The organism is Streptomyces sp. NPDC005803 (assembly GCF_040630435.1).
Taxonomy (GTDB): Bacteria; Actinomycetota; Actinomycetes; order Streptomycetales; family Streptomycetaceae; genus Streptomyces.
In genome coordinates, this window is record NZ_JBEXXO010000033.1 from 1 (window position 1) to 84574 (window position 84574).

An 84574-nucleotide genomic window follows, 5' to 3' on the forward strand; every position below is an offset into this window, starting at 1 on the left:
GCAGAAAATGGCGTACGACCCGGGTACCGATGCGTCGTCGGGTGCACACGCCATTTTTGAGGAGTCTGCCCGGAGGGCCCCCACCCCCACCCACCGGGCAGAAGCGCCCCGCAGGGGACCCCGCGGGGGACCCGCGCAAATCCAGCCCGTCCGGCGATTGAGGACGGAACCCCGCACCCAGGGGGGCGCACACTGGGCAGCGCGGGGTACGCGCAACCGGAGCACGGACAACGGACGAGGGAGTCACAGCGTGAGCATCATGGCGACCGAGGGGGCCGACCCATTCGGAACCGCGCGGCTGCGACGCGGCGTGCTCGATGCCTGGGGCGCCGGCCCCGCCCGCTTCCGTGAGGACGCCAACGCCGAGGAGGACCTCGCGCTCGGCGGCTACCGCGACCGCCTCGTCGTCGAGCTGGCCCAGAACGCCGCCGACGCCGCCGCCCGCGCCGGGGTCCCCGGCCGGCTCCGGCTGACTCTGCACCCGGCGACCGGGGCCGCCCCCGCCGTCCTCGCCGCCGCGAACACCGGGGCCCCGCTGGACGCCACCGGCGTGGAGTCGCTGTCCACGCTGCGGGCCTCCGCCAAGCGCGAGGGCCACGAGGGCGCCGTCGGACGGTTCGGCGTCGGGTTCGCCGCCGTGCTCGCCGTGAGCGACGAGCCGGCCGTCGTCGGCCGGCACGGCGGTGTGCGCTGGTCCCTCGCCGAGGCCCGCGACCTCGCCCGCGAGGCGGCCGTCGGCAGCCCCGGCCTCGGTGACGAGCTCCGCCGCCGCGACGGTCACGTACCGCTGTTGCGGCTCCCGCTGCCCGCCGAGGGCACCGCGCCCGACGGCTACGACACCGTCGTCGTCCTGCCGCTGCGCGACGGCGTCGCCGAGGACCTGGTCGGCCGGCTGCTCGACGCCGTGGACGACGCGCTGCTCCTCACGCTGGCCGGTCTCGACGAGGTCGTCGTCGAAACCCCGGACTCCGTACGGACGTTGCGGCGCTCGCAGCACGGCCCGTACACCCACGTCGAGGACTCCGCGCACGGCACGAACCGCTGGCGCACCGTCGCCCACCACGGCCCGGTCGAGCCTGCCCTGCTCGCCGACCGGCCGCTGGAGGAACGGCTGCGCCCGCACTGGTCGGTGACCTGGGCCGTCCCCGTGGACGCGGAGGGCGCCCCGCTCCACCCCCGTACCGCCCCCGTCGTGCACGCCCCGACGCCCACCGACGAACCCCTCGGCGTTCCCGCGCTGCTCATCTGCTCGCTGCCGCTGGACACCACCCGCCGGCACCCCGCGCCCGGCCCGCTCACCGACTTCCTGGTGCAGCGCGCGGCCGACGCGTACGCGGAGCTGCTGGCCGACTGGCAGCCGGTGTCCGTCGCCACCATCGGGCTCGTGCCGGGTCCGCTCGGCTCGGGCGAACTCGACGGTGCGCTGCGGGGCGCCATCCTGGAGCGGCTGCCGAGGGTCGCGTTCCTGCAGCCCGCCGCCCCGCGCGATCCCGCCGACGAAGCCGACCGGTGGGACAGCTGGGACGCCGGGACGGGGAGCGCCCGCGAGGCGAGCACCGCGCTGCGGCCCATGGAGGCCGAGGTGGTGGAAGGGGTCGGCGGCGAGACGGTCGCGGTGCTGGCCGAGGTGCTGCCGTGCCTGCTGCCCGCCGGACTTGAGCGCCGCAGCGAACTGCGGACGCTCGGCGTCGCCCGCGTACCGCTGACCGAGGCGATCGACCGGCTCGCGGGTCTGGAGCGCGACCCCGGCTGGTGGCGGCGGCTGTACGACAGCCTGGCCGGTGTCGAGCCGGACCGGCTGTCGGGCCTTCCCGTGCCGCTCGCCGGGACGCAGTCACGCGGACCCGGCCCCGAGGCCCCGGCCGTGCCGCGTACGACGATCGGCCCCCGGCAGGTCCTGCTCCCGCTGCCCGACGCGCTGACCGGCCCGGTCCTGGACCGGCTCGGCCGGCTCGGGCTGAAGGTCGCGCACCCGGACGCCGCACACCCGCTCCTGGAGAAGCTGGGCGCCCTGCCCGCCACGCCGCGCGCCGTGCTGACGACGCCGCAGGTGCGGGCCGCCGTCGCCGGTTCGCTGGACGCGGGCGAGATCTGGGACGAGGACGCCGTGACCGGCGACGAGCTCGTGGAGACCGTCCTCACCCTGGTCCGGGACGCCGACCTGGAACCCGGCGAGGAGCCCTGGCTCGGTGCGCTCGCCCTGCCCGACGAGGACGGCGAGCTCGCGCCCGCCGGTGAGCTGGTCCTGCCCGGCAGCCCGTTCGCCGCCGTGATGCGCGAGGGCGAACTCGCCCACTGCGACGCGGACCTGGCCGCCCGCTGGGGCGAACAGCCCCTCACCGCCTGCGGGGTGCTCGCCACGTTCGCGCTGGTCCGGGCCACCGACGTGGTCCTGGACCCGGACGAACTGGAGCCCCGGGACAGCGACTTCGCCGAACCCGACGACGCCGGGCTGCTCGACGCCGTCGACGTGTGGTGCGAGGACATCCTCGACCAGCTGCAACTGATGCTGCCGCCGCGCAGCGGTGACGACGACGGGTGGTGGTCGGGCGACGGGCGGGTGTCCGTACCGCCGGTCGCGACCGAGATCGTCGCCGTACGCGACCTCGATCTCGTCGATGACGACGCCTGGCCCCAGGCGCTGGCCCTCCTGGCCCAGCCGCCGCTGCGGGACGCGCTGACCCAGCCGGTGCGCGTGCTGCTGCCGGACGGCACGACGCAGTCCGTACGCCCGTACACGGCCTGGTGGCTGCGTGACCACCCGGTGCTGGACGGCCGACGCCCGGCCGGCCTGCGCGCCCGTGGCAGCGACCCCCGGCTGGCCGGCCTGTACGACTCCGCCGACGCGACAGGCTTCGACGACGCCCAGGTGCTGCGCGCCCTCGGTGTGCGGACCTCGGTCGCGGCCCTGCTGGACGAGCCCGGCGGGGCGGCCGAACTCCTCGGCCGGCTCGCGGACGAGGACCGCCCGGTCGGCCCCGTACAGCTGCACTCCCTGTACACGGCGCTCGCCGACCTCGACCCGGAGCAGGTCACGCTGCCGGACGAGCTGCGGGCCGTGGTCGACGGCGAGGTCCGGGTCGTGGACGCGGCGGACGCGGTGATCGCGGACGCCCCGGACCTGCTGCCGCTGACCGAGGGCATGGCGCTGCTGCCCGTGGCCCCGGCGAACGCGGCGGAGCTGGCCGAACTGTTCCAGGTGCGGCGGCTCGGCGAGAGCGTCGAGGCGGAGGTGACCTCCGAGGGCGAGGAGCACCAGGTCCCGGACCCGGTCCGGATCCTGCTCGGCCCCGGCACCCCGGACTCGTACATGGAGCACGACGTGCTGATGGCGGCCGGCGTCGAGCTGGACTGGCGCCGCACCCCGGACGGTGTCGTGCACGCCTCGACCCTGGAGGGGGTCGCGGCGGGGCTGGCCTGGGCGGCGGGCCAGTGGCCGCGCCGTTTCGAGGTCGCGGCCCTGCTGGAGGACCCGTCCCGCACCCAGGAGCTGGCCCGGGACCGCTGGTTCGACTGACGCGCCCGCCGCGCCCCCGGCGCTACACCGGGAAGCGGCGGCCCACCAGGCGCCAGGCGTACTCCAGGGCGGCGGAGGCCACCACGGCGATGCCCACCGCGGTCCACGGCATCGTCGCCCCCACCAGCTTCAGGGCGAAGAAGTCCTGCAGCCACGGCACCGCGAGCACGATCACGAACGCCAGCCCCATTGCCCCCACCAGACAGAGCCGCCACCAGGTGTAGGGGCGCGCGATGATCGCCAGGACCCACATCGAGACCAGGAACAGCGTGAGCGTCGCCGCGCTCGTCTCCGCGTCGAGCGCACCCGTACCGGAGTAGTGGTGCCCGGCGATCAGGTACGTCGCGAAGGTCGCGACGGCCGCGATGACGCCCGAGGGGATCGCGTACCGCATGACGCGGCGTACGAAGTGCGGGTGGGCCCGTTCCTTGTTGGGCGCCAGCGCGAGGAAGAACGCGGGGACGCCGATCGTCAGCGTCGACAGCAGGGTCAGGTGCCGGGGCAGGAACGGGTACTCGACCTGGAAGCAGACGACCAGGATCGCCAGCAGCACCGAGTAGACGGTCTTCGTCAGGAACAGGGTGGCGACCCGCGTGATGTTGCCGATGACCCGGCGGCCCTCGGCGACGACGGACGGCAGCGTGGCGAAGCTGTTGTCGAGCAGCACGATCTGGGCGACCGCCCGGGTCGCCTCCGAGCCCGAGCCCATCGAGACGCCGATGTCGGCGTCCTTGAGGGCGAGGACGTCGTTCACGCCGTCGCCCGTCATCGCGACGGTGTGGCCGCGCGACTGGAGGGCGGCGACCATCTCCCGCTTCTGCTGCGGGGTGACGCGGCCGAAGACCGTGTTCTCCTCCATGGCGGTGGCCATCGCGTCGCGGTCGGTCGGCAGCTTGCGCGCGTCCAGGGTGTGCTCGGCTCCGGGCAGCCCGAGCTTCGTGGCGACGGCGCCGACCGAGACGGCGTTGTCCCCGGAGATCACCTTCGCGGCGACCCGCTGGTCGGCGAAGTAGGCGAGGGTCTCCCCGGCGTCGGGCCGCAGCCGCTGTTCCAGGACGATCAGCGCGCTCGGTACGGCCCCGGCGGCGACGTCCGGAGCGTCCAGCTCGCCCCGCACCCGGGCCAGCAGCAGCACCCGCAGGCCCTGCTCGTTGAGCTGCTCGGTCTCGGTGAGCGCCGGGTCCGCCTCGGGCAGCAGCACATCGGGGGCGCCGAGCAGCCACGACGACTCACGCCCCGCACCCTCGTCGAAAGCGGCCCCGCTGTACTTGCGGGCCGAGGAGAACGGCAGCGCCCGCGTGACGTCCCAGGTCTGCCCGTCCGGGGGCGAGTAGGTGTCGATGATGGCCTGGAGGCTGGCGTTGGGCCGCGGGTCGGAGGCGCCGAGGGCGCCCAGCACACGGCGCAGGTACGGCTCGTCGGCCCCGTTCAGCGCGCGGACCTCGGTGACGTCCATGCCGCCCTCGGTGAGGGTGCCGGTCTTGTCCAGGCAGACGATGTCGACCCGGGCCAGGCCCTCGATGGCGGGGAGCTCCTGGACCAGGCACTGCTTGCGTCCCAGCCGTACGACGCCGATCGCGAAGGCGACCGAGGTGAGCAGGACCAGGCCCTCCGGGATCATGGGGACGATGCCGCCGACGGTCCGGGCCACCGAGTCCTTGAAGTCGTTGTCCTTGACGACGAGCTGGCTGATGATCAGGCCGATCGCGGTCGGGATCATCATCCAGGTGACGTACTTGAGGATGGTGGAGATGCCGCTGCGCAGCTCGGACTGGACGAGCGTGAAGCGGGAGGCCTCCTCGGCGAGCTGCGCGGCATAGGCCTCACGGCCGACCTTGGTGGCGGTGAAGGCCCCGCCGCCGGCGACGACGAAGCTGCCGGACATGACGGCGTCGCCGGCCCGTTTCAGTACCGGGTCGGCCTCGCCGGTGAGCAGGGACTCGTCGATCTCCAGGCTGTCGGCCTCGGCGACCGTGCCGTCCACGATCACCTTGTCGCCGGGACCGAGCTCGACGAGATCGCCGAGGACGATCTCGGAGATGGAGACCTCGGCCGCCACTCCGTCCCGCCGCACCGTGGGTTTCGCCTCGCCGATGACCGCGAGGCTGTCCAGCGTCTTCTTGGCCCGCCACTCCTGCACGATGCCGATGCCCGTGTTGGCGATGATCACGAAGCCGAAGAGGCTGTCCTGGATCGGCGCGACGCACAGCATGATCACCCAGAGGACGCCGATGATCAGGTTGAACCGGGTGAAGACGTTGGCGCGGACGATCTCGGTCACGGACCGGGAGGAACGCACCGGTACGTCGTTGACCTCGCCGCGGGCGATCCGCTCCGCGACCTCGGCCGCCGTCAGTCCGTGCCCGGCGGACGCCGGGGCGGGCAGGTCCACCGGATGGACCGGGTCGAGTTCGGAACCGGCGTCGATCTTCACCCGCCGGTCGCGGCCGGGGGGTCCGGAGGAACCGGTCGGCTGTTCCCCGGAGGGATCGAGTGCCCGCTGAGTCATGGTTCCGACGGTACGGGCGGATCGTCCGGTTCACCCACCGGGGGGTCCGAAGATCAGACCGGGGGAGGACGGGAATCGTCCCGTGGCACTACGGAGGCGATGCGGAGGCGGTGCGGACCCGGTGCCGCCGGCCGTCGTCGGCGGGGTGTGGGGCCCGCTCGCTCTCGGGCGGCGGCACCCGGGGCCCGCTCTCAGGCGGAGGCGCCCGGGGCGTCGGTGGCGTCGGCCCGCGCCGCGGCGGCCCGCTTGAGGGCCGCGTCGCGGCCCCGTACGTACCAGATGCCGATCAGGCCGAGCCCGGCGCCGGCCAGACACGTCCACACCCACCACAGGTGTCCGTGGTCGTCGAACCAGCCGTAGAACGGGAGCTGGACCAGGAAGAGGACGAACCAGAGGATCGTGCCGCCGGTGATGGTCGCGACGACCGGCCCCTCCAGGGGCTCGGGTGCCTCGTGCTTCGGTGTCCACTTCGCCATGCGGCCAGTGTATGCGCGGCTCACATAAAGAGGGACGGGCCAGTCGGCGCAAGGGTCTACGCGCGGAGATAGCGATCTTCGCCTTATGTATTCATACTGAATCTGCTTACGACTGTCTCAATTTCTTCGTGTGAAAGTCCAAAGCTGACTGTCTTTCGCCCCCCTCTACGCACGACTGAGGTCATACATGTCCCCCTCGGCCACCGCTCCGGTCGACCCCACTCCGCCTTCGTCGCCCCGGCCCACCGGCGGCCTGGACGGCTACTTCAAGATCTCCGAGCGGGGGTCGTCGGTCGCGCGTGAGATCCGCGGTGGCTTCGCCACGTTCTTCGCGATGGCGTACATCATCGTGCTGAACCCGATCATCCTGGGCAGCGCGAAGGACATGTACGGTCACCAGCTCGACAGTGGCCAGCTGGTCACCGCGACGGTGCTGACCGCGGCGTTCTCCACCCTGCTCATGGGCGTCATCGGCAACGTGCCGATCGCCCTGGCCGCGGGGCTCGGCGTCAACACCGTCGTCGCCCTCCAGCTCGCCCCCCGGATGAGCTGGCCCGACGCCATGGGCATGGTCGTCCTCGCGGGCATCGTGGTCATGCTGCTCGTCGCGACCGGGCTGCGCGAACGCGTGATGAACGCCGTACCGACCTCGCTGCGCAAGGGCATCGCGATCGGTATCGGGCTCTTCATCCTGCTGATCGGCCTGGTCGACTCGGGCTTCGTCTCCCGCGTGCCGGACCTCGCGCACACCACCGTGCCGCTCCAGCTGGGCAACGACGGCCACCTCAACGGCTGGCCGGTCCTGGTCTTCGTCCTGGGCGCGCTGCTGACGCTCGTGCTGATCGTCCGCAAGGTGCCGGGCGCGATCCTGATCTCCATCGTGGCGATGACGGCCGTCGCGCTGATCATCGAGGCGGTCTCCGACCTGCCGGGCGAGGCCTGGGGCCTGACCGTGCCGCAGTGGCCGGGCAATCCGGTCGCCTCGCCGGACTTCGGGCTGGTCGGTCAGGTCAGTCTGTTCGGCGGTTTCCACAAGGTCGGTGTCCTCACCGGCATCCTGTTCGTCTTCACCGTGCTGCTGTCCTGCTTCTTCGACGCGATGGGCACCATCCTCGGCGTCGGCGACGAGGCCAAGCTGACCGACAAGAACGGCAACTTCCCGGGCATCAACAAGGTGCTGTTCATCGACGGCGTCGCGGTCGCCGCGGGCGGTGCGAGCTCCGCCTCGGCGGGCACCTGCTTCGTGGAGTCCACCGCGGGTGTCGGCGAGGGCGCCCGCACCGGTCTCGCGAGCATCGTGACGGGTCTGCTCTTCACGGCGGCGCTGTTCCTCACGCCGCTGGCGACCATGGTCCCCTCGCAGGCGGCCACTCCGGCGCTGCTGGCGGTCGGCTTCCTGATCATCGCGGGCTCGGTGCGGGACATCGACTGGAGCGATTACACGCTCGCGGTCCCGGCCTTCCTCGCCATGGTGCTGATGCCGTTCACGTACTCGATCACCAACGGCATCGGGATCGGCTTCATCACCTTCTGCGTGCTGCGGCTGGCCGTGGGCCGCGGTCGCGAGGTGCCGGCGGCCATGTACGTCGTGTCGGCGGTCTTCGTCTTCTACTACGCGATGCCGGCGCTCGGCCTCACGTGACCCCCGCAGGGGCACGGATGCGGGAGCGGGCTCACGGCCCCGGGGGTCAGGTGACCTCCTCGGCCGTGACCTCCTCCGCTCCGTAGAACTTCTCCGTCTCGTCGACGGCCGCCTGGAAGCGCTCGTCGAAGTCGTCGCGAATGAGCGTCCGGACCACATAGTCCTGGACGCTCATTCCGCGTTTGGCGGCGTGCTGCTTGAGCCGGTCGAGCAGCTCACCGTCTATCCGCAGGCTGAGCACTGTCGATCCCATGGCAAGCAGGGTTACGTCCTGCGGCCCCGACACGCGTGACTTTCCGGAATTGACTCACTCGTTTGGGTGATCAATTGGTGATGTGTCCCTCGCGCGTGTACCACCGGGTGGTCTTTAGGGTAGGTAATGAGTTACGCTAACAAACATGCCTGACCTGATCCACGACAGCGACAGTGCCGCCGCCGTGAGCTCCCTTCGTTCCGCCGTCATGCTGCTCGGCCGGCGCCTCAAGCACCAGCGCGTCGACGAGTCGCTGAGCCCCACCGAGATGTCGGTGCTCGGCACACTCGCCCGTTGCGGTTCGGCCACCCCCGGTGAGCTGGCCCGCAAGGAGCACGTGCAGCCGCCGTCGATGACCCGCATCGTCGCGCTGCTGGAAGCGAAGGGACTTGTCAGACTGGAACCGCACCCCGATGACCGTCGTCAGAAGATGGTCAGCCAGACCGAGCAGGCCGAGGCCATGCTCGCCGAGAGCCGCAACAAGCGGAACGCCTGGCTGACCACCCTCGCCGAAGGCCTGGACGAGGACGAGTGGGAGACGCTGCGCAACGCGGCGCCCGTGCTGGAGAAGCTCGCCCACCTGTAGCGGAGCGGGCCGCGCCGGACAGCGACCGGCGCACCGCCCCCACCGCCGCATCCCCGTCAGTCAGCGCATTGTCCACGCCCGAGGAGGCGAACCCTTTTGAGTACGGGATCCGGAGCAGACTCCGCCCCCGCACCGACTTCCACCCACGAGAGCAAGCCCGGCGGGACCTTCTCGTCGCTGAAGATCCGCAACTACCGCCTGTTCGCCACGGGCGCCGTGATCTCCAACACCGGTACCTGGATGTCCCGCATCACGCAGGACTGGCTCGTCCTGAGCCTCACCGGGTCCGCCACCGCCGTCGGCATCACGACGGCGCTCCAGTTCCTCCCCATGCTCCTCTTCGGCCTGTACGGCGGCGTGATCGCCGACCGCCTGCCGAAGCGCAAGCTCCTGCTCGTCAGCCAGGCGGCCCTCGGCGCCTGCGGGATCGTGCTCGCCGCCCTCACGCTCTCGGGCGTGGTGCAGGTGTGGCACGTCTATCTGATCGCCTTCCTGCTCGGCATGGTCACGGTCGTGGACAACCCGGCCCGACAGGCGTTCGTGTCCGAGATGGTCGGCCCCGCGCAACTGCGCAACGCCGTCAGCCTGAACTCGGCGAACTTCCAGTCCGCCCGGCTCGTCGGTCCCGCCGTCGCGGGTGTGCTGATTACCACGGTCGGCAGCGGCTGGGCCTTCATGTTCAACGGCCTGTCGTTCCTGGCCCCCCTGGTGGGCCTGCTGATGATGCGTACGAGTGAGCTGCACAAGGCCGTCGTCATACCGCGCGCCAAGGGGCAGCTCCGTGAGGGGCTGCGGTACGTCTCCGGGCACCCCGAGCTGATCTGGCCGATCGTCCTCGTCGGCTTCGTCGGCACGTTCGGTTTCAACTTCCCGATCTGGCTGACGGCCTTCGCGGACGAGATCTTCCACGGCGGCGCCGGGATGTACTCGTTCTTCAACATCCTCATGGCGGCCGGCTCCCTCGCGGGCGCGCTCCTCGCCGCCCGTCGCCGCTCCTCGCGGCTGCGGATGCTGGTGGCCGCGGGCACGGCGTTCGGCGTGCTGGAGATCATCGCCTCCCTGGCGCCGTCCGTCTGGATCTTCGCGATCCTGCTCGTCCCGATCGGCATGATCGGCCTGACGACCAACATCAGCGCGAACACCAGCGTCCAGATGGCCTCCGACCCGGCCATGCGCGGCCGGGTGATGAGCCTGTACATGATGGTCTTCGCCGGGGGCACGCCGGTGGGCGCCCCGATCGTCGGCTGGATCAGTGACGCGTACGGCGTCCGGACCGGCATGGCGGTCGGCGGGGCGTTCTCTCTGGTGGCCGCGGTCGGTGTCGGCCTCATGCTGGCCCGCGTCGGCGGCCTGCGCCTCAAGGTCGACCTGCGCCCGGGCCGCCCGCACGTGCGGTTCGTCCCGCGCGAGCAGCTGGCGACGGCGGCCTGACAGCCGCGGTACGAGAACGTGATACGGCCCCGCCCGGGATTCGGGCGGGGCCGTACGCGTACGGCGTGGGCGTCAGTCGCGCGGGAAGCCGCCGGTCTCCAGCGTGAGGCCGACGACGGTCTCGGTGAGGTCGATCGGCGTGCCGAAGTCGAAGCTCAGCAGACCGCGGTACTCGTCGTCCTTCGGGAGCGTGTGGAGGTGCCACTTGCCGGTGTACGGGTCGACGATGACGTACACCGGAACGCCTGCGGTGGCGTAGGTGGCCTTCTTCGAGCCATAGTCGTTGGCCGCGGTCTCCTTGGAGATCACCTCGGCCACGAACTCGATGTCCTGATAGCGCCAACGGCCCTTCGCGTCCTTCGTCGCACCTTCCGCCAGTGCGACGACATCGGAGGCGAAGCCGTTGAGCCGCCCGGGGAAGTCGATGCGTACGTCGGATTTCAGCTGCTGCCGGGTGTACCTGGCACGCAACTGCTCGACCAGGTCGAGGATGATCGCCCAATGGGTGTCCCGTTGCGGCGACGTGTAGATGTTCCCCTCGACGATCTCTACCTTGAATCCCTCGGGGGTGGGCTCAAGCCACTCGAACATCATGTCCAGAGTGCGCTCGTCGCTGGTGTCGGCCATCTCGATCCTGTCGGTGTCCACGACGGTCATCGTGCCCGCTCCTCCCCGCTGCCGCACGGGCGCGGGCAGCCGCGCGGTACAACGCTACGCACGGAGGCCGGGACGCGGGACGGTGAGCGGGGCGGTTACGCTCGTCGGGTGGACCCGAAGACCAGAAACCGCATCATGGCGGCCGTGCTCGTGCTGATGTTCGCCGTCGTCGCCGTGGCGGCCGCCCTCGGATGATCCGCCGAGGACGGCCGCCCACGAGCCGCTCCTACCAGGCGAAGTTCTCCGGCGACGGGCCCGGGCCCGGGAAGATCTCCTCCAGAGCCGCCAGCACCTCGTCCGAGAGCTCCAGCTCCACCGCGCGCAGCGCGGAGTCGAGCTGTTCCCGCGTCCGCGGACCGGAGATCGGACCGGTGACGCCGGGCCGGGTCAGCAGCCAGGCCAGGCCCACCTCGCCGGGCTGGAGCCCGTGCTTGTCCAGCAGGTCCTCGTACGACTGGATCTGAGCCCGCACCTTCGGGTCGGCCAGTGCCTCGCCGGAGCGGCCCGAGACGGACCGGGCGCCGCCACCCTCGCGCTCCTTGCGGATCGCGCCTCCGAGCAGCCCGCCGTGCAGCGGCGACCAGGGGATGACCCCGAGGCCGTACTCCTGGGCGGCCGGGATGACCTCCATCTCGGCCCCGCGCTCCATCAGGTTGTAGATGCACTGCTCGCTGACCAGGCCGTAGCTGCCCCGCTGCCGGGCCCTCTCGTTGGCCTGGGCGATCTTGTACCCGGAGAAGTTCGACGATCCGGCGTAGAGGATCTTGCCCTGCTGGATCAGTACGTCGATGGCCTGCCAGATCTCGTCGACCGGGGTGGACCGGTCGACGTGGTGGAACTGGTACAGGTCGATGTGGTCCGTCTGCAGCCGTTTGAGGCTGGCGTCGACGGCCCGGCGGATGTTGAGGGCGGACAGCTTGTCGTGGTTGGGCCACGCCTCACCGTCGGCGCCCATGTTGCCGTAGACCTTGGTGGCGAGCACGACCTTGTCGCGACGGTCGCCGCCCTGCGCGAACCAGGTGCCGAGGATCTCCTCGGTGCGGCCCTTGTTCTCGCCCCATCCGTAGACGTTCGCGGTGTCGAAGAAATTGACGCCGGCGTCCAGGGCGGCGTCCATGAGCGTGTGACTGTCGCTCTCGTTGGTCTGGGGGCCGAAGTTCATCGTCCCCAGGACGAGGCGGCTGACCTTGAGTCCGGTACGTCCGAGCTGCGTGTACTTCATGAGGACAACCCAACGCCTTGGAGTCCGCTCGAAGCAAGGGCGGATCTCCGCGGCGGCCCCCGGTTCACCCCGTCCGGCGACGGCCCGGAGCCAGGAGCTGCCCCAGCGCCGCGGCGGTGAGGAGCCAGACGCAGCAGCCGACCGGCAGCGCGCCGACGGCCTGGAGAGGGGAGCGGTAGGCCAGCGTCCCCCAGGCGGCGAGACCGTTGATCCAGCCGCTCATGGAGAGGATCAGCGCCGCGCGCGGCGAGAGGTGGAGCCGGGCGATGAGCTGGTCCGCGATCAGCACCCCCACCGTCAGCGCGGCGACGCAGGCCGCGAACGCGATCACGACGAAGCGGCCGGACAGCTCGTCCGTGGCGGCGTTGTCGAGGGCCGCACCGCCCGCGCCGAGGGGGAGGGCGAGCAGGAGCGCGGAGAGGAGCCGGGTGAACAGCGACTTGTCCTGCGGGTCGAACACGTTCGTGAACCCCTGCGCTCCGGCCATGCCCACCAGGCCTCCCAGGACGCCACCGGCGAGCGCCCCCTGCGCGCCGGCCGGGGTGCACAGCAGCACCAGTAACGCCGTGACCAGAGCCGTGCCCGCCCCCGCCAGCCAGGTGGCGGCCACGGTGCGGGTGGAGACCGTGCCGGCGCGCGCCCCCCTCCCGGCGATGCGCAGCCGTTGGGGCGCCGGTGCGGGCGGCCCACCCGGCAACGGGTACGGGTACCGCGGCATGGGCGGCTGGAACGGCACGGTGGGCGGGACCGCCGGGTGGGGGACCGGAGGTGCGGGTACGGGCGCGAGCGGGGCCGCGGCGTGCGGCACCGAACCCAGGGCGGTGGGTGCGTGCTCCGCCCGTACGGCGCCGGCCGCGTCCGGTGGCGCGGCGTGCGGGGCCGGACGCGGGGCGGTCGGTGCGTCCGCCGGCGGGACGGGGCCGGCCGTGTCCGGTGCGGCCGTCGGCCCGGCGGCGAGCGCGGCACGCAGCAGGGCGGCGGTCTCCGCCGCGTCCCCGGGCCGCTCGTCCGGCTCCTTGGCGAGTAAGCGCAGGATGACCGCGTCGAGCTCCCCGAAGCCGGCGAGGTCCGTGCGCCGGGTGCTCGGCGGCTCGGGGATGTCGCCGAGGTGCTGCGCCAGGACGGCCGTACCGGCGCCGGTGAACGGCGGCCCGCCCGTGAGGAGCGTGTGGAGCAGGCAGCCGAGGGAGTACAGGTCGCTGCGGCTGTCCAGGACGTCGGGCGCCCTGATCTGTTCCGGCGACATGTACAGCGGGGTGCCGATCACGAAGCCGACGGCGGTCAGATCGGTTCGGGTGACGGCGGCGGCCGTCGACAGCATCCGTGCGATCCCGAAGTCGAGGATCTTGACGGTGCCCCCTGCGGTGAGCAGGACGTTGGCCGGTTTGATGTCACGGTGCACGATGCCCGCCCGGTGCGCCGTCTCCAGCCCCGCGCAGATCTCGATGCCCCAGCCCATCACCTCCTGGGGCGACGGCAGTTGCGGCCTGCGGCTCTCCATCACGGCCCCGAGGTCCTGCCCTTCGAGGTGCTCCATGACGAGGTACAGCACGCGTTCCCCCGCCACCCGCGCCTCGCCGAAGTCGTGCAGGGTGACGATGTGCGGGCTCGACAGCCCGCCGACGACCCGGGCCTCGCGGGCGAAGCGGGTCGCCGAGGTCTCCTCGTCGACCTGGGAGAGGACCTTGACCGCGACCTTGCGCCCGATGCGTTCGTCCTCGGCCAGCCATACCCGGCCCATACCGCCCGCCCCGGCCGGTTCTGTGAGCCGGTACCGTCCGTCAAGGATCTCGCCACGCATAAGCCGCCCCCGCTCAACTCGTGTGCCGTGCAACGTACATGATGGCCCGCCAGCCGTACGGCGGACCATCGCGCGTCACCGGCCCGGGCGCGGGGCCGAGCCCGCGGTCCGTGCGGTGCCGGGCGGCCCGGAGCTGGGTGGACCCGGCGCCCGAGGAAGGCGGGGGCACCCCTCACGCAGGTGCTACGCGTCGCCGAACCGGTCCAGCGCGGCCAGCACCGCCCGGCTCGTCGCCGCTCCGCCCAGGTGGCCGGCGTCCTCGATCACGGTGAGTTCCGCGTCCGGCCACGCCTTGGCCAGCTCCCACGCGGTGGTCAGCGGGCCGCCCATGTCGAGGCGTCCGTGCACCAGCACGCCCGGGATTCCCGCCAGACGGCCCGCGTCCCGGATCAGCCGGCCCTCCTCCAGCCACGCGCCGTTCGAGAAGTAGTGCGCGCAGATCCGGACCAGCGCCTGCCGCGCCCTGTCGGGGCGGCCGCTGTACGGGGGCGGACCGGCGGAGACCTCCATGGCGAGCACCGCGTCCTCCCAGGCGCACCAGCCGGCCGTGGCCCGTGCCCGTACCTCCGGGTCGGGACTCTCCGTCCGCCGGGCGTACGCGGCGAGGACGTCGGGGGTCGCGTCACTCGCGGCCTCCGGGACCCCGGCCCGGAACACGTCCCACGCGTCGGGGAAGAAGCGGCCCGCGCCCCGGTACAGCCAGTCGATCTCGGAGCGCCGGGTCGTGGTGACGGCCGGGATCACGATCTCGCTGACCCGGTCCGGGTGCCGCTCGGCGTACGCGAGGATCAGCGTGGAACCCCAGGAACCCCCGTACAGCAGCCACCGGTCGACGCCCAGCAGGATGCGCAGACGCTCCATGTCGGCGATCAGGTGGTCCGTCGTGTTGTGCCGCAGGTCGGTGGCCGGGTCGCTCGCGTGCGGGGTGGAGCGGCCGCAGTTGCGCTGGTCGAAGAGGATCACGCGGTAGCGGTCGGGGTCGAAGTACTGCCGGGGGCGCGGCGTGCACCCGGACCCCGGGCCGCCGTGGACGACCAGGGCGGGCTTCCCGGCCGGGTTGCCGCACGCCTCCCAGTACACGAGGTTGCCGTCACCCACGTCGAGCATGCCGTGCTCGTACGGTTCGATCGGCGGGTACTTGTCGTCGGGTGCTCGTTCCATGTCCGTCATCCTCAGCCCTTGACCACGGCGTGGTGCGCGGGGGCCCATGGCACCACGGCGCGGGCCGGGCCCGCCACGGTGAGCCGTCCATGACACCGGGCGCGCGTGCCCGGGTGGGCCGGAGTGCGCACCGCCGCGCCGCGTAGCCTGGAAGCGTGAACGCGACTCCCGAGGTACTGGCCGTACTCGGCGACCTGCTCGCCGCCGCAGCTCCCGCCGACCGCGGTGCTCTCTGGCAACTGGACCGTCAGGGCCGGGAGTTGGACGCGAACCTGGTCCGCCTGCCGCCGGGGGCCGAGGTGGGGGAGCACCAGGAGAACGTCCTGGACGTCCTCCTCGTGGTCCTCGAAGGCAGCGGCCGCCTCACCCCGGGCGACGGCGGTGAGCCGCTCACCCTCGGTCCGACCACGGCGATGTGGCTCCCGCGCACCTCACGCCGCTCCCTGGCCGCCGGCCCCGACGGCCTCGCCTACCTCACGGTGCACCGCCGCCGCCCGGGCCTCGCGATCACGCCCGCGCCGGCGTCCGCGGTGACGTACGAGGGCGGCGAGGCGCCCTGCGCCCTGGACCGGGTCTGCCCCGAGTGCGGCCGCCTGTCACAGGAATCCGCGCCGACGTACTGCGGCGCCTGCGGCGAGCGCTTCCCGGACCGCTGACCCGGGGCCGTCCCGCTCACGGTGCCCGGCCCCAGCCCCCTGGAACTGCCCGGACCCCCTGACCGTCCTGGACAGCAGGGCCGGCCGGAGGGGAAGCGCGGGGAGATCATGGGGGAACGGACGGACAGCGGTACGGTCGAGGTGTCCGAGGCCGGGGTCTCGTGGTGGGTGGGGGAGCGCCCGGGGCGTTGGGCGCGCGGCCGGGTGACCGCCGGGCTCGCCCTGCTCACGGCGCTCCTGCTCGCCTTTCCCCGGGTGGTGCCCGACCGGCCCGGTCACCTGGGCAGCCTGCTGGAGGCGTTCCTGCCGTGGCTCGGTCTGGCGGTCGTCCCCCTGCTCGCCCTGGCCCTGCTGCGCCGCTCGGCCACGGCTCTGCTGTCCCTGCTGCTGCCGGCCGTGGCGTGGGCGTACGCGTTCGGCGGGCTGCTCCTCGCCGCGCCGGAGCCCTCTGGGCGCGTGCTGGTCGTGGTGCAGCACAACGTGAGCGACGTCAACACGGACCCGGCCGGCACGGCCCGCACCCTGGCCGAGGCGGAGCCGGACCTGATCGCGCTGGAGGAACTGGTCCCGGCCGCCCTGCCGGCGTACGAGAAGGCGCTCGCCCCGGCCTTCCGGTTCCACGAGGTCAGAGGGACGGTGGGGATCTGGTCGAAGCACCCGCTCTCCGGCACGCGTGCGGTGGACATCAAGCCCGGTGGGATCGCGGAAGGCTGGAGCCGCGGCCTGCGCACCGTGGTCCACACCCCGTACGGCGAGGTCGCGGCCTACGTCGTCCACCTCCCGTCGGTCCGCCTCGGGACCAGCGGGTACGCCTCCTCCTGGCGGGACGAGAGCGCCCATCTGCTGGGCCGGGCCGTCGCCGCCGAGACCGTGGCGAAGGTGATCGTGCTGGGCGACCTCAACAGCACGGTCGACGACCGCGGTCTGTCCCCCCTGACCTCGCAGCTGAACGCCTCGGAGCGCGGCTTCGCGTTCAGCTTCCCCGCATCCTTCCCGCTGGCCCGGATCGACCAGGTCCTGGCCCGCTCGGCGACGGTCGGCCGCATGCGCACCCTGCCCGCGACCGGCAGCGATCACCTGCCGGTCACCGCCCGGGTCGCACTGCGCTGAGCGAGCCGCCGACCCGCGGTGCGGGACCGCCACCCGGCTGTGATCACCGCCGTCGGTGGACTCGGCGGCGGGGTCCGGGAACGGCTGAGGTCAGGGCCGGCCGAGGCCCCGCCCCTCCTGAAGGTCCATGCCCAGGACGAGCGCGCCGGGCTCGTCGACGAGCTCCTCGAAGCCGAGGTGCCGGTAGAAGCCGATGGCACCGGTGTTCGCCTTGCCCACCCCGAGGTGAACGCCGCGGACCCCGCGGGTGCGCAACGCGTCCAGCAGGGTGCGGATCAGGCGGGACCCGTTGCCGCCGCCCTGCGCCTCGGGCAGCAGGTCGATGTGCAGATGGGCGGGGTACGCGGCCGCCACGTCGGCCCGCACGGCAGGGGGACGGTCGATCCACCGACGGGCGAAGGCGTCGGCCGAGCCCTCGCGGACCGGCTCACCGCCGTGCCGGGCGCGGAGTGCGGGCCACCACTCCCGTTCGAGGGTCCGCTCGAACGCCACCGTGTCGGCGACGCCGAGGACGTACCCGGAGGCGGGCCGGTCCGCGCGGGCGAGAACCCAGGCGAGATCGGGGGCGTACCGGAGGTAGGGGCCGAGAAAGACGTCACCGGGGAGGCGCGGGTCCGCGAAGGAGTCCGTCGCGTCCTTGCCCGAAGCCGCGGTGCGCAGACAGATCTCGTAGAGCCGGTCGGTCTCTGCCGGGTCGTCCGTGCGCGCGGCGCGGATCTCGAACTCTGCGGTGGGTTGCGGACGGTCGTTCACGAACACCTCTCGGGGAGTGGGCGAGGGTTGAAGGCCGGCGCCCTCGCCGCCCCTCTGCGCCCCAACCTCTCTCAGACTCGGTACCGAACGCCACCGCCCCCCGGTCGACCGCCTCGCCGCGTGGATTCAGCGGGACCGGCCGCCGCGACGGCTGAGCGGCGAGTGGGGGTGGGCCGGATTGGCCGGAGGGCGTTGCGAGGTCAGGCGATTCCGCCGTTCGCGTAGAGGACCTGCCCGTTGACCCAGCGACCGGGGCCGGCGAGGAACGCGACGGCTTCGGCGATGTCGGCCGGCGTGCCGAGACGCTCCAGCGGGGTACGGGACGCGATCGCGTCGAGCACGCCTTGCGGCTTGCCCTCAAGGAACAGGGGCGTGGCCGTCGGGCCGGGCGCGACGGCGTTCACCGTCACGTCGCGGCCCTGCAACTCGCGGGCGAGGATCAGCGTCATCGCCTCCACAGCCCCCTTCGTGGCGGCATAGGCCCCGTACGTGGGCTGTTGCAGCCGGGTCACCGAGGTGGAGAAGTTGATGAGCGCACCGCCGGACCGGAGCGTACGGGCGGCGAGCTGCGACACGACGAACGTGCCCCGCACGTTGGTGCGCTGCATGCGGTCGAAGTCGGAGAGGGCGAGCTCGGCGATCGGTGCGAGGAGCATGATCCCGGCCGTGTTCACGACCACGTCGACGCCGCCGTACACCTGCTCGGCCGTCTCGAAGAGTGCGGCCATCGCGTCCTCGTCGGCGACATCGCCGCCGACGGCGGTCGCGACCCCGCCCGCCGCGACGACGGCGGCCACGACCTCCTCGGCGCGTGCCTCGTCCCTGCCGTAGTGCACGATCACGGCCAGGCCGTCGGCGGCCAGGCGCTCGGCGACGGCGCGGCCGATGCCGCCGGAGGCACCGGTGACGATCGCTACGCGGGGTGCGGATGGTGCGGTGGGGTTCATGGGGCTCGGCCTCCTGGCAATTTTTATGGACGGTCCGTCCATAAAGTCAATGTAGACTGATCGTCCATATACGGCAACCTGAAAGCCCGAGGACGGAGGACAGGTGGAGGAGCCGAAGGAGCCCGGCAGGCGAGGCCGCGGCCGCCGCCCCGCCGCACAGGTGCGACAGGCGGTGCTGGAGACCGCCGGGGCGATGCTGTTCGAGACGGGACTGACCGGGATCACCTTCGAGAAGGTGGCCGCCCGTGCCGGTGCGAGCAAGATGACGCTCTACAAGTGGTGGCCCTCGCCGGGGGCCCTGGCCTTCGAGGCCTACTTCACGGCCGTCGAGGACACCCTCGCGTTCGCGGACACCGGCGACATCGAGCGTGACCTCACGGCCCAGCTCCACTCGTTCGTCGGCCTGCTCACCGGGCCGCCCGCCGGGCCCGTGATCGCTCAGTTCGTCGGCGCGGCCCAGAGCGACCCCGCGCTGGCGGACGCCCTCGCCGAGCACTACACGCACCCCCGTCGCCGGCTCGCGGTGGAGCGGCTCGACCGCGCCCGGCGCGCGGGCCAGATCCGCGCCGAGGTCGACCCGCAGGTGGTCGTGGACCAGCTCTGGGGCGCGTGCTACCACCGCCTCCTGCTGCCGGACGAACCGCTCGACACCGCCTTCGCCGACGCCTTGATCGACAATCTCCTGCGCGGCATCCGCGGGTGAGGCCGGTGGTGGGGCGGCCTGGGCCGCCCGTTGGAGGCGGGGCTGCGAAGGGAACCGCGCGCGGATCCGCCGTCTCCTCGCGCAGGACCCACCGCCGCCCAGCTCGCGGGCGATGAGTTCTGCCGCTGCCGCCGGTCTCTACTTACGGCACGCGATCAGCAGCAACCGAGGAGAACATCATGGCCGCCACCTACACATTCGACGTCTTCTCCAGCCTCGACGGCTTCGGCGGTGCCGGAGGGGACTGGACGGGCTACTGGGGCAAGCAGGGCCCTGAGCTGCTCGACCGCCGCCTCGACCTGTACCGGGACGAGCAGCGGATGGTCTTCGGGGCGAACACGTACAAGCTGTTCGCCCAGATGCTGGCCGCGAGCACGGAGGAGTCCGACGTACGCGACCCGTGGGTGACGCGGATGCGGAGCCTGCCCGCGACGGTGGTGTCGACCACGCTGGAAGGCCCCCTCGACTGGCCGGACGCGGAGATCGCGAGCGGCGACGCCGTCGACGTCGTCGCCCGGCTCAAGAAGGAGTCCGACGTGCCGTTGCGCTCGCACGGCAGCCTGTCGATGAACCGGGCGCTGATGGCCGCCGGACTCGTCGACAGCGTCCAGGTGACGGTGTTCCCGGTGATCACCGGCAAGACCGGGCTGGCCCCGGTCTTCGAGGGCGCGGCCGACTTCGACCTCGAACTGCTCGACCACCGCACGCTCGACGGCCGCATCCAGGAGCTCACCTACCGGCCCACCCTGCACGGCTGAGCCGTCCGAGCGGTCTCCCCGGGAAGCGGCGGAGGCCGCCTACCCCTCCTGTGTCCACGGCCGCAGTTTCTCCGGATTGCGGACCACCCAGATCCGGGTGACGCGGCCGTCGACGACCTCGAACGAGGCCACCGTCATGACGGCGCCCGCCCGCTCGGCCACCAGGCCCGGCATGCCGTTGACCGACCGCTCCAGCAGTGCGAGCCCCGGAGCCTTGTCGGCGATGGCGACCATGTACTGGGCGATGAGCGCGCCGCCCTCGATCGGGCGGAGCGCGGTACCGACCAGGCCTCCGCCGTCGGCGGTCATCACGGCGGCCGGGTCGAGCAGGTCGACGAGGGCGGCGATGTCCTTGGTCTCCCACGCGTCCTTGACCCGCCGCACCGCCGCGGCCTGCCCGGCCGCCGCCACCGGGGCCCGCTCGTCGCGCACCCGCCGCCGGGCGGAGGCCGCGAGCTGCTTGCAGGCGGCGGAGGTCCGGCCGAGGACGTCGCCGATCTCGGCGAAGGGATACCGGAACACGTCGTGCAGGACGAAGGCCACCCGCTCTGCGGGCGTCATCGATTCCAGGACGACGAGGAACGCCATGGCCACCGACTCGTCCAGGACCATCTGGTCGGCGGGGTCGGTGTGGTCGCCGCCGTGGCCGGGGCCCCATTCGGCGCGGTCGGGCAGGGGTTCGGGCAGCCACGCGCCGACGTAGCGTTCGCGCCGGGCCCGCGCCGAGCCGAGCACGTCCAGGCAGATGCGGCCGGTCACCGTCGACAGCCAGGCGCCGGGGGCCGCGATCTCGTCCTGCCGGCTGCGCGGCAGCGCGTACCAGCGCGCGTAGGCCTCCTGCACGGCGTCCTCGGCCTCGGCCAGGGAACCGAGCAACCGGTAGGCCACATTCAGCAGTTGGCGCCGTTCGCCGGCTATCCCGTCGGTGCTCGTCCCCGCCGTCCCCATGCTCCGACCGCCCCCTCGCCTTACCTTTCGCGGGCCCGCGTCGTCGGGCTGGTAAGACCTTATCGATCTACTGCCCACCGGGCGGAAAAGGGGACTGCGGCATGGCAACCCAGGCGACGGCGCAGCGCCGTTTCTCGTTTCTGCAGATCGCGATCGCCCTGCAGACCCTGACCATCTTCCTCCAAGCGGTGTCGGCGGGGCTCCTGTTGACCGCGTCCTACGGAGAGACGCTGCACAGCGCCGGAGCCCGCGTGATGTACGGGGCGTCGATGCTGTACGTGATCGCGGCGGTGCTGGCGTGGAAGCCGGGCGGCGGCTCGCCCCGGCCCGTCTGGTACGCGTCCGGCTTCCTGGTCCTCGCCTCGGTCCAGGTGGTGCTGGGCATCGCGCACGTGCCGTCCGTCCATCTCCCGCTGGGCGTCCTGATGTTCGGGCTGAGCCTGCTGGCACTGGCGCGGCGCTGAACCCGTGCCCGAGGCGCACGCACGAGGACCGCGAGAGCCGGTCAGGCGCGCAGGGACGACAGGCGCCCGGGGAGGTCGGTGAGCCGCTCGACGCGGAGCACGGATGCGTCCGCCGCCGGCGACGGCCCGCCGGTGACGAAGTCGATGCCCCGGTCCAGCCAGACGCCGGTGAGCCCGGCGAGGGCGGCCGCGTTCACGTCGCTCGACAGCATGTCGCCCACGTTGACCGCCCGCGCCGGGTCCGTCCCCATCACCCGGCAGGCGGCGGCGTACGCGGCCGGCTTGGCCGCACCGAGCTCGGTCGGGGTCAGGACGGCTTCGAAGTAGTCGAGGAGGCCGAAACGGGAGAGCTTGGCGCGTTGCTGCCCGGGGTCCCCGTTGGTCAGCACAGCCAGACGCGGGCCCCGGGGAAGCTGTTTCAGGGTCTCCAGGCACGGCTGGACATCGGGGTAGCACTGCCAGGAGTCCTCGAACACCGCGAGGTAGCGCTCGGTGATCCAGGCGTCCAGGAGGGCGCGACTCTCAGGTACCGCTTCGCCGAGCGCCGGCAGGAAGGAACGGACCCTGCGTCGGTGGTGCTCGGCGAAGGAGCACGCACCGGCCAGGTATTCCCCCATGTGGCGCGCCTCCAGCGACCACCACAGCGCTGCCAGGTCCTCCGGTGGAGCCGTCGCGTGCGGGGCGGCCCGGACGATCTGTCCGATCGTGTCGAAGACCGCGGTGCGGTGGTCGACCAGGGTTCCGTCCAGATCGAAGAAGATCACATCTGCCATGGACCGATCATGTCGCACGCTCCCGGCGGGGCACAGCCGCAAGCGCCTCGCACCGGATGCTCCGGCGCGAGGCGCGAGGTGAGCGGCCCGTCGGGGCGGTATGCCACCGGCCGTCAGGTCTGTTCCTGGCTGTCGGTTCCGTCCTGGTCGTAGGTCTTGTGGTGCGGAGGCTTCATGTGCGGAGGCTTGTGGTGAGGGGGTTTGTGGTGCGGCGGCTTGTGGTGCGGGGGCCGCGGGATGCTGAGGGTGATGGTGGCCGTCGCCGGCTCGCCGGCGATCTGGTTCCCCTGAGGGTCGGTCCCCGCCGCGACCGCGACATTGGTAACGGCGCAGTCCTTCCCGCCGCCGCCGGCTGCCGCTCTGCTCTGCTCGCACACGTCCGCGTCAGCCTGGGTGAGCGTGTACGTGCCGTGGCAGGTGGTACGGGCGCCGGGCGCCAGCGTGGTCGCGTCGCAGGTGACGTCGGCGACCCGGTCGTCACTGACCAGCACGTCGTGCAGCGGGGTGCTGCCGGTGTTGGTGACGGTGTAGGCGTACTGCACCTGCGTCCCGACGTTGTACGGGCCGCGCGTGACGACCCTCTTCTCCAGCGTGATGTGGGGCGCGCCCACCGGGAGCGTCAGCTGGGTCTGGGGGGAGGTGACCGTCTGTCCGTCCGCGGTGCCGGTCGCCGTGGCGGTGTTGGTGACGGAGCCGGCCGTGCCGTCGGCGGCGGTGATCGTGTACGTACCGCTGCACGTGGTGCTGTCGCCGGGGCTCTCCGCCGGGGCCAGCGTGGTCGAGTCGCACGTGATGCCGTCGACGTGGTCGTCGCTCACCTGGACGTCGGTCAGTTCCGTGCCGCCGGTGTTCCTGACGTCGTAGGTGAAGGTCACCGTCTGGCCGACCGCGTAGGGACCGGGGGTCTGTGCCTGCTTCTCCACGGTGATCGCGGCCGGCCGTTCGATCGGCACGCTCTGGGAGGACGGCGGTGACGTGACGTTCTGACCGTTCGAGACGCCCGTCGCGGTGGCCGTGTTGTCGAGGGAGCCGTGGGTCACATCGGCGGCCGTCACGGTGTAGGTGGCCGTGCAGGTGACCGTCTGACCGCTGGTGAGCGTCGTCGTGGGGCACGAGACGGGGCCGATTTTAGGATCCGTGACGGTGAGACCGGTGACGGTGGCCGCCCCGGAGTTGGTGACCACGAAGTCGTAGGGCACCTGCGATCCCGCCACCAGGTCGCCGGGCAACGGCTGCCTGACCTGCTTGACGAGGTTCAGCTGCGGAAGCGGCTGGTTGCTGGAGACGACCACGTTGCGAACGAGGTGGACGTCGGTGAACCCGCCCGTGGAGCCGGCGAATCCGAACTTGTAGGTGGGAGGCACGGGCTGCGGAGCGGGCGTGCTGAGCACCTCGTGCGAGCCGGTTCCGTCGTTGAAGTCGACCGACACGGTGAGCACCGGGCTCGGCGCCGGGGTGAGCTCCACATGGATCCGGCGGCGCGAGGGTTCGAGGGCGGCCTCGGCCTCGGCGGGGGTGGCCCCGGGGGGCAGCACGGTCAGCGGCCCCTGCAGCTGCCCGGGGAGCGTGGACGGCCACGGCCCGGTCGTCGTGAAGTTGCTGGTGGTCGCGGTCAGGAAGCAGTAGCCCTCGGTCCCGTCACCCGGGCCGCGCACCGTCACCATGTTGGCCCCGGGGCCGGGGACGCGGAAGCCTGTTCCCGCGGGCGAGCGGGTGGCGCAGCCGTTCCCGCGGTGCTCCCAGTCGCCGAAGTAGTTCCCGAGGACGTCGAGGCCCACGCCCAGGTAGCCGCGGTCCACGCCGGGCAGCATCGTGGCGGTGGGATCGTCGTCGGGGAGCTTCTGCGCGTAGCCGAGGCTCCCGCCGAACGCGCCGGGGTGGGTGAGCGCACTGTCACCGTTCACCAGAAAGAACGAGATGCCGTCGGCGGGGTGGGCCGGGGTCGTGCTGCCGTACTGCCACTGGTCGAACGTCACGTCGATGCCCTCGTTCGCGGGCAGCGCGTGGTTGTAGAGGACGGCCCCGGACTGGTCGTTGGACGCGTCCGTCAGCCGGAGGTATCCGTGCGGAGCACCGTTGGGAGGGGGTACGGGACCCACGCCCTCCGGGCAGCCGCCCAGCGGGTGATCGCCGGGGCCGGGCAGGGCGGCGGCCGGAGCCCCGGTGAGACAGGCCGACCCCACACCGGTGAAGTCCGGAGCCGTGGCCTCGGTGAACGTCTCATCGACCAGCGGAGAGCCCGCGGCACGCGGCCGGGGCTGCGCGCCGGCGTCCAGCGTCAGTAACGCCCCGGCGCCGACCACGAGAACCATGGCTCCTGCGGCGAGTCGGGCGGTCCGTGCGCGTGGCCCGCGTCGGCCGGGCGAGGGTGGGTGCGATCTCAGGTTCATGACCCCATCGTTGACAGCCACGCCGAGCCCTCAATCGTGGACCGAACGTGATGAATTCCGATAGTCGTCGCCGCGCACCTCACCGGAGTAATCGTCACTCGAACGCGCCGAAGCCTCCCGGTCCCGGCCAGTGGCGGGCAGCCCGGTGCGTGGTGTCGCCACTGACGTGGGCTGCCGACCGTCGGGCACGGCTCTCAAGTCCCGTCCGTGCACACGGAACTGCTGTTCGAGCTGCTGGCGGAGGTGGTCGAGCAGAGGAACGTGCTGTACGGTGATCGCGTCATTACGCTCCGTGCGCATTCGCGCAGGGGGCGGCCCCCGGCGGTGCTACCAACACCGGCCCGAGGGCCTTCACCCCGCGATGGACAGAGAGAGGTCCACCGAGAATGCTTTGTCATGCTATCTCGCCGCCCCACGGCTACGTGAAGGCCGCGCACGACATCGTGCGGCATCCGCGCCTCGGCAGCGACGCGAAGATCTTGATCGCCTACGTGCAGGGTCTCCCGGAGAAGTGGGCCGGCAGGGCGCTCAGTGAGCACGCCAAACGGCTCGGGATCACGGGCCGGGCGTACCAGAAGGCGAAGGGTCAGCTCAAAGCCAACGGGTTCGTCCACGAGTGGCGGCGTCAGGGTGACGGCGGGCTGTGGGTGACCGATCAGCTCCTCTCCAACGTGCCGCTCACCGATGACGAGGCCCGGCGCATCCGGTGGGCCGGGGTGGGAGCGCCGCAGGTCCGACCGAGTGAGCAGTCTCCGACGGCCGGTCATCCGGGTGTTCGGTCGGCCGGTGGTCAACTACCGGTGGTGGAAGAACATGAGAAGAACGCATCCCACCCACCCTCCGAAGAGGCCGCGCCCGCCGCCGACCTCACGGAGGAGGCCCCACCGGCCGCCCCGCGCGTCACCGACCCGCCGGCGGCCGACCCTCAAGTCGCCGAGGCGGAGCGGGTCCTGCTCTCCCTCCGGCACGCCCACCCCCGGCTGCACCTCGGCGTCCGCGAAGCCCGTGGCCTCGCCGATGTGGCCGCCGAATGGCTGCGGCGCGGGGTGAGGGGCGCGGACCTGCGGCTCGCGCTCGTCAGTGAACTGCCCGCCGACGGGGTGCGGTCCGCCGTCGGGTTCCTGCGGCACCGGCTCGTCCAGAAGCTGCCCGAGCCCGTACGTCCCCGGGAGCCTGTGCCCGCCCCGCCCCAGGTCCTGCCGCCCGTGGTGTGTGAGGGCCCGGGCCGGGAGCACCTCTTCCGGCCCCGGGGGGACGAGAGCGTGTGCGGGCCCTGTGCCCGGGAGGCGGCGATGAGGGCGCACTGGGTGAAGTGGCCCCTCGCCCGGCCCGACGACGACGGCGAGGAGCCCGAGCCGTTGCCCTGGCGGGAGCGGGTCGCGGCGTTGCAGGCGGCGGACGCCGCCGCCGTCGAGTGAGGCGTACGGCTGTTCGCCGTGTGGCGGTATCGCCGTCCGCGCGGTGGAGCGAGGAGAGTGGGCGCGGGGGCCTGTACGGACCGAGGAGGACCGGTGAGGGATGCCGTGGTGGAGCGTGGGAGCGGTGTGCGGATGGCGCGGGACCCCGTGTGGGTGCGCGCGCAACTCATGACGGCCGGGCGGACGTTGTTCGCCGTGTACGGCTACGCCCGTACCACCGTCGAGGATCTGTGTGCCGCCGCGCACGTGGAAGTGCGGGACTTCTACCGCGAGTTCGAGTCGCGGGAGGCGCTGCTCGTCGACCTGTACGACGAGGTCGCGACGCGCGGGATGCGGGCGTCCGAGGCGGAGCTGTCCGCCGAGGGCATGGAGACCTGCTCGACCGAGGAACGGGTCCGCAGGCTCTTCGACGCCTATGTGCGGGCCGTCACGCGTGACCCGCAGGAGGCGAGGGTGGCCTTCGTCGAGGTGCTCGGGGTGAGCAGGGAGATGGACGACCACCTCACGATGTGGCGCTCGGTGTGGACGGAGTTCCTGACCCAGGAGGCCGAGCGCGCCCGGCGGCGCGGACACGGGGTCGACGGCAACCTCGCCGTGGTGGTGAAGGTGCTGACCCGGTCCGTCGACGAGCTCCTCGCGCACCACGGCCGCCGCCCGCGCCAGGTGCCGCCTGCCTGGCTGACCGGGGAGTTCACCCGCTTGACCATGGCCATGATCGGCCCGGCGGCCGCCCCCTCGGGCGCCTCCGGTTGACAACACCGCTTGCCGGGATGGCAAATGGGGTCATGGGAGCGGATGAGGTCGGAGCAGAGGGCAGTGCGATGGGGGACGACGAGCTGTCGTCCGTCCTGACCGGCGTCGGGCCGCGGCTGCGCGCGCTGCGCACCGAGCGCGGGACGACGCTGGCGCAGCTGAGCGAGTCGACCGGGATCTCGCTCAGCACGCTCTCCCGGCTGGAGTCGGGAGGGCGCAAACCCACTCTGGAGCTGCTGCTCCCGCTGGCGAAGGCGTACGGGGTGCAACTGGACGAGTTGGTCGGCGCCCCGGACACCGGTGACCCGAGGGTGACCTTCCGCCCCTTCAAGCGGCACGGGATGACGTTCGTGCCGCTGACCCGGCATCTCGGCGGGGTGAACGCGTACAAGCAGGTCATGCCTGGTGCGACGGGCACCGAGGGCCCGGTCGAGCAGCGGGTGCACGAGGGGTACGAGTGGCTGTACGTGCTCTCGGGGCGGCTGAGGCTGGTGCTGGGGGATCACGACCTCGTGCTGACGGCGGGCGAGGTGGCCGAGTTCGACACGCACACCCCGCACTGGTGGGGGGCCGCCGGGCCGGAACCGGTGGAGTTCCTCAGCCTGTTCGGACCGCAGGGGGAGCGGATGCACGTACGGGCGAAGCCCGCGGGGAAGTGACGGGGGCTCTTTGCGGGCGCGAGGTCCTGGTGCCCGAGTTCAGGCGGCCGTCGGTGAAGCGGCCAGGCTCTGCTTGACACTCGCTCCCTTGCGTCGCGGGTGCCGGACGGCCGCATTTAGATGATGGAGACAATCTAAGGCAGGACTAAGATAGATGGCAACCGACATCCAATGAGAGGTGGCTCATGGGCCGCGTATCGCAGGCGCAAGCGGAGGAGAACCGCCGGCGGGTCGTGGAGACCGCCTCCCGGCTGTTCCGGGAACAGGGCACCCACACCAGCGTCGCCGACCTCATGAAGGCGTCCGGTCTGACCCACGGAGGCTTCTACAAGCAGTTCGCGTCCAAGGAGGCGCTCATCGACGAAGCCACCGCGCACGCCTTCGGCGAACTCGCCCAGCAGCACCAGGGCGGGATCGAGCGGCACGCCGGGCAGCGGGACGCCGCGCAGCAGGCGCTGATCGACGCCTATCTCTCCGTGGAGCACCGCGACGGTGCGGCGGACGGGTGCCCGGTCGCCGCACTGGCCACCGACATGGCGCGCGAACCCGGAGAGCGCGAGGCGCGCCGCGTCTACACCGAGGGCGTCCGGGACTTCGCCGGATGGCTCGCCACCGACGACCAGGACGGCATCACCCGCCTGTGCACGATGGTCGGCGCTCTCGTCCTCGCCCGGGCGACCGAGGGCTCCCCGCTGTCCGAGGAGATCCTCACCGCCGCACGCTCGGCGCTGACGGCAGCCGGCTGAGCGGGGGCGGCCGGGGGCAGCGCACCCGGGGGAGGTCAGGCCGGCATGAAGCGGGGGCACGCCCTGGCCACCGCGGACGCGGCCTACGGGAGAGGCGCCCGGTCCGCGGCTCGGTACGGGCCGCCCACGCCCCACGCCTGGTGCATCGCGTCGGCGTAGGCGGCCGCGAGCCGGTGTTCGCCCGACGGGCCGGGGTGCGTGCCGTCGTACGTGTCCGTGTGGATGTCGTAGCCGGAGGGGTGCGAGGCCAGCAGGAGCGGGGAGCCCGGGGCGTCGAGGTCCGCCACGGTCTTCGCGAGGAGTTCGTTGAAGCGGGCGCACTCGGCGGCGAAAGGAGCGTCGGACTCGGCGCGGATGTTCGGTATGACGGGGAGCAGCACGCACTTGATGTGCGGGTTCGCCGTGCGGGCGGCGGTGAGGAACGCGCGGGCGTTGGCCGCGGTCTGCTCGCTGTCCGTGTAGAAGCCGAGGTCTATCAGGCCGAGTGAGACGAGCAGGACGTCCGCCCGGTGCGCGGCGACCGCGTCCGCGATCACCGGGGCCATGTGCAGCCAGCCCTCGCCCCAGCCCGCCAGGTGGCGGCGGGCGTCGGCGGGGAAGTCCTCGGCCGCGTAGGCGGACGAGACCGGGGTGCCCGTGCCGGTGTCGTACAGCTCGGTGCGCGGGCCGACGATCGCGTACGGAGCGCCGAAAGCCGCTTCGAGGTGCTGCCACAGGCGGTAGCGCCACGTGAAGTCGCCGGCGCGTCCGATGGTCATGGAATCGCCGACACACATGAAACGCATGGCGCCATCATCGCGGATCATGGCTCCGGCCTGCGACGTGACGATGGACACTTGTGCCATGCGTTCGTACCGACTGACCGTCCTCGCCGCCGCCGCGCTCCTGTCCTTCGCGGCGGCCGCGCCCGCCGTGGCCGACGACGGGGAGGCCGACCGGAGCTTCACGATCGAGGACCCGCGGATCACCGAGTCCAGCGGTCTGGCCGCCAGCCGCGCCCACCCGGGGATCTACTGGACGCACAACGACAGCGACGACGGGCCGTACGTCTTCGCCGTCGACTCCCGCACCGGCAGGACCGTCGCGCGGATCACCATGAAGGGCGTGGGCGCGCCCCGGGACGTGGAGGCCATCTCGCTGGGGCCCGACGGGAACCTGTACGTCGGTGACATCGGCGACAACCTGAACGGCAGCTGGGACCACGTCTGGATCTACCGCTTCCCCGAGCCGAAGGAACTGCGGGACGCCACCGTCCGGGCCACGCAGTTCGACGTGAAGTACGCCGACGGCCCGCGCAACGCGGAGGCGCTGATGGTCCACCCGAAGACCGGGCGCGTGTACATCGCCTCGAAGAACGAGGAGGGCGGCGGGCTGTACGAAGGGCCCGCGAAGCTCTCGACCGGTGGGGACAACGTGTTCCGGCGGGTCGGCGAGGTGCCGTGGGTGACGGACGGGGCGTTCTCGCCGGACGGCACGGAGCTGGTGCTGCGCTCGTACTTCAGCGCACGCGGCTACGCCTTCGCGCACGGCAGGCTCGGCGAGGACTATCCGGTCGAGTCGCCGCTGCTCGGACAGGCCGAGTCGGTCACGTACACGGCGGACGGTTCGGCGTTGATGTACGGCTCCGAGGGGGCGCAGAGCGATGTGGTGCGGGTGGACCTGAAGAACGGCGGGGGCGACGGGTCCGGCCGGACGGGCGGCACGTCGTCCTCGTCCGCCGGTGCGGGCGGCGCCGGGAACGGCGTGCCGGTGAAGGGCGCCACGCTGACCGGGGTCGCCGTGCTCGCCGGGATCGGGCTGCTGCTGTTCCTGGGCAGGCGGCGCGGCAAGGGGTGAGGGCGCGGCGGCGTCCGGGCCGGGCGGTCACCGGGGCCGCCCGGTGACGCCGCCGACTTTCCCCGGGCCCTGACGCGGGCCTTCCCGGTGCGTCATCCTGAGGCGGCAGGGGTACGGCCACGTACGGAGCACGGGGGTGCGGCACCACGATGGTACCGGGAACAGCGCAGCAGTTGACCATCCTGCTGATCCTCGTCCTGCCCGGCGTCTTCTACCAGGCCGTACGGGAGCGGCTGCGCGGCCCCCTCGCCGCCGACCAGGAGCCGCAGAACCGGCTGGTGCGCGCCATCGCCGCGGGGGCCCTGCTCGACGCCGTCTACGCGGTGGTCGCGGGGCCGTGGCTGGTGCGGCTGCTGGCCGGGGGCGGGGACGGGCCGTTCGCCGGGGTGCTGCGGCAGCCCCGCGCGGCGGGGGCCGCCGCGCTGCTCCTGATCGTCGCCGTGCCGTCCGCGCTGGCCTGGGCGGAGGCGAGGTGGCGGAGGCGGCACGCAGGGGCGCGGTACGAGCCGACGCCGACGGCGTGGGACGCCCTCTTCCGAGGCCGCGGGTCCTGCTTCGTCCGCGTGCGCCTCAAAAGCGGGCTGTGGGTGGGAGGTTGGCTGGGTTCGCGGTCCGCCGTCTCGGCGTATCCGCAGAGCGGGGACCTGTATCTGCAGGCTCAGTACCGGGTGGGTCCCGACGGGAGTTTCCTCGGTAAGGTGCCCGGCACCGCGGGTGTGTACGTGCGGGCGAGCGACATAGAAGTGCTGGAGGTGCTGCTGCCGCCCGCGCGGGAGCGGCCGGAGAGGAGAGCCGATGGTGAACGATCCGGACCGGGGCAGTGACGACGAACTGGCGGCGCTGGTCGATGAGTTCTCCTTCCGCAGGACCTATCGGCCCACCGATGGCCTGGCCGAGCCGGACGAACTGCCGCTCGGCCCTTCGGGCTCGGCGATGGGGGAGACCACACCGCCCGTCCAGGAGGTCACCGAGCCGGAGGCGCCCTGAGCGTCCCCGCCTCACGGGCCCGTGTGGATGTGCGCCGCCCACAGGTGCGGGGCCTGTGCGTAGCGGTCGCGCAGGGATCTGACCGGGCGGTGCAGGGCGGCGGCCGGATCGATGGGGCGGCCCCGGGCGATGTCCTCGGCGAGCGCGGTGTAGAACTCCCTCGTGAGGTGCGTCGCCAGTTTGTCGGCGATCGGCCACAGGGTCCCGATCACATGCGGATATCCGGCCAGTTGGAAGGACGAGGCCAGCTGGACCACCTCGTCGGACAGCTGGACGCCGCCCCGGGACGCGGAGCAGGCGGACAGCATGGCCAGTTCCGGGCTCCTCGGGCGCCGGGTGGCGACGTCGGACACGGTGAGCCGGCCGTCGTGGAGGACGAGGCCGCTGTGTGAGGGGTCGAGCAGCTCACTGACGCCGTGGCAGCTGAAGTGGACCCAGGGGTGTGCTTCGAGCGCCCCGCCGACCGCTTCCACCGTGGCGTCGGGCCCGGCCAGCAGCCGCCGTCCGGGGAACAGCTCCGCCAGCAGCTCCGCCTCCCGCGTGACGCCGGGCAGGGGCGCGGCCCCCGGCGTGTCGGCGAGGGCCACGACCAGCGGCGACGGCCGCGCGGGGGCGCCGGCGGTGAGGCCGGCGCGGGCCCTGACCAGGGCGCGCAGGGTCGGGGTGTACGAGGAGACGGCGCGGTCCATCACCCAGGTGCCGGAGTCCGGCTCGCCGCGGCCTGCCGCGTGCAGCGGCAGGAAGGACAGCCAGCCGGTCGGGCACCACCACAGCCGGGGCCAGGGGTCCCCGTCCGCCGGTTCGGCGTCGAGACCGAGGTGGTCCAGGACGGGTGCGGCGATCGTGTCCCAGAGCCAGCCGAGGGTCGCGGACAGGGTGCGCATCATGGCGACGGCGTCGTCGACGCCGTTCCCCCCGTACGCCGTTTCGATGCCGTCGACGAACTCCGCCGCCCGCGCCATGGTGGTGTTCAGGGTGAGACCGGGCAGCGGGACCACGTCGATCCCGGCGTCGGCGGTCACGACCAGGGCGTCGCAGCGGTAGATGCTGACGTTGACGACGACGACGGGGCCTTCGGCGGCGGCGGCGACCAGCTCCGGTACGGCGGGAGGGTGCAGGAAGTTCTCCAGGCCGGGCAGTCGCCGCACCTCCGGCAGAAGCTGGTTCCACCGTCGGGTCAGGGCGTGCCGGGTCTCGGCGATCGCACTCGCCTCGTGGGCGTCCTGGGGCGGGGAGAGGGGCGGCGGGCCGCTCAGCTGGTCGCGTATCAGCTCGAACTCGGCCGCACGGGCGGGGTCGAGCTCCCGCAGCCGCGACACGTCGGCCCGGTTCTCCAGCCCCTGGGCCAGCAGCACCCCCCTCCCTTGTTCGAGCAGGGCGAGGGCGCGGCCTGGCGCACTCGCGTCGAGCGCCAGCGCGGCGGCGTCGCTCGCCAGGCCGTCGCCGCCGCTCAGCCGTGCTTCCTGATCGGCCCGGGCGAGGCTGCGCGGGGCCATGCCGGGCAGCAGGCCGACGGCGTAGGCGTACCCCTCCAGGGCCTCCGCGCGGTGACCCGCCTTCACCGAGGCCAGCCCCCAGACGCGGGCGGCCTGGAGCCGGGCCGAGCTGTGGGCGACCGGATTGCGCGCGCAAGCGCGGGCGAGCCGGACGACCTCCGCCAGATCGACCTGCTCCCCCATCGCCGCGCGGTCCAGCTGCACCCCCGCCATGAGCAACCGGGAGAAGTCATGACTCGGATGGCCTTCGGCCACGCCCACGAGGGATTCCCGGGCGGCGGCGGCCGCGCGGTGCAGTGCCTGCCGGGCCGTGGCCCCGGTGGGCTCGGCGTCCAGGCGGGCGGCCAGGGCGCAGGCCATCGTCAGCTTCTGCAGGGCGAAGGAGCGCCAGGGGTGGTGCGTGCCGAGCCGTCCCACCACCTCTTCGAAGACCTGCCGGGCCTCATCGAGCGCGTGGGGGTCCTTGTGCGCATAGGCCCGGTCGGTCAGCACGGCCCCCAGGTTGACGGCGGCCAGTTCGGCGCCCTCGTGGTCGCCGTTCTCCACGGTCATCGCCGCGCGCAGGAGGGCGATCACCTCGGCGGCGGCGGCCGTGTCGTGGGCGAACTCGTCCCAGCAGCGCAGCGCTTCGGCGAGGTTGTTCAGGTGCAGGGACCGGTCCATGGCCGTCGGGAGGCTGTCCTGCACCGCGCGGCGCAGCACCGTCACGGCTTCGGCCAGCCAGGCGCGGTTGCCGGTCCTGCGGCCGCGGTCCATGAGCGCGCTTCCCAGGTTGGTGAGCGCCATGCTGAGGCGGGCCCGGGAGGCGTGGGTCACCGCCTCGCGCAGCGTGTCGACCGCGGCGTCCATGAGGAGTTCGTCGCCGGTGTCGCGGGCCCGGATCCACTGGGTGTGGCCGAGGCTGGTGAGCAGGGAGCCGCGCAACTCGGCCGTCGCGGGCTGCGCGGCGGCCAGGGCGGCGCGGAAGTGCCGTGTGGCCTCGTCGCTCTGCCGGGCGTCGCGGGTATGGCGGTAGAGGGCCCCCAGGCTGTTGGCGAGGCCGAGCAGCGCCACGGGCGCCGGGGGTCCCGCCGCCATGGCGATCGCCTCCCGGTGCCATCGGACGGACTCTTCCAGCGGGGCGGGGTCGGAGGTGAGACGAGCGAGGGTGCGCAGGGCCTCGCCGAGGGCCGAGCGGCAGTCGGCCCCGCCGTAGGTGGTCTCGTCGGACGCGGCCACGGCCGTGCGCAGCACCCCGATGCCCTCCGGTAACGCGTCGGCGTCCGAGCAGAACTCGGCGAGGGCCAGCAGGGCTTCACCGAGGCCCATCAGCTGGTGCACATGGAAGAAGTCGTCCGCCGCGGACAGGGCCACGGCCTTCCGATGGGCGGCCACCGCTTCGGTGAAGCGCTCGGAGCGGCCGGTGCGCTGGGCGATGCTGCTCAGACCGTGGCCGATGTTCGACCAGCACAGGGCGCTCTCGGAGCGGGAGAGCGGGGCGTGTTCCGCCTCCTCCCTCAGGAGGCGCACCGCTTCCTCGTACAGGTCGACGCCACTCGTCACATCGCCCCGTTCCATGAGTGCGCGGGCGTACTCCGTACGGCACTCCCAGACCGCGGGGTCCCCGGCGGGGAGCAGGTCGAGCGCCCGGAGCATCTCGTTCGCACCCTGCCGCCAGGCGTCGTCGTCCGCACCGGCGGTGTGGGCCAGCGCCGCCCCGAGCCCGAAGCGGGCGGCGGCCTCGAAACCGTCGTGGGGGGACGGCAGAACGAGGCACTTGCGGAAGCAGTCGGCGGCCTCGTCGGCGGCGTCGGCTTCGTCCGAGACCTGCAGGCAGCGCCCGAGCACCAGCAGGACCCGGGCCCGCTCGGCCGAGCGGGCCGGAACGTCTCCGGCAAGGTCGCGGAGCAGGGTGAGCGCGTGGTGCAGCTCTCCGGCGTCCCTAGTGGCCCCGACGTGCCGGACGGCACGCTTGACCAGCAGCTCGGCGTAACCGGTGGTGTGCAGCACCCGTCGGACGAGGTCGTCGGCCGGTACGCACTTCGTCCCCCGGCGGGCGTGGTCGACGGCTTCGGCCAGGTCGTCCGGTGCGCCCGTCGCCGTGTGCCGTGCGTCCAGTACCTGGGAGAGCGCCAAGTGCGCCTGGGCGCGCACCGGATGGCCGTCCGGTGCGCCGTCGAGGGCGTCACGGGCGGCCTCGTAGGCGTCGTCGAGGGCGCCCGGATCGCCGGTGAGCGAGGCGTGACCGGCCAGCACCAGACCGAGGTTGGTGAGGTAGACGGTGCGCTCGAAGGGGTTGGGGGCCGTGTCGGCCGCCTGACGGCAGGCGGCGATGCCCTCCTCGTACGGCTCGGCGCCACCACCGTCTTCCATGGCCCCCACGATGAGGGAGACGCCCAGGTCGGAGAGGAACGAGGCCCGGCTGGGCAGGGGGACGTCCGGCTCCGAAAGGGTCGTGCGCAGCAGCGTGATGCCCTCGGAGCGCAGCGCGGGATCGTGCAGGGCGTTGGCGGCGCCGCACAGGACGGAACCGAGGACGGCGTTGTGCTGGGGGCGATTCGGGTTGTTCCAGGTGGTGAGCTCCACCGCCTTCCGCAGCTCGGCGACCGCCTCCCGCATCGCGGCCCCGTCCGCGTTCGCCTCGGCCCAGTGCCGGAGGGTGTGCCCCAGGTTGCCGTGCCGGCGGGCCTGTTCGTCCCGGACGCCGGGGGCGCAGACCACGGAGGCGCGGCCTGCGGCGACGGCGTCGGAGAGCGCCTGGTGTCCGCTGCCGTCCTGGAATCCGTAGAAGAGGACGAGGCCAAGGTCCGACAGGCAGGTGCCCTGTTCGAGGCTGCCCTCGCCGAAAGCGGTGGCGGCGTGCCGCAGCAGGGTCTCGGCGAGGGGCAGGGCCCCGGGGTGGCGGCTGTGCTGGAACAGCAGCGTGAGCCCGATGGCGGCGTGGTACGCGAGGCCGGGCTCGGTCGCGGCGCCGGCCGGTGCGCCGGACACGGTGGCGAACAGCGGGCGCAGCCCGGGCGGCACCTGTTCCGGGTCCTGCTCGTACACCGCGGCGAACCGGATCAGCGCGGAGCCGAGTGCCCCCGGGTCGGCCTCGTTCCCCGCGAGGTAGCGCAACCAGTCGGCGTACCCGAGAGCCAGCACTCCGAGGCCCCACCCGTTCCCGTCGGGCAGGGCGACGCCGCCCCGTACCTCGTCGGCCGCCTCCAGGGCCTCCGGTCCGAGGAACCATCGCAGGGCTTCGGGCTCGGCCTGGGCGCGTTCGGCCTGCTGGAGGATGCGGTGCGCGGCGTTCTCGGGCGTCACGCGGCGATCCGGCCGCGCGCCACCGGGCCCGGACACGCGCGCCGCACCGGGGCGCCCGGTGCCGTGTCCCCGTGCCACCGGGTGGCGTACATCTTCTGCGTCATCGCTCCCCCGTCGGCCGACAGCAGCACCAACTTACCCAGTGGCGCGGCTACTTGAGCGAGTTCGCCGACATGCCCGCCGATCGGGCCCTGTACGGCGGCCGCGGAGGTCAGGTGTCCAGCGGGCGCACCTCGTAGTGCAGCGTGCGGTCACGCTTGATCCTGTGCGTGAGCGGGACGAGGACGCCCTGCACGACCGGGTGCTTGCGGGAGAGCATCCGCGCGGCGTGCGTGTTCTCCTTCGAGCCGGCCTGGAGGAGGCGGGCGTGCGCGGTGATCTGGGGCCCCGTCGGCCGGCCGCGCAGCGTGCACGGGCCGATGGCCACGACGGGATGGTTGCGCATCCGCTCCACCTTCCACGCCGAGGAGAAGGTACGGATGTAGGCGTGGTCCCCCTCGACGGCGATGTTGACGGGCGTGTCGGCGTGCGTTCCGTCCTGCCGCCGCGTGCTGAGCAGGACGGCGTACTGCTTCACGAACGGCTTCAGCTCACTGACCGCTTCCATACCTTCCATGGTCCGCCGCCCCGGCCTCGTGTCATCCCCGCGGGCGGTGTCGAACGGACGTTTCGGGGGCGGCGGGTCCGGCGTAGGGTCGGCGCTCTATGACGACGAACAACGGGCCCGCGCTCTTCTCCACCGACCGCCTCGACGCCGTGCCCCTCCGGGTGGCCCACGCGGAGGAGATGGCGGCGGTGCTGGACGATCCCGGACTCCACGCCTTCACCGGCGGGGCCCCGGAGTCGGCCGGAGAACTGCGGGCCCGCTACGAGCGGCAGACCGCCGGATCGCCCGACCCGGCCGAACGGTGGTGGAACTGGGTGCTCGGGGCGCGGGACGAGAACCGCCTCGTGGGGTACGTACAGGCGACCGTGCGCGGAACGCGGGCGGAGATCGCCTGGGTGACCGGGACCGCGTGGCAGGGCCGGGGATACGCCAAGGAGGCGGCGAGGGGCCTGGTCGCGCACCTGCTGGGCGGGGGAGAGGTCCGCACCGTCATCGCCCACGTCCACCCGGGTCACGCCGCGTCCGCCGCGGTGGCGGCCGCTGCGGGGCTCGCACCGACCGGTGAGCGGGAGGACGGGGAGGAGCGGTGGCGGCTGGGCCCCGGATGACGCCCAGCTCGCGGTGCCGGATGACGCCCAGCTCGCGGTGCCGGATGACGCCCACCTCGCGGTGCCGGCCGCGCGGGGCGCGCGGGGAATCCTCCGCCGCCGGTGTACGGCACGGGCTGCGTCATGATCCGTACGGCAGCCGCCGCCACTGACGGCCGGCCCGGCCCGGACGTCAGGTCCGGGGCCGGCCCGCCTTGATCAGTTCGGCGACGTCGAGGACCACCTCGGCGCCGATCGAGCGGGGGAGCGGGGCTTCCTGTCCGGGGGCGTACACCTCGTGGCGGTCGTAACCACTGGCCAGGGGCTCCGTCAGGACATGGACACGGCCGTGCTTGCGGTCGACGATCACGTAGACGGGGATCTTGGCCTCGGCGTACGCGGCGACCTTGTGCCGCAGGTCGCTGTTGTAGTTGCTGGAGGTGACCTCCAGGACGAGTCGGAAGACGGCCGGGTCGTAGCAGTTGTTCTCGAGTCTGTGCTCGTCGAGATCGGCGTCGACGAGGGCGAGGTCGGGGACCGCGTAGTCCTCGGGCCCGCCCGGCAGCCAGAGACCGATGCCCTGGAGGACTCTCGACTCCTCGCCGTGAAGGCCCGCGCCGAGGAACGGGATCATGAGCGTGGTCAGTGCATCGGCGTGCGGGCCGTCCGGGGGTGGGGCCACGGTGATGACGCCTCCGATGATCTCGACGCGATAGCCCGGATGCTGCTCCGTGAGCCTGTTGGCTGTTTCGAGCAACGGCTCCGGCTCATCGTCACAGGGGTGCTCGACTGCTGCTGCAGACATTGCGGGCCTCCTGGAATGGCTGGTGTCGAGAGCATCATCGTAGGACGGTGCGCAGGAGTGCGGCCGGAAGGCGCCGCTTCACCCCGCCGAGTGAAGCAGAAACGGCCCCGCACACACGGGCGCGTGTGTGCGGGGCCGTTTCGGAGGCGTAGCGGTTACAGCTTCTCGATCACGTAGTCGATGCACGCCGTCAGCGCCTGGACGTCCGACGGGTCGATCGCCGGGAACATCGCCACGCGCAGCTGGTTGCGGCCCAGCTTGCGGTACGGCTCCGTGTCGACGATGCCGTTGGCGCGGAGCACCTTGGCGACCGCGGCGGCGTCGATCTCGTCCGCGAAGTCGATCGTGCCGATGACCTGCGAGCGCTTGGCCGCGTCGGTGACGAACGGGGTCGCGTACTTCGACTCCTCGGCCCAGCCGTACAGGTGGCCGGAGGAGGCGGCCGTGCGGCCGGTGGTGAACTCCAGGCCGCCCTGGGTGTTCATCCAGGTCAGCTGCTCGTTCAGCAGGAACAGCGTGGCGAGCGCCGGGGTGTTGTACGTCTGGTTCTTCAGGGAGTTGTCGATCGCCGTCGGCAGCGAGAAGAACTCCGGGATGTGCCGGCCGGAGGCGTGGACGCGGGCCGCGCGCTCCAGGGCCGCCGGGGAGAAGACGCCGATCCACAGGCCGCCGTCGGAGGCGAAGGACTTCTGCGGGGCGAAGTAGTAGACGTCCGTCTCGGCGATGTCGACCGGCAGGCCGCCCGCGCCGGACGTGGCGTCCACCAGGACCAGCGCGCCCTCGTCGGCGCCCGCGACGCGCTTGACGGGAGCGGCGACACCGGTCGAGGTCTCGTTGTGCGTGAAGGCGTAGACGTCGACGCCCGCCTCGGCCTTCGGGTCCGGGTGGGTGCCCGGGTCCGAGGCGATGACGGTCGGGTCGGCCAGCCACGGGGCGAGCTTGGCGGCCTTCGCGAACTTCGACGAGAACTCGCCGAAGTTGAGGTGCTGGGACTTCGACTCGATCAGACCGTGCGTCGCGATGTCCCAGAAGGCGGTGGAGCCGCCGTTGCCCAGGATCACCTCGTAGCCCTCGGGGAGGGAGAAGAGGTCGCGCACGCCGTCACGCACCGCGCCGACCAGGTTCTTCACCGGGGCCTGGCGGTGGGACGTACCGAGCAGAGACGTACCGGTGGCGGCCAGCGCGTCGAGCGCCTCCGTCCGCACCTTGGAAGGACCGGCGCCGAAGCGTCCGTCGGCGGGCTTGATGTCAGCGGGAATCTGGATGTCGGCCACGAGTCGGAGCGTAGCCGCTCGGTGCGGCGGCTACGCACCCTGTCCGTCGGATGAGACAAGGGGTCCGACTCGTGGGCCTTGGAGATATGTCCGTGACGGGGTTCCGCACGAGGTTCCGTGCCGGGTTGCGTCCGGGTGCTGTACGGGGCCGGGTCAGCCCAGCTCGACCGGGAGGTCGAACAGGTCGTTCTGGGTGACGATCGGCTTGTTGCGCAGCTCGGAGGCCGGTACGGCGAGCTCCAGCTCCGGGAAGCGCTCATACAGCGCGGGGAGCGCGACCCCCGCCTCCAGGCGCGAGAGCGCCGCGCCCGGGCAGACGTGCGGGCCGTGGCCGAAGGCGATGTGGCGGTTGGGGGAGCGGGCCGCGTCGAACTCGCCGGCGGTCGGTCCGTACTGCGCCTCGTCCCGGCCCAGCGCCCCGAAGGAGACGATCAGGGCCTCGCCCTTGGGCAGCACCTTGTCACCGACGGCCACGTCCTCGGTGGCGAAGCGGATCAGGACGTGGGACGTCGGGGTGTTCCAGCGCAGCGTCTCCTCGATCACGTTCTCCCACGGCAGCTCGCCGGAGAGGACCTGCTTGCGCTGCTCGGGGTGCGTCTCCAGGGCGACGACGGCGTTCACGATCAGGCTGATCGTCGTCTCGTGGCCGGCCGCGATGATCAGCTGGAGGGTGTTGACGATCTCCTCGTTGCTGAGGTGGTCGCCGTCCTCGGACGCCGAGATCAGGGCGCTGGTCAGGTCGTCGCCCGGTTCGGCCCGCTTCGCGTCGACGATCTTCGTGAAGAGCGTGCCGAGGTCCGCCATCATCTGCGGGACCTCCTCCGGCGGCGTCTGCGTCGAGAAGAACTTCTCGAACAGCTCCTTGAGGCGGGGGTGGTCGGCGGCGTCGACGCCCATCAGCTCGCTGATCACGTTCATGGGCAGCGGGTAGGCGAATTCGGCCTTCAGGTCGACCTTCTCGCCCTTGGGCAGGGCCGCGAGACGGTCCAGGCTCGCGGTCGTCAGCGCCTCGATGCCCGCGCGCAGCCGCTCCACCCGCTTCACGGTGAGGGCCTGCGCGACCAGGGTGCGCAGCCGGCGGTGGTCGGCGCCGTCGACGGTCAGCATGGAGCGGCCCGGGTTGGCCAGGCCGATCAGCGGCCAGTCCATCGGGATCTCGCCGCGCTGCCAGGCGCCCCAGACGTTGATGTCCTTCACGATCCGGGGGTCGGTCAGCAGCTGCCGGGCCTCCGCGTGGTGCGTGACGGCGTAGCAGTGCACTCCGCCGGGCAGCTCCACCTCGGCGAGCGGGCCGGCGGCGCGCAGCGCGGCGCTCTCGCCGTCGAGGTCGGCGACGAACGGGTCGAGGGCGATGCGGGTCATCTCTGGCCTCCGGTGGCGGGTCCTGCGGCGGGCGTGGGCGTGAAGGCGACGGGCAGGTCCGTCAGGCCCCGCAGCCAGGGAGAGGGGCGCCGGGTGAGCTGCTCGGCGGGGACGTCCAGATCGATGTCCGGAAGGCGGTCGAGCAGGACCTCGATGCCGGTGCGGGCGATGACCTCGGCGGTCTCCTGGGCCGGGAACGGGCAGCGGTGCTCGCCGTGGCCGAAGGAGAGGAAGGCGTTGTTGCCGCCGGTCAGTGAGGAGCCGTCGGTGCGCACCTGCGGGTCGGCGTTGGCGGCGGCGATGCCCAGGAGGAGCAGGTCGCCGGCCTGGATGTGGCGGCCCCCGAGGTGGGTGTCGCGCGAGGCCCAGCGGCCCGCGACGTTCTGGGTCGGGGGGTCCTCCCACAGGACTTCGTTCATGGCCTCGGCGACGCTGTGCCGGCCGCCGGAGAGCGAGGCGGCGAACCGGTCGTCGGTGAGCATCAGCCGCAGCGAGTTGCCCATCCAGTCCGCGGTCGGCTGGTGGCCGGCGGCCATCATGACCATGAGGTCCTGGGCGATCTCCTCGTCGGTGAAGCCGCCGGGGTCGGCCAGCATCAGGGTCGCGACGTCGTCGCCCGGTTCGGCGTGCTTGTCGGCCAGCAGCTGGACCATCGACGCGCCGAGGTGCTGCTGCCCGGCCAGGGCGCGTTCCCGGCCGTCGATCATGTCGTTGATCGAGCTGACGAGCGCGTCGCCGACCTCGTCGCTGAAGCCGTAGATCCTGGCCAGGACGCGGGCGGGCAGGAGCATCGCGTACGTGGCGATGATGTCGGTCGAGCCCTTGGAGCAGAACCGGTCGATCAGTGCGTCGGCGAACTCCTCCGCGTACCGCTTGAGGGCGAACGGGTCGACCGCTTCCAGGGCGTTGCTGATCATCCGGGCGCGCTCGACGTGCCGGGGGCCGACCGTGTAGAGGATCGACGGCTGCTTGCGGCCGATCATCGGCAGGAGCGGCCAGTCGCCGGGGATGCGCTCCCACTGGCTCCAGAGGTCGGAGTCGCGGCTGAACAGCACCGGGTCGCTGGTGACCTGGTGCAGTTCGCGGTAGCCGAGGACCAGCCAGGCCGGGACGTCGCCGTCCAGGACGACCGGTGCGACGGCGCCGTGGTCGCGGCGCATCTCCCGGTACAGCTGGGTGGGTTCGGTCTGGAACCGCGGCCCGGACAGGGGCGCGGGTCCGTGTGCGGGGCAGCCCGGGGGCGGTTCGGGGGGCTGGGTCACGGGGTGGGCTCCGGGGTCTTCTCCGGAGTGGCTTCCGGACGGGCGGCGGCGGAGGGGACGGTGCCCTTGGAGAGGGCGTAGAGGTGCTCCACCAGGGTGATCAGGACGTACTTGCTGGAGGACCGGTCCCGGGCGTCGCACTCGACGAGCGGTACGTCGTCCGAGAGGTCGAGCGCCTCACGGATCTGCTGCTCGGTGTGGAGCGGGCCGCCGAAGTCGTTGCACGCCACGATGAACGGCGTGCCGTGGTGTTCCAGCCGGTCGATGGCGTACCAGGAGTCGGCGAGGCGCCGGGTGTCGACGAGCACGACCGCGCCCAGCGTCCCGGAGAACAGCCGGTCCCACAGGTACCAGAAGCGTTCCTGGCCGGGTGCGCCGAAGAGGTAGAGCACCGAGCGGGCGTCGAGCGTGATCCGGCCGAAGTCGAAGGCGACGGTGGTGGACGTCTTCGACTGCACCCCGTCGAGGTGGTCGACGGCCTCGCCCGCGCGGGTCATCGTCTCCTCCGTGTTGAGCGGACGGATCTCGCTCACGGATCGGACCATGGTGGTCTTGCCGACCCCGAAGCCGCCGACGACGACTATCTTCAGTCCGTTGTCGGCCGTGGCCTGCAGGGCGGCACGGTCAGAGGTTGCGGAGTCCAACGAGCACCTGTTCCAGGATGTCGGGGTCGGGGAACCGGTCCGCGACACGGGCGGTACGGGGATGGCGGGCGCTGATCCGGCCGGTGTCGAGCAGGTCGCACAGCAGGATGCGCACGATGCTGACGGGCAGGTTCAGTCCGGCGGCGATCTCGACGACCGCGGTGGGCCGCTCGCACATCCGCAGGATCGTGACGTGCTCCGACTGCATGCCGGGGGCCGGCTCGCATTCGGAGACGACGAGGGTCACCAGGTCGAAGGCGGCCGAGTCGGACCGGCTGCGGCCACCGGTGAGGGTGTACAGCCGGTCCGGGTCGTCATCCCGGCCGGGACGCGGGCGGACCGTCATACGGTCGCGGTTTCGGAGGCCTCGGCTGACTCGCGCGGCGGGGCGACGAGGTGCTCGCCCAGCTGCTCGACGAGCTCGCTCATGTTGTGGCCGACGAGGCCCACGTCGGCGTGCTCGGAGGCGACGACGGCGAGGTGGGCGCCGGCCCCCGCCTCCACGATGAACAGCACGCCACCGTAGAACTCGGCCATCGCGGAGCGCACGCCGCCGGTGCCGTCGCCGAACTCGACGGACGCCCCGTGCGAGAGGCTCTGGATTCCGGCCGAGATCGCGGCCAGCTGGTCCGCCTGGTCGACGGACAGCTCGGGGGTACGGCACAGCTTGAGGCCGTCCCTGGACAGCACCAGGGCGTGACGGGCGCCGGGGGTGCGCTCAAGGAGCCCCTCCAGCAGCCAGTTGAGCTTCTCGTCGGTGGTCGCGGTCATCGGGTGTTGCCTTCCGGGTGCGGGGAGGTGGGCCGTACGGCCTGGCGGAAGCTGCTGAAACGGGCCGCCTGGGCCGCGGGGTCGGCGGTACGGGGCCGGGGGGCGGAGCCGTCCGCCGGGTCGGAGTCCGGAGTGCCGGACGTGGCCGCCGCCCGGGCACGGGACTCGGCGGCGGCCAGGGTGCGGCCGCGCGAGCGCTTGGGCAGGCCGCTCTCGCCGAAGCGGGGGAGGCCGCCGGTGGTCTCCGAGCCGGAGTCGGAGCGCAGGGGCTCCTGGGCGCGGGCGGCGTCGGGGGACGCCTCGGGGTGGTCGGTGCCGGAGGTGTGGACCGGCTCGGGCTCGCGCGGGGCGGGGGCCGCCGGACCGGCGGCGGGCTCGGGGGCCGGCGCCGCGGCGCGGGTGATGATCTCCTGCGGGAGCATCATCAGCGCGCCCGTTCCGCCGCGCGCGGAGGGCCGGAACGAGACGGTCAGACCGTGCTTGCGGGCGAGGCGGCCGACGACGGCGAGGCCGAGGCGGGTGCCGGAGAGGCCGGTCAGGTCCTGGTCGGTCGCGGAGACGGCGCGCTCCGCGCGGCGCAGCTGCACGTCGCTCATGACCAGACCGCTGTCCTCGACGGTCAGCACGATGCCGGCCGGGACCTCCTCCACGTACACGTGGACCTCGGCGGTGGGCGGCGAGAAGTTCGCCGCGTTGTCGAGGAGTTCGGCCAGGGCGTGCATGACGCCCTCGGCGGCGTGGCCGGCGATGGCGACGTCGCTGGTCGAGTGGAGCCGGATGCGCTGGTATCCGCTGATCCGGCCCATGGCGCCGCGCAGGATGGACTCCATCACGATCGGCTTGGCCCAGCGCCGCCCGGAGCGGGCGCCGGTCAGCACGGCGATGGAGTCGGCCAGCCGGCCCGCCTGGGCGGTGCGGTGGTCCAGGTGCAGCAGGTCGCCCAGGATGTCCTCGGCGGAGTGCCGGTGCTCCATGTCGCGCAGGTCGGCGAGCATGCTGGTGGCCAGGGCCTGCATCCGTCCGGCGGCGTTGGCGCAGGCGGCGACGGCGGCGGAGCGCTCGGTGTCACTGCGGGCGGCGCGGGCCTTGAGGCGCGCGTTGTCGGCGGTGAGCCGTTCGATGTCGGCCGTGGCCTCCTTGGCGACGCGGGCCGTCTCGGCGGCCGCCGCGGCCTTGATCCTGGCCGTCTCGGCGGTGAACCGCTGGGCGTCGGCGGCGGACGCCGAGACCATCCGCGAGGTCTCGGCGGTGAACCGGCCGCTCTCGGCCGCGAGCAGTTCGCGCAGCCGGCGTGCGGTGACGCGGGCGTGGACGGCGGTGGCGACGGCGGCGGAGAGCAGCAGCGCGGCGGCGCTCGACCCCCAGGCCACTGCGGTCCTGGCCGAGTCGGGGGCGGCGACCGCCGCCCACAGACTCAGGGATCCGGTGAGGGCCACGGTGACCAGCAGGGCCAGTGCGGTCGGCCGGGTTGAGGGGCGCAAGCGGAGTCCTTGGGGGGCGGACGGTGACGGATGGGACGGTTCGGGAGGGTCGTGACTGCGGTAACCAAAAGCGACAACTGGAACAGAGAATTCCCAGACAAGTCTGGGTCACTATATGAGAATTGACGATCTGTTTGGGAAGAACTTGTGGTGCACTCTGTTGCGTTTCTGTTCGCGAGCCGGGCATATTCCGGCGTATTGACGTAATCGGCGGAAACGTGCGCGTGCTTCCCGGCCAGGCGGCCGGGCAGCGCGGCCGGGGCGGCGGCATCCTGGCCGGATGGCATCCGGCAACGCTCCGTACGGCACCACCCCCACCGCACTCGTCCGTGAACTGCGCGCCTCGGTGAGGGGTGACGTCGCCTTCGACGCCACCGCGCGCGCCCTGACGACGATGGACGCCTCCAACTACCGGCGGGTGCCCCTCGGCGTCGTAGCCCCGCGCGACGCCGACGACATCGCCGTCGCGCTCGCCGTCTGCCGGGCCCACGGGGTGCCCGTCGTACCGCGCGGCGGCGGCACGTCCATCGCCGGGCAGGCCACCGGCAGCGGCGTCGTCCTCGACCTCACCCGGCACCTGCGGGCCGTCGTGGACCTGGACGCCGGCTCCCGTACCGCCGTGGTCCAGCCGGGCGTCGTCCTGGACGACCTGCGGGCCGCCGCCGCTCCGCACGGGCTGACCTTCGGCCCGGACCCCTCCACGCACAGCCGCTGCACCCTCGGCGGCATGATCGGCAACAACTCCTGCGGCGCGCACTCCGTCGCCTGGGGCACCACCGCCGACAACGTCCACGCCCTGACCGTCACCCGCTACGGGGGCGACACCCTGCGCCTGGAGCGGGGCGCCGAGGGCCCCGCCGGACTCCGCGAACTGGTCACCGCCCACCTCGCCCTCCTGCGCACCGGATTCCCCGCACTCCCGCGCCGCATCTCCGGATACGCCCTGGACGCCCTGCTGCCCGAGAACGGCCCCGACCCCGCCCGCGCGTTCTGCGGCAGCGAGGGCACGCTCGGAGTCGTGACGGAGGCGACCCTGCGGCTGGTCGAGGCGCCCGCCGCCCGCGCGCTCGCCGTCCTCGGCTACGCCGACGAGTCCGCGGCCGCCGAGGCCGCCGCCGGTCTCCTCCCGCTCCACCCGCTGACCGTCGAGGGCATGGCCGCCGACCTCGTACGCGAACCGGCCGGGCTGCCCCGCGGCGCGGCCTGGCTCTTCGCCGAGACGGGCGGCGCCACCCCGGCCGAGGCCCGCGCGCACGCCGAACGCCTCGTGCGCGCCGCGGCCGCCGACGCGGTGGACGCCGCCGTCATCACCGACCCCGCCGGACAGCGCGCGCTGTGGCGGATCCGGGAGGACGCGGCGGGAACCGCCACCCGGATCCGGGAGTCCCCCGAGGGCGGAGTCTCCGGGGGCGGCGGCGAGGCCTGGCCCGGCTGGGAGGACTGCGCCGTGCCGCCCGCCCGGCTCGGCGACTACCTCCGCGACTTCCGGGCCCTGCTCGCCCAGCACGGCCTGCGCGGAACCCCGTACGGCCACTTCGGCGACGGCTGCATCCACGTCCGGATCGACTTCGACCTCCTGAGCGAGCCGGGCGTGGCCCGCTTCCGCCGCTTCTCCGAGGACATGGCCTCACTCGTCGTCGCCCACGGCGGCTCCCTGTCCGGCGAACACGGCGACGGCCAGGCGCGCGCCGAACTGCTGCCCCGCATGTACGGGGACGAACTCGTCGCCCTCTTCGCCCGGTTCAAGGACCTCTGGGACCCCGACGGAGGGATGAACCCGGGCATCCTCGCCCGCCCGGCCCGCCTCGACGAGAATCTCCGCTTCGCGGTGCTCCCGAAGAAGCCGGTCGACGTCGCCTTCGGCTACCCGCACGACGGCGGCGACTTCTCCGCCGCCGTGCGCCGGTGCGTCGGGGTCGCCAAGTGCCGCACGCCGCGGGGCCCGGGCCCCTCCGTGATGTGCCCCTCCTTCCGTGCGACGGGCGAGGAGGCGCACTCGACGCGCGGCCGGGCCCGGCTGCTCCACGAGATGCTGGCCGGGGACGCCGGCGGCGTGATCACGGACGGCTGGCGCTCCACGGAGGTACGGGACGCGCTCGACCTGTGCCTGTCCTGCAAGGGCTGCCGCGGCGACTGTCCGGTGGGCGTCGACATGGCCACGTACAAGGCGGAGTTCCTGCACCACCACTACCGCCGCCGGCTGCGCCCGGCCGCGCACTACGCGATGGGGTGGCTGCCGCGGTGGCTGCGCCTCGCCGCCCCCTTCGCGGGCGTGCTGAACACCCTGGCCCGGGTGCGTCCCCTGGCCTTGCTCGCCAAGCGCCTCGCGGGCATCGCCCCGGAGCGCGGGATCCCGGTCCTGGCGCGCGAGACGTTCACCCGGTGGCTGAACCGGCGCTGGGGCAAGGGCACGCACGTCCTGTCCACCGACGACGTCGCCCTGGTCTGGCCCGACACCTTCACCGAGCACCTCTCCCCCGAGGTGGGCCGGGCGGCGGTGCGGGTCCTGGAGGCCACGGGCCGCCAGGTGATGCCACCCGCCCGCGGCCTGTGCTGCGGCCTCACGTACGTCTCGACCGGACAGCTCGACCGGGCCCGCCGGGTGACGCGCCGCACCCTGGAACGACTGGGCGGCCTGCTGGGCGACCCCGTGATCGTCCTGGAACCGAGCTGCGCGGCGACGCTGCGGACCGACCTGCCGGAACTCCTCCCCGACGACCCGCGGGCGTCCCAACTGGCCGCGTCCGTCCACACCTTGGCCGAGTACCTGGAGAAGTACGCCCCCCACTGGCGGCCCCCGCACCTCGGCCGCCCCGTCACCGGCCAGACGCACTGCCACCAGCACGCGGTCCTGGGCGACGAGGCGGACCGCCGTCTGCGCGCCCGCGCCGGTCTGAAGGGCGAGCTGTCGGGCGGCTGCTGCGGCCTGGCCGGCAACTTCGGCTTCGAACGCGGCCACTGGGAGGTGTCGGTGGCCTGCGCGGAGGACCAGCTGCTGCCGGCGCTACGGGAAGCGGCACCCGGCACGGAGGTCCTGGCGGACGGTTTCTCCTGCCGGACGCAGCTGGCCCAGCTGGGCGGGGTCCGGGCCCGGCACCTGGCGGAAGTGCTGGCCCAGGGGCTGGAGGAGCGGACGCCACCCCCGCGTGCTCGCTGAGCGGGTGCGTGCACCGGCAGCCCGAAGTCCGCCGCTGCTTCGGCCAGTTCGCTGTCGTACGTCACGAACGCGGTGAGCCCCACCCGGAACGGGTCCGCGGTCGCCAGGTGGATGGAGTCCAGGGTGCCTGGTCTGCGGGTCTGATAGGCGGTCGCGCGCGCCATCACGGTGCTGGTGAGGTCGATCAGGTAGACGCCCCGGGCGGCCTGTGCGCGAAGTACGGGATGCGCTCGGGGTCGACCCCGGCCCGGTGCGGCGTGCGGGTGATCTCCAGCCTGGCCAAAGCGCTGGGGAGCAATTCGTTCCCCTCCGGCAGCGCCGCACGCCGGGCGCGCAGGGCCTCGGATTCGGATTCGGGCCTGATGAACTTCAGGAGCGCGCACGAGTCGAAGTGGATCAACGTCGACGCTCCTCGTCTCGTTCCGACAGCAGCCGGCCGGAGAGGCTCGGTAGGTCCGGCGCGAGTTCGGCTGCCAGGTCCGGCATGCCCTGCTCGGCGGGAGGAGTGGCGTCACCGCCCCCGCGCTGCCTGAGGCATCGCCGCCCCCTGCCGCTCGATGTCCGCCGCCGCCCGCCCGGGCGGCCCGAAGCGGTGGCGGGTGCGGCGGTGGGCGCCATAGCGGCGCATGCGCCGCGTGCCGACTGCGCACCTTTACCGTGGTGGGGTGCGCTGCACGGAGCGAGTGCAGTATCTTCGATTACATAGTGCAGTCTGCTGGACTGCCGCCCCGACGATCTCGACGAACCCGTACCGCGTGAACGCAGAAGGACAGGCCACAGGTGAACGACCAGGGCACCTCCGCAGAACCGGCCGCGGCCGTGGTCGCCATCCCCGAGGCGGTCAGCGCCCTCGGTGAGCAGGACGGCGCCCGCGCCGGTGGGCGCGGGGCGGCGCTCGCCCCGGTCGCGCTCGTGGTCGCGGGCGGGCTCTCCGTCCAGTTCGGCTCGGCGATCGCGGTACTGCTCATGCCGAAGGCCGGCGCGCTGGGTGTCGTCACGCTGCGGCTCGCGGCCGCCGCCCTCGTCCTGCTCGTCGTCTGCCGCCCGAAGATGCACGGCCACTCGCGCGCCGACTGGGGCACGGTGGTGGCCTTCGGCCTCGCCATGGGCGGCATGAACACGCTCTTCTACCAGGCCGCCGACCGCATCCCCCTCGGCGCCGCCGTCACCCTGGAGGTGCTCGGCCCGCTCGCCCTCTCGGTGTTCGCCTCCCGCCGCCTGGTCAACGTGGTCTGGGCCGCCCTCGCGCTGGGCGGTGTGGTGCTGCTGAGCGGCGGGGGCTTCGACCGGCTCGATCCGGCGGGCGCCGCGTACGCCCTCGGCGCCGGGGCCATGTGGGCGGCGTACATCGTCTTCAGCGCCCGCACCGGCCGCCGCTTCCCGCAGGCCGACGGGCTGGCCCTGGCGATGGTGGTGGCGGCCGTCCTCTCGCTGCCGCTCGGCATCATGGAGTCGGGCTCCAAACTCCTGGTCCCGTCCACGCTCGGGCTCGGCGCGGCCGTCGCGCTGCTGAGCTCGGTCCTCCCGTACACCCTCGAACTCATCGCGCTGCGCCGGATGCCCGCCCCCACCTTCGCGATCCTGATGAGCCTGGAACCCGCGATCGCGGCCACGGCCGGCTTCCTGATCCTCGACCAGGCCCTCACCACGACGGACGCGCTGGCCATCGCCCTGGTCATCGGCGCGAGCATGGGCGCGGTACGCAGCCAGGTGCGGGGCGCCCGGAAACGGTGAGGGGGCCCGCGCGCACGGCCGGGCGTCCGGTGACCGCGTGGGCCGCGCCCGACGTCAGGCGGCAGAAGGACGGGCCCCGGGCCGTGCGGCGCTCACCCGGCGGGGTCAGTGCCCGCCGGGCTCCCACCACGTCAGGTGGGCGGCCGCCTGCGCCACCGGCTCGATGACCTCCCAGCCCTCCGCGATCAGCCCTTCGTCGATCCGCCAGATGTCGACCACCGCGATCTCCGGACCGGCATCGGGGAGCCGGCGCCGCGAGTGCACCACGACGTGATCACCATCGGCCAGCAGGTGGTCGATCTCCACCCGCATACCGGCGAGGGGGACGAGGGCCGCCTCCACGGCGGCCAGCCATTGCGCCTTGGTCGAGAAGGTCGAGTCGGGCCGGTGATGGACGAAGTCGTCGCTCAGCAACGGCCCGATCCCGTCGGCGCTCCCGGTCTCGATCAGGGTCCCCAGCGCCCGTCGGACGATGTCCTTGTTCTCGTTCTCGGTGGTCATGGGCGCATGCTTCCCCCGGGCGCGGCGGGTTGTCGATGAAGTCGCATGTCATGGCGTACGGCTCCAGGACGACTACCCTCGACAACCGTGCGGACGGTGGGGGAGCTCTTACGGCAGTGGCGGCACCGCCGGCGCGTCAGCCAGCTGGACCTGGCGATCGCGGCCGGCGTCTCGGCCCGGCACGTCAGCCTGGTCGAGACGGGCAAGTCCCACCCGAGCGCCGACATGGTCCTCCGGCTCGCGGCCCAGCTGGACGTGCCGCTGCGTGAGCGCAACCGGCTGCTGCTCGCGGCCGGCTTCGCCCCCCGGTACGCCGAGCGCCCCCTCGGCCACGGCGCGCTGTCGGCGGCCCGGGACGCCGTCGAGCGGGTGCTCCGCGCGCACGAGCCGTACCCGGCGGTGGCCTTCGACCGCCGGTGGGACATCGTGCTGACGAACCGCGCGATCGAGCCGTTCCTCGCGGGCGTCGACCCGGACCTGCTCAGGCCGCCGGTCAACCTGGTGCGGCTGGGGCTGGACCCGCGCGGCTTCGCGCCTCTGGTCGTCAACCTGGCCGACGTGCGCACGGTGTTCCGCTCCCGGATCGGGCGTCAGCTCGCCGTCGCTCCCGACGAACGGCTCACCGCGCTCTACGAAGAACTGCTGGAGCCCGGGTCCGTCGCGGAGGACGCCTCCGGCACGTCGCTCGCAGCCGGCGCCGATGTCGTGATCCCCATGATCCTCCGCTTCGGCGGGCGCGAACTGCGGCTGTTCTCGACCATCACCACGTTCGGTACGCCGATGGACATCACGCTGGACGAGGTCGCGATCGAGCTGTACTACCCGGCGGATGCCGAAACCACCTCCTACTTCGCGGAAGGGGGGGCTTGCGCGGGGTGACCGAACCTAGGGTGGTCGCTGTATCCGACCTGGAGGAAAACATGCCGGAACGCGACGATCTGCTCGCGCTCGTGACCGACCAGCGCACCAATTTTCTCTACACCGTCGCCGATCTCGACGACACACAGGCGCGTACCCGCACGACCGTCAGCGAGCTGACGCTCGGCGGTCTGCTGAAGCACCTCGGGCTCGTCCAGCGCAGCTGGCTGGACGTGATCGAGGGCACCGCCCCCGCCAAGGTCGACTGGGCTGACCTGGACCCCGACGGCAACCGGATGACCGAATCCGAGACGCTGCCCGCCCTGCTGGAGGCCTTCCACACCGCTGCGGACGCGTTCGACCGTACGGTGCGCGAGGAGGCCGATCTCGACCGTGAGGTCACCCTGCCGGCGTACCCGTGGTCGCCCCCGGAGCCGGTCCTGTGGACGGTCCGCCGCGTCCTGTGGCACATCTTCCGCGAGATCGCCCACCACAGCGGCCACGCCGACATCATCCGCGAGGCGCTGGACGGCGCCAGCACGACGGTGAAGATGGCCGAGGCGGCGTCCAAGGGGGAGTAGCGCCCCGTACGGCGCGGGACCGTCAGCCGACCCGCCGGGCCAGCACCTGCCCCGGCCATTCCCCGGCCAGGAAGCCGGTGGTGGGGGCGAAGCCGTTGCGCTCGTAGAAGGCGACCAGCTCGCCCCCGCCGCCCGCCCAGCAGTCGACCCGCAGCAGTTCCACACCGGCCCGCCGGGTCTCCTCGGCGGCATGGGCCAGCAGCGCCGCCCCGATGCCCAGACCCGCGTGCCGTCGGTCGGAGACCAGCAGCCGTACGTACCGCTCGGGCTCCCCGGCCGGCGGGATGGGCACCTGCGGGTTGGGCCCGGCCCCCAGGACCAGGGTTCCGACGGGCACCCCGTCCAGCTCCGCCATGTACGGGGAGAACTCGGTCGTGTAGCGCTGGACCCGCTCCACCCCGCCGGGATTCTGCGAATACGGTCTCGTGCCCCATTGCTGGGTGTTGCCGCGACGGTTCATCCAGACCACCGCCGCATCCAGCATGTCCAGAATGACGGGCACGTCGGCCGGCCCGCCCGGCCTGATCCGTATGTCGTGTGCGGTGTCGGTGTTCACGGCGGCAGCCTAAGGGCTGTCCGCCATGCCCCGCCCGGCCCGTGACGCCTGGCCGGCGTCTCGCCGCGTCGGCGGGCCCCTCGGCCCCGTCGCCCCCTCAGCCCCGCCCCGGTCCCGGCCCGCGGGGGCCGCCAGATAAATCATGCAAGCACGCTTGATTGTTTTCCGTTCCGCTGGCAGGCTCCGGGGCACACCGCCACGCCCCGAGGGGAGCGCACCGTGTCCGATGTCGCAGCCGTGCTCGACGACCTGCGCAGCGAGAGTGACGAACTCGACCTGCTCGTCGCCGGGTTGAACGCCTCGCAATGGGCGGGGGCGACGCCCGCCGAAGGGTGGACCATCGCCCATCAGGTGGCCCATCTGAGCTGGACCGACGAGGTCGCGCTGCTCGCCGTCACGGAGCCGGAGCGGTTCGGCGACGAGGTGGCCAAGGCGATGAAGGACCCCGAGGGCTTCGTCGACCGGGCCGCCGAGGAGGTCGTCGCGGCATACGCCCCGGACGCGCTGCTCGTCCGCTGGCGCACCGGCCGGGAGCGGCTCCAGGAGGCTCTGCGGGCGGCCCCCGCCGGGACCCGGTTCCCCTGGTACGGGCCGCCGATGAGCGTGGCCTCCATGGCGACCGGGCGGCTGATGGAGACCTGGGCCCACGGCCAGGACGTCGCCGACGCCCTCGGCGTCACCCGCGCCCCCACCGCCCGGCTGCGGCACGTCGCGCGGATCGGGGTCCGGGCCCGCGACTACGCCTTCCTCGTCCGGGGGATCCAGGCGCCCGGAGAGGAGTTCCGGGTCGAACTGGAGGGACCCGAAGGAGAGTTGACCGCCTTCGGCCCCGAGGGTGCCGCCCAGCGCGTCACCGGGCCCCTTCACGACTTCTGCCTGCTGGTCACCCAGCGCGCCCACCGCGACGACCTCGCGGTCCGGGCCGAGGGGGCCGACGCCGACACCTGGCTGGGCATCGCGCAGGCCTTCGCCGGTCCCGCGGGACCGGGACGCGCCCCGCAGGCGCACCGATGACACCACCCCTGCGGATCGGCAACGCCTCCGGGTTCTACGGCGACCGCTTCGACGCCGTCCGCGAGATGCTCACCGGCGGCCCCCTCGACGTCCTCACCGGCGACTACCTCGCCGAACTGACCATGCTCATCCTCGGCCGCAGCCGGCTCAAGGACCCCGGACGCGGCTACGCCACCACCTTCCTGCGCCAGCTGGAGGAAGGGCTCGGGCTCGCCCACGAGCGCGGGGTGAAGATCGTCACCAACGCGGGCGGGCTCAACCCGGCCGGACTGGCCGACGCCGTACGGGAATTGGCCGAAAAGGCGGGCCTGCCCGTGCGCGTGGCCCACGTGGAGGGCGACAGCCTCCCGGTGCCCGACGGTTTCCTCACCGCCAACGCCTACCTCGGCGGCGCGGGCATCGCCGCCTGTCTGCGGGCCGGTGCGGACGTCGTCGTCACAGGCCGGGTCACCGACGCCGCCCTCGTCACCGGGCCCGCCGCCGCCCACTTCGGCTGGGGCCCCGAGGACCACGACGCGCTCGCCGGAGCCGTCGTCGCCGGCCACGTGCTGGAGTGCGGCACCCAGGCCACCGGCGGCAACTACTCCTTCTTCCGCGGCCACGACATCCGGCGGCCCGGCTTCCCCGTCGCAGAGGTCCACGCCGACGGGAGCTCCCTCATCACCAAGCACGACGGCACGGGCGGCGTCGTCGACCTCGGCACGGTCACCGCCCAACTGCTGTACGAGACCGGCGGCGCCCGGTACGCGGGACCCGACGTCACCGCCCGGCTCGACACCGTACGGCTGTCATCCGACGGCCCGGACCGGGTCAGGATCACCGGGGTGCGCGGCGAGGCCCCGCCGCCCACGCTCAAGGCCGGCCTCACCCGGCTCGGCGGCTGGCGCAACGAGGTCGTCTTCGTGCTCACCGGACTCGACGTCGAGGCCAAGGCCCGGCTCGTCCGCGACCAGATCGCGGACGCCTTCGCCCGGGCCGGGCGGCAGCCCGAGGAGGTGCGGTGGGAGCTCGCGCGCACCGACCGGGCCGATGCCGCGACCGAGGAGACGGCGAGCGCCCTGCTGCGGCTCGTCGTCCGCGACCGGGAACCGGAGGCCGTGGGGCGCGCCCTGTCCGGCGCCGCGATCGAGCTGGCACTCGGCAGCTACCCGGGTTTCCACGTGACCGCCCCGCCCGGGAAGGGCGCGCCGTACGGGGTGTTCGAGGCGCGCTCCGTACCGGCCGGGGAGGTGACGCACGTCGCCGTGCTGCCCGACGGGCGGCGCGAGGTGCAGGAGCCGGCCCGGCGGACGCGGCCGCTGGAGGACGTCGGAGAGCCACCGCTGCCCGAACCGCTGCCCGCCGGCCCCACCCGTCGCGCCCCCCTCGGAGCCGTCGCGGGGGCCCGCAGCGGCGACAAGGGCGGGGACGCCAACATCGGGGTGTGGGTCCGCAGCGACGCGGCGTGGCGGTGGCTGGCCCACGAACTGACCGTCGAGCGGCTGGCGGAACTCCTCCCGGAGACCGCCGGCCTCACCGTCGTACGCCATGTCCTGCCGAACCTGCGCGCCCTGAACTTCACCGTCCACGGGCTCCTCGGCGAAGGTGTCGCCGCCCAGCACCGCTTCGATCCGCAGGCCAAGGCCGTGGGGGAGTGGCTGCGCTCGCGGCGGCTCGGGATACCCGTGGCCCTGCTCCCGCCGCTGGAGAGCGCCGACGCACCGGAGGTGCACGCATGACCGTCCTGCCCACCGGCCTCGACACCGCGAGCCCCGAATACGCCGCCCACCGGGCCGCCATGCTCGACAAGCTCGCCGAGCTGGACGCCGCGCACACCGGGGCGCTGGGAGGCGGCGGAGAGAAGTACGTCGAACGGCACCGCTCGCGCGGCAAGCTCCTGGCCCGGGAGCGGATCGAACTGCTCATCGACCGGGACACCCCGTTCCTGGAGCTGTCACCGCTCGCCGCCTGGGGCAGTGACTACGCGGTCGGCGCCTCGCTCGTCACCGGGATCGGGGTGGTGGAGGGCGTGGAGTGCCTGATCACCGCCAACGACCCGACCGTACGCGGCGGCGCCTCCAACCCGTGGACGCTGAGGAAGGCCCTGCGGGCCAACGAGATCGCCTTCGCCAACCGGCTGCCCTGCGTCAGCCTGGTCGAGTCGGGCGGCGCGGATCTGCCGTCCCAGAAGGAGATCTTCATCCCGGGCGGGGCGCTCTTCCGCGACCTCACCCGGCTCTCGGCCGCAGGCATCCCGACCGTGGCCGTCGTCTTCGGCAACTCCACCGCCGGCGGGGCGTATGTCCCCGGGATGTCCGACCACACCGTCATGATCAAGGAACGGTCCAAGGTCTTCCTCGGCGGACCGCCCCTGGTGAAGATGGCCACCGGCGAGGAGAGCGACGACGAATCGCTCGGCGGCGCCGAGATGCACGCCCGCACCTCCGGCCTCGCCGACCACTTCGCGCTCGACGAGCACGACGCCCTGCGCCAGGCCCGCCGCATCGTCGCCCGCCTCAACTGGCGCAAGGCACACCCCGATCCGGGACCCGCCGAGCCGCCGAAGTACGACGGGGACGAGCTGATCGGCATCGTGCCCGGCGACCTGAAGGTCCCCTTCGACCCGCGCGAGGTCATCGCCCGGCTGGTCGACGGCTCGGACTTCGACCCGTTCAAACCGCTGTACGGGACGAGCCTCGTCACCGGCTGGGCCCGGCTGCACGGCTATCCCGTCGGCATCCTCGCCAACGCACAGGGCGTGCTGTTCAGCGAGGAGTCGCAGAAGGCCGCCCAGTTCATCCAGCTCGCCAATCAGCGCGACACCCCGCTGCTCTTCCTGCACAACACCACCGGCTACATGGTCGGCCGGGAGTACGAGCAGGGCGGCATCATCAAGCACGGCGCGATGATGATCAACGCGGTGTCGAACTCCAAGGTCCCGCACCTGTCCGTCCTGATGGGCGCCTCCTACGGCGCCGGGCACTACGGCATGTGCGGCCGGGCCTACGACCCGCGCTTCCTGTTCGCCTGGCCCAGCAGCAAGTCCGCCGTCATGGGCCCGCAGCAGCTCGCCGGCGTCCTGTCCATCGTCGCCCGCGCGTCCGCCGCCGCCAAGGGGCGTCCGTACGACGACGAGGCGGACGCCGCACTGCGCGCCATGGTCGAGCAGCAGATCGAGTCCGAGTCCCTGCCGATGTTCCTGTCCGGGCGGCTGTACGACGACGGGGTCATCGATCCGCGCGACACCAGGACCGTCCTCGGGATGTGTCTGTCCGCCATCCACACCGCACCGGTCGAGGGCGCCCGCGGCGGCTTCGGCGTCTTCCGGATGTGAGAGGTCACATGATCACCACGCTCCTCGTCGCCAACCGGGGCGAGATCGCCTGCCGGATCTTCCGCACCTGCCGCGCGCTCGGCATCGCCACCGTCGCCGTGTACTCCGACGCGGACGCCGACGCCCTGCACGTACGGGAGGCCGACACCGCCGTACGACTGCCGGGGGCCGCGCCCTTTGAGACGTATCTGCGCGGCGACCTCGTGGTCGCCGCCGCCCTCGCGGCGGGCGCCGGGGCCGTCCACCCGGGGTACGGCTTCCTCTCCGAGAACGCCGCGTTCGCCGCCGCCGTACAGGACGCCGGACTCCTCTGGGTCGGCCCGCCGGTCAAGGCCATCGAGCTGATGGCGTCCAAGACCCGGGCCAAGGAGCTGATGGCCGCTGCCGGAGTGCCGCTGCTCGCGCCCGTCGACCCGGGCGCGGCCCGCGCCGAGGACCTGCCCCTGCTGCTCAAGGCCGCGTCGGGCGGCGGCGGCCGTGGGATGCGGATCGTACGGGAACTGGCGGACCTGCCCGGCGAGCTGACGGCCGCCGCCGCCGAGGCCCTGTCCGCCTTCGGGGACGGCGAGGTGTTCGCCGAGCCGTACGTGGAGCGCGGCAGGCACGTCGAGGTCCAGATCATGGCCGACGAACACGACGGCGTCTGGGCGCTCGGCACCCGCGACTGCTCACTCCAGCGCCGCCACCAGAAGGTCATCGAGGAGGCCCCCGCGCCCGGCCTCGACGACGGGCTCCGCGACCGGCTGCACGACGCCGCCACGGCCGCCGCACGGGCCGTCGGCTACCGGGGCGCCGGCACCGTCGAATTCCTGGTCGCCGCCGACGGACGTCCGTACTTCCTGGAGATGAACACCCGCCTCCAGGTCGAACACCCCGTCACCGAGGCGGTGTTCGGTCTCGACCTCGTCGCGCTGCAGCTGCGGGTCGCGGAGGGCGAACCGCTGCCCGCCGCCGAACCCCCGCAGCCCCGCGGGCACGCCGTCGAGGCCCGGCTCTACGCCGAGGACCCCGCCCGGAACTGGCAGCCGCAGACCGGGGCGCTGCACGCACTCGACGTGCCGGACGAGCCCGGCCTGCGCCTGGACACCGGATACACGGGGGGCGACACCATCGGCGTCCACTACGACCCGATGCTCGCCAAGGTCATCGCCCACGCCCCCACCCGCACCGAAGCGGTGCGCCTCCTCGCCCGCGCCCTGGAACGCGCCCGCGTCCACGGCCCCGTCACCAACCGCGCGCTCCTCGTACGCTCCCTGCGCCACCCGGACTTCGTCGCCGCCCGCCTCGACACCGGCTTCTACGACCGGCACCTGAGCGCCCTGACCGAGGAGCCCGGCGACCCGGGCGCCGCCCTGCTCGCCGCCACCGCCGCCGCCCTCGCCGAAGCGGCCCACCGCACCACCACGGGTGGCGTCGCCCGCTTCGGCGCCTGGCGCAACGTCGCCTCGCAGCCGCAGCTCAGGCGCTACCGGAGTGAACCCGACGGCCGCGAGCACGACATCACCTACCGCACCACCCGCGACGGCCTGGTGCCCGCCGAGGGCATCCGGCTCGTCGCCGCCCGCCCCGGCCGCGTCACCCTCGAAGCCGAAGGCGTCACCCGGCACTTCGCCGTGGCCGGCCACGGCGACCGGGTCCACGTGGACACCGCCACCGGCTCGTACACGTTCACCGCCCTGCCCCGCTTCACCGATCCCGCCGAGCGCACCGAACCCGGCTCCCTGCTCGCCCCGATGCCCGGCACCGTCGTCCGCCTCGCCGACGGCCTCGCGGCCGGGACCGCCGTCGAGGCCGGGCAGCCGCTGATCTGGCTGGAGGCGATGAAGATGGAACACCGCATCCTCGCCCCCGCCTCCGGCACCCTCACCGCCCTGCACGCCGCCCCCGGCCTCCAGGTGGAGGTCGGCGCCCTGCTCGCCGTCGTCACCGAACCCGCAGACCCTGCTGAGGAGAAAGCATGAGCACCGTCCTGGAAACCGAAGAGCACCAGGCGCTGCGCGCTGCCGTCGCCGCCCTCGGAAAGCGGTACGGCAGGGAGTACTCCACCTCCCTCGCGCGCAAGGGCGAACACCCGCGGGAGCTGTGGGCCGAGGCGGGCAAGCTCGGCTACCTCGGCGTGAACCTCCCCGAGGAGTACGGCGGCGGAGGCGGCGGCCTGGCGGAGCTCGCCATCGTCCTCGAGGAGCTGGGCGCGGCAGGCTCCCCGCTGCTCATGATGGTCGTCTCCCCGGCCATCTGCGGCACGGTGATAGCCCGCTTCGGCACCGACGACCAGAAGCGGCAGTGGCTGCCCGGCCTCGCCGACGGCAGCCTCACCATGGCCTTCGGGATCACGGAACCCGACGCCGGCTCCAACTCCCACCGGATCACCACCACGGCCCGCCGCGAGGGCGGGGGATGGGTGCTCAACGGGCGCAAGGTGTTCGTCTCCGGCGTCGACGTCGCCGACGCCACCCTCATCGTCGGCCGCACCGAGGACGCCAGGACCGGCAAGCTGAAGCCCTGCCTGTTCATCGTCCCGCGCGAGGCGCCCGGCTTCGGGCGCTCCCTCATCGAGATGGAACTCCAGGCTCCGGAGAAGCAGTTCGAACTCGTCCTCGACGACGTGACCCTGCCGGCCGACGCACTCGTGGGCGACGAGGACGCCGGACTCCTCCAGCTCTTCGCCGGACTCAACCCCGAACGCGTCATGACCGCCGCCTTCGGCATCGGCATGGGCCGGTACGCCCTCGGTCGCGCCGTCGAGTACGCGAAGACCCGCCAGGTGTGGAAGGAGCCCATCGGCGCGCACCAGGCCATCGCGCACCCCCTCGCCCAGGCCCACATCGAACTCGAACTGGCCCGGCTGATGATGCAGAAGGCCGCCCGGCTCTACGACGACGGCGACGACGCCGGGGCCGGCGAGGCCGCCAACATGGCGAAGTACGCCGCGGGGGAGGCCTGCGTCAGGGGGGTCGACCAGGCCGTGCACACCCTCGGCGGCAACGGCCTCACCCGCGAGTACGGCCTCGCGTCCCTGATCACCGCGGCCCGGGTGGCGCGGATCGCGCCGGTCAGCCGGGAGATGATCCTCAACTACGTATCGCACCAGTCCCTGGGCCTGCCCAAGTCGTACTGACCGGCCCGCGGAGCCTCCGGCACCTGACCGGGGGCCGGCGGGGACCGGTCCGAGGCCCGTCCGGGGCCTTCCCGAGGCCCGCCGCAGAGGCGATGCTGACCGTCCGAGGCGATGCCGACCGCAGGGACGACACCGACCGTCCGAGGCGATGCCGACCCTCTCCACCACCGAACGGCCGCTCGGCGCCGGCGCCCCAGGGCGGGGCGCCGGGCAGGCCGTACCCGCGTCGAAGGGAACCGCCATGGTGTTCCACAGCGAGTACGAAGACGTTCCGGCCCTCGACACACCCATCCACGAAACGGTCCTCGGCGGGGCCGCGGCCTTCGGCGACACCGTCGCCCTGATCGACGGCACGAACGGCATGAGCGTCACCTACGCCCAGCTCGACGCCTTCCACCGCCGCATCGCCGCCCACTTCGCCGAGGCAGGCCTGCGCAAGGGCGACGTCCTCGCCCTGCACAGTCCCAACACGATCGCCTATCCCGCCGTCTTCTACGGGGCTACGCGCGCCGGAGCCTCGGTCACCACCGTGCACCCCCTGGCCACCGCCGAGGAGTTCGCCAAGCAAGTGCGGGACAGCGCCGCCCGCTGGATCGTCACCGTGTCCCTGTTCCTCGACGTCGCCCGCCGGGCGGCCGAACTCGCCGGCGGGATCCAGGAGATCTTCGTCTGCGACCAGGCCGAAGGGCACACCTCCGTGCTCGACATGCTCGGCTCCACCGCCCCCGAACCCGAGATCGAGTTCGGCCCCGAGGACATCGCCGCCCTTCCCTACTCCTCCGGGACCACCGGCGCACCCAAGGGCGTCATGCTCACCCACCGCTCCATCGGCACCAACCTGGAGCAGCTGCGCCCCTTCATCCCCATGGAGCCCGGCCACAGCATCCTGGCCGTCCTGCCCTTCTTCCACATCTACGGGCTGACCGCCCTGATGAACGTCCCCCTGCGCTGCGGGGCCACCGTCGTCGTCCTGCCCCGCTTCGACCTCGACCAGTTCCTCGGCGTGATCCAGGAGCACCGCATCACCGGGCTGTACGTGGCCCCGCCGATCGTCCTGGCCCTCGCCAAGCACCCGGCCGTCGGCGACTACGACCTGTCCTCGCTCGAGTACATCGTCAGCGCCGCCGCCCCCCTGGACGCCGAACTCGCCGCCGCCTGCTCCGCCCGCCTCGGCGTGCCGCCCGTCCGGCAGGCGTACGGGATGACGGAGCTCTCGCCGGGCACCCACGTCGTGCCCCTCGACATCGAGAACCCGCCGCCCGGAGCCGTCGGAAAGCTGCTGCCCAGCACCGAGATGCGGATCGCGTCCATCGAGGACCCCGGGAAGGACCTCGGCATCGACACGGACGGCGAGATCCTCATCCGCGGCCCCCAGGTGATGAAGGGCTACCTCGGCCGCCCCGGAGCCACCGCCGACATGATCGACGAAGACGGCTGGGTGCACACCGGCGACGTCGGACGCGTCGACGCGGACGGCTGGCTGTTCGTCGTCGACCGGGTCAAGGAACTCATCAAGTACAAGGGCTACCAGGTGGCACCCGCCGAACTCGAAGCGCTGCTGCTCACCCACGCGTCGATCGCCGACGCCGCCGTCATCGGCGTGTACGACGCCGACGGCAACGAGATCCCCAAGGCCTTCCTCGTACGTCAGCCGGCCGCCCCGGACCTCACCGCCGAGGACGTCATGGCGTACGTCGCCGAGCGCGTCGCCCCGTACAAGAAGATCCGCCGCGTCGAGTTCGTCGACGCCGTACCGCGCGCGGTCTCCGGCAAGATCCTGCGCCGCGAACTGCGCGACAGGGAGAAGCAGCGATGACCCTCGCCCCACCCGCCCACGAGCGGGGCATCACCACGCTCACCCTCGACTCCCCGGCCAACCGCAACGCCCTGAGCGCACCGCTCGTGGCCGGGCTGTCCGAAGCCCTCGACGCCTGCGCGGCGGACGACACCGTACGGGCGGTGGTCCTCACCCACACCGGCACCACGTTCTGCGCGGGCGCCGACCTGAAGGCGCCCGCCGACCCGCACGCCTTCGTCGCCCTGATGCGACGGATCGTCACTCTGCCCAAACCCGTCGTCGCCCGCGTCACCGGCCACGTCCGGGCCGGCGGCCTCGGACTGCTCGGGGCCTGCGACATCTCGGTCGCGGGCCCCGATTCCTCCTTCGCCCTCACCGAGTCCCGCCTGGGCCTCGCCCCCGCCGTCATATCCCTGCCCCTGCTGCCCCGCCTGGACCCCCGCGCCGCAGCCCGCTACTACCTCACGGGCGAACGCTTCGACGCGGCCGAAGCCGCCAGGACCGGCCTCGTGAGCATCGCCGCCCAGGACGTGGACAAGGCGCTCGTACCGGTACTCGACGGACTGCGCCGGGCCTCGCCCCAGGGGCTGGCCGCATCGAAGGAGCTGGTCACGGCTACTGTGCGGGAGACTTTCGACCAGTACGCCGAAGACCTCATCGCCCGCTCCGCGGCACTCTTCGCCTCCACCGAGGCACGGGAGGGGATGACGGCCTTCCTGGAACGACGGGACCCCGCATGGCTGCTGTGACACCGCCCAAGCAGGACCGCAGCCGTGCGACCCGGCAGAAGCTCCTCGAAGCAGCGGTGGCCTGCCTCGCCGAACACGGCTGGGCGGGCTCCACCGTCTCCGCGGTCGCCCTGCGCGCCGGCGTCTCGCGCGGTGCGGCGCAGCACCACTTCCCCACCCGCGAGGACCTGTTCACCGCGGCCGTGGAGTACGTCTCCGAGGAACGCTCCGCCGCCCTGCGCGCGGTCCCCGACCAGGACCGCGCCGCCGTCGTCGCCGCCCTCGTCGACCTCTACACGGGACCGCTCTTCCGCGCGGCCCTCCAGCTCTGGGTCGCCGCCTCCAACGAGGAGCAGCTCCGCCCGCGCGTCACCGAGCTGGAGGCCCGCGTGGGCCGCGAGACCCACCGCATCGCCGTCGGCCTCCTGCACGCCGACGAGACCCGCCCCGGCGTACGGGAGACGGTCCAGGGCCTCCTCGACATGGCCCGCGGCCTGGGCCTCGCCAACGTCCTCACCGACGACACCGCCCGCCGGCGGAAGGTCGTGGCGCAGTGGGCGGCGATGGTGGACGGCGCGCTGGGGTAGGGCGCGCTGGGGTAGGGCGGCTCCCGCCCTCGCCGCGCGCTGTCAGGCGCGCACCGCCGTGATCAGCAGGCCGTGCGCGGCCTGGATCCTGAGCGTGGTGCCGTCCCAGACGACGGGCAACGGGGACGGCGTGGTGTCCACCGCCGACCCGGGGTCGACGGGACCGGACTCCGCGTCATGCCCCCACCGGAGCGTGAACGAGGCCTTGTCGCCGACCGCGGAGGGCATGCCGGCGCCGGCCCAGACGTTGTCCGAGGTCCTGCCGTCGACCCGGACGGTAAGCGCGTCCCCGGCAAGTTCGAAGGAACCGGTCAGGTCACCCCCGTCCAGGCTCCAGGTGCGGCCGGTGAACTCGATCCGCCGGTACTCGTCGTTGGCCTGCCCCCGCGGGGCGTAGCCGAGATTCCACGCCCCGCGTACGAAGGCCTCCACCGCGGCCCCGGCGACCGTCGGGCGGGCCGGCCCGGCGACCGGTCCCCCCGCCTCGTCGCCGTCCTTCTTGCCCCCGCAGGCAGCCAGCACGACGGTGAGCAGCCCGAGCCCGCCGTACCGGAGCGCGTCCCGCCTCCGCACTCCCTTGCGCAGCTGTCCGAGTCCGTTCAGCACCATGCCCCCGCCTCTCCCCGGGGCGACCGGTCCTGCCACCCGGCCCCCCGTCCGCTCCGCCACTGTCAGGGAGCCAGAGTGTGGCGCAGAGATGGCCGTGATGGCAGCGGATTGCGCGTATATGCGCGTACGAGTCCCTCAGGGGGAGAAGCGTGGTAAAGGGGCATGTGGCACGGTATCCGCTGCTGTGCCCAGAGGGCAGCGAAACCTCCGTGCGCCTGCGCCCGCCCCCGGTTATCCTGCCTCGTTCCGAACAGGCCAGGGAGGCCCCTCACCATGAGCAGCACCACGTCGTCCTTTCCCGACCGGATCGAGCTGACGGGGGAAGGCCTCGTCCTGCGCGACTGGACCGAAGCGGACCTGGCCGCGATGCCGGAGCTGTTCGACCACCCCGACATCGCGTACTGGACGCCGATCCTCTCCCCCTTCGACGAGGAGGCCGCCCGCACCCGCCTGGACCGGGCCCGGAGCCTGCGGGCGGAGGGCGCGACCATCCTGCTCGCCATCACCGTCGACGGCGGCGCACCACTCGGCGAGGTGATGCTGCGGCGTGCGCCCGAGGGCACCGAGATCGGTTACGTGGTCGGCCCCGCGCACCGGGGCCAGGGTCTGGCCGCGCGGGCGGTGAAAGTGATGGCCGCGTACGCCTTCGAGGAACTGGGCGTGGACCAGGTGATCCTGGAGCTGGAGGCCGAGAACGCGTCCAGCGTGGCGGTGGCGACGAAGGCGGGCTTCCGTCTCCTCGACGTGCCGCTGATCGAGGGGGAGGAGAAGGGACGCCCGTACGTCCTGCAGACGTGGGGATTGAGCCGCCCCTGACCCGCGACGCGTCGAGGTCGCCTACGAGTGGCGGAAGTCGAGTTACAGCGGTGACGAGGGCGGCGCATGCGTCGAGGTCGCCGCCCACCCCGCCGCCGTACACGTCCGCGACTCCAAGCACCCCGAGGGCCCGGCCCTCGCGCTCGCGCCCGCCGCCTGGGCCGCCTTCGCCGCGCACGTGGGCCGCTGAGCAGCCCGGGGCGACGGCCGCAGGCTACGGGTCAGGCGTCGTCGCGCGGGTTGTGCACGTGACGGTCTCATCCCCGGCCTCGCGCACCTGAACGACTGCCGTGCGAGCAGTGGAGTCCCCCTGCTCGCACGGCGGATGTCGTCAGTTGCCCAGGTTCGCCAGCTGGTCGTACCCCTCGATCTCCCGTGGGCTCCGCGTCCCCGGCCCGACGTACTTCGCCGACGGGCGCACCAGGCGTCCCGTCCGCTTCTGCTCCAGGATGTGCGCGGACCAGCCCGCCGTACGCGCACACGTGAACATCGACGTGAACATGTGCGCCGGGACCTCCGCGAAGTCCAGCATGATCGCCGCCCAGAACTCCACGTTGGTCGCCAGCACCCGGTCCGGACGCCGCGCGTGCAGCTCCTCCAGCGCGGCCTTCTCCAGCGCCTGCGCCACTTCGAAGCGCGGTGCGCCCAACTCCTGGGCCGTGCGCCGCAGGACGCGTGCGCGGGGGTCCTCGGCCCGGTAGACCCGGTGGCCGAAGCCCATCAGGCGCTCACCCTTGTCCAGGGCCTTCTTCACGTACGCGGTGGCGTCGCCGGTCCGCTCGATCTCCTCGATCATGCCGAGGACGCGGGACGGAGCGCCGCCGTGCAGCGGGCCCGACATGGCCCCCACCGCGCCGGACAGCGCGGCGGCCACGTCGGCTCCGGTGGAGGCGATGACCCGGGCGGTGAACGTCGAGGCGTTCATGCCGTGCTCGGCGGCCGAGGTCCAGTACGCGTCGACGGCCTTCACATGGCGCGGATCAGGCTCACCGCGCCAGCGGATCATGAACCGCTCCACGACCGACCCGGCCTTGTCGATCTCGCTCTGCGGCACCATCGGCAGTCCCTGCCCGCGCGCCGACTGGGCGACGTACGACAGCGCCATGACGGCGGCCCGCGCCAGGTCGTTGCGCGCGGTCTCCTCGTCGATGTCCAGCAGCGGCTTCAGCCCCCACACGGGCGCCAGCATCGCCAGGGCGGACTGGACGTCGACCCGGATGTCACCGGAGTGCACCGGGATCGGGAACGGCTCGGCAGGCGGCAGGCCCGGGCTGAACGCCCCGTCGACCAGCAGCCCCCACACGTTGCCGAACGACACGTGGCCGACGAGATCCTCGATGTCGACGCCCCGGTAACGAAGTGATCCGCCTTCCTTGTCAGGTTCGGCGATCTCCGTTTCGAACGCGACGACTCCTTCGAGTCCGGGTACGAAGTCGGACATCAGGCGGCTCCCTCGGATCGGCGGCTGCGAGCGGGCCTCAGGGCCCACCCACGATACTGGCGGGTTCCGACGTGCCCGGGAAGCGTGACATCCGGCACAACTTCCCCGTCGCACCCCTGACGCTCGGCGCACCTCCTCGCCCGGCGGACGCGGCCGCTGCGGCAGGATGACCCCGTGCCCACCGCAGACTCCTCCTCCGATTCCACCACCGATCCGGCCGCGATGCGCGAGCAGTACCGGTCCGAGGCCTTCACCGAGGACGGGCTCGCCGCGGACCCGATGCGGCAGTTCGCCCACTGGTTCCGGCAGGTCGCCGCCGGCGGCATGCTCCACGAGCCGAACGCCATGGTGGTGTCCACGGCCACGCCCGAAGGCCGGCCGTCCTCCCGCACGGTCCTGCTGAAGATGTACGACGAGCGCGGCTTCGTCTTCTTCACCAACTACGACTCCCGCAAGGGCCGCGAACTGACCGCCAACGCGTACGTCTCGCTGCTCTTCCCCTGGCACCCGCTGGCCCGCCAGGTCATCGTCACCGGCACCGCGACCCGCGTCGCCCGCGAGGAGACGGTCGCCTACTTCCGTACCCGCCCCCACGGCTCCCAGCTGGGCGCCTGGGCCAGCGACCAGTCCGCGGTGATCGGCTCCCGCGAGGAACTGATCCGCCGCTACGAGGACCTCGCGGCCCGCTACCCGGAGGGCGAGAAGGTTCCGGCGCCGCCGCACTGGGGCGGCTTCCGGGTCGTCCCCGACAGCATCGAGTTCTGGCAGGGCCACGAGAACCGGCTCCACGACCGGCTGCGGTACGTCCGCACGGCGCAGGACGGGGACGGCGAGGGGGCGTGGCGCGTCGAGCGGCTGTGCCCGTAGAGCGCCGCGGGCAGGGCCCCGGACACGCAGAAACCCGCAGGCTCTGGTCCCTCCTTGCGGAGGAGCCGGCCGGACTTACCGGCGAGCCTGCGGGTCGGTGACTGCTTGGGTTTCGGCAGACAGCCTGCCGAGGTGCACAGTGTGCGACGACGGGCTGTCAGCCCGCAGCCACCTCACGAATCCGATAAGACTGCACTTTTCGGATCACCTCCTTTCAACGTGTACAGCCACCTTAAGAACCTCCCCGGCGCCCGCACAACCGATTTATCGAAGTCGTCGATTTCCGGGAAGTCGCTGTGTGCTGCGTCACGTTCGAGTTCAATGGTCTGACGTGCGGCAATGGCGGACACGTCCTGCAGGGGGTCCCGGGATGAGTGCTTCCACGAGCAGCGGAACGACCGACGCGCTCGGCCCCGACCCGATTCCTGGGGCGGAACTGCTGGCGGCGCTCCTCGACGGGATGGACGCCGCGCTGTGCGCCTTCGACGCGGACGGGACGGTCACCCACTGGAACCGCGAGGCCGAGCGGATCCTCGGCTGGTCCGCCGAGGAGGCCGTCGGACGGCCCGGGTTCGCCGGCTGGGCGGTGCGGCGGGCGGACGCCGGCGAGGTGCAGGGGCGGCTGATGGCCGTCATGGACGGGCCCGGGCGGCAGGTGCACGAGTTCGCGCTGCTGCGCAAGGACGGCGGCCGGGTGCTCGTGCGGACCCAGTCGGCCGGGGTGCGCGGTGCGGACGGGAAACCGGCCGGGGTGTACTGCGCCTTCAGCGAGGTCCACGCGCAGATCGATCTGGAGCGGGCCATCGCGCTGAGCGAGGCGCTGTTCGAGGACGCGTCGTGGGGCGTGGTCCTCGTGGACGTGGACCTGCGGCCGACCGTCGTCAACGCGCACGCGGCCCGCGCGCTGGGCGGCGGCCGTACGACGCTGCTGGGGCGGCCGCTCGGCGAGCTGATCACGCAGGGCGTGGAGGACCTGGAGGGCGCGCTCCAGCACGTCCTGGCCGAGGGCGCGCCGCCCGCCCCCGCCGAACTGTGGGTGACCCTGCGCACCGGAGACGGTGACCGCCGCCGCTGCTGGCGCAGTGGCTTTCTGCGGCTGGCCTCGCCGCTCGCCGAGGAGCCGGTGCCGCTCGGGGCCGGCTGGCTCTTCCAGGACGTGACGGAGGCGAAGCTGGCGGCCCAGGAGGCGGACCGGGTCCGGTTCCGGGCCGGGCAGCTGTACCGGGCCTCCCGGTCGGCCGCCGAGTGCGAGGACCCGATGGAGGCGGCCACGTCGTCGCTGGACTACGCGCTCGCGGGCTTCGCCGACCACGCGCTGGTCGATCTGGTGGCGGGCGAGCGGCTGGTGCGCGCCGCGGGGACACCGTCCGACGCGCCGGGGCCGTGCCTGCCCGTGGCCGGGGGCGGCATCCCGCTGCGGTACGCGCCGGGGCACCCGGCCCTGCAGGCGCTGGACCGCACCGGGTCGGTGCGGGCCTCGGCGGGGGCCGGTCCGGCGGAGGCGGCGCAGGAGTGGGCGACGGAGCGCCGGTGGCCGGCCGGCGCCGTGCACGCCCTGTGCGTGGTCCTGCGGAGCCGGGGGCGGACGCTGGGGGTGGTGACGTTCCTGCGCTCGTCCCACCGCGCCGCGTTCGAGCGCGCGGACGCGGTGTACGCGGAGAGCGTGGCGGACCGCGTGGCGGCGTCGGTGGACCTGTCTCAGGTGGTGCGCGAGGGCCGGGGCGACGTGAGGCCGCCGGGCGGCGGTGCCGGCCCGTCCGGCGGGTGAGGACGGAACCGACGCAGGGGGCGGGCGCTCACCCGCCGGCCCCGCCGCCCCGGGACAGCGCTCAGTGGCGGTAGAAGATCCGGTCCGCGTACTGCGCCATCACGCGCCCGTTCCACTCGTGGCCCCCGTCGACGTTGCCCGACCGCAGCAGCGGCGGCTCCACGCCCCGCTCCAGCAGCCGCTCCGCCGCGGCGGCCATCATCGCCTGCATGATCGCGCTGGTGACGACCGTCGACGCGGGGGCGAAGGGGGCCTCGATGCCGTCGACGTCCAGCTCCGCGTCGCCGATGGAGATCTTGCTGTCGAGCACGATGTCGCAGTGGTCCCGCAGGAAGCCGCCCGAGCTGTGCCGGGAGCGGGTGCCTTCCGCGTACGCGACGGAGGTGACGCCGATGACCTTCAGCCCCAGCGCGCGTGCGTTCATCGCCATCTCCACCGGCAGCGCGTTGCGCCCGGAGAGCGAGATGATCACGAGGACGTCGCCCGCCTTCGCGGGGCTGGAGTCGAGCACCGCGCCGGCGAGGCCGTCGACCCGTTCGAGCGCCGAGCCGAGGGTCGCCGGCATGACGTCGACGCCGAGGGTGCCGGGGACGGCCAGCACGTTCATGAGGGCGAGGCCGCCCGCGCGGTAGACGACGTCCTGGGCGGCCAGCGAGGAGTGTCCCGCACCGAAGGCGAAGAGCCTGCCACCGGCCACGACGGTGTCGGCGAGCGCGGCGCCGGCGGCCGCGATGGCGCCGGACTCCTCGTCGCGCACGCGCTCCAGCAGGCCGATCGCTGCGTCGAAGAACTGACCGGCCAGCTTGCTTTCGCTCATCGAGGAGGGCCTTTCCGGCGAGGTGGGGTGTCCAGGGGGCGTCCGTACCGCCGATCACGTTGCGGTCTGGACCAGTGGCGTGTCAATACCGCCCGGACCGTTCCGGGGGCCTCCTCCGCACAGCTCCTTCGCACGGTGAGGCCCGGTTGTCGGCGCGATGCGTCAGAATTGGGCGAGGGCCAGCGCACGACTGCATCGAGGGGCACGAATGTCCGGACTGATCGACACGACGGAGATGTATCTCCGCACCATCCTCGAACTCGAAGAGGAAGGCGTGGTCCCCATGCGCGCCCGGATCGCTGAACGGCTGGACCAGAGCGGTCCGACCGTCAGCCAGACGGTGGCGCGGATGGAGCGCGACGGCTTGGTGCAGGTCGCGGGGGACCGGCATCTGGAGCTGACGGAGGAGGGGCGCCGGCTGGCGACCCGCGTGATGCGCAAGCACCGGCTCGCCGAGTGCCTGCTGGTCGACGTGATCGGCCTGGAGTGGGAGCAGGTCCACGCCGAGGCGTGCCGTTGGGAACATGTGATGAGCGAGGCCGTGGAGCGGCGGGTGCTGGAGCTGCTGCGTCACCCGACGGAGTCTCCGTACGGGAATCCCATCCCGGGCCTGGAGGAGCTGGGCGAGAAGGCCGAGGCCGACCCGTTCCTGGACGAAGGCATGGTCAGCCTGTCGGAGCTCGACCCGGGCGCCGACGGCAAGACGGTGGTGGTCCGCCGGATCGGTGAGCCGATCCAGACGGACGCCCAGCTGATGTACACGCTGCGGCGGGCGGGCGTGCAGCCCGGTTCCGTGGTGAGTGTGACGCAGTCGCCCGGCGGGGTGCTGGTCGGCAGCAGCGGCGAGGCGGCGGAGCTGGACGCGGAGGTCGCATCGCACGTCTTCGTGGCCAAGCGCTGAAAGCGGGCAGGCGACCAGGGCGGCCGACGAAGGCGGCCCCACGCGGAGCGGCCGGGCGCTGAGAGCGGCCGGGTGCCGGGGCGGCCCGGTGCCGGACGTGGCGCCGGGCGCGGGAGAGGCCGAGCGCGCTGAGGTGACCAAACGGCGGCCGGGGGCGCGCGCCGAACGCCGCGCGCCGGTCGCGGCCGGGCGTCGCCGTACGGGTAGCGGACGATCAGCGGTCGCTGACGTCCGTTTTCCGTTTTTCCGTCCGGAATCGCAGCGCCCGGACGGATCGCATGCCAGGCTGTGGCGCAGGGATACCTGGGAGCGTCGGCCGTCTGGCCGCGCGGTCGGGGAGGGGAGCGGGGAATGCGCCCGTCGTACGGGCATGTGCGGCCTGCGCACCGGGAGAGGGGCGTCGCGGTCCCGCGCGTCGCCCCGGCGCGCGAGCCGGTGACGTGCGCCCCGGCGGCCGCGTCGCGCCTCCGGACCGACCGCCCGAGAACGATGGATGGCCCCGGCGCCGCAAGGCGCCGGGGCCTGTCCTCCCCTGTTCCGACCTGGAGCCCCGAGCTCTCGAGGTCGGTTCCCGCGAGCCCTCATCCCCGAGTGGCCCGCCTCCCGGAGAAGATCTCCCCTCCGTGGCCGACGTCAATCCTGGGAGGCGGTCACTCGAACGAGCGGTGTTGCGCGCCGGAACCCGGTTTTCGAATAAAGGTTCGATAGTCTGGCCGACGCGACCACAGGGTGATCGAGGGACCAGAAGGGGGTGCCAGACATATGGTGCGGCGCATCGATGTGACCGGAGCCGACGGCGTACGCCTCGCGGCCTGGGAGTTCGCCGACCCGCCCAAGGGGCGCGCGGAAGCCGAAGGCGCCGGGGGCATCTTACTGCTCCACGGACTGATGGGCCGGGCCTCGCACTGGGCCTCCACCACCCGCTGGCTCGCCGAGCGGCACCGGGCGGTCGGCCTCGACCAGCGCGGACACGGCCGCAGCGAGAAGCCGGCCGGGGGCCCGTACACCCGCGAGGCCTACGTGGCCGACGCCGAGGCCGCGATCGAACAGCTCGGCCTCGCCCCCGTCACCCTCGTCGGACATGCGATGGGAGCGCTCACCGCCTGGCAACTCGCCTCGAAGCGCCCCGACCTCGTCCGGGCCCTGGTCATCTGCGACATGCGCGCCTCCGCGCTCGGCGCGGCCTCGCAGCGGGAGTGGGAGGACTGGTTCACGTCCTGGCCGGTGCCGTTCGCCACCCTGGCCGACGTGCGGAAGTGGTTCGGCGAGGACGACCCCTGGGTGGAGCGTCCCAATCCGGCCCGCGGTGAGTTCTTCGCCGAGGTGATGGCCGAGCGCGCCGACGGCTGGCGGCCCGTCTTCTCCCGCCGGCAGATGCTCACCTCCCGCGCCACCTGGGTCTTCGACGCGCACTGGGAGGAGCTGGCACAGGTCAGGTGCCCCACCCTGGTGCTCCGCGGCCTGGACGGCCAGCTGGGCCGGGCGGAGGCCCAGGAGATGGTCCGGGTGCTGCCCCGCGGGCAGTACGCGGAGGTGGCCGACGCCGGTCACCTCGTCCACTACGACCAGCCCGAGGGCTGGCGCGCCGCGGTCGAACCCTTCCTGGAGCAGCTCGCCGAGGACTCCCAGGACGACCGGGAGCCGGTCGCTCCGTAACGGCCGGGAGCGATGGCCGTCGAGGACCGGAAGGCCGGTGTCCAGGCACGCGAGGGATGCGGGCCCCTCGGCTCCCGCAGGCCCGTCAGCCCTTGCTGACCGCCGTCAGGATCTCCGGCAGCCGGTCCGCCGTGCGGGGCGCGGCGACCCGCAGCCCGCCCCAGGCGACCAGCGTCCCGTACGCGGCGCCCACCGGCACCAGGAGCCACAGCAGGCTCTCCGCGCCGGCGAGATGCAGCCAGATCGTCAGGCCGATCACGGGGGCGCTCAGCAGCGCCGCCGACACCATGCCGCCGAAGATCGAGATCCAGGCGAGCCCGGCCTGCCCGGGCGCCACGTTCTTGAACGCACCGTCCTGCGGGACCGAGTACGGGAAGTTCGCCGAGGCCACCGCACCCGTCGCCAGCATGGCGCCCAGCAGGGCGAACGACAGCCCCATGACCCCCGGCAGCGCCGCCCAGTCCCCGAGGACCGCCGCCGTCAGAACCGTCACCAGGACCGTGTACGGGAGGGTGATCAGCAGCAACGCCAGCGCCCTGCCCCGTAGTTCTAGGTACGCGTCACGGGTCGAGGAGATCGTCAGCGCCACCATCCAGAACGCGGAGGTGTCCTGCCCGAACTGGTTGTACATCTGGATGCCGAGCATCCCGGCGCCGAAGCACGCGAAGTACACCGACCCCGTGCCCTGCAGCGCGTTGAGCAGCGGCACGATCAGCCCGATCGCCAGCGCCGTCACCCAGGCCGCCTTGGTCTTCGGGTCCCGTGCGACGTACCGCAGGCTGCGCCGCATCACCGTGCCGGTGCGTCCCTCGGGGAGCAGCGCCCAGAGACCGGAGCCGCCGCTGCCGGACTTCGCGCGGGTCGGTTCGGCGGCGGAGAGCGTCGAGCCGTCCGGGGCCGTCATCAGCTTCTCCAGGCTGCGCCGCCACCACGCCACCAGCAGGGCCAGGGCGGCCGCGGAGAGGAGCAGTTGGACGGCGGCCCGCCCGTACGCCCCCTGGGACGCGGAGTCCACGGAGCCGATCGCGGAGGCGGGCGGCAGCCAGCGCACCGCGTCCGCCACCGGGTCGAGGGCGGAGAGGCCGCCCGCCCGGCCCAGCCGCTGCACGCCGAAGTTGACGGCCTGGACCCCGACCGCGATCACGAGCCCGCTGAGCACCGCGAGATCGCGGCCCTTGCGGGAGGTCAGCAGCCGGGTGTTGGCCGTGGCGACGGCCCGGGCCAGCGCGACGCAGACCAGCAGGGTCAGCGGGGCCGCCAGGACGGCGCACACCACCCCGCCCGCCCCGTGGGCCAGCGCGGTCACCGAACCGGCCGCCAGACAGAGCGTGAACAGCGGACCGATGCCGACGAGCGAGGAGACCAGGAGCGCGGTGATCAGGGGGCGGGGCCGCAGCGGCAGCATCACGAGGCGGCTCGGGTCGAGGGTCTCGTCCCCGGCGGCGAAGAACAGCGGCATCACCGCCCAGCCGAGCGCCAGCACCGCGGCCAGCAGCACGACGAGGGAGCCCACGTGGGCGTGGCCGCGCAGCGCGATCAGCCCGGCCAGCTGGCCGAGGGCGATCAGCAGCGTGGCGGCGACCGAGGCGATGTAGACGGCCCGCCGGCCGGCCGACTGCCGCAGCCCGTTGCGGAGCAGGGCGAGCTTGAGGCGTACGAGAACGGGGATCAGGGCCGTGCCGCCCGCCGGGCCGCTCGGCCGGGGGCCGGCGTCAGCCGGGGCGTCGAGCACGCTCATCGGGCACCGCCGAGCCAGTCCAGGGCGGCGCCGTTGTCGCGGTCGCCCGCGCCGACGAGCTCCAGGAAGGCGTTCTGCAGGGAGGCCGAGTCACCGCGGACCTGGTCGAGGGTGCCCTGGGCGCGGATGGTGCCCGCCGCCATGACGGCCACCCAGTCGCAGAGGGACTCGACGAGTTCCATCACATGGCTGGAGAAGACGACGGTCGCCCCCGAGCCGGTGTAGCGCTCCAGCACCCCGCGGATGGTCTGCGCCGACACGGGGTCGACGCCCTCGAACGGTTCGTCGAGGAAGAGCACTTCGGGATTGTGCAGCAGCGCGGCGGCGAGGCCGATCTTCTTCCGCATGCCCGTCGAGTAGTCGATGACCAGTTTGTGCTGGGCGCCCGCCAGGTCCAGGACGTCCAGCAGCTGGGTGGCCCTGCTGTCCACCTCGTCCCCGGGCAGGCCGCGCAACCTGCCGATGTAGGCGAGGAGTTCCCGTCCCGAGAGGCGCTCGAAGAGCCGCAGGCCCTCCGGCAGGACGCCGATGCGGGACTTCACCTCGACCGGGTCGCGCCAGACGTCGCGGCCGCCGATCTCGATCCGCCCCAGATCGGGGCGGAGCAGGCCGGTGACCATGGACAGCGTGGTGGTCTTGCCGGCGCCGTTGGGCCCCACCAGACCGATGAACTTGCCCGCCGGCAGCACCAGATCGATGCCGGCGACCGCCGTGTGGCCGCCGAACCGCTTCCACAGCCCCTCCACCCGTACCGCGGGCGGCGCCGCCCGCGGTACGTCGGGCTCGACGGCCCGGTCTGCCCCGTCGGTGCCTGTCCGGTCCGGCATGATCGTCGCCCTTCGAAGTCCCCGTTCCTGAGGACACCCTACGAAAGGCGGCCTACGAAAGGCGTCCCCGTGCGTCGGCGGCCGTGCGCCCGCAGGCATAGGCGAGCGGGCTGATGAGCTCCTCCACCTCGGGCAGCCAGCGGTTGGCGGGGGAGGGGCCGCGGACCCACTGCACCGCTCCGGCGCCGCCGACGCGGGTGGGCGGGGCGGCGATGTAGTGGCCCTCGCCGATGCCGCGCAGACCGATGGCCGCGGCGTCCCAGCCGGCCCTCCGGACGAGCCCGTCGGCCTTGGCGGCCGCGCCCGGCAGGACGAAGAACTGCAACCGGCGGTCGGGGGTGCGCGTGACCGGCCCGAGCGGCAGGCTCATCCGCTCCATCCGGGCCAGCGCCAGGAAGCCCGCCGACTCCGGCACGTCGATCGCGTCGAAGCCGCGGCCGGTCGGCAGCAGGATCGAGGCCCGCGGCTGCTGCGACCACATGCGGCGGGCCGCCGCGCCGCTGCCGGTGGCCCGGCCCGCCCAGTCGGTGCGGGCCGGGTGGGCGCCGGGCGCCTCGCAGCCGGACACGCCGCACGAGCACCGTTCCGTGCCGTCGGCCGGCTCCAGCCAGGTGCCGGGGCACACGTCCCAGTGCCGCTCCTCCGCGTACCGCACCGCGGCGTCGAGCAGCTGCTCGACGCGCGGCGGGGGGATCTGTACGGCTTCCATGACTCCGATGGGCTCTTCCACGCCCAGCACAACTCCCGCCGCCACCTGGGGTTACGGGCGGGGCGTACGCGGTCACGGCCCGACGCTCCCGCATACGGGGCGCATCGATGCACGGGCGGGGGCGCGCGGGAGGGCCGGTGGCCGGGGGCGGGTAGCCACACACCGGAGATCCGGCACAGTTCGTTCGGCATCTTAGGGTGCGCGAAGGGAGGAAAGGGCAGCGACGCGTCAAAAGTGACCAACACGATGAATCGGCGAATTTCTCACGCATATGTCGGGCAGTGATCCCTTCACCGATCACTGCGGCCTCAGGGGGAGAAACATGGCAGCCAAGCCTCTCGTCGCACGTCAGCCGAACGAACGGCTCCAGGCGCTCATTCAGGAAGCCGGATGCTCCAACGCGGGCCTCGCCCGCCGCGTCAACATGGTCGGGTCCGAGCGCGGGCTCGACCTCCGGTACGACAAGACCTCCGTGGCCCGCTGGCTGCGCGGTCAGCAACCACGCGGCAGGGCGCCGGGGATCATCGCCGAGGCGCTCGGCCGCAAGCTCGGCCGCACGGTCACGATCGACGAGATCGGGATGGCCAACGGCAAGAACCTGGCCTCCGGCGTCGGCCTGCAGTTCGCCCCGACGGTGACCGGGGCGATCGAGCAGGTCTGCGAGCTGTGGCGCAGCGACGTCGGCCGCCGGGACTTCCTGTCCGGCTCATCGGTCGCGTCGTCCGCGCTCGTCGAGCCCAGCCGGGACTGGCTGATCACCGGCGCGGACCCGCAGGTGGCGCGGGTGGCGGGCGCCCGGGTCGGGATGCCGGACGTGGAGGCGGTGCGGGCGACGACGGCGGCGCTGGTCGACCTGGACCACCGCTTCGGCAGCGGTCACGTACGACCGGTCCTGGTGCACTACCTGAACAGCGTGGTCTCGGGGCTGCTCTCGGGGGCGTACCGCGAGTCGACCGGGCGGCAGTTGTTCGCCGCGGTCGCGCGGCTCACCGAGCTCGGCGGCTACATGGCGGTCGACACGGGCCAGCCGGGGCTCGCCCAGCGCTACTACATCCAGGCGCTGCGTCTCGCCCAGGCGGCGGGCGACCGGGCCTACGGGGGCTATGTGCTGGCCGCCTCGATGAGCCACCTCGCGGCCCAGCTCGGCAATCCGCGGGAGATCGCCCAGCTGGCCAGGGCCGCGCAGGAGGGCGCGCGCGGACGGGTCACCCCGCGTGCGGAGGCGATGTTCTACGCGGCGGAGGCGCGCGGACACGCGCTGCTCGGGGACGCCCGCACCAGCCAGGCGGTGGCGGGCCGGGCGCTGACGGCGCTGGAGCAGGCCGACCCGGACAGCGGTGACGACCCCGACTGGATCACCCACTTCGACCACGCGTACCTGGCCGACGAGCTGGCCCACTGCCACCGTGACCTCGGACAGGCGGAGGCGGCCGCGCGCCGGGCGAAGGAGTGCCTGGGCGGCCTCCCGGAATCCCGCACCCGCCGCCGGGGCATCGGCCTGGCCCTGCTGGCCACGGCCCAGGTGCAGCTGCGCGAGGTGGAGCAGGCCTGCCAGACGGGGACGCGCGCGATGGAGCTGCTGGGCACGGTGCGCTCCAGCCGGGGCGCGGAGTACCTGGACGATCTCCAGCAGCGTCTGGTGCCGTACGGGGACGAGCCCGCGGTGCGGGAGTTCGGCGCCCGCCTGGAGCTCCAGGCGGCGTGAGGGGAGGCGGTGCCGGGGCCCGCTCCACCCGCCGGCCGGGGCGGTGGCGCGCGGACGCCCCCTGAACTGCGTCGCGAGGGCGCCGGGCGTTACAGCTCCGTGTGAAGGGGTGGTGAGTCCGAACACGCGCTTGGCGAACGGCGGCAACCACCCGATAGCGTGAGCCGACGATTCCCTGAGTTCACACGTAGGAGTCCCGGTGACACAGAGCGGACAGGGTGACGAGCAGCAGCTCCCTGCTGTACGACCCGCACACGAGGGCGTCGTGCTGCCCGCGGGTGGCGGCGAGCCCTGGACGCCGGGGGGTCCGGCGGACCAGGCGGCCCCGGCCGGCGGCCAGCCGTGGGGGCAGTCCTGGGGCCCGCACGCGCAGCACCCCGACCAGGCCCAGCACGCGCAGCACCAGGACCGGGGCGCGTACGGGCAGGGTGCGTACGGGCAGGGCGGGCAGCAGGGCCCGTACGGGCAGCAGGCGCCGTACGGGCAGCAGCAGGACCCGGGCTACGGCCAGGTTCCGCCCGCGCAGCCGCAGTCCCCGTACGCCCAGCCGCTGCCGCCCGAGGCGGGGGCCGGCGGCGACGTGGACGCCACGCAGTACATCGCGCCGGTGCCCGGCGGGCCCCTGCCGGGAGGCCTGCCGCCGGAACGCCCCGCGGAGTCGACGCAGTTCCTGGGCCACGGCCGGCAGCAGGCGTACCAGCAGTCCGGCGGTCACGCCGCGCCGCCGCCCGGGCAGGGCGGCCAGGACGCCGACGCGACCCAGTACATACCGCCGGTGCCCGGCGGAGCCCCGTACGGCATCCGGCCCGGGGCGCCCGGTGAGCGGCAGCCGCCCGCCGAGTTCGACAACCTCTTCCGCAGCGACGAACCCGCGGGCGCCACCCAGCAGATGCCCCGGTTCGACCCCGCGCAGCAGCGACACCAGCAGCACCAGGGCGGGCCGCAGCAGTACCAGGGCGGGCCGCCCCCTCAGGCGTACCAGCAGGCGCCCGCGTACCCGGGGCCCGAGGAAGGGCTGCCGCAGGGCGGGCAGGACGGGCGGCGGAAGAGGTCCGCGCACGTTCCGCTGATCGCCGCGGTCGTCGTCGGCTGCGCCGTGATCGGGCTCGGCGCCGGCGCCCTGATGAGCGGCGGCGACGACAAGGGCGACGAGGGCAAGCAGCCCGTGCCCGGAGCGAGTTCGCCCGCCGCCCCGTCCTCCGCCGGTGCGGCGGCGGACCCGGCGAAGCCGCAGGCCGAGGCGCTCGACAAGCTGCTCGCGGACAGCAACAACAGCCGCGCCGCGGTCATCGGCGCGGTGGAGAAGACCAAGACCTGCACCGACCTGGACAAGGCGGCCGCCGACCTCAAGGGCGCCGCCCAGCAGCGGCGCGATCTGGTGACCCGGCTGACGGGGCTTTCGGTTGACAAGCTGCCGGACAACGGAGAGTTGACGTCCTCGCTCACCAAGGCGTGGCAGGCCTCCGCCTCGGCGGACGACCACTACGCCGCCTGGGCGGTGCAGGCCAAGAGCAAGAAGGTCTGCAAGCACGGCAAGGCCCGTACGACCTCGCACTTCCAGGAGGCCAACGTGCAGAGCGGCGAGGCGAGCAAGGCCAAGCGGGAGGCGTCCAAGCTGTGGAACGCCATCGCGGCGAAGTACGGCCTGACGAAGCGTGAGGCCACCGCACTCTGAGTGCGGCCCCGCGGGCCCCGGGGCCGGGTCTCAGCCGGTCGCGCTGGCGTCCGACAGGGTCTTCGTCACATCGACGAAGCCCTTCCTGTCGGCGATCAGCCGGCCGTCGCGCACGACCTGGAACGTCACCTTGCCGTTCACGATGCGCGGGTAGGAGGACGAGCCGATCATGTCCTCGTACCGCCAGCGCAGGGTCGGCGTGAGGCCGCCGGTGTCCACCCGGGCGCCGGCGTTGAGGGCCTTGGTGACCTTCCGGGACGTGATGTCCGCCTCGTTCAGCGACTCGACGATCGACCTCAGCGCGGTGTAGGCGATCCACGTCGTCTGCACGCCCGTGTCGTTCGGGTCGATGCGGTTGTCGCCGAAGGCGTGCTGGCTGATCACCCGGCGCATCTGATCCCAGCGGGCGTCGCCGGGGGCCGGGTACCAGCCGGTGACGTACGCGCCCTCGAACGGGCTCTCGCGGCCGCCGGTGCGGTCGATGAGCGGCTGCCCGATGCTGCCGAGGACCGAGGAGATCCGCACCGACCCGCCGGTCGGCTCCAGCCGTCTGAAGGAGTCGAAGAACGTCTCCGTGCGGTCGCCGAGCACGGCCGTCACACAGCCGCCGTGGGTGCCCGCGCCGTCCAGGGCCCGCCCGGCCGCCTCGTCGTACGACGTGGCCTCCTCGGCGGCCCGGACGTCGACGGGCGCGGGCCGGCGGGCCTCGGTGAGGCCGGTGTTGAGGAGCCACGCCTGGCTGTCGCCGCCCGTGGTGTCGGGACGCACCAGGGAGACCTGGTCGCAGGTGGCGGCCAGCTGCTTCGCGTTGCCCGCCAGGAGTGCCGACTGGCCGCCGGTGACGGGGTAGGACATGTAGCTCCGGAACTCCTCATCGGAGGCGCCGTAGCCGCCGATGTACGGGATTCCGGCGACTTCGAGGGGCGCCATGAACGCCCGCCCGTGCCGGCTGTACGAGCCGAGGACCGCGACGGCCTTCTCCTTGACGGCCCGGCGGGCGCAGTTGCCCGCGCCGATCGACGTGTCCTGCTCGTCGCAGGTGATCACGCGCAGCCGGTGTCCGTCGATCCCGCCCTCGCCGTTGGTCCAGCGGGCGTACGTCTGCGCCATCGCGGTCATGCCCGCCATGTTGGTGGCGTCCGCTCCGGTGGCGCCGCTGGGCGCCCAGGTCACGACGGTGACGGGCTCCCTGGAGTCCCCCGAGGCCCCAGGGAGCGCGCCGCAGCCGGTCATCAGCAAAGCCCCTGCCGCCACCGCACCGGTGAGCAACCTGGAGGGGCGGGAGGAGGTGGGGCGTCGCCGTCCGGTCATGGGCACAGACCCTTCCCGCCCCCGGGTAACGCAGCAGTGTGCCCCGTTCAACGCACGGTGACGCCCAGGTGAATTGCAGGGGCCCGTACGGAAAGCCGGAAAGGGAACGTACGATCGACAACCGTGCAGCAAGGTTCCGAGAACTCTTCCCGTCGCGGCCGTCGCTCCTCCACCATGGGCGGCATGCCGCTCAACGACGTTCCGTGGTGGCGCTGGCGCAGCAATGTGCGCTCGGCGCTGCACATGCTCTCCGACCCCGTCTTCCACCACGAGTGCTGGCTGTCCGGCCGGGAGGGATACGGCGACGTCACCGACGCCGTGTACCGCCTGGTCGAGGACACCTGGCTGGACAACTGGTCCGCCGAGAAGTACGTCGGCACGGTCTTCCGGGACTCCGGCGAGGCCGCCCTCGTCGACGTCGCCGTGCTGCGCGTGCTGCGCATCATGCACCAGGTCGGCGCGGACGCCCCCGTCTCCGCCTATCTGGAGCACCACGGCTGGCCCGAGGCCGTCCGGGCCGCCCGCGAGGCCCATGTGCTGCTCGCCACGAACGACGCCGAGGACCCGGACGTCCCGCCGCGCTCGCTGGACGTGCTCCGCATCATGACCAGGACGGCCTGAACCGCGGACGGTGTGGCACGCTACGGGGATGACCGCGTCGCCGCAGCCTGCCGAAACCGCCCCCGAGCAGTACGTCCTCACCCTTTCGTGCCCCGACAAACAGGGCATTGTGCACGCCGTGTCGAGCTATCTCTTCATGACCGGCTGCAACATCGAGGACAGCCAGCAGTTCGGGGACCACGACACGGGCCTGTTCTTCATGCGCGTCCACTTCTCGGCGGACAGCCCGGTGACACAGGACAAGCTGCGGGCCAGCTTCGCGGCCATCGGCGACTCCTTCCGGATGGACTGGCAGATCCACCGCTCCTCGGACCGGATGCGGGTCGTGCTGATGGTCAGCAAGTTCGGCCACTGCCTCAACGACCTGCTGTTCCGTTCCCGGATCGGGGCCCTGCCGGTCGAGATCGCGGCGGTCGTCTCCAACCACACCGACTTCGCCGAGCTGGTCGCCTCGTACGACGTTCCCTTCCGCCACATCCCCGTGACCAGGGAGAACAAGGCGGACGCGGAGGCGCGGCTGCTGGAGCTGGTCCGCGAGGAGAACGTGGAGCTGGTCGTCCTGGCCCGCTACATGCAGGTCCTCTCGGACGACCTGTGCAAGCAGCTCAGCGGCCGGATCATCAACATCCACCACTCGTTCCTGCCGAGCTTCAAGGGCGCCAAGCCCTACCACCAGGCGCACGCCCGCGGAGTGAAGCTGATCGGCGCGACGGCGCACTACGTCACCGCCGACCTCGACGAGGGCCCGATCATCGAGCAGGAGGTCGAGCGGGTGGGCCACGGCGTGACGCCGGACCAGCTCGTCGCCATCGGGCGCGACGTGGAGTGCCAGGCGCTGGCGCGCGCGGTGAAGTGGCACGCCGAGCGGCGCATCCTGCTGAACGGCCGCCGTACGGTGGTCTTCGCGTAGCGGTGGGTCAGAGCCTGCTGAGCGAGGCCGCCGCGAAGAGCACGTCCCGGATCGCTTCGCGGTCCCCGCGCTGTCCGGCCGCCGCCTCCACGGGCGGTACGTGTCCCGCCACCAGCTGACAGAACTCCACGCCGTCCAGTGCGACCTGCGCCACCGTGTGGTCGGGGGAGCCGAGGGCGGCGGGGGAGTCCAGCGCGATGTACCAGTTGCCGCCGCCCGAGCCCTCGACCTCCAGATGGAGCGAACGCCCCGGGGACCCGGCCGTGACCAGCCGGCGGGCCGGACCGGCGAGCCCCGCCCGGCGCCGCACGGCCAGGGCGGCCGGCAGGAGCCGCGCCGCCAGGTCGATCATCCGGTGCAGATGGGCCGCGGACGGCGCCTCGTACGGGTAGTCCACCGCGTCCGCGATGTCGCCGGCGTGCACCCAGCACTCGAAGGCGCGGTCCAGCAGGGCGTCCTGCAGCGGCAGGGCGAAGTCGCCGTACGAGACGGAGAGCTCCGAGACGCCGCGCCCCGCGAAGGACACGGTGCGGATGAGGGTGTGGCTCTGGTCACGCCACGGTTCGCGGACGCTGCGGGTCGGCGGACGCCGGGCGGCCGACCAGTACCTCTCGGTGCGCGGGGTGGGCGCGAGCGGCGGCGCCGAGCCCCCGCGCGGGCTGTCCGGGGCGGTCCCGGCGAGCGGGTCGTCGAGCCCCAGCGCCGTGCTGACCAGTCCGTCGACGGTCATCAGATGACCGATGACACCCGCCACCGTCGTCTTGCGGTTCACCCGGCGCTCGTGCTCGAACCACTTCAGCCGTACCGGGGCGTGCCACTCGGCGTCGCCGATGTCGCGCAGCAGCGCGTCGAGCCGGGCCGTCTCCGCGTCGTACGGGGCGGCCCACTCCGGAACCGGGATCCTGGCCGGCCGGCGGCTCAGGCAGTTGTCCATCACCCGGCCCCGGAGCATCGGATCCAGGTCCAGACTGCGGTCGGTGTGCAGCAGGCCGACCGCGTCGCGCAGCCGCAGGGCCTCGTCCGCGCAGGGGGCGCACTCCGTGAGGTGCGCCTCGACGGCCTCGGTCTCCTCGGCCGAGCACGCGGCCAGCGCCCAGGCGCCGAGCAGGGCCTTCAGGACGCGGTGCGGGAGGACCAGGGCGGGCGCACCGGGCGGGCCCCCGTCGGGCCGGTCCGGTTCCGGAGGCGCGGGTGGCGGGGCCGGCAGGACGAACCCGCTCGGGTCGAGGTCGTCCCCGGCCGCCCGTGGGCCCGGTATGCGCCGGACGCCCCGCCCGTCGTCGTCCCTTCCGTCCTCGTCGCCGGTCACAGCGGCCGTCCGTATCCGGGCGGCGAGGAGCCCTCCAGCGGCCGGGTGTGCGCGGTGGACAGCAGTTGCAGCCCGAGCCGCAGCCGGCGGCGCGCCTCGTCCTCGGTGACGCCGAGGTCGGTCGCGGTCTGCCGGTAGTCGCGGCGCTGGATGTACGCGAGCTCCAGCGCGGCCCGCAGCGGGGCGGGCATGGACGCGACGATGTAGTCGGCGCGGGCAGCGGCGGTGGCCAGCCGCACCCGTTCCTCCAGGCCGGCCGGGTCGGCGGCGGGCGCGCCGTCCTCCTCGGGTCCGCCGTGGGCGGCGTACGCGTCGCCCGGCCGCGAGGCGGCCGTCCCGCGCAGCCGCCGCACGGACTCGCGGTGGGTGAGCCGGGCGACCCAGGCACGCATCGAGCCCTGCCGGGGGTCGTAGGCGTCGGGGTTCTCCCACACGTAGCCGAAGACCTCGCGGGTGACGAGGTCCGCGGCGCTCTCGTCGTCGAGCATCCGGTTGGCCTGACTGTGCACGAGGGAGGCGAACCGGTCGTAGAGCTCGCCGAGGGCTGCCGCCTCGCCGCGCGCCAGCCTCTGCTGCATCGTGCGGTCCCAGCGGGGTGGTGCGTTTTTGGCCATGCGACCCCCTGCCCTGTCCCGTCAGGGCCTCTCGCCCTGTACCCCTCGTCCCACCGAATGTAGTCGGCAAGGCTGACCGAGCATGCCCCTTTACAGCAAGTACGTCCCCGTGATGGCCCTGGATGGTGGACAATGCGGCACCCCGCAGCGTCGGAATCGGACCCGAAGCGATCATTTCTGCCCGAGATCGTTCTGGCCGTTCCTGGACGACGCGGTGTTTCACCGGGCGTGTGCCGGGGCAGCCGCGAGGAGGAACGGAAACTTCCGGATCACCGGAAGCGTCCGGCGCCCCCGGAACGAGAGGCCGAGTCGCGTGAGCACACCTTGCCCTCCTGGAAATACGCCTGCGGCGGCGACCACCCACGCCCCATGGCTGGTCCAGGACCCTTCCGGGAAGCCGCTGAAAGTGGCCGAGAGCGAGCAGGGCGCGTGGACCGTCCTGCACATGGACGGCGAACTGGACCTGGTGACCTCACCCGTCGTCCGTCAGTCCGTGCACAACGCGGTCGCCGTCGGCCGTCACGACGTCGTCCTCGACCTCTCCGGGGTCTTCTTCTGCGACTCCAGCGGGGTGGGCGTCCTCATCGCTTCCCGCCGTCTCATGCGTTCCTGCGGAGGCCGCCTGCGGCTGATCCTGCCCGCCCGGGGCGCCGAGGAGGGCTCACACGTCAACCGGGTGCTCGCCGCGCTCGGCGTGCGCCGGCTGTTCGACGTCTACCCCGACCGGGACTCGGCCGTCGACGAGGAAGCGCGGCCCCTCTCGGCCTGAGACGCCGTCCGCGTACCGGGTCGTCACACCGGCGACGCGCATAAGTGACCCGTGACGTCCGCGGGCGTCGTACGCTCCCCGCATGGACAGCGCAGAGTATGAGCGCAAGATCGCCTTCCGCTTCGCCGCCTTCGACCAGGACGGCAACGGATACATCGATCGCGCGGATTTCAACGCCGCCGCGGCCCGTCTGCTCACCGAATTCGGTACGACGGCCCGCTGCGACAAGGGCCAGGCACTCTACAGCGGGGCCGAGGCGTTCTGGCAGGGCATGGCGGGCATCGCCGACGTGGACGGGGACCAGCGCGTCACCCGCGAGGAGTTCGTGGGCGGCGCGGTGAAACGCCTCCGCGACAACCCCGAGCGCTTCGCGGAGATCGCCCGCCCCTTCCTGCGGGCGGCCATCGCGGTGGCCGACCAGGACGACGGCGGCACCGCCACGGTGTCGGCGGTCGAGCGGGCCCTGCGGGTCCTGGGCGCGAGCCCGGACGCGGCGGCGTTCGCGGCGCAGAGCCTGGACGCGGACCGCGACGGGCGGATCGCGGAGGCCGACGCGGTGGCGGCGTTCGCCGGCTACTTCACGGTGATCGAGCCCGACGCGTAGCCCTGGGCGGGCGGCGGTGTGGGTGCGGGGCCCCTGCGGGGTGCGGGGTGCGGGGTTCCGTGGTGCGGGGTTCCGTCCTCAATCGCCGGACGGGCTTGTGTGCGGGTTGCCCCGCGGGGCGGCGCGGATTACCCGGTGGGTGGGGGTGGGGGCCCTCCGGGCAGACTCCTCAAAAATGGCGTGTGCACCCGGTCACGCATGGGGGCCCGGGTCGTACGCCATTTTCTGCGGG

The 84574-nt window shown here is 72.9% G+C and carries 75 protein-coding genes and 1 pseudogene; 41 read left to right on the forward strand and 35 right to left on the reverse strand.

Features of this window, described 5'->3' with window-relative positions; genetic code table 11:
- The first annotated feature begins 256 nt into the window (after positions 1–256).
- Positions 257–3517: a molecular chaperone Hsp90 gene (locus ABZ454_RS33400; RefSeq protein WP_359543383.1), complete on the forward strand. Its 3261-nt coding sequence runs from the start codon at positions 257–259 to the stop codon at positions 3515–3517.
- Between the two features lie 22 nt (positions 3518–3539).
- Here the strand turns inward: ABZ454_RS33400 and ABZ454_RS33405 are convergent, their stop codons facing one another.
- Entirely contained in the window at positions 3540–6026 is a 2487-nt protein-coding gene (locus ABZ454_RS33405; RefSeq protein ID WP_359543335.1) for a cation-translocating P-type ATPase, read from the reverse strand.
- Positions 6027–6217: 191 nt separating this feature from the next.
- Complete coding sequence (locus ABZ454_RS33410; RefSeq protein ID WP_356319953.1) at positions 6218–6502, reverse strand: DUF2530 domain-containing protein; 285 nt, start codon at positions 6500–6502, stop codon at positions 6218–6220.
- 187 nt (positions 6503–6689) lie between these two features.
- Between ABZ454_RS33410 and ABZ454_RS33415 the strand changes: the two genes are divergently transcribed.
- Complete coding sequence (locus ABZ454_RS33415; RefSeq protein WP_359543336.1) at positions 6690–8144, forward strand: NCS2 family permease; 1455 nt, start codon at positions 6690–6692, stop codon at positions 8142–8144.
- A 46-nt stretch (positions 8145–8190) separates the two neighbouring features.
- Here ABZ454_RS33415 and ABZ454_RS33420 read toward each other — a convergent pair whose 3' ends face one another.
- A complete protein-coding gene (locus ABZ454_RS33420; protein WP_356319951.1) occupies positions 8191–8397 on the reverse strand; it encodes a ribbon-helix-helix protein, CopG family in 207 nt (68 codons plus the stop codon).
- Between the two features lie 145 nt (positions 8398–8542).
- On the opposite strand from ABZ454_RS33420, the gene ABZ454_RS33425 reads away from it, so the two are divergent.
- Positions 8543–8983 (forward strand): MarR family transcriptional regulator, encoded by a 441-nt coding sequence (locus tag ABZ454_RS33425; RefSeq protein WP_123524412.1) that lies wholly within the window; start codon positions 8543–8545, stop codon positions 8981–8983.
- A 96-nt stretch (positions 8984–9079) separates the two neighbouring features.
- The gene (locus ABZ454_RS33430; protein ID WP_359543337.1) at positions 9080–10414 is read left to right on the forward strand and encodes an MFS transporter; all 1335 of its coding nucleotides are present in this window, start codon (positions 9080–9082) and stop codon (positions 10412–10414) included.
- A gap of 72 nt (positions 10415–10486) precedes the next feature.
- Here ABZ454_RS33430 and ABZ454_RS33435 read toward each other — a convergent pair whose 3' ends face one another.
- The 4 genes from ABZ454_RS33435 to pip all read right to left on the reverse strand — a co-directional run bounded on the left by ABZ454_RS33435 (position 10487) and on the right by pip (position 15255).
- Positions 10487–11071 carry a Uma2 family endonuclease gene (locus ABZ454_RS33435; protein WP_359543338.1) on the reverse strand — a complete coding sequence of 195 codons (585 nt, stop codon included), beginning with the start codon at positions 11069–11071 and terminating at the stop codon, positions 10487–10489.
- Between the two features lie 226 nt (positions 11072–11297).
- Positions 11298–12293, reverse strand: a complete 996-nt coding sequence (locus tag ABZ454_RS33440) for an aldo/keto reductase (protein ID WP_359543339.1) — start codon at positions 12291–12293, stop codon at positions 11298–11300.
- A gap of 64 nt (positions 12294–12357) precedes the next feature.
- The gene (locus tag ABZ454_RS33445; protein ID WP_359543340.1) at positions 12358–14163 is read right to left on the reverse strand and encodes a serine/threonine-protein kinase; all 1806 of its coding nucleotides are present in this window, start codon (positions 14161–14163) and stop codon (positions 12358–12360) included.
- Positions 14164–14277: 114 nt separating this feature from the next.
- A complete protein-coding gene (gene pip / locus ABZ454_RS33450; RefSeq protein ID WP_359543341.1) occupies positions 14278–15255 on the reverse strand; it encodes a prolyl aminopeptidase in 978 nt (325 codons plus the stop codon).
- A 155-nt stretch (positions 15256–15410) separates the two neighbouring features.
- Between pip and ABZ454_RS33455 the strand changes: the two genes are divergently transcribed.
- Together ABZ454_RS33455 and ABZ454_RS33460 are read left to right on the forward strand one after the other, a co-directional pair.
- On the forward strand, positions 15411–15911 hold the full coding sequence (locus ABZ454_RS33455; RefSeq protein WP_359543342.1) for a hypothetical protein: 501 nt from the start codon (positions 15411–15413) through the stop codon (positions 15909–15911).
- Between the two features lie 108 nt (positions 15912–16019).
- Positions 16020–17021, forward strand: a complete 1002-nt coding sequence (locus ABZ454_RS33460) for an endonuclease/exonuclease/phosphatase family protein (protein WP_359543343.1) — start codon at positions 16020–16022, stop codon at positions 17019–17021.
- Positions 17022–17111: 90 nt separating this feature from the next.
- On the opposite strand, the gene ABZ454_RS33465 is transcribed toward ABZ454_RS33460, so the two are convergent.
- A complete protein-coding gene (locus ABZ454_RS33465) occupies positions 17112–17774 on the reverse strand; it encodes a GNAT family N-acetyltransferase (protein WP_359543344.1) in 663 nt (220 codons plus the stop codon).
- Positions 17775–17974: 200 nt separating this feature from the next.
- On the reverse strand, positions 17975–18721 hold the full coding sequence (locus ABZ454_RS33470) for an SDR family oxidoreductase (protein WP_356319942.1): 747 nt from the start codon (positions 18719–18721) through the stop codon (positions 17975–17977).
- A gap of 103 nt (positions 18722–18824) precedes the next feature.
- On the opposite strand from ABZ454_RS33470, the gene ABZ454_RS33475 reads away from it, so the two are divergent.
- Both ABZ454_RS33475 and ABZ454_RS33480 read left to right on the forward strand, forming a co-directional pair.
- A complete protein-coding gene (locus ABZ454_RS33475; RefSeq protein ID WP_359543345.1) occupies positions 18825–19424 on the forward strand; it encodes a TetR/AcrR family transcriptional regulator C-terminal ligand-binding domain-containing protein in 600 nt (199 codons plus the stop codon).
- 179 nt (positions 19425–19603) lie between these two features.
- Positions 19604–20182, forward strand: coding sequence for a dihydrofolate reductase family protein (locus tag ABZ454_RS33480; protein WP_359543346.1), 579 nt, complete (start codon positions 19604–19606; stop codon positions 20180–20182).
- A 39-nt stretch (positions 20183–20221) separates the two neighbouring features.
- Here ABZ454_RS33480 and sigJ read toward each other — a convergent pair whose 3' ends face one another.
- A complete protein-coding gene (gene sigJ, locus ABZ454_RS33485) occupies positions 20222–21130 on the reverse strand; it encodes an RNA polymerase sigma factor SigJ (protein WP_359543347.1) in 909 nt (302 codons plus the stop codon).
- Positions 21131–21231: 101 nt separating this feature from the next.
- Between sigJ and ABZ454_RS33490 the strand changes: the two genes are divergently transcribed.
- On the forward strand, positions 21232–21594 hold the full coding sequence (locus ABZ454_RS33490; protein WP_356319938.1) for a hypothetical protein: 363 nt from the start codon (positions 21232–21234) through the stop codon (positions 21592–21594).
- Positions 21595–21635: 41 nt separating this feature from the next.
- On the opposite strand, the gene ABZ454_RS33495 is transcribed toward ABZ454_RS33490, so the two are convergent.
- Entirely contained in the window at positions 21636–22367 is a 732-nt protein-coding gene (locus ABZ454_RS33495) for an HAD family hydrolase (RefSeq protein ID WP_359543348.1), read from the reverse strand.
- Positions 22368–22480: 113 nt separating this feature from the next.
- Positions 22481–24679, reverse strand: a complete 2199-nt coding sequence (locus ABZ454_RS33500) for a hypothetical protein (RefSeq protein ID WP_359543349.1) — start codon at positions 24677–24679, stop codon at positions 22481–22483.
- 464 nt (positions 24680–25143) lie between these two features.
- Here ABZ454_RS33500 and ABZ454_RS33505 point away from each other — a divergent pair, with 464 nt between their 5' ends.
- The 4 genes from ABZ454_RS33505 (at position 25144) to ABZ454_RS33520 (ending at position 28333) form a co-directional block, all read left to right on the forward strand.
- Positions 25144–26175, forward strand: coding sequence for a hypothetical protein (locus ABZ454_RS33505; protein WP_359543350.1), 1032 nt, complete (start codon positions 25144–25146; stop codon positions 26173–26175).
- A gap of 93 nt (positions 26176–26268) precedes the next feature.
- Complete coding sequence (locus ABZ454_RS33510) at positions 26269–26928, forward strand: TetR/AcrR family transcriptional regulator (RefSeq protein ID WP_356319934.1); 660 nt, start codon at positions 26269–26271, stop codon at positions 26926–26928.
- Positions 26929–26996: 68 nt separating this feature from the next.
- Positions 26997–27587 carry a helix-turn-helix transcriptional regulator gene (locus ABZ454_RS33515; RefSeq protein ID WP_359543384.1) on the forward strand — a complete coding sequence of 197 codons (591 nt, stop codon included), beginning with the start codon at positions 26997–26999 and terminating at the stop codon, positions 27585–27587.
- Positions 27588–27772: 185 nt separating this feature from the next.
- A complete protein-coding gene (locus ABZ454_RS33520; protein WP_359543351.1) occupies positions 27773–28333 on the forward strand; it encodes a TetR/AcrR family transcriptional regulator in 561 nt (186 codons plus the stop codon).
- Positions 28334–28416: 83 nt separating this feature from the next.
- Here the strand turns inward: ABZ454_RS33520 and ABZ454_RS33525 are convergent, their stop codons facing one another.
- Positions 28417–29118: a GDSL-type esterase/lipase family protein gene (locus ABZ454_RS33525; protein WP_356319932.1), complete on the reverse strand. Its 702-nt coding sequence runs from the start codon at positions 29116–29118 to the stop codon at positions 28417–28419.
- Positions 29119–29176: 58 nt separating this feature from the next.
- Between ABZ454_RS33525 and ABZ454_RS33530 the strand changes: the two genes are divergently transcribed.
- The 3 genes from ABZ454_RS33530 (at position 29177) to ABZ454_RS33540 (ending at position 31156) form a co-directional block, all read left to right on the forward strand.
- Positions 29177–30169 (forward strand): WD40 repeat domain-containing protein, encoded by a 993-nt coding sequence (locus tag ABZ454_RS33530; protein WP_359543352.1) that lies wholly within the window; start codon positions 29177–29179, stop codon positions 30167–30169.
- A 149-nt stretch (positions 30170–30318) separates the two neighbouring features.
- Positions 30319–30993, forward strand: a complete 675-nt coding sequence (locus tag ABZ454_RS33535) for a DUF6338 family protein (RefSeq protein WP_359543353.1) — start codon at positions 30319–30321, stop codon at positions 30991–30993.
- Positions 30965–31156 carry a hypothetical protein gene (locus ABZ454_RS33540; protein ID WP_359543354.1) on the forward strand — a complete coding sequence of 64 codons (192 nt, stop codon included), beginning with the start codon at positions 30965–30967 and terminating at the stop codon, positions 31154–31156. Before ABZ454_RS33535 ends, ABZ454_RS33540 begins: the two co-directional genes overlap by 29 nt.
- Positions 31157–31167: 11 nt before the next feature.
- On the opposite strand, the gene ABZ454_RS33545 is transcribed toward ABZ454_RS33540, so the two are convergent.
- Together ABZ454_RS33545 and ABZ454_RS33550 are read right to left on the reverse strand one after the other, a co-directional pair.
- A complete protein-coding gene (locus ABZ454_RS33545; protein WP_359543355.1) occupies positions 31168–35937 on the reverse strand; it encodes a CHAT domain-containing protein in 4770 nt (1589 codons plus the stop codon).
- A 211-nt stretch (positions 35938–36148) separates the two neighbouring features.
- Positions 36149–36544, reverse strand: a complete 396-nt coding sequence (locus ABZ454_RS33550) for a PPOX class F420-dependent oxidoreductase (protein WP_356319927.1) — start codon at positions 36542–36544, stop codon at positions 36149–36151.
- A 98-nt stretch (positions 36545–36642) separates the two neighbouring features.
- Here ABZ454_RS33550 and ABZ454_RS33555 point away from each other — a divergent pair, with 98 nt between their 5' ends.
- A complete protein-coding gene (locus ABZ454_RS33555; protein WP_359543356.1) occupies positions 36643–37152 on the forward strand; it encodes a GNAT family N-acetyltransferase in 510 nt (169 codons plus the stop codon).
- 172 nt (positions 37153–37324) lie between these two features.
- On the opposite strand, the gene ABZ454_RS33560 is transcribed toward ABZ454_RS33555, so the two are convergent.
- The 8 genes from ABZ454_RS33560 to ABZ454_RS33595 all read right to left on the reverse strand — a co-directional run bounded on the left by ABZ454_RS33560 (position 37325) and on the right by ABZ454_RS33595 (position 44730).
- Positions 37325–37936 carry a Uma2 family endonuclease gene (locus ABZ454_RS33560; RefSeq protein ID WP_359543357.1) on the reverse strand — a complete coding sequence of 204 codons (612 nt, stop codon included), beginning with the start codon at positions 37934–37936 and terminating at the stop codon, positions 37325–37327.
- 155 nt (positions 37937–38091) lie between these two features.
- Complete coding sequence (gene serC / locus ABZ454_RS33565; RefSeq protein WP_359543358.1) at positions 38092–39210, reverse strand: phosphoserine transaminase; 1119 nt, start codon at positions 39208–39210, stop codon at positions 38092–38094.
- A 153-nt stretch (positions 39211–39363) separates the two neighbouring features.
- Positions 39364–40572, reverse strand: a complete 1209-nt coding sequence (locus tag ABZ454_RS33570; protein WP_359543359.1) for a cytochrome P450 — start codon at positions 40570–40572, stop codon at positions 39364–39366.
- Positions 40569–41834: a cytochrome P450 gene (locus ABZ454_RS33575; protein WP_359543360.1), complete on the reverse strand. Its 1266-nt coding sequence runs from the start codon at positions 41832–41834 to the stop codon at positions 40569–40571. Before ABZ454_RS33575 ends, ABZ454_RS33570 begins: the two co-directional genes overlap by 4 nt.
- On the reverse strand, positions 41831–42478 hold the full coding sequence (locus ABZ454_RS33580; RefSeq protein ID WP_356319921.1) for an ATP/GTP-binding protein: 648 nt from the start codon (positions 42476–42478) through the stop codon (positions 41831–41833). Before ABZ454_RS33580 ends, ABZ454_RS33575 begins: the two co-directional genes overlap by 4 nt.
- Positions 42459–42824: a DUF742 domain-containing protein gene (locus ABZ454_RS33585; RefSeq protein ID WP_356319920.1), complete on the reverse strand. Its 366-nt coding sequence runs from the start codon at positions 42822–42824 to the stop codon at positions 42459–42461. The genes ABZ454_RS33580 and ABZ454_RS33585 overlap by 20 nt, the downstream gene beginning before the upstream one ends.
- On the reverse strand, positions 42821–43249 hold the full coding sequence (locus ABZ454_RS33590; protein ID WP_356319919.1) for a roadblock/LC7 domain-containing protein: 429 nt from the start codon (positions 43247–43249) through the stop codon (positions 42821–42823). Before ABZ454_RS33590 ends, ABZ454_RS33585 begins: the two co-directional genes overlap by 4 nt.
- Complete coding sequence (locus ABZ454_RS33595) at positions 43246–44730, reverse strand: ATP-binding protein (RefSeq protein WP_359543361.1); 1485 nt, start codon at positions 44728–44730, stop codon at positions 43246–43248. Before ABZ454_RS33595 ends, ABZ454_RS33590 begins: the two co-directional genes overlap by 4 nt.
- A 280-nt stretch (positions 44731–45010) precedes the next feature.
- Between ABZ454_RS33595 and ABZ454_RS33600 the strand changes: the two genes are divergently transcribed.
- Positions 45011–47887 carry an FAD-binding and (Fe-S)-binding domain-containing protein gene (locus ABZ454_RS33600; protein WP_359543362.1) on the forward strand — a complete coding sequence of 959 codons (2877 nt, stop codon included), beginning with the start codon at positions 45011–45013 and terminating at the stop codon, positions 47885–47887.
- A 184-nt stretch (positions 47888–48071) separates the two neighbouring features.
- Here ABZ454_RS33600 and ABZ454_RS33605 read toward each other — a convergent pair whose 3' ends face one another.
- Positions 48072–48287, reverse strand: coding sequence for a hypothetical protein (locus ABZ454_RS33605; protein ID WP_359543363.1), 216 nt, complete (start codon positions 48285–48287; stop codon positions 48072–48074).
- A gap of 380 nt (positions 48288–48667) precedes the next feature.
- Between ABZ454_RS33605 and ABZ454_RS33610 the strand changes: the two genes are divergently transcribed.
- A complete protein-coding gene (locus tag ABZ454_RS33610) occupies positions 48668–49621 on the forward strand; it encodes an EamA family transporter (protein WP_359543364.1) in 954 nt (317 codons plus the stop codon).
- A gap of 105 nt (positions 49622–49726) precedes the next feature.
- Here ABZ454_RS33610 and ABZ454_RS33615 read toward each other — a convergent pair whose 3' ends face one another.
- Entirely contained in the window at positions 49727–50122 is a 396-nt protein-coding gene (locus tag ABZ454_RS33615; protein WP_359543365.1) for a nuclear transport factor 2 family protein, read from the reverse strand.
- Between the two features lie 87 nt (positions 50123–50209).
- Here ABZ454_RS33615 and ABZ454_RS33620 point away from each other — a divergent pair, with 87 nt between their 5' ends.
- Together ABZ454_RS33620 and ABZ454_RS33625 are read left to right on the forward strand one after the other, a co-directional pair.
- On the forward strand, positions 50210–51001 hold the full coding sequence (locus ABZ454_RS33620; RefSeq protein ID WP_359543366.1) for a helix-turn-helix transcriptional regulator: 792 nt from the start codon (positions 50210–50212) through the stop codon (positions 50999–51001).
- Between the two features lie 41 nt (positions 51002–51042).
- A complete protein-coding gene (locus ABZ454_RS33625; protein WP_356319912.1) occupies positions 51043–51561 on the forward strand; it encodes a DinB family protein in 519 nt (172 codons plus the stop codon).
- A 22-nt stretch (positions 51562–51583) separates the two neighbouring features.
- Here ABZ454_RS33625 and ABZ454_RS33630 read toward each other — a convergent pair whose 3' ends face one another.
- Positions 51584–52117: a GNAT family N-acetyltransferase gene (locus tag ABZ454_RS33630; RefSeq protein ID WP_359543367.1), complete on the reverse strand. Its 534-nt coding sequence runs from the start codon at positions 52115–52117 to the stop codon at positions 51584–51586.
- Between the two features lie 219 nt (positions 52118–52336).
- Here ABZ454_RS33630 and ABZ454_RS33635 point away from each other — a divergent pair, with 219 nt between their 5' ends.
- The 8 genes from ABZ454_RS33635 to ABZ454_RS33670 all read left to right on the forward strand — a co-directional run bounded on the left by ABZ454_RS33635 (position 52337) and on the right by ABZ454_RS33670 (position 62675).
- Positions 52337–53131: a TIGR03084 family metal-binding protein gene (locus ABZ454_RS33635; protein WP_356319910.1), complete on the forward strand. Its 795-nt coding sequence runs from the start codon at positions 52337–52339 to the stop codon at positions 53129–53131.
- Entirely contained in the window at positions 53128–54849 is a 1722-nt protein-coding gene (locus ABZ454_RS33640) for an acyclic terpene utilization AtuA family protein (protein WP_359543368.1), read from the forward strand. Before ABZ454_RS33635 ends, ABZ454_RS33640 begins: the two co-directional genes overlap by 4 nt.
- Complete coding sequence (locus tag ABZ454_RS33645; RefSeq protein WP_359543369.1) at positions 54846–56444, forward strand: carboxyl transferase domain-containing protein; 1599 nt, start codon at positions 54846–54848, stop codon at positions 56442–56444. The genes ABZ454_RS33640 and ABZ454_RS33645 overlap by 4 nt, the downstream gene beginning before the upstream one ends.
- A gap of 8 nt (positions 56445–56452) precedes the next feature.
- Positions 56453–58405: a biotin carboxylase N-terminal domain-containing protein gene (locus tag ABZ454_RS33650; RefSeq protein WP_359543370.1), complete on the forward strand. Its 1953-nt coding sequence runs from the start codon at positions 56453–56455 to the stop codon at positions 58403–58405.
- Positions 58402–59562 carry an acyl-CoA dehydrogenase gene (locus ABZ454_RS33655; protein WP_359543371.1) on the forward strand — a complete coding sequence of 387 codons (1161 nt, stop codon included), beginning with the start codon at positions 58402–58404 and terminating at the stop codon, positions 59560–59562. The genes ABZ454_RS33650 and ABZ454_RS33655 overlap by 4 nt, the downstream gene beginning before the upstream one ends.
- Before the next feature lie 241 nt (positions 59563–59803).
- The gene (locus ABZ454_RS33660; protein ID WP_359543385.1) at positions 59804–61378 is read left to right on the forward strand and encodes a 4-coumarate--CoA ligase family protein; all 1575 of its coding nucleotides are present in this window, start codon (positions 59804–59806) and stop codon (positions 61376–61378) included.
- Positions 61375–62109: an enoyl-CoA hydratase family protein gene (locus ABZ454_RS33665; protein WP_359543372.1), complete on the forward strand. Its 735-nt coding sequence runs from the start codon at positions 61375–61377 to the stop codon at positions 62107–62109. Before ABZ454_RS33660 ends, ABZ454_RS33665 begins: the two co-directional genes overlap by 4 nt.
- Entirely contained in the window at positions 62097–62675 is a 579-nt protein-coding gene (locus ABZ454_RS33670) for a TetR/AcrR family transcriptional regulator (RefSeq protein ID WP_356319903.1), read from the forward strand. Before ABZ454_RS33665 ends, ABZ454_RS33670 begins: the two co-directional genes overlap by 13 nt.
- Positions 62676–62717: 42 nt before the next feature.
- Here ABZ454_RS33670 and ABZ454_RS33675 read toward each other — a convergent pair whose 3' ends face one another.
- Entirely contained in the window at positions 62718–63284 is a 567-nt protein-coding gene (locus ABZ454_RS33675) for a hypothetical protein (RefSeq protein ID WP_359543373.1), read from the reverse strand.
- A gap of 273 nt (positions 63285–63557) precedes the next feature.
- On the opposite strand from ABZ454_RS33675, the gene ABZ454_RS33680 reads away from it, so the two are divergent.
- Positions 63558–64100 carry a GNAT family N-acetyltransferase gene (locus tag ABZ454_RS33680; protein ID WP_359543374.1) on the forward strand — a complete coding sequence of 181 codons (543 nt, stop codon included), beginning with the start codon at positions 63558–63560 and terminating at the stop codon, positions 64098–64100.
- A 10-nt stretch (positions 64101–64110) separates the two neighbouring features.
- A pseudogene (locus tag ABZ454_RS33685) lies at positions 64111–64290 on the forward strand (DUF397 domain-containing protein); the annotation flags it as partial.
- A gap of 141 nt (positions 64291–64431) precedes the next feature.
- Here ABZ454_RS33685 and ABZ454_RS33690 read toward each other — a convergent pair.
- Entirely contained in the window at positions 64432–65541 is a 1110-nt protein-coding gene (locus ABZ454_RS33690; RefSeq protein ID WP_356319900.1) for a citrate synthase 2, read from the reverse strand.
- 222 nt (positions 65542–65763) lie between these two features.
- On the opposite strand from ABZ454_RS33690, the gene pdxH reads away from it, so the two are divergent.
- Both pdxH and ABZ454_RS33700 read left to right on the forward strand, forming a co-directional pair.
- A complete protein-coding gene (gene pdxH, locus ABZ454_RS33695; protein WP_359543386.1) occupies positions 65764–66408 on the forward strand; it encodes a pyridoxamine 5'-phosphate oxidase in 645 nt (214 codons plus the stop codon).
- Between the two features lie 370 nt (positions 66409–66778).
- Positions 66779–68176 (forward strand): PAS domain-containing protein, encoded by a 1398-nt coding sequence (locus tag ABZ454_RS33700; RefSeq protein ID WP_359543375.1) that lies wholly within the window; start codon positions 66779–66781, stop codon positions 68174–68176.
- Positions 68177–68237: 61 nt separating this feature from the next.
- Here ABZ454_RS33700 and ABZ454_RS33705 read toward each other — a convergent pair whose 3' ends face one another.
- Positions 68238–68993, reverse strand: coding sequence for an SIS domain-containing protein (locus ABZ454_RS33705; RefSeq protein WP_356319898.1), 756 nt, complete (start codon positions 68991–68993; stop codon positions 68238–68240).
- 208 nt (positions 68994–69201) lie between these two features.
- Here ABZ454_RS33705 and ABZ454_RS33710 point away from each other — a divergent pair, with 208 nt between their 5' ends.
- Positions 69202–69894: a metal-dependent transcriptional regulator gene (locus ABZ454_RS33710; protein WP_356319897.1), complete on the forward strand. Its 693-nt coding sequence runs from the start codon at positions 69202–69204 to the stop codon at positions 69892–69894.
- A gap of 762 nt (positions 69895–70656) precedes the next feature.
- Positions 70657–71550 (forward strand): alpha/beta hydrolase, encoded by an 894-nt coding sequence (locus ABZ454_RS33715; RefSeq protein WP_359543376.1) that lies wholly within the window; start codon positions 70657–70659, stop codon positions 71548–71550.
- An 85-nt stretch (positions 71551–71635) separates the two neighbouring features.
- Here the strand turns inward: ABZ454_RS33715 and ABZ454_RS33720 are convergent, their stop codons facing one another.
- Genes ABZ454_RS33720 through ABZ454_RS33730 form a run of 3 tightly spaced genes read right to left on the reverse strand, consistent with a single transcriptional unit; the run spans position 71636 to position 74824 of the window.
- A complete protein-coding gene (locus ABZ454_RS33720) occupies positions 71636–73288 on the reverse strand; it encodes a transporter (RefSeq protein WP_359543377.1) in 1653 nt (550 codons plus the stop codon).
- Positions 73285–74115, reverse strand: coding sequence for an ABC transporter ATP-binding protein (locus ABZ454_RS33725; protein ID WP_359543378.1), 831 nt, complete (start codon positions 74113–74115; stop codon positions 73285–73287). Before ABZ454_RS33725 ends, ABZ454_RS33720 begins: the two co-directional genes overlap by 4 nt.
- 52 nt (positions 74116–74167) lie before the next feature.
- The gene (locus ABZ454_RS33730) at positions 74168–74824 is read right to left on the reverse strand and encodes a bifunctional DNA primase/polymerase (protein ID WP_359543387.1); all 657 of its coding nucleotides are present in this window, start codon (positions 74822–74824) and stop codon (positions 74168–74170) included.
- Between the two features lie 322 nt (positions 74825–75146).
- On the opposite strand from ABZ454_RS33730, the gene ABZ454_RS33735 reads away from it, so the two are divergent.
- Together ABZ454_RS33735 and ABZ454_RS33740 are read left to right on the forward strand one after the other, a co-directional pair.
- On the forward strand, positions 75147–76529 hold the full coding sequence (locus ABZ454_RS33735) for a transcriptional regulator (RefSeq protein ID WP_359543379.1): 1383 nt from the start codon (positions 75147–75149) through the stop codon (positions 76527–76529).
- 199 nt (positions 76530–76728) lie between these two features.
- The gene (locus ABZ454_RS33740; protein ID WP_359543380.1) at positions 76729–78204 is read left to right on the forward strand and encodes a hypothetical protein; all 1476 of its coding nucleotides are present in this window, start codon (positions 76729–76731) and stop codon (positions 78202–78204) included.
- A gap of 30 nt (positions 78205–78234) precedes the next feature.
- Here ABZ454_RS33740 and ABZ454_RS33745 read toward each other — a convergent pair whose 3' ends face one another.
- Positions 78235–79515 carry an ABC transporter substrate-binding protein gene (locus ABZ454_RS33745; RefSeq protein WP_359543381.1) on the reverse strand — a complete coding sequence of 427 codons (1281 nt, stop codon included), beginning with the start codon at positions 79513–79515 and terminating at the stop codon, positions 78235–78237.
- 174 nt (positions 79516–79689) lie between these two features.
- Here ABZ454_RS33745 and ABZ454_RS33750 point away from each other — a divergent pair, with 174 nt between their 5' ends.
- Together ABZ454_RS33750 and purU are read left to right on the forward strand one after the other, a co-directional pair.
- Positions 79690–80136, forward strand: coding sequence for a hypothetical protein (locus tag ABZ454_RS33750; protein ID WP_356319958.1), 447 nt, complete (start codon positions 79690–79692; stop codon positions 80134–80136).
- Between the two features lie 28 nt (positions 80137–80164).
- Positions 80165–81046, forward strand: a complete 882-nt coding sequence (purU, locus tag ABZ454_RS33755) for a formyltetrahydrofolate deformylase (protein WP_359543382.1) — start codon at positions 80165–80167, stop codon at positions 81044–81046.
- A gap of 7 nt (positions 81047–81053) precedes the next feature.
- On the opposite strand, the gene ABZ454_RS33760 is transcribed toward purU, so the two are convergent.
- Together ABZ454_RS33760 and ABZ454_RS33765 are read right to left on the reverse strand one after the other, a co-directional pair.
- Complete coding sequence (locus ABZ454_RS33760; RefSeq protein ID WP_356319889.1) at positions 81054–82355, reverse strand: maleylpyruvate isomerase N-terminal domain-containing protein; 1302 nt, start codon at positions 82353–82355, stop codon at positions 81054–81056.
- Entirely contained in the window at positions 82352–82969 is a 618-nt protein-coding gene (locus tag ABZ454_RS33765; RefSeq protein WP_356319888.1) for a sigma-70 family RNA polymerase sigma factor, read from the reverse strand. The genes ABZ454_RS33760 and ABZ454_RS33765 overlap by 4 nt, the downstream gene beginning before the upstream one ends.
- Positions 82970–83369: 400 nt before the next feature.
- On the opposite strand from ABZ454_RS33765, the gene ABZ454_RS33770 reads away from it, so the two are divergent.
- Both ABZ454_RS33770 and ABZ454_RS33775 read left to right on the forward strand, forming a co-directional pair.
- A complete protein-coding gene (locus ABZ454_RS33770; RefSeq protein ID WP_356319956.1) occupies positions 83370–83738 on the forward strand; it encodes an STAS domain-containing protein in 369 nt (122 codons plus the stop codon).
- A gap of 82 nt (positions 83739–83820) precedes the next feature.
- Entirely contained in the window at positions 83821–84342 is a 522-nt protein-coding gene (locus ABZ454_RS33775) for an EF-hand domain-containing protein (RefSeq protein WP_356319887.1), read from the forward strand.
- Positions 84343–84574 lie beyond the last annotated feature (232 nt).

Coding starts and splice junctions, on each gene's coding strand:
- ABZ454_RS33530 (WP_359543352.1), top strand. CDS start 29,177: ATGCGTTCGTACCGACTGACCGTCCTCGCCGCCGCCGCGCTCCTGTCC.
- ABZ454_RS33665 (WP_359543372.1), top strand. CDS start 61,375: ATGACCCTCGCCCCACCCGCCCACGAGCGGGGCATCACCACGCTCACC.
- ABZ454_RS33675 (WP_359543373.1), bottom strand. CDS start 63,284: ATGGTGCTGAACGGACTCGGACAGCTGCGCAAGGGAGTGCGGAGGCGG.
- ABZ454_RS33495 (WP_359543348.1), bottom strand. CDS start 22,367: ATGGCAGATGTGATCTTCTTCGATCTGGACGGAACCCTGGTCGACCAC.
- sigJ (WP_359543347.1), bottom strand. CDS start 21,130: ATGGGGACGGCGGGGACGAGCACCGACGGGATAGCCGGCGAACGGCGC.
- ABZ454_RS33415 (WP_359543336.1), top strand. CDS start 6,690: ATGTCCCCCTCGGCCACCGCTCCGGTCGACCCCACTCCGCCTTCGTCG.
- ABZ454_RS33555 (WP_359543356.1), top strand. CDS start 36,643: ATGACGACGAACAACGGGCCCGCGCTCTTCTCCACCGACCGCCTCGAC.
- ABZ454_RS33625 (WP_356319912.1), top strand. CDS start 51,043: ATGCCGGAACGCGACGATCTGCTCGCGCTCGTGACCGACCAGCGCACC.
- ABZ454_RS33515 (WP_359543384.1), top strand. CDS start 26,997: ATGGGGGACGACGAGCTGTCGTCCGTCCTGACCGGCGTCGGGCCGCGG.
- ABZ454_RS33590 (WP_356319919.1), bottom strand. CDS start 43,249: ATGACCGCGACCACCGACGAGAAGCTCAACTGGCTGCTGGAGGGGCTC.
- ABZ454_RS33550 (WP_356319927.1), bottom strand. CDS start 36,544: ATGGAAGCGGTCAGTGAGCTGAAGCCGTTCGTGAAGCAGTACGCCGTC.
- ABZ454_RS33505 (WP_359543350.1), top strand. CDS start 25,144: ATGCTTTGTCATGCTATCTCGCCGCCCCACGGCTACGTGAAGGCCGCG.
- ABZ454_RS33405 (WP_359543335.1), bottom strand. CDS start 6,026: ATGACTCAGCGGGCACTCGATCCCTCCGGGGAACAGCCGACCGGTTCC.
- ABZ454_RS33420 (WP_356319951.1), bottom strand. CDS start 8,397: ATGGGATCGACAGTGCTCAGCCTGCGGATAGACGGTGAGCTGCTCGAC.
- ABZ454_RS33425 (WP_123524412.1), top strand. CDS start 8,543: ATGCCTGACCTGATCCACGACAGCGACAGTGCCGCCGCCGTGAGCTCC.
- ABZ454_RS33680 (WP_359543374.1), top strand. CDS start 63,558: ATGAGCAGCACCACGTCGTCCTTTCCCGACCGGATCGAGCTGACGGGG.
- ABZ454_RS33600 (WP_359543362.1), top strand. CDS start 45,011: ATGGCATCCGGCAACGCTCCGTACGGCACCACCCCCACCGCACTCGTC.
- ABZ454_RS33745 (WP_359543381.1), bottom strand. CDS start 79,515: ATGACCGGACGGCGACGCCCCACCTCCTCCCGCCCCTCCAGGTTGCTC.
- pip (WP_359543341.1), bottom strand. CDS start 15,255: ATGGAACGAGCACCCGACGACAAGTACCCGCCGATCGAACCGTACGAG.
- ABZ454_RS33660 (WP_359543385.1), top strand. CDS start 59,804: ATGGTGTTCCACAGCGAGTACGAAGACGTTCCGGCCCTCGACACACCC.
- ABZ454_RS33765 (WP_356319888.1), bottom strand. CDS start 82,969: ATGGCCAAAAACGCACCACCCCGCTGGGACCGCACGATGCAGCAGAGG.
- ABZ454_RS33650 (WP_359543370.1), top strand. CDS start 56,453: ATGATCACCACGCTCCTCGTCGCCAACCGGGGCGAGATCGCCTGCCGG.
- ABZ454_RS33560 (WP_359543357.1), bottom strand. CDS start 37,936: ATGTCTGCAGCAGCAGTCGAGCACCCCTGTGACGATGAGCCGGAGCCG.
- ABZ454_RS33570 (WP_359543359.1), bottom strand. CDS start 40,572: ATGACCCGCATCGCCCTCGACCCGTTCGTCGCCGACCTCGACGGCGAG.
- ABZ454_RS33615 (WP_359543365.1), bottom strand. CDS start 50,122: ATGACCACCGAGAACGAGAACAAGGACATCGTCCGACGGGCGCTGGGG.
- ABZ454_RS33535 (WP_359543353.1), top strand. CDS start 30,319: ATGGTACCGGGAACAGCGCAGCAGTTGACCATCCTGCTGATCCTCGTC.
- ABZ454_RS33775 (WP_356319887.1), top strand. CDS start 83,821: ATGGACAGCGCAGAGTATGAGCGCAAGATCGCCTTCCGCTTCGCCGCC.
- ABZ454_RS33490 (WP_356319938.1), top strand. CDS start 21,232: ATGGCAACCCAGGCGACGGCGCAGCGCCGTTTCTCGTTTCTGCAGATC.
- ABZ454_RS33460 (WP_359543343.1), top strand. CDS start 16,020: ATGGGGGAACGGACGGACAGCGGTACGGTCGAGGTGTCCGAGGCCGGG.
- ABZ454_RS33645 (WP_359543369.1), top strand. CDS start 54,846: ATGACCGTCCTGCCCACCGGCCTCGACACCGCGAGCCCCGAATACGCC.
- ABZ454_RS33525 (WP_356319932.1), bottom strand. CDS start 29,118: ATGCGTTTCATGTGTGTCGGCGATTCCATGACCATCGGACGCGCCGGC.
- ABZ454_RS33715 (WP_359543376.1), top strand. CDS start 70,657: ATGGTGCGGCGCATCGATGTGACCGGAGCCGACGGCGTACGCCTCGCG.
- ABZ454_RS33700 (WP_359543375.1), top strand. CDS start 66,779: ATGAGTGCTTCCACGAGCAGCGGAACGACCGACGCGCTCGGCCCCGAC.
- ABZ454_RS33750 (WP_356319958.1), top strand. CDS start 79,690: ATGGGCGGCATGCCGCTCAACGACGTTCCGTGGTGGCGCTGGCGCAGC.
- ABZ454_RS33585 (WP_356319920.1), bottom strand. CDS start 42,824: ATGACGGTCCGCCCGCGTCCCGGCCGGGATGACGACCCGGACCGGCTG.
- ABZ454_RS33735 (WP_359543379.1), top strand. CDS start 75,147: ATGGCAGCCAAGCCTCTCGTCGCACGTCAGCCGAACGAACGGCTCCAG.
- ABZ454_RS33440 (WP_359543339.1), bottom strand. CDS start 12,293: ATGAAGTACACGCAGCTCGGACGTACCGGACTCAAGGTCAGCCGCCTC.
- ABZ454_RS33445 (WP_359543340.1), bottom strand. CDS start 14,163: ATGGTCCGCCGTACGGCTGGCGGGCCATCATGTACGTTGCACGGCACA.
- ABZ454_RS33730 (WP_359543387.1), bottom strand. CDS start 74,824: ATGGAAGCCGTACAGATCCCCCCGCCGCGCGTCGAGCAGCTGCTCGAC.
- pdxH (WP_359543386.1), top strand. CDS start 65,764: ATGCGCGAGCAGTACCGGTCCGAGGCCTTCACCGAGGACGGGCTCGCC.
- ABZ454_RS33540 (WP_359543354.1), top strand. CDS start 30,965: ATGGTGAACGATCCGGACCGGGGCAGTGACGACGAACTGGCGGCGCTG.
- ABZ454_RS33690 (WP_356319900.1), bottom strand. CDS start 65,541: ATGTCCGACTTCGTACCCGGACTCGAAGGAGTCGTCGCGTTCGAAACG.
- ABZ454_RS33480 (WP_359543346.1), top strand. CDS start 19,604: ATGGCCGCCACCTACACATTCGACGTCTTCTCCAGCCTCGACGGCTTC.
- ABZ454_RS33435 (WP_359543338.1), bottom strand. CDS start 11,071: ATGACCGTCGTGGACACCGACAGGATCGAGATGGCCGACACCAGCGAC.
- ABZ454_RS33720 (WP_359543377.1), bottom strand. CDS start 73,288: ATGAGCGTGCTCGACGCCCCGGCTGACGCCGGCCCCCGGCCGAGCGGC.
- ABZ454_RS33500 (WP_359543349.1), bottom strand. CDS start 24,679: ATGGTTCTCGTGGTCGGCGCCGGGGCGTTACTGACGCTGGACGCCGGC.
- ABZ454_RS33705 (WP_356319898.1), bottom strand. CDS start 68,993: ATGAGCGAAAGCAAGCTGGCCGGTCAGTTCTTCGACGCAGCGATCGGC.
- ABZ454_RS33670 (WP_356319903.1), top strand. CDS start 62,097: ATGGCTGCTGTGACACCGCCCAAGCAGGACCGCAGCCGTGCGACCCGG.
- ABZ454_RS33470 (WP_356319942.1), bottom strand. CDS start 18,721: ATGAACCCCACCGCACCATCCGCACCCCGCGTAGCGATCGTCACCGGT.
- ABZ454_RS33710 (WP_356319897.1), top strand. CDS start 69,202: ATGTCCGGACTGATCGACACGACGGAGATGTATCTCCGCACCATCCTC.
- ABZ454_RS33520 (WP_359543351.1), top strand. CDS start 27,773: ATGGGCCGCGTATCGCAGGCGCAAGCGGAGGAGAACCGCCGGCGGGTC.
- purU (WP_359543382.1), top strand. CDS start 80,165: ATGACCGCGTCGCCGCAGCCTGCCGAAACCGCCCCCGAGCAGTACGTC.
- ABZ454_RS33640 (WP_359543368.1), top strand. CDS start 53,128: ATGACACCACCCCTGCGGATCGGCAACGCCTCCGGGTTCTACGGCGAC.
- ABZ454_RS33655 (WP_359543371.1), top strand. CDS start 58,402: ATGAGCACCGTCCTGGAAACCGAAGAGCACCAGGCGCTGCGCGCTGCC.
- ABZ454_RS33725 (WP_359543378.1), bottom strand. CDS start 74,115: ATGCCGGACCGGACAGGCACCGACGGGGCAGACCGGGCCGTCGAGCCC.
- ABZ454_RS33410 (WP_356319953.1), bottom strand. CDS start 6,502: ATGGCGAAGTGGACACCGAAGCACGAGGCACCCGAGCCCCTGGAGGGG.